The organism is Enterobacter sp. NFIX59 (assembly GCF_900113755.1).
GTDB classification, from domain to species: Bacteria; Pseudomonadota; Gammaproteobacteria; order Enterobacterales; family Enterobacteriaceae; genus Enterobacter; species Enterobacter pseudoroggenkampii.
In genome coordinates, this window is record NZ_FOQN01000002.1 from 242,619 (window position 1) to 357,961 (window position 115,343).

Genomic DNA, 115,343 nt, shown 5'->3' on the forward strand with positions numbered 1-115,343 from the left:
GTAGAAAGACGGACGCGGGGTGGAGCAGCCTGGTAGCTCGTCGGGCTCATAACCCGAAGGTCGTCGGTTCAAATCCGGCCCCCGCAACCAACACTTCTAAAACAATAAACACCCTTAAGGGTGTTTTTTTGTATCTGTCGTTTGTGAATTTGCCGGGTGTGAACCCGGCCAAAAGATCTACCCGCGCCGCGCCAGCGTCGCCCCGTCAGAGAAATACGCACGAATCCCTGCAAGAATCGACTCCGCAACCTCCTGCTGGAATTTTGCCGTCTTGAGCTTACGCTCCTCTTCCACGTTACTGATAAACGCGGTTTCTACCAGAATGGACGGGATATCCGGCGCCTTGAGTACCGCAAACCCGGCCTGTTCAACGCTGTTTTTATGCAGCTTATTGATGTTGCCCAGCTTGCCCAGCACCGCTTTACCAAACTTCAGGCTGTCGTTAATGGTCAGCGACTGCACCATATCAAACATGGTGTGGTCGACGTAGCGATCGCCGCTTTTACCCACGCCACCAATCAGGTCAGAGGCGTTCTGGGTGTCCGCAAGGTATCTCGCGGCGGTACTGGTCGCGCCTTTGGTCGAGAGCGCAAACACCGACGAGCCGCTTGGCTGACGGCTGGTAAACGCATCCGCATGGATCGACACGAACAAATCGGCACGCTGCTTCTGCGCTTTCGCCACCCGGACCTTCAGCGGAATGAAGACGTCCTCATTACGCGTCATATAGGCGCGCATATTGCCTTCTTTATCAATCAACGCTTTCAGGCGGCGCGCAATTTGCAGCACCACGTCTTTTTCACGCGTACGGTATTTCCCCACCGCGCCAGAGTCTTCGCCACCGTGGCCTGGATCGAGCATGATCACAATCGGACGATCGCGCCCTGCTTTCCCCGGCTGCGGACCGCTTTGCGCAGGGGGCACCTGACGCTCCAAATCGCCCTTGTTGTAATCCTCCAGCAGGGCAAGAAGCGGATCCTGAATATCCGTCGCATTGGCCGGGTAGAGATCCATCACCAGGCGCTCTTTGAAGGTCGCAACAGGCGCCAGGGCAAATAGCTGCGGCTTAACGTTCTGCTTCAGTTCAAACACCATGCGCACGGTTTGCGGATCAAACTGCCCGACGCGCGCCGATTTAATAAACGGATCGTCACCGCGGATCTGCGCCGCCATTCCTTTCAGCACGGAGTTGAGGTTAACGCCTTCGAGATCCACCACCACACGCTCCGGGTTGCTGAGGGCAAATTGCTTATATTTCAGCACGCGATTGGATTCGACCGTCACGCGCGTATAGGTCGACGATGGCCAGACGCGCACCGCCACGACCTGGCTGGTGGCGGCAAGACCGACCTGACTGACGCTAAGCAACCACATTGCCCCGGCCCCTTTTAACAAACGGCGGCGGCTTATTGCTGAATTGGATCCCGACATGCTTCTCCCGAGCAAGAACACTGACTGATATACAAAATGTCCAGATTGACCGAAAACTTTAACGAATGACGCATAAACTGTCATCTATAAAAGGGTAAACAATCATACGCTAACGCACGGATTACTTACCAATTTCTGTGGGTCGCGGAAAATTTGCGCTTGCACACGCGACCACAATCGAATAAAAATACAGAAATTACGAATAAACATTCATTAAGGGTTGTGCCATGGTGAAGGAACGTAGAACCGAACTGGTCCAGGGATTCCGCCATTCTGTTCCCTATATCAACGCCCATCGGGGAAAAACGTTTGTCATCATGCTTGGCGGCGAAGCCATTGAGCATGAAAATTTTTCCAGCATCGTCAATGACATTGGCCTGCTGCACAGCCTGGGGATCCGCCTGGTGGTGGTGTATGGCGCGCGTCCGCAGATCGACGCCAACCTGGCCGCTCACCACCACGAGCCGATTTACCACAAACATACCCGCGTCACCGATGCCAAAACCCTGGAGCTGGTGAAACAGGCGGCGGGTCTGCTGCAGCTGGATATTACCGCTCGCCTGTCCATGAGCCTGAACAACACGCCGCTGCAGGGGGCGCATATCAACGTCGTGAGCGGCAACTTTATCATTGCCCAGCCGCTTGGCGTGGACGATGGCGTGGATTACTGTCACAGCGGCCGTATTCGTCGTATTGATGAAGAAGCCATTCATCGCCAGCTGGACAGCGGTGCCATCGTGCTGATGGGCCCGGTCGCCGTTTCCGTGACCGGCGAAAGCTTTAACCTGACGTCTGAAGAGATTGCCACGCAGCTGGCGATCAAGCTGAAGGCGGAAAAAATGATTGGGTTCTGCTCCTCCCAGGGCGTGGTGAACGATGAAGGAACAATCGTGCCGGAACTCTTCCCGAACGAAGCCCAGGCCCGCGTGGAGGCGCTGGAAGCCGAAGGCGATTACCACTCCGGCACCGTCCGCTTCCTGCGTGGCGCCGTGAAGGCCTGCCGCAGCGGTGTGCGCCGCAGCCACCTGATCAGCTATCAGGAAGACGGGGCATTGCTGCAGGAGCTGTTCTCCCGCGACGGTATTGGTACGCAGATTGTGATGGAGAGTGCGGAGCAGATCCGCCGCGCCACCATCAACGATATCGGCGGCATTCTGGAACTGATCCGCCCGCTGGAACAGCAGGGTATTCTGGTGCGTCGCTCACGCGAACAGCTGGAGATGGAGATCGACAAATTCACCATTATTCAGCGCGATAACCTGACTATTGCCTGCGCCGCGCTCTATCCGTTCCCGGAAGAGAAGATCGGTGAAATGGCCTGCGTGGCGGTGCATCCTGATTACCGCAGCTCTTCTCGCGGTGAAATGCTGCTTGAGCGCGTGGCGGCACAGGCGCGCCAGATGGGGCTGAGCAAGCTGTTCGTCCTGACGACGCGCAGCATTCACTGGTTCCAGGAGCGCGGGTTCACGCCGGTGGATATCGATTCTCTGCCGGAAACGAAGAAAGAGATGTACAACTATCAGCGCCGCTCAAAAGTGCTGATGGCTGACCTGGGATAATACGACGCCCTCACCGTCCGGCGAGGGCTTCGTTCAGAGGGACTCAAATATCGCGCCCAGCCCGCTTCGACGTTCCGTACGGGTGGCAATCGCCTGCACCAGCACGCGTTCATCGGTATAGAGCGACAGGCGCTGACGCGCACGCGTTATGGCGGTATAGATCAGCTCTCGGGTAATGACGGGGGAAAGCTGCGTGGGCAGGATCAGCGCCGCGTGGTTAAATTCGGAGCCCTGGGATTTATGCACCGTCATCGCCCAGGCGGTTTCATGCTCGGGCAAACGGCTGGGCTGGAAAGACTTCACGCTCCCGTCCGGCATCTGGAACCAGACGCGCAGTCCCTGACCGCAGTCGAGCGCAATCCCGATATCCCCGTTAAACAATCCCAGCGCGCTGTCGTTACGGGAGATCATCACCGGTCGCCCTTCATACCAGCGCGAGTGCGGGGTACGGTTAATTTTGCGTTTTTGCGCCAGCAGCTGTTCCAGCCTGTCGTTAAGACCCCGGACACCAAAGGGGCCTTCCCTCAGCGCACAGAGCAACTGATATTCGCCAAACGCGGCAATGACCTGCTCCGGCGTACTTTGCTGTTGTACGTCCGTCAGAAAGCGCTGGTACCCCTGCAGGGCGTCGTCAAGCATCGCCTGATACTCTTCCGCGCTTTGCAGCGATTTTTTCTCAATATCCGTAAAGGTTCCGTCAAATACCGCCGTGGTGGCGCGCCGGTCGCCCCGGTTCACCGCTGCCGCAAGCTGGCCGATGCCGGAGTCGCTGCCGAAACGGTAGCTTTTTTGCAGCAGACACAGGCTGTCGCGCAGCGCCCCTGCTAGCGAATGATTTTCAGAGGTGAGCGAGCATCCGGTGAGACGGGCTAACTCCTGAGCGCGTTCAGCGGTATATCCCAGGCTGGCATAGGTACAGATATCACCCAGTACCGCCCCCGCCTCAACGGAGGCAAGCTGGTCACGATCGCCGAGGAAAATGACGCGCGCGTGCGGCGGGAGCGCATCGATCAAACGCGACATCATCGTCAGGTCAATCATTGAGGCTTCATCCACCACCAGCACGTCAAGGTGCAGCGGATTACCGGCATGATAGCGCAGACGCTGGCTACCCGGCTGTGCGCCAAGCAAACGGTGCAGCGTGCTGGCTTCATTAGGGAAAAGCGCAAGCTGCTCCCCGGTTAGCGGCAGCTTTTGCAGCGCGCCGCCTAACGACTCCGTCAGACGTGCCGCCGCTTTACCGGTGGGGGCCGCCAGGCGAATACGGCACTTTTGCTCACCCGATAACTGAATCAACGCGGCAAGCAGTTTTGCCACGGTGGTCGTTTTCCCGGTACCCGGGCCGCCAGAAATCACTGAGATCCGTCGCGTTAAGGCTACGGCAGCCGCCACTTTCTGCCAGTCTGTCTCGTCGTCAGAGGTAAACAGCGCATCCAGCGTTTGCCGGAGCTGTGCTTCATCGCAGGGAAGCGGGGCGTTGGTCTCGCTGAAAAAGCGCGCTACCGTCAGTTCGTTACGCCAGAGCCGGTTAAGATACAAACGCTCGCCGACCAGGATCATCGGCGTCCCGGTATCGGCTCCGCTCACGGCAGGCGAGCCGAGTAATATCGCCTGCCAGTCCACTGCGTCACCCAGCAGCGCGAAGCACGCCTGTAAAACCGGAGGCATCTTCTCATCCACCGCCAGACGCGACAGCGGCAGACACACGTGCCCCTCCCCCGCGTCTTTGCTCATAATGGCGGCGGCAAGCATGACGGCAGGCTCCTCACCTGCCACCATCATGGCGAACTGCACATCCAGGTGGCGCAGTAATCGTTGTTCTACCGCGTCCAGCAGTAGTGCCTGCATCGTCATGCCACCTCCTCCGTGCCTGCAGCAAACAGGTTATCCATTTTTTCAATCAGTTCCGCAGCCGGACGCGTGCTAAAGACGCCGGAACGCGGGTCGTTAGCATCCACTCCGCGCAGGAACAGGTAAATTACGCCGCCAAAATGCGCTTCGTAGCGGTAATCAGCCATGCGATGGCGCAGGTAACGGTGCAGCGCCAGGGTATAAAGCTGGTACTGCAGATCGTAGCGATGCATCTGCATGGCCGCGGCCATCGCGTCTTGCGTGTAGGCTTCGCTGCTTTCACCCAGCCAGTTCGATTTGTAATCCAGCAGGTAGTAGCGCCCTTCGTGGCGGAAAACCAGGTCGATAAAACCTTTGAGCATCCCCTGCACCTGGCGGAAGTTCAGCGGCGGGCACCCGGCGGATAACGGATCGTACTCGCGGATCACCGCATCAAGCGCCTCAGCCCTGAGCGGGCTGGCGATGGGGAGATAAAACTCCATCTCCACCTGCTTATCTTTGGTAGTCAACTGGCTAAGCGAGATCCCCTGCGCGGTGAGCGGAGCATGCAGAACCGCGCGGATCCAGTCGGTGAGAACCGGCTGCCAATGCGCGTCGTAACCACCGCTCTGTAACATCTTCAGCACCCACTCTTCGGAAACCGGCTGGGTAAAATCCAGCTCTTCAAACAGGCTGTGCAAAAACGTGCCTGGAGAAGCGCCGCGCGGGAACTGGTGCGGCGTGAGCACCGGCTCAGCGGGTACGCTACCGGCCCCCGCGGCATCCACGTCCAGTTTTGGCATCAGATCCTGAGCGATACTCTGCCCGTGCTGTTGTAAACCGGAGTAGCTGGTGACGCGCCAGTCGTCGGCTATCGTACGCACAACCTGGCGGGCATGGAGCGCAGAATCACGCAGCTCCGGCATCTGCCAGCGGCTGTTGTCGGGCAGCGAAGGAATATGCAGGGCAACATGCTCAGAGCAAAGGGATTCGATGCACTGGCGCAGGCCAGCCGCGTCTTTGGGTTCACCCTGCTGAATAAGCCGCCCCAGCGCGCTCAGATGAAAATCGCTCTCCCCGCTCTTTTCGCCCCGACGCCGGAACAGAGGCGCAACGCCCAGGCTGCAGTGCCAGATCGAACGGGTCAGCGCCACGTAGAGCAGGCGCAAATCTTCCGCCAGACGTTCAGCCTCTGCCAGCTCAACGCTGGACTCCGCGTTGCTGAGATCGAGCACCGCCTCAAACGATTCGCGATCGTGGTAAAAAGCCTGATCCTGCACGCGGTAATTGGCGATAAACGGCAGCCAGACCAGCGGATATTCCAGGCCTTTCGATTTGTGAATGGTGACGATCTGCACCAGATGTTTATCACTCTCGAGGCGCATCTGCTGGCTGGACGAATTGCTGTTCGGATCGGCAATCTGCTGCGCCAGCCAGCGCACCAGAGCGTGCTCGCTCTCCAGCTGCGTACCCGCTTCCTGCAACAGTTCGCTGATATGTAAAATATCGGTTAAACGGCGCTCGCCGCCTGCTGTCGCCAGCATATTCTCCGCAATGTGGCGCTGCGCCATGAGCTCGCGCACCATCGCCATTACCCCGCGCTTCTGCCATTTTTCGCGGTAGCGAACAAACTCTTCGACCACGGCATCCCATGCGGCTTCGTCATTGTTGAGCGCATCAATATCCCGCGCGTTCAGCCCGAGCATCGCGCTCGCCAGTGCGCTGCGCAGCGTGCTTTCCCGCTCCGGGGCCAGCACGGCCTGCAGCAGCCATAGCATCTCCTGCGCTTCCAGCGTTTCAAAGACGCTGTCGCGGTTTGAGAGATAGACGGAGGGGATATTCAGTAACGTCAGGGCGTCGCGGATGAGTGCGGCCTCCTGACGGCTACGCACCAGTACCGTAATATCCGATGCCTTTACCGGGGTGGGGTTATCCCCCTTCCACAGCAGCGCGTCACCGCGCGCGCCCGCACTGAGCCAGTCACGGATTTGCGCGGCACAGTGCTGGGCCATGGCATTTTGATAGTCGGCAACGCCGCAGCCTTCCCCATCCAGCAGCCAGAAGTTCATGGCAGGCTGCGTCTCGCCGTTGAACTCGAAGCGCAACGAGGCATTTTTCTCAGCAAACTTTACCGGCTGAAACTGGATCTCCCGGAACATAAACGCCGTATCCATGCGGCTGAAGAGCCCGTTGACGCTTTCCACCATGCCGGGAGAGGAGCGCCAGTTGGTATCGAGCGTGTAGTGCGCGTCAACCTCACTGCGGGCTTTCATGTAGGTGAAAATATCCGCACCGCGGAAGGCGTAGATAGCCTGTTTCGGATCGCCGATTAACAGCAGCGCGGTGTCGGGCTGCTGGCGCCAGATACGGCGGAAAATGCGGTACTGCTGCGGGTCGGTATCCTGAAATTCGTCGATCATCGCCACCGGGAAACGGGTGCGGATCGCGGCGGCAAGCGCTTCACCGTTTTCACTGCACAGCGCCGCATCAAGGCGGCTCAGCATATCGTCGAAACCCAGTTCACCCCGGCGGCGTTTCTCACGCGCGACGGCTTCGCGAATTTCCGTCATGGCGCGGGTAATCATCAGATCGTTGAGCGTTAAGGGCTCCGCCAGCAGGGATTCAATCGCCACAAACAGGGGATGCTCAGGGACAATGCCGTCGGCTTTGGTCCGCTCAACCAGGAAACGTTGGGAGAATTTCTCCAGCGCGTCCGGGAGCTGGTAGCCTCGCGTCTCTTCCTGCGCCCAGGCGCCGATCTTGTCGATCCATTTCCCCTGATTGCCACGGTTAAACTTGCGTCGGTCAATCCCGGAATTTTCGATGATTGCGTCAATCTCGCCAACGGACTCAAGCCATTTTTGCTTGATGTCGGCAATCTGCGCGATGATTTTTTCATGCCGTGAGGCCAGCGTTTCATCTGCCGGCGGCGGGGATTTGATGACTGGCGCTTCCCCCTGCAGATAACGATCGATAGCGCGCAGCAGCGCCTCCGGGCCCTTCCACAACGCGTGTACGGCTTCGGCGATATCGCGCGGTAACGGGTAGCAATGGCGACGCCAGAAATCCGCGCAGGCCTGATAGCGAAGCACGGATTCATCTTCAATAAGCTGCTGTTCGAACAGCATGCCGGATTCAAACGCATTCAGGCTCAGCATGCGCTGGCAAAAACCGTGAATGGTGAAGACGGACGCTTCATCCATCTGCCGTTCGGCGAGGAGCAGCCACTGTGCTGCCTGTTGCTTATCGGCAATCTCTTCCAGAAGGCTCGCGTAGAGAGGGTTATCCGTGCTCTGACGCAGACAGGCGATGCGTAGCTCGTGGATATTGGTACGAATACGGCCCCGCAGCTCAGCGGTAGCAGCCTCGGTGAAGGTCACCACCAGCAGCTCTTCCACGCTCAAAGGGCGTGGAAAAGCGGCGTTGCCGCCAAGCCCCAGCAGCAGACGCAGATAGAGGGCGGCGATGGTGAAGGTTTTTCCCGTTCCCGCTGAGGCTTCAATCAATCGTTCACCCTGCAGAGGTAAACGTAAGGGATCAAGGGTCTCAGCGGTATCGGTCATTCTTTCTTACTCCAGGGCATAGATTGCTGCAGCGCGCTGACGCTTTTCCAGACTTTCCAGCCTTTCGGGTTCACGTACTCCGTTTTCCCGTTCTGGCTACCGGAAACCTGGGACAGGATGGTGATACCCTGCGGCTTAATGACCGCCTGATGGAAGAAGTCGGCAACCTTCTGCGGCGTCAGCTGTTTTATCTCGGCCACTACTTTATCACGCGAATCAAAATTCAGATTACCGCGATCGAAATCTTTGCTCAGCTGCGAGGCTTCTTCACCCAGCGTCTGCGGCGGCTGCATCACCTGCGCGATGACGGCCTGCTGGATCTGAGCAAACTCTTCCGGCTTCATCGTGCGCAGCTTTGCTTCCACCTGAGGGAAGAAGGCCTGGTAACGCTGCCAGAGATACGCCGGCTGTTTGTCGCTGCTTTGCAGCAGGAAGCCCAGCCCCCACTGTCGGCCGACGTTCATGGAGAAGGCAAATACCGCGTAGCCAAGCTGCTCTTCTGTGCGTAACTGGTTATAGAACCACGGCTGAATAATTTGTCCCAGCACGGCGCTCTGCGCTGAGCTGGCGAATTCATCATACCCCGTTGGCACAAAGACCGCGGCCAGCGCGGAATCCGTGCTGTTACCCGTCTTTTCAAAAATCACATTCTGCTTTTTCTCAACCAGCACGTCCTGGTTGCGGCACCACTCGTCGCCTTTCGAACCGAGCTGAGTGCGCACATTCTCCGCCAGGGTTTTGGCCTGATCCTCACTCATGTTGCCGACGATCAGGAACTCCGGGCGCGTGTTGGTTTTCAGCGCGTCACGGTACGCCAGCACGTCTTTTAAGGAGATCGAAGGCAGCAGCGCGCGGCGGTCTTCTCGCTGGAAATAAGGAACCTGCGACAGCATTTGCGCCGGCATAAGCGCCAGATCGTAAGCTTTGCCCTTCTCGGCAGAATCCATCATCTGGGCGTACCACGATTTGGCCTGCTCAAGCTGCTCTTCCGTCGGCGTGTAGCTGAAATACCCTTCCAGCAGTGCCTGGAACAACTGAGGCAAACGCTGGGTATAGCCGTTTGCATTGAGCATCAAACCGTTGTTGGCGTTGGTGGAAAAGCTGATGCCGCCCACGGCCGCCTGGTTGCTGAGCTGATCGAGCGCAATCCCGGCGAGATAGTCATTGAGCGCGAACATCACCTGATTTTTGGCGCTGTTCATCGCTTTCGGGTTACGCAGCACCACGCTGACATCGGCCTTTGGCTCGCTGGCGAAATAGCGGCTTGGGGTATACACGACGCGCAGCGTTGGCTCATCAATGATCAGCGCCGGGTGCGGGTAATCTTTAGTCGTTTTGGTCAGCGAGAAGTCATCCGGAATATAGGGGTTCAGCTCCGGCAGCTTCAACGCAATCTCCCCGGCCTTTTTCTGCCAGTCGGCGAAGGTCTGTGCGCTGATTTTATCTACCTGATAAGGGGCATCGACAAAGTACGCCGTCTTGTTATGCGGTTCGTTCGGGCTGATGTACCAGATGCGGGCATTCTCCGGCGTCATCATCGCCAGGCGAGCTTTTACCGCCCCGGCATCATACCGGTCGGCAATATTGACCGCATCGAGGGTATGTTCCACCGGCACGCGGATCATGGTATCCGCCAGCCACTCAACGTAATCCATGTCGCGGGTGATGGACGGGTAGCGGAAATCGAGATCCAGCACGTGGGCAAGTTCATCAAAATAGCGCTTATCGACGCCTTTCTCGCGCAGTAAAGCGAGGTAGCTGAAGATAGCCGCCACGACTTCATCACGGTTGGCCTGTCCTTTGTCGGTCAGGGTGGCGGAGATCGCCAGCACGCCGCTATTGCCGTTCACAACCGGATCGGAGTCGGCGCGAATGCCTTCCACCAGCCCCTGTTTTTGCAGCCAGTCAGACAGCGTACCCGGGCTACGGTTACCTATCAGGTAGGTGACCAGCTCATCGGTTTTACTGCGGAACTGTGCGGTGTTGTTATCGATGCGGAATTCCACGCGCAGCACTTTGCGCGGCAGCGCCGGCACGTAGTGGATAACGATGCCTTTTTGCGCGTCCGTAACCACCGGGACGTTTATTTGCGGCAGGTCGATATTTTTATTCGGCACCCGGCCAAACGTTTTAGCCGCCATGTCTGCCAGCTCCGGCAACGGTTTATTGCTGTAGATGACCGCTTTCATCAGGTTGGCGGAGTAGTATTTATCGCGAAACGTGTGCAGGGCATCCAGCACCGGGCTGTTCGGTTTGTCGCTTAACGTCTCAAGGTTACCGCCGGAGAAACGCGAACCCGGGTGTGCAGGGTTGATGGTTTCGGCACTGACCTGGGCCATGCGCATACCGTCTCGCGTGCGGGCCATGGTCAGCTCGGCATTCACCGCATTGCGTTCACGATCGGCATATTTTTTATCCAGCAACGGCGCGGCGATGGAATCAGCAAGGCGATCGACCGCCCCTTCCAGCGCATCATTTTCGACTTCAAGATAAAAGGCCGTGCGGTACGGTGCCGTGCTGGCATTGTGGCTGCCGCCATGCATTTTCAGAAATTCGGACAGGCTATCTGGCTGCGGGTATTTTTTTGACCCCATCAGCGTCATATGTTCCAGATAGTGTGCAAGCCCAGGATGAGCGTCAGGATCTTCCAGCGATCCAACCGGCACCACTAATGCCGAAAGGGATTTCACCGCCTGCGGATCGGAAACCAGCAGTACGGTCATGCCGTTATCAAGACGAATAGCCTGATATTGACGGGTATCTTTTTCGCTTTTACGAATAGTTTCCTGAACGGGTTGCCAACCGGAGTCTGCCTGAGTGACGGGTACCCAGAGGGCGAAAAACAAAACAAACGCTTTAAACAAGGTGCTACCTCTTTATCACGGCTACATCATTAACACATTGCGTGCTGGACACGCCAACATCTCTTTATTGGGTACATCAGTCCGTGATAAGAAGTGCATCATAAATGAACACCCCGTGCTGCGCAATTTTTATACAGCACTCAGGACTGATTAAATTTAAACAACGGCAGCAGGTAGCGCTGCGCCTCTTCCGTGATAGCCTCGAAGTACTCTGGCTCAAGGGTTCGCCATAAGCGCTGATACCAGACATCTTCACCTTCGCCACGCACCATCATGTTACCTTCATAGGCCTGCATAAATTTACTGCGTGCTTTCTGCAGCGAAGCCTCATCCGTTAACATCGCATCATTCTGCGCGTCATAACAGGCTTTTATCCACGCTCCGCCACTTTCCGGCAGTAACAGGAGCGGTTTGTTCATTCCCTGACGGTAGCCCTCAATGTACAAAGACAGGTACCGTAACGCCTGTTCAGACTCCATCGGTGGGAAGCGCCATTCGCCCTCTTTGCGCACGAAAATCCGGCTTTCGCCTTTATGCCCACCCGCACTGTAGACAAGATGTTCCAGCCAGAGTTGCAATCCCTGCGAAACGCTCAGCATTGAGGGCCGCCAGCGCAGCAGCCCGTCCGGCTGAACCTGGGTTAACCAGCCCGTGAGCTGTACCCCGTTGCAGTTGAGATCGATTTCAATACTTTTCCCCGGCTGTCGGCACGCTCTCACGCGCTCCGCCAGAGCGGTCATCTCCTGGCACTGCGCCTCCCAGACAATTTCCCCGAACGCGCCGTAAGGCAGCTGACCCGCAGCGCGGTAGCGACGGTAAAGCTTGTCCGCATCTTCCTCTTCAACCAGCGCATTCAGCAGCTGCAGGTTTAACTGGTAGCGTTCCAGACCTTCCAGCGTAAACGGCTCTGCCTCAGGAATTTCGCTCTCTTCAGAGCGGAAGTTGACCTGCAGTCGTTGCTGGAAGAAGGCGCGCACTGGATGCGCCCAAAACCGCTGAAGCTGTTCGAAGGTCAGAGTGTCGATTGGGCGCGGATCAAGTTCCTGAATGAAATCGGTATGCGCATTCCCCTCCTTTTTCGCCGCCGGTAGCCACTCCTGTGCATAGCTCTGGCGCTCGCTGGCTGTGTAGTTCACCGGGTCAAACGGCATGCGGCTGTGGAAACAGGTGATATGGGCTTTCACCCTCTGCTCGCTTTCATCGCAGTTGCGCGCTTCATCTCCCGGCAGGTAGTGGCTCTGGCCGATATAGTCCACCAGCTCCTGCACCAGTACAGAGGGGAAACGCTCACTGTTGTCCTGAATGGAACGACCGATATAGCTGATATAGAGCTTACTCTGAGCGGAAATGAGCGCTTCAAGGAAGAGGTAGCGGTCATCATCACGGCGGCTACGATCCCCCCGTTTTGGGTTTGCGCTCATCAAGTCGAACCCCAGCGGCGGCAGCGCCCGCGGATACACACCGTCGTTCATACCAAGCAGGCAGACCACCCTGAACGGGATAGAGCGCATGGGCATCAGGGTACAGATATTGACAGGACCCGCCAGGAAACGCTGGCTGATTCGCTCCTGGTCAAGCCGCTGCGTCAGCTCATCCCGCAACAGCGACAGCGGGATGGCCTCCTGATAGTGGGAATTCACGCCTTCGTCGATGATTGCCTGCCACTGGGTTTCAATGAGCGCCATGGCCGCTTCGGTGTCACTGTCTGGCAGGAAGAAATCATTAAGCAACGCCCTGCAAACCGGGAGCCATTCTTCAAGTGGACGCGGCTGCAACAGCGCATATCGCCAGCGGTTAAGCTGCATTAATAGCGACGCTAAATGCCCCACCAGTTCAGCAATTAACCCGCTGGACTCATCGTAAGGCAGCACCTCATTCCACTCGCCCTGGCTGCTCTCCATGGCGTAGCCCAGCAGCATACGCGTCAGGCCAAATCGCCAGGTGTGCTGCCCGGTTGGGGGAAGCTCGAACTCCTGAACGTTATCGTCATCGATCCCCCAGCGAACGCCAGACTCATTCACCCACTGACGAAGATAGCGCAGGCCCTCTTCATTGATGTTGAAGCGTGCAGCCAGCACGGGAACATCCAGCAATGCCAGGACATCTTCGGAGATAAACCGGCTATCCGGCAGTGACAGAAGAGTGATAAACGCCTGCAATACCGGATGCGACTGACGGGCACGACGGTCAGAGATAGCGTAAGGCAGGTATCGCTCGCCCGTCGCGCTGCCAAAGACGGCCTGAATAAAGGGACTGTAGCTGTCGATATCCGCCACCATCACCACGATATCGCGTGGCGTCAGATCGGGGTCCTCCTGCAGCATCGCCAGCAGTTGGTCGTGAAGCACTTCGACCTCACGCTGCGGGCTGTGGCAAACGTGGATCGTGACGCTGCGATCGTCAGGATCCAGTTTTCGCTTATTATCGCTGCGTTCGAACTCGTTCGCCGTCACGCCCATGACGGCACGGTTTTCCAGATCCAGAATATCTAACTGAATATTATGCAGCAGGCTGTCCGGGGCGATCTCAACAAAGGCATCCACGTCACCTTCCCCTGAGGAAGTGATGTCTGAAAGCATATGAATGTAGTCACGCCCCAGCTTCCCCCATGAGGCAAGCAGCGGATTGGGCAGGTTCTGGATACCGTCTTTATCGAAAAGCTGCCCGGCAGTCGAGCCGTTTTTAAACAGCGGGACGGCACGCTCTTCAAAAAGGCGCTTTCTTTGGCGGCTCACCAGCCGCGCAAGCCAGCGTTCGTCGAGGATATCCCCCCAGTATTGTCGGCAGGGGTTGGTGAACAAAATATGGATATCAATATGCTTACCCAGCGCATTCAACGCCTTTAGATAGACAGGGGGTAATGCGGATATTCCGCAGATAAAAACGCGTGACGGCAGTCGGGCCGGGCGCTCCGACGCATTTTCAAGTATCGAGATAAACCGCTCGTAGAGATTGGCACGGTGCCACTTAGGCTGGCCCAGTTTCTCCGTATGCTCTACCAGCGCTTTCCACAGCGGGGCCTGCCATATTTGCGCCTCCGGCAGGCCTTCAACCAACTCGCCCGCTTCCCAACGAATTAACCAGTCAGAACGGTAAACAAGGTATTGGTCATAAAGATCGGCGGTGCGCGATGCCAGCTGGAACAGCTTGCGCTTGTCGGTATCGTCATTGAGGTAGTGGCGCAGCATGGCGAATTCATCACGCTGCAGCATGTCCGGCAGCAGCGCCATCAGCTTCCAGCTCATGGCCTGCTTGTTGAAGGCGCTCTGCTCGGGGATGTCCGGCAACACGCGAACAAACATCTCCCAGATAAAGCTCGCGGGCAGCGGGAAATCAATATTCGCGGCTATGCCAAATTTACGGGAAAGCGACATTTGCAGCCACTGTGCCATACCGGTGCTCTGCACCAGCACCATTTCAGGCTCAAAAGGATCGTCAAGCCGCTCGCGCTCAACGATAAACTCCATCAGTGCTTCCAGCACATCCAGACGATTTGAGTGGTAGACCCTTAACATAGACGCTCCCGACTACTGGCTAACCGGGCAATGCAGACGCGTTATCTCACCGCGCCGCCCCAGAGGAGAAATTAGTGTAACCGTGATGCTGACACATCCTGCGAGCGTTGTCTGCCCCCGACTGGCCTGCCAGCCTGCGGGGAGAACATTTGTTGAGAGCTGAGACTGATTCCAGGCATGGTGCCAGAGCTGGCGATACTGGTTAAACACGCTAAACCGCGCCGCCAGCGCCCGGTGATAACCCGACAGAGCCGTCACGACGATTACCAGCAGCATCATCGCCAGCAGGACCTCAACCATGCTAAACCCTTTTTCTCTGCTCACGGCAGCTGACATAACGCGCTCTCCTTTAGTGGACAAAAATCACTCCAGCCGTGAGGCGAAAAGCGAATTTTCCCGTCGACAATCTCTCCTGCGCGCCAGAGCAGCAGGTCACTGTCTCCGGCAATCAGCAGCACACGCGCCTCACTCAGCTGGCGCAAACAGACTCGCCACGCCGATGTCTTTTTGCACTGAACCTGCAGCTCTGATGACCAGCCCTGAACCCGTCCCCACTCAAGCGCGGACTGTACCTTCGCCTGCTGCTGAAGCGAGCGGCTCTCGCCGCCAACGAGCGCGCTAAATGTTGTCAGCTGCTGATTGAGACCCGACAGGATCAGGGTACCGAGCACCAGTAAAAGCAGAACCAGGGCCAGTGAAGACATTCCGCGTTGACGATTCACAGGTTGTACCCCGTGACCGTATACAACGCCTCCCAGGGCTCTCCCTGCCCGCCTTTACGCATCGCGGCCAGTTCGATATTTACCTCTGGCGCAAAACCGGCATGTTCAACTTTGCTCACCACAAAGCGCGTGATTACCAGCCTGTCCGGGTCCGTGAGCTTTTCCCACCCTTTTCCTTCACACGACGTCGCCCCACGCTGGGTTTCCAGCGCGCCGGATTCCAGACGAAAACCGGTGCTGTCATTTTCTGATGCGCTGCTATCCCAGTTGCCGTTACTGTTGGCATCCCAGCGTACAATGACGCAGCCTCCAAGCCTCGCGGTCACCAGCGCCTGTCCCTGACAGTTTCCCGCACAGTACCCCGCACGCTGAAGCTGTTTGCCCAGGGCAAACAGGTGTTGCCAGACCTCTTCCTCCAGCTCTCTCTGGCCGGATTGTAGTAAGACTGCCCGCTGCAAGCCGGGTAAAAAACGCGACGCGCTTATCAGCAAAAGGCTGCTAATCGCCGTGGCAATCAGCACTTCAGTCAGTGAGAAACCGCGCTGCCTCATCAACATGAACCTCCCTCAGAGACCTGACACATCCTGATGCGTCCTCCATTTGAGACAATAATCAGCCATGCTCCGGCACGGCTTTGAACGCGTATCCGCCCTGCCCACGCTGTATCCCTTAATCCATAAAACCCCAGCGACGGCGTGACCTCACTGACCTCGACCTCAGGCCAGGGCGGAATCAGCACAAAGGGACTCTCCTTCTTACAGCCCTGCACGGCAGAGCTCACCAGACAGTCCCCGCCTCCCGCCCGCTGAAGGGTAATAAGATGGTCGCTGTTGTGCCGGTTGGCATGGTTGCGCAGAAAAAGCAGGTAATCTCGCACCTGACTGGCGGTTTGCCACAGCCGCTGCTGTCGTTGCCAGCTGTCCCAGCCGTACAGACCTGAGGCGCTGAGGATAACGACAAGCGAAACGGCGACAAGCGTTTCGATAAGCGTAAAACCGTTCTCTTTTTTCATACCGGGAGTGTGGCGAAGCGCCGTGAAGATGACGAGCGACGGATCCTCGTTTTACGAGGTGTTGTCCGGAGAATTGGGAGAGTTGCAGCGCGTTGCACGCTTTCTGGATAGCGCCTCGGGAAACGGGATAAAGGCGAAAAAAACCGGCGCTAAATAGCACCGGTTGTGTCACGCTTTATCGCATCAGATAGCGACGGGCGCTTTGATGCCCGGATGCGGGTCGTAACCCTCAATCTCGAAATCATCAAAGCGGTAATCAAATATTGATGCCGGTTTGCGTTTGATAATCAGCTTCGGCAGCGCACGCGGTTCGCGGGTCAGCTGGAGATGCGTCTGTTCCATATGGTTGCTGTAAAGATGGGTATCCCCACCGGTCCAGACAAAATCACCCACTTCCAGGTCGCACTGCTGCGCCATCATGTGAACTAACAGCGCATAGCTGGCAATGTTAAACGGCAGGCCGAGGAACACGTCACAGGAGCGCTGGTAGAGCTGGCAGGAAAGCTTTCCATCCGCCACATAGAACTGGAAGAACGCGTGGCACGGTGCCAGCGCCATTTTATCCAGCTCGCCGACGTTCCAGGCGGAAACAATGATTCGGCGCGAGTCCGGATCGTTTTTCAGCTGGTTCATCACGGTGGTGATCTGGTCAATATGGCGGCCATCAGGCGTTGGCCATGCGCGCCACTGCTTACCGTAAACCGGGCCCAGGTTGCCGTTTTCATCTGCCCACTCGTCCCAGATTGAGACGTTATTTTCGTGCAGATACGCAACGTTGGTATCACCTTGCAGGAACCAGAGCAGTTCATGAATGATCGAGCGCAGGTGGCAGCGCTTTGTCGTCACCAGCGGGAAGCCTTCTTGCAGATTGAAGCGCATCTGGTGGCCAAAAATGGAGAGCGTACCGGTACCGGTGCGGTCGTTTTTCGGCGTGCCCTCATCGAGCACTTTTTTCATCAATTCAAGATACTGTTTCATGGTTCCTCAGGAAATTTGTTGCTGTGGACGACGACGATACGCCCAAATCATCATAATGGCACCCGCGACAATCATCGGAATGGAGAGGATCTGCCCCATGCTGATGTACTGTACCCACTCGCCGGTAAACTGTGCGTCAGGCTGGCGGAAGAATTCGACGATGATGCGGAACGCGCCATAGCCAATCAGGAACAGCCCGGAAACAGCCCCCATCGGGCGCGGCTTGCGAATAAACAGGTTGAGGATGATAAACAGCACCACGCCTTCCAGCGCCAGCTCATACAGCTGAGACATATGGCGCGGCAGAACGCCGTAGGTATCGAAAATGGACTGCCACTCCGGATGCGATGGCAGCAGCGCGATGTCTTCTGCGCGGGAGCCCGGGAAGAGCATCGTGTACGGCACGCTCGGGTCGACGCGGCCCCACAGTTCACCGTTGATAAAGTTGCCCAGACGACCAGCGCCGAGACCAAACGGGATCAGCGGTGCGATAAAATCTGAAACCTGGAAGAAGTTGCGTTTGGTGCGTTTGGCAAAAATCACCATCACCAGAATCACACCAATCAGGCCGCCGTGGAAGGACATGCCTCCGTCCCAGACGCGGAACAGATAGAGCGGATCGTTCAGGAATACCGGGAAGTTATAGAACAGCACATACCCGATACGGCCACCGAGGAACACGCCGAGGAAGCCCGCATACAGCAGGTTTTCAACTTCGTTTTTGGTCCAGCCGCTGCCAGGACGGCTGGCGCGACGGCCAGCGAGCCACATGGCAAAAATGAAGCCCACCAGGTACATCAGACCGTACCAGTGAAGCGAAACAGGTCCTACTGAGAAAATGACCGGATCAAATTCCGGAAAATGCAGATAACCACTGTTCATCTGTCACCACAAGATGTTGTTATTCCGCTGAAAGTGGACAGCGGTAGAAATGCGATTCTGCTGTAAGCAGAGGCTCCAAAGTTGCGAATCATAGCACAAGGCGGGCGCGGAGGATGCGCCAGAGATGTAAAAGATGTGTATAGGGTTTTATGCGCGCTGGCGCCCTCACCCACAGGGAGAGGGCGAAAAACGATTAGCGGCCGCCGCGGATCAGACCGCCCATACCGCGTCGTTCCATAAACGCCGCGACCTGGTGGCGGACTTCCGTTGCCAGCTGCGCCTCAAGGCTGCGTTCAGCCAGCTCGCGGGCATCATTGATGTCGATATGCCGCAGCAGGTATTTCACGCGGGCGACGGCGCGACCGTTCATCGACAGATGGCGGAATCCCAGACCAATCAGGATCGCAACGCACATGGAATCACCGGCCATTTCACCGCACAGGCGTAAATCAATACCGTACTGCTCCGCTTCACGGGCGATCATCGCTAACGCGCGAATGATCGCCGGATGCAGGCTGTCGTAGATACTGGCGACGCGAGTATTGTTACGGTCGACGGCCAGGATATATTGCGTCAGGTCGTTCGTGCCGACAGAGATAAAATCAACACGGTTTGCCAGTTGCGGCAGCATAAAGACCATAGACGGCACTTCAAGCATCACCCCAATCCGCGGTTTCGGGATCGCATAGCCGATCATCTCTTCCACTTCGCGGCCAGCACGTTCGATCAGCCGCCGGGACTCGTCGATCTCATCGATGCTGGTGACCATCGGCAGCAGGATGCTGAGATTGCCCGTCGCCGCGTTGGCGCGCAGCATCGCACGTACCTGGATCAGGAAGATCTCCGGCTGATCGAGCGTAATGCGGATCCCACGCCAGCCCAGGCACGGGTTTTCTTCGCTGATCGGCATATAGGGCAGCTGTTTATCCGCCCCGACATCCAGGGTACGCAGGGTGACAGGTTTGTCGTTAAACATCTGCAGCATCCCCTGATACTGTGCCACCTGCTCCTCTTCGGAGGGGAAACCGCTCTGCAGCATGAACGGGATTTCAGTACGATATAGGCCAATACCGTCGATGCGGCTGCCAAGCTTTTCTTCATGTTCAGGGCTTAAACCGGCGTTGAGCATGACTTTGATCCGCTCACCGCTCTTCAGCTGTGCGGGCAGGTTAACGTCATCTTCAGCCAGCTTGCTTAATTCATTCTCTTCGCTGATAAGACGCTGGTACTCCTGGAGCAGAACCGGCTCAGGATCGACCAGCAGCTCACCGCGATAGCCGTCGACCACCAGCGTACGTCGGTGCAGTACCGACGGCTGAATGTCCGCCCCCATAACGGTAGGGATACCCAGCGCGCGCACCATAATGGCGGCGTGTGAGTTGGCGGCACCATCGCGCACCACCACGCCGGCCAGCCTGTCCTGGGGCAGTTCAGCCAGCGTCGTTGCCGAAAGTTCGTCGGCAACCAGAACAAACCGTTTTGGCCATGCATTCGGGCCCTGAATGGTGTCATCAAGATGGAAAAGCAGGCGCTGCCCCAGCGCGCGCAGATCCCCTGCCCGCTCTTTCAGGTAACCGTCGGTCAGTGCCGCAAACTGGTCGGCAAATTTTTCGATAACCTTCTTAACCGCCCACTCCGCGACCGAGCCTTTATCCACTTCCGCAAAAAGCTCACGACGCAGGCGCGCATCGGAGAGCAGGTGCGAATAGAGGTCAAAGATCGCCGCCGTCTCTTTTTGCGCGCCTGCGGCAAAACGTTTGCTGTAACGACGAAATTCATTCGCCGCCTCTTCCAGCGCGGCGGTGAGACGCTCGCGCTCCAGCGCTTCATCAAGCGTTGAGGCTTCGTAAACCTGCTCCATCAGCGGCAGCGTAGCGTCCATCCAGCCTTCAGCTATCGCCACGCCTGGTGATGCCGGAAGGGCACGAATGCGCGTATGGCGATACTGACCAAAAAGCGCGGCAAGCTGGGACTGGGAGAGGATCGCCGCCATCTGCGTGGCCAGCGTGACGAGGAAAGACTCCTCGCTTTCGTCGTACTGACGTAGCTCACGCTGCTGGACGACCAGCACGCCGAGCAGCTGGCGACGCTGGATAATCGGCACGCCAAGGAAAGCGCGGAAGCGCTCTTCTTTTACGGAAGGGATGTACTTAAAGCTGGGGTGTTTTTGTGCGTCAGCAAGGTTGATGGGTTCAGCCAGCCGCCCGACCAGACCCACGATACCTTCATCAAATGCGAGCGTTACGGTGCGTCCGCGTGGTTTTTTCAAACCACGGGTTGCCATCAGGTAATAGCAGCGCCGATCGTGGTCGGCCAGATACACCGAACAGACCTCGGTCTCCATCGCAAGGCAGATGTCGGTGACCAGAATATTCAGCGCCTCGTTCAGACGCGGCGCGCTGGCCACCTTCTCGACTATTTCTCGCAAGCGGGTGAGCATGATTTGCGTAGCTTAACCTCTTTTACGTCGCCAGGCAGGTGCGCTCTGCGGCTTAGGCGGGATCTCCTGAAGCTGCATTACCACACTTGCAAACTCTTTCATCACCCTACGGTAAACATCGCGTTTAAATGACACGACCTGACGAACAGGATACCAATAGCTCACCCAGCGCCAGCCATCGAACTCCGGCGTACTGCTGGTTTGCATATTGATGTCTGAATCGTTGCCCACCAACTGCAACAGAAACCACTTTTGTTTCTGGCCGATACAAACCGGCTTTGTGTCCCAACGCACCAAACGTTTCGGTAACTTGTAACGCAACCAGTTGCGGGTCGAAGCCAGGATGCGAACATCTTTTCGGCTTAAACCGACCTCTTCAAAAAGCTCCCGGTACATCGCTTGTTCTGGGGACTCTCCCGGATTGATCCCGCCTTGCGGGAACTGCCAGGAGTGCTGACCATATCGCCGGGCCCACATCACCTGGCCCTGACGATTACAAATTACTATTCCTACGTTCGGGCGGTAGCCATCGTCATCAATCACCGGACTACCCCAAACTAAACCTTATATATGAATGATTGTTTCACACTACAGGGAGGCGGTAAACCACTCTCTTACAGGGCTGCAACCTAATAACATTTGAATAACTCACAAATAAGTGCTGAGTTATAAACAGATGAGTGGCAGTGAAGGGAATTTTATTCACCTTTTCTGTGGATATAGTTGTGAAGAAGTGTCTGATTACCGATGAACAACCTTAAACGCTGCCATATCCCCTCTTTCACCTGAATTCAATAATGCAATTATTTTCATAGAGTTAAATGTATTTCCATGAACACAAAACAGAATAGCGTGACGATCGTCACATCAGGGATCGTCGTGCTGATGAAAGATCGAACAGCGTCGGTTTTATCCACAGATTGTGCCAATAAGTTAGTCACAATTTGTTTGAAAATTCGATTTTCATCGCACGTCAAGGCTGTAAATTGAAACAGTAGTCAGGGTTATGCCCAGTTATCCCATTTTTCTGTGGATAACATGGTGTAAGATCCTGTTCATTGTCAGTGACCAGATTTGAACAACCGGTTTTCTGACTCGGGTGAAACGATTTCAAACCGATAAAAAAACCTATAAATCATATACATGGAATATTGGTACAGAAATAGTTAAACTCTATCCACAGGGGACAATTTCTTCGTTTATTTTTTAATCAAAAGGTTACCGTCATGCATCCGCTTACACCCTTGCTCTCACCGCCGTCCAGCGAGGGCCAGTTGCTCCAGCAGGCACAGCGTCTTGCGGGCTTTTCGCTTGGCGAGCTGGCGGCAATGGCAGGGCTTCCGATCCCGAAGGATCTTAAGCGGGATAAAGGCTGGATCGGCATGCTGCTTGAGCTGTGGCTGGGTGCGAGCGCTGGGAGCAAACCCGAGCAGGATTTTGCAGCACTTGGCGTGGAGTTAAAAACCATCCCAATAGATAGCCAGGGCAAGCCGCTTGAGACCACCTTTGTCTGCGTTGCGCCATTAACCGGCAACACCGGCGTGACGTGGGAAACCAGCCACGTTCGCCACAAGCTGAAGCGCGTGTTGTGGGTACCGGTTGAAGGCGAGCGACAGATCCCCCTGGCTGACCGTCGCGTTGGCGCGCCGCTGCTCTGGAGCCCGAACGAGGATGAAGAGCATCAGCTTCGGCTGGACTGGGAGGAGCTGATGGACATGATCGTTCTTGGGCAGGTAGAGCGCATCACCGCCCGACACGGAGAAGTGTTACAACTGCGTCCGAAAGCGGCCAACAGTAAAGCGCTTACCGAGGCCATCGGCGCACAGGGTGAGCCGATACTGACGTTGCCGCGCGGTTTTTATCTCAAAAAGAATTTCACCGGCGCGCTCCTGGCACGTCATTTCCTGTTAAAAACATAGTTTTTTACTTATTTTGCGAGCTCTCAAACATAATCGACTGCTTTTTAAGATTTTACTGCTTCCTCAAGTCGCCATATCGAGTTAATACTAGATTATGATTTGATACGTGCCAGATGAGGACGATAACGATGAAAAAATGGGCAGTGTTAGTTTCAGCAGTCGGTTTAGCGTTTGCCGTATCGGGCTGTAGCAGCGATTACGTCATGGCGACAAAAGACGGTCGAATGATCCTGACCGACGGCAAACCCGAAGTTGACGATGATACCGGGCTGGTCAGCTACCGCGACCAGGAAGGCAATAAAATGCAGATCAATCGCGACGAAGTATCGCAAATTATCGAGCGATAAACAGAGAGAGGTCAGTCGCTTGCTGACCTTTTTGATTTTTTTCTTCCCCTTTTGCTTCCCCTCTGCCATGTTTATATTCCTTTGTCGGGCACGCCCTGACGCGGTCTATAAGTCTACTGAGGAAGCCGGCTATGCATTATCACCGTATCCCCCACAGCGCTCTGGAAATAAGCCAACTGGGGTTGGGCACGATGACATTTGGTGAACAAAACAGCGAAGCCGATGCCCATGCACAACTCGATTACGCCGTCAGCCAGGGGATTAACCTGATTGATGTCGCGGAGATGTACCCTGTTCCGCCACGTCCGGAAACGCAGGGACTTACCGAAACCTACGTCGGTAACTGGCTGGCAAAACACGGCAACCGTGAAAAGCTGGTGATTGCCTCCAAAGTCAGCGGCCCCGCGCGCAACAACGATACCGGGATCCGCCCGAATCAGATCCTCGATCGCAAGAATATCCGCGCCGCACTGGACGCCAGCCTGAAGCGCCTGCAAACCGACTATCTCGATCTGTATCAGGTGCACTGGCCTCAGCGCCCAACCAACTGCTTTGGTAAGCTCGGCTACAGCTGGAATGAGAGCGCCCCCGCCGTGACGCTGCTGGAAACGCTGGAAGCGCTGACCGAATGCCAGCGCGCGGGAAAAATCCGCTATATTGGCGTCTCTAACGAAACAGCCTTTGGGGTCATGCGCTATCTGCACCTGGCGGATAAACACGATCTGCCGCGTATCGTGACTATTCAGAACCCGTACAGCCTGCTTAACCGCAGCTATGAAGTGGGTCTGGCCGAAGTGACGCAGTATGAAGAAGTGGAACTGCTCGCCTACTCCTGTCTCGGCTTCGGCACGCTGACGGGGAAATACCTGAACGGCGCGAAACCGGCCGGGGCGCGTAACACCCTCTTTAGCCGCTTTACCCGTTACAGCGGCGAGCAGACGCAGAAAGCCGTTGCCGCCTATGTGGATATCGCGAAGCGTCACGGTCTTGACCCTGCGCAGATGGCGCTGGCCTTCGTGCATCGTCAGCCGTTTGTTGCCAGCACCCTGCTGGGCGCGACCACGATGGAGCAGTTGAAAACCAATATTGCGAGTTTCAATCTGAACCTGAGTGAAGAGGTGTTAGCGGAGATTGAAGCGGTGCATCAGGTTTATACTTATCCTGCACCGTAATAAAAGCAAAACGGCAACGCACGTTGCCGTTTTTAGGGTTTGCTCCCTCTCCCTGTGGGAGAGGGCCGGGGTGAGGGCATCAGGCCGCACTTATCAGCGGCGACGTTGCCACATCCACAAGCCCGCAATCGCCAGCGCAAACAGCCCACCAAACCCGACGCCAATCCCCACCACCGGCACGCCCACTTTTACCGCCAGCGAGTAGAGCCCCAGCATTAACAGCATTGCCAGGTTTTCCCCCAGGTTTTGTACCGCGATGGCATTGCCTGCCCCGACGGTCTGCTTGCCCCGCTCCTGCAGTAACGCGTTCAGTGGCACCACGAAGAAGCCCCCCAGAATACCAATCAGGATGAGGAGGACATACGCGGGCAATAACGCATGCTGCAGCGAGAAGATCAGCACCACGACGCCAATCAGGATCCCTGCGGGCATGCAGCGTGCTACCGTCTCGAGCGTTACCAGCTTCGCCGCCGCGCCAGCCCCCACCACAATGCCGATGGCCACCATCGCATTCAGATAGGTCGGCGTCGCGTTGTCAGTAATCCCCAGCGCCACCGGCACCCACAGGACCAGCAGGAAGCGCAGCGTGACGCCCGCCCCCCAGAACATACTGGTCCCCATGAGGGAAAAACGCGTTTCACCGTTACGCCACAGCACGCGGCAGGCGGTAAAGAAACTGCCGGTCATCGGTTTAAAGCGCCAGGATTGTCCCGGGCGAGCCACCGGCAGTTTAGGAATAAACAGGTTCGCCACGACCGCCCCACCATACACCGCCGCGCATACGCCCAGTGCCGCCAGGACATGCCAGTCGGCCAGCACGCCGCCCGCAACGGATCCGAGCAGGATAGCGGCAATGGTTGACGACTCCATCAGACCATTGGCTTTCACCAGCTTATCTCCGGTGGTCAGCTCGCCGAGAATGCCATACTTCGCCGGGGAGTAGGCGGCGGCGCCAATGCCCACCAGCGTATAGCCAATAAACGGATTAAAGCCAAAACAAATGCTGGCCGCACCCAGCAGCTTGAGGCCATTGGCAAACATCATCACCCGACCTTTCGGGAAGCTGTCCGCCACCTGCCCGACGAACGGAGCAAAGATAATGTAAGCGCCCACAAACACCATCTGCAGGATCGGCTGACTCCAGTCGGGGTAAAACTCGGCTTTCAGCAGCGCCAGCGTGGCAAACAGCAGCGCGTTATCACCGAACGCAGAGAGAAACTGTGCGGCGATGACGGCCATCATGCCTTTCGATCTGAGCGATGTGTTAGTGTGTACTGACTCACGCATTTTGCTGTTCCGCCTCTTCAACCATGCCTTTCAGGGTCACGAAATCGGGCTTCCCGCTACCCAGCACAGGGAGCTGTTTCAGGTAGCGAATATCGCGCGGCACGGCCAGTTCAGGAATACCGTGTTCACGCGCATAGCTCAGTAACCTGTCGCGCTTAAGCTCACCGTCGGTCGTAAACAGCACCAGCGCCTCGCCTTTGCTGGCGTCACTCTTCACCACCGTCGCATGCATCTTATCCGTGGACACGGCCGTCGCCAGCTGCTCAACCATTTCCAGAGAGACCATTTCACCGGCGATTTTGGCGAAGCGTTTCGCGCGTCCCTGAATCTGTACAAAGCCCTGTTCATCGAAACGGACGATATCCCCGGTGTCGTACCAGCCGGTTTCAACCTCGCCGTTGACGTTTTCCGCTGTGGGCACCTCCAGCACGCCCGGGTTTTCCACGCGCAGATACCCGTTCATCACGTTTGGCCCTTTCAGCTGCAGACGGCCACCGTCCTCAATGCCCGGCACGGCCAGCAGACGCGCATCCATTCCCGGCAGAATTCGGCCAACCGTACCCGGTTTCGCCGCCATCGGCACGTTAATCGAGACCACGGGCGCACACTCGGTCACGCCATAGCCTTCGAGAATGCGCAGGCCAAACTTGTCCTGCCAGATCTGACGCGTGCTCTCCTGCAGTTTTTCCGCACCGGCCACCACATACCGCACGCGATAGAAGTCATACGGATTGGCGAAACGCGCATAGTTGCCGAGGAAGGTTGAGGTGCCGAACAGGACGGTGCAGTTACGGTCATACACCAGCTCCGGCACAATCCGGTAATGCAGCGGGCTTGGATAAAGGAACACTTCTGCGCCGGTCAGCAGCGGCGTAAACAGCCCCACCGTCAGGCCAAAGGAGTGGAACAGCGGCAGCGCCGACATAAAACGGTCATCCGCGGTAAAGTCAGCAATGCTTTTGATCTGCTCAACGTTCGCCAGAATGCTCTTGTGGCTGTGGACGACGCCTTTCGGGTTGCCCTCCGATCCCGACGTGAAGAGGATAATGGCGTCATCTTCCGGCTGCTGTTTGACCTGTGCCAGACGCGGCATCAGCAGGTGAGCAAAAATCCACAGCTTGTCGCCGGTGGTCACGTCGGCTTTCAGATCCTCCAGGAAGACCCAGCGCACCTGGGTGAGCTGCTCGGGAAGATGCCAGAGCTTGCCTTTGTCCAGGAACTGACGAGAGGTAAAGACGGTATTAATCTGGGCAGCGGTGATGGCGCTGGTCAGCCCTTTCACACCCGCCGTGTAGTTCATCATCGCCGGGATCCGGCCCCGGGAAACCGCGCCGAAAATCACCGCCGCGCTGATGCCCGCATTAGGCAGCATCAGGCCAATCTTTTCGCCCTTTTTGCTGTACTTCTCAAGAATGCGCCCCACAAACAGGGTCTTGGTCAGCAGTTTGCGATAGGTATCCGGGGTAAAGTTGATGTCTTCGATGCAGTTTTTCTTCGCGCCATAGCGGTGCTGCGCGGAAAGTAGAGATTCGTACAGCGTTTCGCGCGGACGCACGGCCATGCGCGCTTCCATCATAATCTGGTGCAGCATTTCCCCGGCGATTTTACGGCGATCGCGGGCACGCGGCGCGTCGGGCATCGGTAACGACGTTGGCGGCAGAATATGCAGCGTGATTTTGGGGAACAGACGCTGCTTCACCAGTCCCTTCAGACGGCTGAAATGGCTCAGCTCTGCGCCTTCAATTCGCAGCGGCACCACGGTCGCTTTTGACTTCGCCGCGACAAACCCCGCACCGTCGTAGATTTTCATCAGCGAACCGGTCACGGAGATACGCCCTTCCGGGAAAATGACCACCGGACGCCCCTGCTCGACCAGACGCACCAGATGCTTAATCATCATCGGCTTTGTCGGGTCAAGCGGCACAAAATCAATCAGCGGCGTGAGCCAGCGCATGTACCACTGCTGGCTGATGGAGGTATAGACCGCAAATACCGGGCGCACGGGCAGAAACAGCGCCAGCAGGATGCCGTCTATAAAGGAAACATGATTTGGTGTGATAAGAACGCGTTCGCCACGAAGCGCCTGGGCATCGCCAGTGACGCGGATGCGAAAGAGAATACGGAACAGTGTACGGAAGAACCCAAATAGCATCTCAACTCCCTTTGCCAGCCAGTGTGGAGGGTTGATAGTAAATGGTGGCAGATTACACGAGAAGTGATACGGGAGCGACAGCAAAAGTGGAGGCGAAAAAAAACCTGCGCATCCGCGCAGGTTGGTGCAAGAGATGAGTACGAAACCGTACTAAGAATTCTCACCAATCAATACCTCTGGGATCTCAACTGTATCAATCTCATTAACATCCTCGCCATCGGACAATCGCAACAGCCTGAGGCAAAGTGTAACCAAAGGTTCAGATTGACATTCTTCAGACATGACTGCGCGTGTAACGATTACACCGCCAGGGTTGTTCTGCGTCACGTTTGTGGAGAGCGGAAATCCGCTCCCCTTGAATGCGCGCCGCTTTTCCGCAACACTATTTGGTGTGTAAACGCTTACCCCCAATAAGAAGGTAATGAATGGCGACAATAAAGGATGTGGCCCGTCTGGCAGGTGTGTCGGTGGCAACCGTCTCCCGCGTGATTAACGACTCCCCAAAAGCCAGTGACGCATCACGCCAGGCGGTACAAAGCGCCATGGAATCCCTGAACTATCATCCCAATGCCAATGCCCGCGCGCTCGCCCAGCAGTCCACAGAAACCATTGGTCTGGTGGTAGGAGATGTCTCCGATCCCTTTTTCGGCGCGATGGTGAAAGCCGTTGAGCAGGTTTCTTATCAGACAGGCAATTTTTTGCTGATCGGCAATGGCTATCATAATGAACAAAAAGAACGCCAGGCCATCGAGCAGCTGATCCGCCACCGCTGCGCGGCGCTGGTAGTACACGCCAAAATGATCCCGGATGCCGAACTGATTCATCTGATGAAGCAGATCCCCGGGATGGTCATCATCAACCGCATTATTCCCGGCTTTGAGAAACGCTGCGTGGCGCTCGACGACCGCTACGGCGCGTGGCTTGCGACCCGTCATCTGATTCAGCAGGGCCACACCCGGATTGGCTATCTCTGTTCAAACCACCCGATTTCTGATGCAGAAGACCGTCTGCAGGGCTACTACGATGCCCTGCGCGAAAACGGACTGCCGTGCAATGACCGCCTGGTGGCCTATGGCGAACCGGATGAGAGCGGCGGTGAACAGGCCATGACCGAGCTGCTGGGTCGCGGACGGAATTTCACGGCGGTTGCCAGCTATAACGACTCGATGGCCGCAGGGGCAATGGGGGTGTTGAACGACAACGGGATTGAGGTACCGGCAGAAATTTCGCTGATTGGCTTCGACGACGTGCTGGTCTCCCGCTACGTTCGCCCGCGCCTGACCACCGTGCGCTACCCGATTATCACCATGGCCACACAGGCCGCCGAGCTGGCGTTAGCGCTGGCGGAACAGCGCCAGCCGCCGGATATTACGCATCTGTTTAGCCCGACGCTGGTTCGTCGTCACTCCGTTGCGTCGCCTGCGGAAACGCAGAGCGAATAACGGTAGAGGTGAACCCGCGTGTTGGGGTATTCCAGCCCATCGCCGATATACTGCCAGCCGTAACGTTCGTAGAAGTCGCGGCAGGCAGACCAGAGGTACAGTTCTTCATATCTCGCTTGCGCGGCCCAGGTAATAACATGCTGCTGTAACTTTCCTGCCAGCCCCTTGCCTCGCGCCGCGTCGTCAACGTACAGCGCCGCCAGCCACGGAAAGAGATCCTGACGGGTGATCAAATCGCAGCGCCAGAGCCCCACCGTACCAAGAAGCTTTTCGTCCTCAACAGCAATAAACGTCAGCGGTAATTTTCCCGGCGTCTGGCTGTGCTCAACGATGCTGTGGAAAAATTCCCGGGGAAGCCCTTCGCCAAACGCCTGCCAGATCCAGTCGGTTACCTGCTCAGCATACTGCGGTGCATCGTAAAGCGGGAGGATAACAGTCTTTTTCACGTTTCACCTGCGTATTCTCATTAATGGGCTGGCCTGACGCCTCCAGCTCGTTTTGGCGATTATTTTACCAGAGTCAGACTATTTAGTTTTACTTCAGGCAGGCCAGACAAATCGTTACCGAAAAGCGTGATCGTGGCGGAATTTTTGCGCTTCCCGCATCGCTTATACGGCGTAAGCTCTGTGTTAAACTGCAGATCATTACGTGAAAGCAGGAATGTAGAATGGTAACAATGCTGGATGTCTCACTGCGCGCGGGCGTGTCTAAGGCCACGGTATCGCGCGTGCTGAACGGCACGGGTCAGGTTAAAGAGAGTACGCGTCAGCAGGTGTTTGCGGCGATGGAAGAGCTGGGCTATCGGCCGAACTTTCTCGCGCGCTCGCTGGCTAACCAGACCAGCAACAGCATTGGTCTGGTCGTCTCGACCTTCGACGGCTTTTACTTTGGCCGCCTTCTCCAGCAGGCGTCGCGGCAGACCGAAACCCACGGAAAACAGCTTATCGTCACCGACGGTCACGACGCGCCGGAACAGGAAGAACAGGCGGTGCAGATGCTCGCCGATCGCCAGTGCGATGCCATCGTGCTTTATACGCGCTACATGAGCGAAAAAGCGATCATCAAACTGATGAACACCGTAAAAACACCTCTGGTGGTCATTAACCGTGAAGTGAGCCAGGCGCCGGATCGCTGCGTGTTCTTCGAACAGCAGGATGCCGCGTTTAAGGCCGTGGATTATCTGATCGAACAGGGCCATCGGGAGATCGCCTGTATCACCGTCCCGATCCATACCCCAACCGGAAAAGCGAGGCTGATGGGCTATCGTAAGGCGCTGGAAAAGCACGGCATCCGTCTGGACGAGCGTCGGATAAAGTACGGCGATGCGGGAATGACCGGGGGATATGAGCTGTGCAAGGAATTGATTGCCGACGGTGTATCGTTTAGCGCCCTGTTTGCCTGTAACGACGATATGGCGCTGGGCGCGTCCAAAGCGTTACACCAGGCGGGGCGTAAAATCCCGCAGGATATTTCACTGTTCGGCTTTGACGACGCCCCAAGCGCAAAATGGCTGGAGCCTGCGCTCTCATCGGTTTATCTGCCCATCGACAATATGATTGTCACGGCCATCGATCAGGCGATCCGGCTGGCAAAAAACCAGCCGGTCGATGCCATCCCACCGTTTACCGGCACGCTGGTCTTACGCGATTCGGTCACGACGGGGCCGTACTTTCATCAGATGAGCTCTAACGCCATCAGTTCCTGAATGGTCTGGCGGCGGCGGATCAGCCGCGCCTTGCCGTTATCAAACAGCACTTCCGGCAGCAGCGGGCGGCTATTGTAGTTAGATGACATAGACGCCCCGTAAGCACCGGTGTCGTGCAGCACAAGATAATCACCCGGTTTGACCTCTGGCAGCGCGCGGGTCTCCACTTTGCCGCCCTCCTGCTGGGTAAACACGTCACCCGATTCGCACAGCGGCCCCGCAACGACCGTCTCAACGCGTGGTGCCTGCGATAAATCGCGGCCGTCGGCAGCCAGGGCGGTAATGTGGTGATAGCTACCGTACATGGACGGACGCATCAGATCGTTAAAGCCTGCGTCAATCAATACAAAGTGGCGAGACCCCATCTCTTTCACGCTGCGCACCTGCGAAACCAGCACGCCGGCTTCCGCCACCAGGAAACGGCCCGGCTCAATTTCCAGTTTTACCGCATGGCCCAAATGCGCGGCGATTTGATCGCGCGCGGCGCTCCACAGACCGTAATAGTGATCGGTATCGATCGCCTCTTCGCCCTCGCGATAAGGAATGGAGAGACCGCCGCCGGCAGAGATCGCCTCCAGATTCTGACCGAAGTCGACAACCTGGCGCACCATCGCGCCGCACACCTGCTCCAGGTGGCCGTAATCGACGCCAGAGCCAATGTGCATATGAATCCCCACCAGCTTCAGGCCGTAGCGCTGTAATACCGCCAGCGCGGCAGGCATATCGGCATACCAGATCCCGTGCTTGCTGTTTTCGCCGCCGGTATTAGTTTTTTGGCTGTGGCCATGACCAAAGCCCGGGTTCACGCGCAGCCAGACGCGATGGCCGGGTGAAACCTCGCCCAGCTGCTCCAGCATATCCACAGAGCCGGCATTCACCGGGATCTGCAGCTCGTGGACGCGCGCCAGCGTCGCATCGTCGATCACATCGGCGGTAAAGACGATCGCGTCACCGTCGGCTTTCGGATCGTATCCGGCCGCCAGCGCGCGCTCGATTTCGCCGAGTGAAACGGAGTCCACCTTCACGCCCTGCTCACGCATCAGGCGCAGAATGTGGATATTGGAGCAGGCCTTCTGGGCAAAACGCACGACGTCAAACTGATGCAGAGCGGCGATCTTCTCGCGAACGATCTGCGCGTCGTAGACCCACACCGGGCAGCCAAACTCGGCGGGCAGGCGCAGCAGGTTGTCGGCGTTCAAATCGGTATCAGTCTGGTTCAGCGGGCGTGGCATGGTCTTCTCCGGGTAAATGCGTTTTCATGATTACGCCACAGCACAAAGAGAATAAAAAATATCGTTTTATCGCGAGTCTATGCAAAAATGATATGGTCAGTTCTCTGCTTTCAGGTGCCCTATGCCCGCCGTCAATTTGCGCCATATCGAGATTTTTCACGCCGTGATGACCACCGGTAATCTCACCGAAGCCGCACAGATGCTGCATACCTCGCAGCCGACGGTGAGCCGCGAGCTGGCGCGCTTCGAGAAAGTGCTGGGGTTGAAGCTGTTCGAACGCACCCGGGGCAGGCTTCACCCGACGGTACAAGGGTTACGCCTGTTCGAGGAAGTTCAGCGCTCCTGGTACGGGCTGGATAGAATAGTGAGTGCCGCGGAAAGCCTGCGCGAGTTTCGTCAGGGCGAGCTGTCGATCGTCTGCCTGCCCGTCTTTTCGCAATCCTTTTTGCCGATGCTGCTGCAACCCTTTCTGGCCCGATACCCGGAGGTCAGCCTCACCATCGTGCCTCAGGAATCACCTCTGCTTGAAGAGTGGCTTTCGGCTCAGCGCCATGATTTAGGCCTGACCGAAACCCTCTCCACGCCAGCGGGAACGGCGCGCACGGAGTTGCTCTCGTTAGATGAAGTGTGCGTTCTGCCCGCCGGGCATCGGCTTGCCGGTAAGGCGGTGCTTACACCGGAGGATTTCCACGGGGAAAACTACATCAGCCTGTCGCAGACCGACAGTTATCGACAGCTGCTGGATACGCTGTTTTCCGAGCACCAGGTCAAACGCCGAATGGTGGTAGAAACGCACAGCGCGGCCTCGATTTGTGCGATGGTACGCGCAGGCGTCGGCGTCGCGGTGGTGAATCCGCTCACGGCGTTGGATTATGCGGAAAGTGGGATTGTTGTACGTCGGTTTAGTGTCTCAGTTCCTTTCACCGTTAGCCTAATCCGCCCACTGCATCGTCCGGCATCGGCGCTGGTGGAGGCGTTCAGTGAGCATCTGCAAGGAGGGTTAAGTCTATTGGCTGGCCAGCTAAATAAGATGTTGAATCAGACGCCCCACTGAACAGAGGGCGTCTGAAAACTCAGTTAAAACGTTTCGCGATGGCCGCAACACGCTCGCCGAATTTCACAGCGGTTTGCAGATCGCCGCTGGCAATGGCGCCAGCATCAGCATCTGATGGAGACTGCACCAGCAAACCGACTGAACCGCCCAGATTATTAATGTCCTGACGGGTTGCCGCGAGAGTATTTGACGGCGGCAGCCCCAGGCTCACCCATATCCCACCGTGCTGAGAGGCCAGCGTTTGCAGGTATTGCAACGACACCTGCTTATCACCGTTCAGGCTGGCGCTGTTGCTGAAGCCCGCGAAAACTTTGTCCTGCCAGCTACGCACGAACCAGGCTTTTGAGGTCGCATCAGCGAATTTCTTAAACTGCCACGGTACGCTTCCCATGTAGGTTGGCGCGCCAAAAATAATCGCTCTGGCATCGTTAAGTTTTTGCCAGTCGCTTTCCTGAATATCGCCATTGCTGTCAATGGCGATCAGCTCAGCCTGCGCGCCCTCGGCGACTGTTTCAGCAACGCGTTTGGTGTGGCCGTAGCCAGAATAATAGATAACTACAACGCTCATGATAGATCTCCTGATGCAATATTGCCTTGTGAGTCAAACGATTAAGACGACTTTAAAATTGCTCTGCGAGCCCGTTGCCATTTTCGGTTCCCTGGTATCAAATAGAAACCTTACGTCGTTTTATACACGCAAACATTCACGGGCGTAAGAAGGCACCTTTATCTCACCTGGTTACCTCGAGGGAACCACCATGACCCAAACAGCAGTTCTGAAAAAGGAGATGCCTCCTTACAACGTGTTCGATGAACGCTGCCCGACCCGCGGCGTGCTGACGCGTATCGCCGATAAGTGGGCACTGTTAATTCTTGCGCGCCTTGAGAATGGGCCGATGCGCTTTAGTCATCTTCAACGTGATATTCAGCGAATCACCAAAAAGGTGCTGACCCAGTCTTTACGCAAACTGGAACGTGATGGGCTGGTGTCGCGAAAGATATTCGCCACGGTACCTGTAACCGTCGAGTACAGCCTGACGCCGCTTGGCCAGACGTTAACCGAAACGGTGACTGTGCTTGCGCACTGGGTGGAAAATAATATTGATGCCATTGTGGCGGCGCAATCCGCTTATGACGCCGCCAACACGTAAACCTAAACCGGGTGCTCAGGACAACATAAACGCCACGGCATCGGCGGCATGAATTGCAGTGGTATCAAATACCGGGAGAGGGCTTCGCTCGACGGGTACCAGCAAACCAATCTCAGTGCAGCCGAAGATCACCCCTTCGGCCCCCTGCTGCCTAAGTTTATCGATAACGCTGACGTAATACGCGCGGGAAGCTTCGCTGAAGGTACCGAGGCAGAGCTCGTCAAAGATAATCTGATTGATGCGCGCCCGATCTTCTTCATCCGGGATCAGGCTTTCTATCCCAAATTCACTGTGTAAACGTCCGCGATAAAAATCCTGTTCCATGGTGTAGCGTGTACCCAAAAGCGCTACGCGGCGCATTCCGGATGCCGCAATCGCACGCCCGGTCGCGTCCGCGATATGCAGAAACGGCAGCGAGCAGCGGTCTTCAATATGCGACGCCACTTTGTGCATGGTATTGGTACACAGGACTATCCCCCTGGCGCCGGCACGCTCCAGTCCCAGCGCCGCCTGGGCCAGGATCTCTCCGGCTTTATCCCACTCACCGCTCGACTGGCAGGCTTCGATTTCATGGAAATCAATGCTGTGCAGCAGCAGACTTGCGGAGTGCAGACCACCCAGACGCTGCTTTACCCCTTCATTAATCAGGCGGTAATAAGGGATTGTCGATTCCCAGCTCATACCACCTAACAGGCCGATCGTTTTCATCATCCCTCCTTATCTTTGGTCTCTTTTTTTAACACAACCGATGCACATAAAAAAAGGCGCTCTATTGAGCGCCTTTTTAAACTGCAGATTTTATTTCGCCACCGGCTCTGGCGGCGAAGTACGGGTGTGCATCGCCTCGCGCAGTAACACGCTACCGCAGGCAAACAGGCCCCCAAGAAGCGCCGCCAGAACGACAATCAGAGCCTTACCCGGGCCATCCTTTTTCACCGGCATGGAGGGTGAAAGCTGGTACCTGAATGGCTCAAGTTTAACATCGGCAAAGGAGAGATTTTTCAGCTGTGCCAGGTAGTATTCCCGGTTCTGAAAGTCCGCATTCAGTTCAGTCACGTCCTTCAGATTTTTTTCAATCTTCAGTTTTTGCGCGATACCGTCAGCACCGAGCGCAACGGAATAATCCGGGTCATCCTTTACGGCCTGCCCGTTGCTGTAGACCGGCTTCTTGATACCGGCGGCATTCGCCACTTCCAGGGAATAATTCAGTCGCTGCAGGTTGGTATTGTGAACATTGGTCAGACGAACACGATCCAGTTCCAGCTGCTGCTCAACAACGTTCGTTTTCAGGGCGATCTGGTTGCGGATATTCTGCACCGTCTCTTTTTCGACGATAGCCACGATATAATTGATATACCCCTCCAAAACGGTTTGCGCATCGCCTGCTGTTGGCGCAGTGAAGCTCAATGTCCAGGAGACAAAGGGCACTTTATCCGCGCCTTTTCCCTGATCGTCATTCACCGCTTTCATTCTGTCTGAGATGTTGACTATCGCACGATGCAGATCGAGCGGATCCACCTCAACACCTTTAAGCTGCGATATCACATAAGGAGAGGATTTCATGTACTCTTCGAGCAATGACTGCGACTGAAACTTTTTAATAAAGAGATCAAAAATTTCTGGACGGGTAATTTTCACGTCCACGTCAAGCACCTGCAGCGCAACCAGCATCTGGCGCAGCGGATTCCACTGCGACTGTTCTGCCGGGGTGATCACCGCTTTACTGGTCCATTTCTGCGGCAGTAAAAATGAAACGGCCAGCCCCACCAGCGCGAAAGCAAAGACGATGGCGACGATACGTTTTTTCGCCGCCAGAAGGACCTCAAAAAGTCCCAGAAGATCGATCTCTTTTGCGCTTACAGCCGGGCCGGCATAACGGGGAAAGTCGAGGTCCGTGCTTTTTTTGAAATCCATTTCTGACATAGTGATTCTTCTTTTTCCGGATGCAACGCATCTCTTAACATTGATGGCGGTGGTCCGATAATACATCAACATAAGAAAAATCCTAATGCCTGTTCCCTCTCTGTGTCTACTCCCTACCAGAGTTAGTGGTGATCTTAGTCACATTTTTATTGTGATTAAGCCACCTTTCCCTTTCCAGTTGCGGCACGTATTAAAACCTTCGGAGGGGCAAAAAATCATCCGCCGATGTTCCGCAGTTTCTCTCCAGCCATCAGCTTGCGCTCGATGTGTTCCAGCGTCACGCCTTTGGTTTCCGGGATCAGCCAGAACGTGACGCCAATAAATGCCACATTCAGTACCGTATAGAGCCAGAACGTCCCCGCTGCGCCAATCGCGTCCAGCAGCGTCAGGAACGTCGCGCCGATGATCATGTTCGACACCCAGTTGGTTGTCGTGGAACAGGTGATGCCAAAGTCACGGCATTTGAGCGGCTGAATTTCGGAGCACAGGATCCACACCACGGGCGCGGCGCTCATCGCGTAGCCAGCGATGCACATCATGGTCATCCCGACAGAAAGCCAGGAAAGTCCGCTTGACGCCGTGCCGTTATCAAATTGCATCAGGCAGTAACCGAGGATCAGCGTGCCGAGCGCCATCACGCTAAAGCCAATCTTCAGCGCAGGTTTACGGCCGGCTTTGTCCACGGTGAATACGGCAATAAAGGTGGCGAACATGAAGGTCAGCCCGACCACCAGGGTGGCGATCATCTGCTGTTCCGTGGTGGTGAACCCGGCCATTTTAAAAATACGCGGCGCGTAGTACATGATGATGTTCATGCCGGTGAACTGCTGCATCGCCTGCAGCAACATGCCGAGGAAGACCGCCCGGCGCACGTTGCGGTTGATCTTAAATAGCGCCCAGCCACCCTGCTTCAGCTTCAGGCTTTCGCGGATCTCATTCAGCTCTTCGCGCGCTTTCTCCGAGGTATCGCGCAGCATGCGCAGGACCTCTTCTGCCTCCACGTGGCGCCCTTTTTGCGCCAGCCAGCGCGGACTGTTCGGCAGGAAAATCACTAAGACAATCAGCACCACCGCTGGCAGCGCCAGCACGCCGAGCATTGCGCGCCAGTTGCCGCTGTAGCTGAAGTAGGTGTCAGACAGGAACGCCAGCACAATACCCAGCGTGACCATCAGTTGATACATGCTGATCATCTTGCCGCGCACGTTCTCACTCGCCATTTCGGAGAGATAAAGCGGCGCGGTGTAGGAGGCAATCCCTACCGCCACGCCCAGCAGCACGCGGGAAAGCAGCAGCACTTCTACGTTTGTCGCAAACGCGGAGCCGATCGAACCCGCGACGAACAGGATCGCCCCGACCATCAGGCTGTATTTGCGCCCCAGGCGGAACGACAGCCAGCCGTTAAACAGCGCCCCGATGGCCGCGCCGAGCATCATGCTGCTCACCACCCACTCCTGCAGACGGTTACTGAGGGTAAAGTGATCGGTAATAAACGGCAGCGCTCCGGCAATGACGCCGATATCCAGTCCAAATAACAGGCCCGCCACGGCAGCGGCAATGGAGACAAACTGGTTCATGCGCCGGGTATCACGCAGCGCAGCGGGCATTAGGGTAGAGTCATTGATAGATGTCATATTTTTCCTGCCTCAACAGCAAAATTCGTTAACTGAAATTACGAGAAAGCGAGGAAAAGTGTCAGGCGGGAATTCGTGAAGATATGGATTATTTCGCTATGGCATCGCGATCTGTGATGGACATTACAATTTCAACTAATGCTGAAATAGCCACGTTTTTTATTAATTACCTAATATTTAAGCAATAAAAATGTGATACGCGTCATTTGTGAATTCTCAGTATGGATTTTTCATCTTATGTCATATGGATAATGGTAATTTTTAGCCAAAAAAACCTCCACCCGAGGGCAGAGGTTCGTCATGCAGGTGGAATTAGCGCGCCAGCCATCCGCCATCGACCGCCACGGTGTAGCCGTTGATGTAATCCGATGCCGACGAGGCCAGAAAGACCACCGGCCCCATCAGATCGCGCGGAAGCCCCCAGCGCCCCGCCGGAATGCGGTCGAGGATTTCCGCGCTACGCTGCTCGTCAGCACGCAGCTGCTGCGTATTGTTGGTCGCCATGTAGCCCGGCGCAATCGCATTCACATTGATGTTGTGTTTCGCCCACTCGTTTGCCAGAAGGCGGGTCACGCCCATCACGGCGCTTTTGGACGCGGTGTAAGACGGCACGCGGATACCGCCCTGGAACGAGAGCATGGAGGCAATATTCACGATCTTGCCGCCGTTCCCCTGCGCGATAAAGTGCTTTGCCGCCGCCTGGGACATAAAAAATACGCTCTTGATGTTCAAATCCATCACGTCGTCCCAGTCGCGCTCGCTGAAGCTGATCGCATCTTCGCGGCGAATCAGCCCGGCATTGTTGACCAGAATGTCGATATGACCGAATTCCGCCACCGCGCGATCCAGCAGTTCAGGAATGGCATCGATTTTACGCAGGTCGGCGGTCAGGCTCAGGAAACGGCGCCCCAGCGCCGTCACGCGTTCGAGGGTTTCAGTCGGTTCAACGATATTAATTCCGACGATATCGCAGCCCGCTTCCGCCAGGCCTAGCGCCATCCCCTGCCCCAGCCCGGTGTCACAGCCGGAAACCACAGCCACTTTCCCCTGCAGAGAGAATGCATCCAGAATCATGTTTATTCCTTACTCTTTCAGAGCCTGTCACTCACAGGCAGGTTTATGCTTCACTGCCCGCGACTAGCGCAAATCGCTGACCGCAACATGGTCCATATCATCGAAGACCTGATTTTCGCCCACCATTCCCCAGATAAAGGTGTAGGCTTTCGTCCCTACGCCGGAGTGAATAGACCAGCTCGGTGAAATCACCGCCTGCTCGTTGTGCATCACGATATGGCGCGTTTCCTGCGGCTGTCCCATCATGTGGAACACGCAGGCGTCTTCCTCCATGTTGAAGTAGAAGTAGACCTCCATTCGGCGCTCGTGGGTATGGCACGGCATGGTGTTCCACAGGTTACCTGGCGCAAGCTCGGTCAATCCCATGCTGAGCTGGCAGGTCTCCAGCACGTCCGGCACGAAGTATTTATTGATGGTGCGGCGGTTGCTGGTGAGGTTGTCGCCCAGCGTCACGGGTGCGACGTCTGCCGGGGTCACTTTTTTGGTTGGACAGGTGGTGTGAGCCGGCGCGCAGTTGTAGTAAAACTTCGCAGGCTTGCTGGCGTCGATGCTGGCAAAGACCACGTCTTTCGCCCCTTTACCCACGTACAGTGCCTCGCGATGGCCAATCTCATAGCAGTGTCCGTCTACGGTGATGGTGCCCGGCCCGCCGATGTTGATCACCCCCAGCTCGCGACGCTCGAGGAAATAGCTCACGCCCAGCTGTTTACCGACCTCGCCGCCCACGGAGACGGTTTTCGTGACGGGCATAATGCCGCCCACAATAATACGGTCGATATGGCTGTAAACCATGGTGTACCTGTCGGCCTCGAATATCTGCTCGACTAAAAATGCCTTGCGCAGCCCCTGAGTATCCAGCGTTTTGGCGTGCGCGCTGTGGATGCTTTCTCTGACGTCCACGGTAACCTCCAGATGTGGTCATGCCCGAAGGCGGAAATAAACGAAACAGCGTTCCGTTTTTCATATTGAACACATACTATCGGCATAAAGCGGGCTTTTCAATTATATTTAAAACAACGTTTCATTTTTATTTTTGTTTATGACGAAAATGATATTCGGATCACAATTAAACCGTCGGGAGAAAAAGGGCGCGAAAAAAAACCTCCCGGAGGAGGTCATTTTCAATAAGGAGAAGTTAGCGTTCGATGGCCAGTGCCACCCCTTGCCCGCCGCCTATACATAGTGTGGCAATCCCTTTGCGGGCATTGCGCTTTTTCATTTCGTGGACCAGCGAAACCAGGATCCGGCAGCCGGACGCCCCGATCGGGTGCCCCAGCGCGATCGCGCCGCCGTTAACGTTGACCCGAAGGGGATCCCACTCCAGCATTTTTCCGACGGAGATCGCCTGCGCGGCGTAGGCTTCGTTCACTTCGATCAGATCCACATCCGAAAGCTGCCACCCGGCACGCTCCAGACAGCGGCGGGTCGCGTAGACCGGTGCGATCCCCATTAACGCAGGATCAACCCCCACGCTGGCGAACGCCTTAATGCGGGCCAGCACGGGAAGATCGAGTTCGAGGGCTTTGCTTTCGCTCATCATCATGACGGCGGCAGCGCCGTCGTTAATGGAAGAGGCATTTCCCGCCGTCACCGATCCCTGCATTTCAAACGCAGGATTCAGCCTCGCCAGCCCTTCAGCACTGGCGTCGGTGCGCGGCTGTTCATCGGTATCCACGACAATAAACTCACCGCTCTGACGCTGCGTGCTGACAGGGACAATTTCGTCGCGAAAACGACCGGAATCAATCGCCGCACGCGCTTTTTGCTGCGAGCTCAGCGCGTAGGCATCCTGCACTTCACGGCTGATGCCGTACTCGCGCGCCAGGTTTTCCGCCGTCACGCCCATATGATAGTCATTGAACGCATCCCACAGCCCGTCATGCACCAGGCTGTCGAGCAGCTGACTGTTGCCCAGCTGTGCGCCGGTACGGCTGTCGGTCAACACGTGCGGCGCGCGGCTCATATTCTCCTGCCCGCCCGCAATGATCACGTCCGCTTCACCACACTGAATGGCCTGCGTCGCGAGATGCAGCGCTTTTAATCCTGAGCCACAGACGTCGTTAATGGTGATGGCGGAGACGGTATTGGGCAGCCCGCCCTTCAGCGCCGCCTGACGCGCAGGGTTTTGCCCGGCACCGGCCGTGAGGACCTGTCCCAGGATCACCTCATCAACTTCATGTGCTGCGATCCCGCTACGTTCCACCAGCGCTTTCACCACCACGCTCCCCAGGTCAACCGCCGAGTGACGCGCAAGCGCTCCCTGAAAACAGCCGATAGCTGTACGCAACGCACCCACTATTACGACATCTTTCATCACGACCTCTGTGTTAAATGACATGACGATAGTAGAGGATTGTTACTGGCAATTATCTTAATTGTTTAAAAATAGTGAGTTTAATCACAAGGATCAGCGTGCATCCTGCAGATACTGCCGCAGCCAGCTTCCGGCAACGCCGGGAGGGGATCGCTTATTCCACAGCAGATCGATGCCGATCGCCCGCGGCCAGCCGGGAACATTGAGCTGTACCAGGGATTTCGCGGCGGCAAACTCATCTACCAGCGCGCACGGCAAGACGCACCAGCCAAATCCCTGAACCGCCATACTCAAGAGTAACAGGTAATTCGGGGCTGACCAGACGGGCCCGCGCGCGATCTCCGCCTCGCGCTCCAGATAGGTGCTCAGCCGCAGCTCTCGCCAGCCGTGGAGCTCGTCACGCTGAACGTCATGTTGTCCGGCCAGCGGATGCGTGGTTGCGACATAGATCGCCATGCGGGTCTGCATCGGCAGCCGTATAGCGCCGATATCCGTAGGATAACCGTCTCGCGCTTCGGTGAGGCCAACCTGCGCGCGCTCCTTTTGCAGCAGATCGATCACGTCCTCCTCCTCGCCAATCAGACATTCGAATTCCGTATGGGGAAAGCGCGCGTCAAACTGTTTCATCATCTCTTCCAGCACGTCCGGGTTAAGGGTATCGGAAAGGACAAACGTCAGACGCGCCTCCGTTTGCGCCGTTAACGACACCGCCAGCTCGTCCAGCCGCGTGCTGGCGGCCAGGATAGCCTGCACGTAGCCCAACACCTGTTCTCCCTGGACCGTTAACACCGGCTGGCGCGCCGAGCGGTCAAACAGCTCGAAACCGAGATCGGCTTCAAGATTGGCAATGGACGTGCTGATCGTCGACTGGCTTTTACGCAGCCGGCGGGCGGCCGCAGAAAAAGAGCCCGCCGCAACGGTCTCGACAAATGCATTAAGGGCTTCGGGTGAATAGCGCATAACCTATCTGTTTTAGCGATGGATACTATCTTTAATATATCAGCTTTAGCGATGAAAATAGGCCACATCAACGCCTATACCGGCGAATTAATGAGGTCTGTGATTATGCAACATCAGGATGCACTCCAACGTAAACTGCCGGAGCGGATCTTTCATGCTGTCTGTTTTGAAGGGATTGCGACGGCGATCCTCGCCCCTACGGCGGCGTGGCTCATGCAACGTTCCGTGGTGGAGATGGGGGGGTTGACCATTATTCTGGCCACCATCGCCATGCTGTGGAACATTATTTATAACTTCGGCTTCGACCGTTTCTGGCCGGTTCAGCGCGTCAAACGTACGGCAAAAGTGCGTGCGCTGCATGCGCTGGGGTTTGAATGCGGGTTTATTGTGATTGGCGTGTCGATTGTCGCCGCCGTGCTGGGCGTCACCCTGCTTCAGGCATTCACGCTGGAAATAGGTTTCTTCCTGTTCTTCCTGCCGTACACCATGTTCTACAACTGGGCATACGATTGCCTTCGCGATAAATTTCTTAAGCGTCGCCAGCAACGGCGCGCCCTGGCAGGCTAAACCGCCTCTGGCCGGACGCCCGTTCCGGCCAAACTCCTTCGAAGCAACTGCGCTCTCCGTGCATAACTATGGTAAATTGCACTCCATTCCGATGGTTTGATAGTTGATACGTTGCTCTAATGTCGAAAATTTGGTCAAAAGATGAGACTCTCTGGAGTTTCGCTCTCTACGGCACGGCCGTGGGCGCAGGAACGCTGTTTTTGCCCATTCAGCTGGGCTCAGCAGGCGCTATCGTCCTGTTTATTACTGCCCTCGTGGCCTATCCCTTAACCTACTGGCCGCACCGGGCGCTGGCGCAATTTATCCTGTCGTCCAAAACAAAAGGCAACGAAGGGATCACCGGCGCCGTGTCGCACTACTACGGCAGGAAGATTGGCAATCTGATCACCACGCTCTATTTCATCGCCTTCTTTGTGGTGGTGCAGATTTATGCGGTGGCCATCACCAACTCACTCACGGAACAGCTGGCAAAACACCTGACGGTGGATACCGCCGTTCGCGTGCTGGTCAGCCTGGGGGTGGTGCTGGTCCTGAATCTGATCTTCCTGATGGGACGGCATATCACGATAAAAGTGATGGGCTTCCTGGTGTTTCCGCTGATTGCCTACTTCCTTTTTGTCTCGCTCTATCTGATCGGCAGCTGGCAACCTTCGCTGCTGACCAGCCAGATGGCCGTCGATCGCCATACGCTGCACCAGGTCTGGATTTCGATTCCGGTGATGGTGTTTGCGTTCAGCCATACCCCGATTATCTCCACATTTGCCGTTGACCGTCGCGAGAAATTTGCCGACGGCGCAATGGATAAATGCAAGAAAATCATGAAGGTGGCGTACCTGATTATCTGCCTGAGCGTGCTGTTCTTTGTCTTCAGCTGCCTGCTCTCTATTCCACCGTCGTACATTGTGACCGCCAAAGAGCAAGGGGTGACGATCCTGTCCGCGCTGTCGATGATGCCTTCTTCACCGGCGTGGTTGGGGATTTCCGGGATTATCGTGGCGATTATTGCGATGTCGAAATCGTTCCTCGGCACCTATTTTGGGGTGATTGAAGGGGCAACGGAAATCGTGAAGTCGTCGCTCAATCAGGTGGGCGTGAAAAAGAGCCGCGCCTTTAACCGCGCGATATCCATTATGGGGGTGTCGTTAATCACCTTTGCCGTCTGCTGCATTAACCCGAACGCCATTTCGATGATTTACGCCATCAGCGGCCCGCTTATCGCCATGATCCTGTTTATCATGCCGACGCTGTCGACGTATCTGATCCCTTCCCTGAAACAGTACCGTTCCATTGGCAACCTGCTGACGCTGATCGTCGGGGTGCTGTGCGTGTCGGTGATGTTTGTCGGCTAATCTCCTTTGATGCCCGGCGCTCTGCCGGGCATGTCATTCAGTCTCGTCCCGTGACGTCCAGCGGAAAAGGTCTGTCCTGCACCACCGTTTTCATCACCAGCGTAGAGCGAAGATGCTGCACGCCAGGCATGGCGGAAAGCTTCTCGTCATAGAGCTTCTGGAAAGCGGAGAGGTCGCGGGTCACGACGTGCATCAGATAATCGGGATCGCCAAACAGACGCTGCGCCAGCACGATCTGCGGAATTTCCTCCACAGCCGCTTCAAACGCGCTAACCGCCTTTCGGTCCCCCTCTTTCAGCGTCGCAAAGACGATCGCCAGGAAGTTAAACCCCATTTTAGCCGGATCCAGGCTGGCACGGTATCCCGTTATGGCCCCGCTTTGCTCCAGCGCCCGCACGCGACGATGGCAGGGTGAGAGGCTCAGATTAACCCGCTCAGCCAGCTCGGTAAGCGACAGGCGTCCATCAGACTGGAGCGCCGCAAGAATTTTTCGATCGATGCTGTCCATTTGGAAGATTTTCTCAATTTCACCGTGTTATCAGCATAACATTGAAAGCCTATTTCGCAGGGTTAACGATATTCTTTTTCGCAACGTTTAACGCACTGCGGGAGTTTTCAGAACGATGGAAATGAGTATTGTGGCCGGCTTTTGGGTGGTTTCGTTTCTGCTCATCATGACGCCAGGCGCCGACTGGGCCTACGCCATTAGCGCCGGGATTAACGGGCGACGCGTGGTACCGGCGGTGCTGGGGCTGATGTCAGGGCATCTGTTAGCCACGTTGATTGTGGTGGCAGGCGTGGGGGTACTGATTGCCCAACATCCGCTGGCGTTAGCCGGGCTGACCGTGGCGGGAGCGCTGTATCTCCTGTGGCTTGGCATAACGTTGCTGCGTCACCCGGCCGCACCGGAAAAGACCACCCAACACGCGGGAAACTGGACGCAGTGGGCGGTGAAAGGGCTCTGCATTAGCGGCCTAAACCCGAAGGTTTTTTTGCTGTTCCTGGCCCTGCTTCCGCAGTTTACAGACCCGACCGGAAGCTGGTCGATAGCGATGCAGATGTCTGCGCTTGGGATGATGCACCTTATCACCTGTACGCTGGTCTATCTGCTGGTGGGGTATGGTTCGAAAGCGGTGCTGGCGACCCGACCACAGGCGGCGCGTCTGGTGAGCAGGGCATCGGGAGGGTTGATGGTGCTGATAGCGCTGGTATTGCTGTATGAGCAGGTGAGATAAAAAAACACCGGCCATCGCCGGTGTTATTTACGCGCGAATATCGTCATATTCCCGCGTTTTATCAAACTCATGCTTCGCGAACGGGCACAGCGGAATAATTTTGCGGTTCTCACCGCGCATCTTCTCCACCACTTTTGCCACCAACTGTTTACCGACCCCCTGCCCTTTCAGGCTCTCATCCACATCGGTATGCTCAATGATGCTCAGGTGCTCGCCGGTCGGCACGAAGACAATCTCCGCGACCTGATTACCGTTCGCATCATTCACGTAAAACTTGTTATGGCCTTCCAGAATATCCATGGTTCCTCGCTTATTTTTGGCGATACTTCAGCGCACCGCTCGGGCAGGTATCAATCACGCGGACAACCGTTTCAACGTCCACTTCATCGGGAATAATCCACGGTTTACGTTTCAGATTAAACAGCTTTGCGCTCCCACGCACGCAGTTACCGGAGTGTTTGCAGATCCCGGTATTGAAGTAAACGTCAATTTTCTCGCCGGTATAGGCCCGGTAACCCGCATCCAGTAGTTCTTTATCCATGACATTGCCTCTGTAATTATTATCGTGCTGAATGAAGCATAGCCTTACGGGATCCTGATGGCTATATACCCGTCATACTTCAAGCTGCAGGTGCGTTGGCTGCACTCACTCACCCCAGTCACGTACTTATGTACGCTCCCGGGGATTCGTTCCCTTGCCGCGTTACTCGGCCTGTGGCCTCGCCCCTTCGGGGCCAGCGCAAGCGCTGTTCAAAACGGCAAGCCGTTTTGTCCTGCAACTCGAATTATTTAGGGTATAACGCCGAAAACGAAAAGCCAGGTCACAACTCTTTTCTCGCCAGATTGCGTCCACTACTGGCGCATGTCAGGCTCGGCAAATGTCACTTTTACATAACTTCCGCAGGTTGAATGAAACGCAGACTCTCTTTTCAGGTAAAGCTGTTTTTAGCGCTGGTGTGCTTCTCCTGCCTGCTGTTAGTTCTGCTGGGAACAATCCTGTTTCATTTTATTGACCGACAGCTCCATCACGATCTCGGCCAGCGCGCCCGGGTTCAGGCCAGCCAGATCGCGCTGATGCCGGGTCTGGCGGCAATGGTTGCGGCCAGAGATATCCCCGGCATCGCCCGGTTAATTCAGCCCCTGCGCGCCGAAAGCGATGCCAGCTACATTGTGATTGGCGATACCGAGGAACAGCACCTTTATCATTCGGAATCCCCGGAGCGTATTAATTTACCGATGATCGGCGGGGACAATGCGGAGGTGTTAAAGGGCAAAACCATTATTTCCGTGCGTCAGGGTGGGATTGGCGTGTCGCTACGCAGCAAAGCGCCGATCTTTAACGCGCAGCACCAGGTGATTGGCATTGTCTCGGTCGGCTATCTGACATCCTATATTGCCAATATTAATGCCCGCATTCTCTGGCAGTCCGGGCTTTACGGCGCGGGTCTTCTTCTGCTGCTGTTTATGTTCTCCTGGCTGTTTACCCGCAATCTTAAAAAACAGATGTTCCGACTGGAGCCGAAAGATATCGCTCAGCTGGTTTTACAGCAGCGCGCGCTATTAGAAGCCATGTATGAGGGGGTATTTGCCGTCAATGAAGAGAAGCAGCTGATTTTAATTAACCGCGCCGCACGAGAAATGCTGGATATTCGGCAAAGTGAGAAAGAACTTATCGGCAAACCGCTGGAAGACGTTCTGCAGACGTCACCGGGCTTTTTATCTCAGCGCTACGCCTCGGTGAGCGCTGGCCGCCACGACCAGATTGCCGTTCTTAACCAGCGCGAGGTGATCGTCAACCGCGTGGCGATTGAGGTCGACCCCGGCGTTGAAAGCGGCTGGGTCTACAGCTTTCGCGACAAAAATGACATCAACACCCTCAGCAGCCAGCTCAGTCAGATCAAGCGCTATGCGGATAACCTGCGCATTATGCGCCACGAGCAGCTGAACTGGACCGCCACGCTGGTAGGATTACTGCAGATGAAACACTATGACGAGGCGCTCCGTTACATCCAGGTACAGTCTGAAGGCGCGCAGCGGGTGCTGGATTTTGTCTCCGCTCGCTTTTCCTCTCCTGCACTGTGTGGGCTGCTGCTCGGGAAATACGTCAGCGCGCGCGAGAAAGGGATCGAGCTGCTGTTTGATCCCGCCTGCCAGCTCACCCGCATGCCTGCCACGCTCAACGAAACGGAGCTGATGTCGGTTATTGGTAATCTGCTGGATAACGCGGTGGACGCGACCCTTAAGGCACCGGTACCCGCGCCGGTGGAGCTTTACATTTCTGACCGTAACCAGGATCTGCTGATCGAGGTGGCCGACCGGGGCTGCGGGGTGGAGGATGCGATGAAGCCGCATATCTTCCGCCAGGGGTTCAGCAGCAAACCGGACAGCGAAAACGACATTGTGGGCACCGAGCACGGTATTGGCCTGTTTCTGGTGGCAGGATATATCGACAAGGCTGGCGGCAGTATTGAGATTGCCGACAACACGCCGCAGGGTACTATTTTTTCTGTGTTTATTCCGAATGGGCAAAAGCATGACCCGAGCACTTGATGTTGTGATCGTTGAAGATGAGCCGCACCTGGCGGAGCTGCATCGCGAGTATATCGAGCAGAATTTTCATTTGCGCGTGGTGGGCATCGCCGCGTCGATTGAGCAGGCATGCAGCCTGATTCGTCAGCATCAGCCGCGGCTTATCCTGCTAGACAACTATCTTCCGGACGGTAAAGGCGTGGAGCTCATCGATAACCCGCTGCTGAAAAGCTACGAATGCTCGGTGATCTTCATCACCGCCGCCAGCGATATGCAAACCTGCAGCCACGCCATGCGCAGCGGCGCGTTTGACTACCTCATCAAGCCCGTCTTTTTCCAGCGCCTGCACGCCTCGCTGGAGCGGTTTATGCGCTTCATCCATACCGTGCAGCAGGTGAAGGTTGTCGACCAGCATGCGCTGGATCGCCTGTTTAATCTGCCTGCCGCGGAATCCTCAGCTACGCCGTCCACGAAGGGTATTGAGCCCCAGACGCTGGAACGCATTAAACGCCTGTTCGCCGAACATCCCGACAATGCGATGTCGGTTGAGGAGGTGGTGGAAAACGTGGGGATCAGCAAAACCACGGGGCGTCGCTATCTTGAATATTGCGTGGAGAGCGGATTAATCAGCGTCGAAATGCTGTATGGCAATATTGGTCATCCACGCCGGTTATACCGCAAAGCCCCCGATAAACCGTAATCCAGAACCGTTCGTAAGCTAACGTTCGCGGATTTTATGGTGTTAATTGCTGAAACGACGGCGACAATCACACTTCGGTATCATTATCCGCTCCCCCCTATTGTGGGTGGAGCCCGATACGCTATGTTGACAATTAGTTCCTCAAATGTAACTAAAAGGTTAACTATAATGTCGAACACGTTCCGAATTTCTCTGCTTACCGCTACTGTACTGTTCTCTGCTTCTGCACTCTCTGCCCTGCCGCAGGGCTATCCTGCTGAGTATCAAAAAGTGGTTGATGCCGCCACGAAAGAGGGCAAGGTTGTCATCTATTCCACCACCGACATCAAAGCTGCCGGACCGCTGATCCAGGGCTTCGAAAAAACCTACCCGGGCATTAAAGTTGAATACAACGACATGAACAGCACCGAGCTGTACAACCGTTTCATCAGCGAACAGGCTTCCGGCGGCGTGAGCGGCGACGTGGTCTGGAGCTCCTCGATGGACACCGGCCTGAAGCTCGCCACCGACTACGCCATGGAGTATAAATCTCCGGAGCAAAGCCAGCTGCCGAAATGGGCGGTCTGGAAAGATAAGGCCTACGGCACCACCTATGAGCCGGTGGTCTTTATCTACAACAAGCGTCTGATCCCGGCCGGTGACGTGCCGGATTCTCACGCCGCGCTGGCGAAGCTGATTGCCAGCCAGACGGACAAATTCAAGAACAAAGTCACTACCTACGATATCGAAAAATCGGGTCTGGGCTTTATGCTCTCGGTGCAGGATCACAACGCCGATCCAAACTACTTTAAGACCCTGGCCGACGTCGCCAAAGGGGGCCTGTCGGTGCAGTCGTCTACCGGCACCATGATGGAGCGCGTCTCCTCCGGTGAAAACCTGATCGGCTTCAACATCCTCGGTTCTTATGCGGAAGCGCGTGCGAAGAACGATCCGTCACTCGGCATCTCCTATCCGAAGGATTACACCCTGGTGCTGTCGCGCGTTTCGTTCATCAGCCAGCAGGCGCAAAACGGCAATGCCGCAAAACTGTGGCTGGACTACGTGCTCTCTGAACAAGGGCAAAACATTCTGGCCAATCAGGCGGACATCCCCTCCATTCGTAACGATATCGAAGGCAAGAATGATATCGACGGCCTGACAAAAATCCTCGGCAACGCGCTGAAGCCGATCCCGGTTGATGAAACCCTGCTGGAATACCTGCAGCCGAAAAAACGCCTCGAGTACATCAAAGAGTGGCGTACCGCCGCCGGTAAATAAGCGTCTGAGCGCGGCGCTGGTCGCCGCGCTTCCTTATCGACTGAGTTCGTTTTTCTGGGCTGCAACACCAGGGATACCCCATGAATACATTACGCAGAAAGTGGCAAAGCCTGCCGCGAGGCATCGTCGTGCTGATAACCGCCCTGGTTATCTACACGCCGCTGTCGTTTATCGTGATACAGAGCTTCCTGTCCGCGCCGTTCTTTTCGCCGTCAAAAGAGTGGAGCTTTGAATCATTTGATTTTATTTTCACCGACCCTGATTTTTATAAGGCCCTGAAAAGCGGCTTTATTCTGGCTTTCGGGCTGGTCTTTATCTCTATTCCGCTGGGCGGCGTGCTGGCGTTTCTGATGGTGCGTACCGACCTGCCCGGCCGCCGGTTGATTGAGCCGCTGATCCTGGTGCCGATTTTCGTTTCACCGATGGTGCTGGGCTTCGGCTACGTGGTGGCCGCCGGTCCGGTGGGCTTTCTCTCCCAGTGGGCAGAGGCGCTGATTGGCTTTGTGCCGTGGAACATCTACGACATGTCGAGCATTGTGGTCATCGCCGGCCTGACGCACGTCCCGCACGCCTATCTGTATATCTCGTCTGCACTGCGCAGCGTGGGGTCCGATGTGGAAGAAGCCGCGCGCACCGCGGGCGCGTCGCCCTGGCAGGTGATGACCTCCGTCAGCCTGCCGATGGTGCGCCCATCTATTCTGTACGCCACCGTGCTGCTGTTCTTCCTGGGGCTGGAGGTGTTCGGCCTGATGCTGGTCCTCGGCGACCCGGAAGGCAACATGGTGCTGGCGACCTATCTCTATAAGCTTACGAACAAGATGGGCACCCCATCTTATAACCTGATGGCAGCGGTTGCCGTGGTGCTGATCTGCATCACCATCCCGCTGGTGATGCTCCAGCGTCGACTGATGCGTACCGCCAACCGCTTCGTCACCATGAAGGGCAAGGCCTCGCAGGCACGCGCGCTGCCGCTGGGTAAATGGCGCTGGGTGGCTGGCGCGGTGATTGCCTTCTGGCTCACCGTCACCATTGGCGTTCCATTGCTCGGCGTGGTGCTGCGCGCGTTTATCTCCAACTGGGGCGTGGGCGTTTCGCTGTGGGACGAGCTTTCTCTGAACACCTTCCGCACCATCTGGGCGCAGCCCAACCTGCTGCGCGCCATCGTCAACTCCATGGCGATTGGCGTCATTGGCGGCGCGCTGGCCGTGGTGTGCTACCTGTTTGTCGGCATTGCCATGCACCGCAAGCCTGATAACACCACGCGTTTCCTGGACTACAGCGTGCTGGTGCCGCGCGCCGTGCCTGGCCTGCTGGCGGGTCTGGCCTTCCTATGGGTGTTCCTGTTCCTGCCGATGTGGCTGGATAACTCGCTGAAATCCGGCTGGCTTTCCGGGTTCGCCTGGACCGACTGGATGCGTGAAAACGTCATCGTCTGGCTACGCTCGCTGCGCAGCACTATTTTCAGCGTCTGGCTGGCCTATACCGTGGTGTGGATGGCTTACGGGCTGAGGCTCATCTCTTCCACGCTGCTGCAGGTAGGGCCGGAGCTTGAAGAGGCGGCGCGCAGCACCGGGGCGACGCGCGGGCAGATCACCCGCCACGTCACCATTCCGCTCTCCCGCTACGGCCTTATCGGTTCGTGGCTGCTGATGTTCCTGATCTTTGAGCGCGAATACTCAACGGGTGTGTATCTGCTTTCGCCCGGCACGGAGACCATCGGCTCGATGCTGGTTTCCCTCTGGGCCGCGGGTGCCATTGATATCGTGGCGGCGCTCTCTTTCATTAATATCCTGCTGGTCGTGGTAGGTCTGGGCATTGCCCTTCGTTTCGGAGTGAAAATACATGATTGAATTAGCGGTTGACGATCTGCACTTAACCTACGGCGACAATCCTGTTTTAAAAGGTGTCTCCATGAACCTGAAGCGCGGCGAAGTGGTCTCCCTGTTAGGCCCCTCCGGCAGCGGCAAAACCACCCTGCTCCGCGCCGTCGCGGGTCTGGAAAAACCGACCCAGGGCTCGATTGTGATTGGCAACAATAAAGTTTACGACGGCACGCCGCGCAGTGAGGTCCCGGCGGAAGAGCGTAACCTGGGGCTGGTATTTCAGTCCTATGCCCTGTGGCCGCACAAAACCGTGTTTGAGAACGTGGCCTATCCGCTCAAGCTGCGCAAAGTCCCGGCCAAAGAGATCCAGCAGCGCGTGCAGGACGTGCTGGACCAGCTTGGTCTGGGCCATCTTGGCAAACGTCACCCGCACCAGCTCTCCGGTGGGCAGCAGCAGCGCGTGGCGATTGGCCGCGCGCTGGTGTACAACCCGCCGGTGATTTTGCTGGACGAGCCGCTTTCCAACCTCGACGCCAAGCTGCGCGAAGAAGCCCGCGTGTTCCTGCGCGAGCTGATTATCAAGCTCGGGCTGTCCGCGTTGATGGTGACGCACGACCAGAACGAAGCGATGTCCATTTCCGACCGCATCCTGCTGCTGAACAACGGCAAGATCGAACAGCAAGGCACGCCGCAGGAGATGTACGGCTCGCCGAAGACGCTGTTTACCGCCGAGTTTATGGGCAGCAACAACCGCCTGCACGGCAAGGTCACCGAAGTACGCGACGGCAAAGCGCGTATTGAAGGGAAAGGCTGGGTGCTGTGGGGCCAGGCGGGCGAAGGGGTGCAGAGCGGTAATGACGCCACGGCGGTGATCCGCGTCGAGCGCGTGGCGGTGGTCGAGGGACCAGGGGAAAATCAGCTTGAGCTACCGCTGCTCACCAGCATGTACCTTGGCGACCGCTGGGAGTACCTGTTCCGCACGGTGGGGGATGATTTTGTGATCCGCGCGTATGGGCATGAGGTTCGGGATCCGCAGCACTGCCATCTTTCGCTGCCTGAGAAGCATGTTTGGGTGTTCCCGAAAGGGTAATTTGAAAAGAAAAGGCTGCGGGATGCAGCCTTTTTGCTTTGACAGGTGAGAGCATGCAATCTACCTCTCAAATGTTACTTTTCCGATGTCAACAACGTCTGCACTTGCCCGACTTACTGAAATTGCGGAATGCCCTGGACTGCCGCAGATGGTGGCAGTGGCACGGCCGGTATCGCGCAGAAGTTTCGTGACGGCCATTACGTAATGGCGCCGCAGGCTGCCCCAGCTGTAGGACTCAGGGAAGCGGCCCCGAGCATGCCGGCAACAATGCCAAGGAACGAGGCCCTGGTCAGCCAACTGCGGGCAAAGTTGAGGGAAAGCAGGTAGGACTGGGCAGGATTAACCGGGTCTTTACCTCCGGGCAGCATCGGCATGAAATTCTCATTGGGCAGAATGACAGCCAGCGACAGGTTAAGCTCAGGATCATCATCGGGTATCAGGACATTCAGGGCCCGTCCGGGGCGGAAGTCCTCCGGCGCGCTGCGTGAAAAATCGAGGTGAATGATTCCGAAAAGCGTACCGCAGAGAGTCTACTTTTCAAAGGTACATTTTAGTAAGTAGAAAACAAAATTTTAGATGTTTTAGAACAAAATCATACACGGGTTTTCCAGAGCAAATTTTTAAAGATATAATGTAAAATACAAGCTTAGTTATGTGAGATGAAAAATGATTGCTGATGAAGAATTTGACGAAGCGAACGCTAATGTTGTAGTAACCATAGACAAGGAACTGAAAGTCGAAATGGAGAAATTTGATGATTCTCCATCTGCACATCCTTGGGATCCTGAAAAAATAAGAATTACAACAAAGCATTTTTCCCTACGTGAAGTAGTGGACCAAATAAACGATAAGGATATTGATCTCTCACCCGACTTCCAGCGTGATTACGTCTGGAGCACTCAACAAAAGATTAGATTGATTGAATCAGTATTATTAGGCATTCCTTTGCCAGCTTTCTATTTCAATCAGGAATCTGACGGATCATTTCAGATAGTCGATGGAGTGCAAAGATTAAGTACTATATCTTCTTTCATGAATAATTTATATTCATTGCAATCCCAACATTTAGAGTATCTTAAGCATTTAGATGGAATTAATTTTGAAAACCTCCCTTCTCTAGAATTGAGGCGTTTCAGGGCTACTCAAATTGTAGTTCATGTAATCGAGCCATCAACACCCAATGGTATTAAATACGATATATTTAGCAGGGTAAATACTTTAGGTAGCCCGCTCAAGCCGCAAGAAATAAGACATGCTATGAGCACATCACGTGCAAGAGAATATTTGAAATTACTTTCAGAGAATGACTTTTTTGATAATGCTACCGGCTGGAATTTTTGGAATTCAGTTGATGGTATAAAAGTACGCGATAGCGGACGTATGACTAATCAGGAGTTGGTCTTACGGTATTGCGCATTCAAAATGACTTCTATTGATGAGTATAGAAATTATGCAAGCTTAGACCGTTTTTTGATCGATTTTACACGTCGGCTTGATGGAAGAAAATCTGAGGAGTCGGATCTAGCCCCTATTAGTGACGATGAGTTAGATTTACTTTATCAAAGCTTCATATCGTCGATGAGAAGTGCATATGATATTCTTGGCGATAACGCATTTCGAAGAATAGAAGAAGGTAAAAAACGAGGGCCTATAAATAGAGCTATTTTTGAATCTCAAAGTATCGCTTTGTCTTTATTTCCTTATAACAAACTTATAGATAAGAAAGAGGAAGTAAAACAATCCTTACTTGAGCTATTCAAAGATGAGAACTATCTGAAGTCTGTAACTGTGAGCACCGGTTCACCTAGCGCGGTAATAGCAAGATTAACCAAACCAATAAATGAATTAAAGAGTATACTTAATGATTAAAACAGTTAAGATTGAAGGTTTCAAGCGATTCATTTGTGAAACCTTTCCACTAAAAAATCTAACAATTTTAGCTGGAGTAAATGGTGCAGGTAAATCATCACTTATTCAAGCAATTTTGTTATCTCATGAAGCCTCTAAAGGTCACAATACAGTACCATTAGACACCGCTTATGGCGTTGATCTTGGGACAGTACAAGATATAATGAACTGGCGTAATGGAAAGGAAGAGATTGATATCTCCCTTGAATTTAATAATGGAGTGCATGGTGAGTTCAAATTTACATCTTCAAATTTATTTTCTTTATATTTGGATGTGAAGTATTTTTACTCTGGAGAGTATTTTAATACAGAAAACAGATCGTTTATATATTTGTCAGCGGAACGATTTGGCCCAAAAGCGGAATATAAATTCACGTCAAAGCATCATCAAGAACTAGAGCTTGGAATTAGAGGGGAATATTGTGCACAGCTTATAGATAGCATTGGTTTAATGCCTATTAATCACGCCTCCAGAACTCATCCTGACACTCCAGAAAATGAAGCTGTTTTTTTGAACTACCAATTGGAAAGATGGCTTTCTGAAATTTTTAGACCTATTAAAGTACGCTCAGAAAAATATGGATCAAATACATCTTCCTCACTACAATTCAAAGTTGAAAATGGAGAGTGGGTTAAAGCTTCAAACATGGGGTTTGGGGTAACATATGTTTTACCAATAATTCTTGCAGGTTTAGTAATTAAAGAGAATGGTCTGCTTATAATTGAAAACCCAGAAGCTCATTTGCATCCTGCTGGCCAATCAAAAATTGGAGAGTATATTGGTTGGTTATCTGCGAAAGGGGTTCAGGTTTTAGTGGAGACTCACTCAGATCATGTCCTTAATGGTATAAGAAAATCTATAGCAGCTAAAAATAACATTTCACATAAAGATGCAAATGTTTTATTTTTTGATAATAACGAAAAAGAACCATCAATTACTGAGTTACATTTTACTGAATATGGCGGTTTATCTGGATGGCCAAACTCTTTCTTCGATCAATACCAACTAGATACAGCTACTCTCGGTAAATTTAGACGGAGCAGAATATAAAATGTCATTCGTTATTGATTCATCTGACTGGGATTTTATAAATCTCTCATGTCCAGAAATTGCTAATATTTTAGAAAACTTCCTAGATAGGCTATATATCGCTAAGGAACGTGGAGAAGAATTCTTTTTCGGTAATGAATTTCAGAGCAAAAATGTATGTAGGGGAATGGATCTTTGGACATTCCTTTGCTCTCCAGAATCTGCTGAAATCGACAAGGGAATCAAAGATGAATTAGCGTCATATATAAATCGTGGATGTTTTTATGAGGATATGGAAAATTTATGGCCCCCTACCTTTCTAAAAAGTGATGTCACTGATAGTTCTGGTGCAATTGTCGGACTTGATTATGCTTATGCTTATCATAACTTGATTAACAATACCCCTTTCGCCTGTATATCACTCAGGGATAAATCAAAGCTTCCGGTTTCGTCAACATATGGACAATTAGAAATTTACTTTGTTAATTCTGAAAAAAGCAATTTAACATTCTGGAGAGAGTGTGCATTATCGACAGTAAGGGATACCCAGGAAAACTTACATATTCTTTCAAGCCATCTTTATCCTGATTTATATTTCTTCAAAGGTGTATGGGACGGAATAGACTCGTTTGAGGGCGGCTATTCTTCTGTTTATCAAAAACTAAAAAAATATTTAGAAGTATTCAACGATTATGGTAATTGGATTTATTCCGCTCCACCTCCTGCGATACATATTACCGATACAATTAATTCAACAATAGGTCAGAAGCCAACCAATGAACTAATTGAAGAACGATTCCAAGCCTTAGGATTATGTGTAGCGCCTGAAAAACCAGATGTTAGAAAAAATGAAAAATGTCGAAAAGAAAGAGAGATAGTTATTAACAAAACCACGCATTATTGTGAATGGCATGGTAAGTTTGAGCCACATCAAAACAGAATTCATGTACATGGCCCAACATCACATTCTGCAGGAAAATTTATTATTGCTATTTTTTGTAAGCATCTATCATTGCCCAAGCATAAGTAAATGTACCGAGCCGGCTGGCCGCGGGACGTGTAGTAAGACAACGGTCAATCACGTCCTGAAGGATCCCGAGTCGGTTCACATCGTTCATCGAGAAAAACTCCATTCCGCGTCTTATCCTTTGAAAGCAATGATCGCTGGAGTGAGGCTATAGCACGGACATGTATATGGTCAGATGCGGACATCTCAATTTAGCTACCACATTATCAGTTCGCATAACAAAGAATATGTTAAATAACCGAACAATTAGTGAACAGACGCACTTCAAAACATCAAGTTATCTCCCTTGCGTCAGCCCAAAGCAGCATTGTGTAACTGCCCTGCTTGTTGCAGTGAGGCGTGTCGCTGAAGGCATCACGTAGCGATATTTGTCGAAGAAAAGCGCTTTTCACCGAGGGCCTGGGCTGACGGTCTAGCAGATCACCAATAGAGCCGGGGATATTTTGAACAGGAGAATGTAAACTGGAAGGATAAAGCAACGGGACACCCACGGGGGCGGGTTGTGAAAGTGTTTCCTGTTGTCTTCGACCTTATTGCACGTAAAATGACCAGACACATTTTGGGAAGGAGTCTTTAATGGATATTGCGCTGCTCAACAGGGGCTGGAACAGAACATGGTCAGATACCATGGTAAATCTGGAAGCCCGGAAACTCGTCGAAACTGCCAATCGGCTATCAGCATTCTATTTGCAAGATGGGATAACACGTATCAAGTTTGTCGAAGAGATAAGGCAGGTTGTAGAGAAAGAATTTGAAACTGCACGACGGGCCAAAACCGATGAAGAATGCATTGCATGCATCAAAAATCTGCGTGCCGAAACAGATAATCTGCAAGAACAAGAACGCTTGTTAAGAACCAGAGCCGCCCAACTTTATGCAAAGGTCGAGTTTGTCAGGGAAAACAATAAAATCGTCGGATACGTGATTTCGGCAATCCATATAGTGGTATCTGGAGCAGCATTATTTGGTGGGATGGTTATGATGTCCACTATGACCCCTATTGGAGTTCTTGCAGGAGCAGTTTTATTTGTTGATGGTATTAACGGTATAACAAAAGAAGCAAGCCATCTTCGCTATGGTGAACAATCCAAATCGGAAGGAATTTTTGCTGATGGCGCAATGGAGACCGCACAATTTATGGGGTTTAGCCCAAAAAGTGGATTAGCTCTTTATAATACGGTGACTCTAGGGGCGAGTGTATATAGTATCTTCGGCTTAGCAAGGAAACCCGGAGCTTGGCGATTATTCCGTTGGCTGCCGCGTGATTACTACCGAAAAGTTGACACAATGAGCAAGCCTAAGCTAACCATGAAAATCGCTGGATATGGTGTCAAAGCGAAAGTCATTTTTGATCTTCTGGCTACTGATAACAGTACTAATTAAGATTTGTTCGCTCTACAGAATCGCCAAGATTTATAAGCAAGTACAGGCGGTTGTATAAAAATTGCAACCGCTGCGCCACAAGAAAGGCCAATAGCACCAGAGAAAACACTCTGCTCAGATGCGAACATCACAAGAAAAATGAATACAGCAAGGCAACCGGATACAACCCACACGGCAAGAATAAATCGCCTGGCCAGGTCCCTGATTGCATTCCCCAACGTTCCACCATAGCTTTCAACGTTGTTCTTTATCTTCTTCAAATCCGACGGTGTAAAGCCAGAACCCAACAAAGCCTCATCAGTAACATCCATATTGTCCTCTCCGCATTTCTTAACTGGCAATGGCACACATAATCATAGTGATGAACTTTACAGTAATCCACATGATGTTTGTGCAATGTATCAGATTTCAGACAATAGAAGCCATAAAGCCCCGTTAGTGGTACAAGCAACAAGCGGAGCATAGCGACTGCATCAGGCCAACCTGGTTGGTTTCGCTTTGCGAAAGTCACCAGTGACCAAATCAGATTGTCAGAGGGATCACACCTTATCAGGGTGCTCGTGTACCTTTCGGAGAGTGAGCGAAGCGCTGGCAGGGCCTGCATATCGTGTGCAGGTACGTTTACCACTATACACCTGTTTACGCAGCCACAAGGCCGCACATCGGGCTTAAATGCGTATGATCAATCTGTTCGGGAGTTATGCCAGGTATGCGGCTTTTTGTTCGTTGTTTTGCTGTCGCGGTAAGAACTTGGAACCACCGCCAGCGTGATGATATGCTCCCTTGTACCACAGACCAATCACGCGACAGGTGCGGGTGTAGAACAATGGGTAGTTTAAGTTGTACCTGCTAAAGCGGGGCAACGTAACTAACTGCTAAATCATAACTTATTGATTTATCAGGAGATTGGAGCGGGCGAAGGGAATCGAACCCTCGTATAGAGCTTGGGAAGCTCTCGTTCTACCATTGAACTACGCCCGCTTTGAGGTGCGTAAGGCATTATAGACCTTACGCACCTTCATACAAGCCTCTTCACAACTAACCGGCGATAAAATAATCACTTAGCACTTCGGTTTGCTGCCGGGCGCAGGAAGATAACGCTGCGGATCGATGGCCGTCGCCTTATAGCGAATCTGGAAATGCAGCTTCACCGAATCCGTACCGGTACTGCCCATGGTGGCAATCTTCTGCCCGGCTTTGACGTTCTGCCCGTTATTGACCAGCATCGTGTCGTTGTGCGCATAGGCCGTGATGTAGTCTTCCCCATGCTTAATCATGATCAGGTTACCGTAGCCGCGCAGCTGGTTACCGACATAAACCACCTTCCCGGCTCCGGAGGCATAAACCGGCGTACCGCGCGCAGCGGCGATATCAATACCCTTGTTACCACCTTCAGAGAGTGAGTAAGGGGCAACCACTTTACCGCTGGCAGGCCAAATCCAGCAGCGCTGTCCAACCGGCGGCCATGACGATTGCGGCACCTGATAGGACGGCGTCACTTTGGCGGTTTTGCCTTTCGAAGAGGACTTTTTACCCGAGGACGTTCCGCCGCTCACCTTCAGCTGCTGCCCCACCTCGATGGTGTAGGGCGGCGAGAGGTTATTCAGCCGCGCCAGATCCTTCACGCTGCTCCCCGTTGCGCGCGAAATCCGGTACAGGGTGTCCCCGCGTTTGACGGTGTAGACCGAACCGGAATAGCTTCCCGTATCCGAAGATTTGCTCCCTGAACAGCCCGCCAGGAATAGCGTCAACGTCAGGCAAAAAACAGCGGTAATGGGATTTTTCGTCAGGCTTCCTGCAAACAAAACAGATCCTCGGTCAGCGTGAATGGCGCCCTATGATAACAGCCAAAACGAACAGGGGTCATGCCCTTTTCCGCTCTACGAGCCAAACCGTTCGTATAAGAATGCAGTATAATGCTTCGGCTGATGGTGCTGAACCACTCGGCATTTTGGCACTGGAGCATCAATGAGTATTCAAGAACACGTTATTTTGGTAAACGACCAGGGAATGGTGATTGGCACTCAGGAAAAATATGCCGCGCACACGTTACATACCCCGCTGCATCTGGCTTTCTCTTCCTGGCTTTTTAACGCAAAAGGCGAATGTCTGATCACCCGGCGCGCCTTAAGCAAAAAAGCCTGGCCCGGCGTCTGGACCAACTCCGTCTGCGGCCACCCACAGTCCGGCGAAGAGACGATACAGGCGATAATCCGCCGCTGCCGCTTTGAAGTGGGCGCGGAACTGACCGATATCACCGCCGTCGCCCCTGAATTTCGCTATCGGGAAACCGACCCGTCCGGGATCGTGGAAAACGAAATTTGCCCGGTATTCGCCGCCCGCATCACCAATGACGTGACGATAAACGAAGATGAAGTGATGGACTATCAGTGGGTTGAGCTGGACGCGCTATTCCGCGCGCTGGACGCGACGCCCTGGGCCTTTAGCCCGTGGATGGTCATGGAAGCGACGACCGCCCGCGAAAAACTCAAAGCCTTCGCGGCGCAATAAAAAAGCCCCTTTCGGGGCTTTTTTTACATCTTAATGTCTTATTTCACCGGGCGCATCGCCGGGAACAGGATCACGTCGCGGATGGTGTGGCTGTTAGTGAACAGCATTACCATACGGTCGATACCAATCCCCAGACCCGCCGTTGGTGGCAGACCGTGCTCCAGCGCGGTCACGTAGTCTTCGTCGAAGAACATCGCTTCGTCGTCGCCTGCCGCTTTCGCGTCAACCTGATCCTGGAAGCGCTGAGCCTGGTCTTCCGCATCGTTCAGCTCGCTAAAGCCGTTGCCGATCTCACGGCCGCCGATGAAGAATTCGAAGCGGTCAGTGATCTCCGGGTTCTGGTCATTACGACGTGCCAGCGGAGAGACTTCAGCCGGGTATTCGGTGATGAAGGTCGGCTGAATCAGGTGCGCTTCGGCCACTTCTTCGAAGATCTCGGTCACGATACGGCCCAGACCCCAGCTCTTCTCAACCTTGATACCGATGCTGTCGGCGATCGCTTTCGCAGAATCGAAGTTATCCAGATCCGCCATGTTGGTTTCAGGACGGTATTTCTTGATCGCTTCGCGCATGGTCAGTTTTTCGAAAGGCTTACCGAAGTCGAAGACTTCTTCACCGTAAGGCACTTCGGTGGTGCCCAGAATGTCCTGCGCCAGGGTGCGGAACAGGGATTCGGTCAGCTCGATCAGATCTTTGTAATCCGCATACGCCATATAGAGTTCCATCATGGTGAACTCTGGGTTATGACGAACGGAGATACCTTCGTTACGGAAGTTACGGTTGATTTCGAACACGCGGTCAAAACCACCAACCACCAGACGCTTCAGGTACAGTTCCGGCGCGATACGCAGGTACATGTCCAGGTCCAGGGCGTTGTGATGGGTGATGAACGGACGCGCAGACGCGCCGCCAGGGATCACCTGCATCATCGGGGTTTCCACTTCCATAAAGTCGCGGTTCACCATGAACTGGCGGATACCGGCCATGATCTGGGAGCGAATTTTGAAGGTCTTGCGGGATTCATCGTTAGAGATGAGATCCAGGTAACGCTGACGATAGCGCGCTTCCTGATCCTGCAGGCCGTGGAATTTGTCCGGCAGCGGGCGCAGAGCTTTGGTCAGCAGACGCAGTTCGGTGCAGTGAATGGACAGCTCACCGGTCTTGGTTTTGAACAGCTTACCTTTCGCGCCCAGGATATCGCCCAGGTCCCATTTCTTGAACTGCTCGTTGTAGATGCCTTCCGGCAGGTCGTCACGAGAAACGTACAGCTGAATGCGGCCACCCACGTCCTGCAGCGTCACGAAAGAGGCTTTACCCATAATGCGGCGGGTCATCATACGGCCAGCAACGGACACTTCAACGTTCAGCGCTTCCAGCTCTTCGTTTTCTTTGCCGTCGAAGTCAGCGTGCAGTTGGTCTGAGGTATGGTCACGACGAAAATCGTTCGGGAACGGCACGCCCTGCTCGCGCAGCGCTGCCAGCTTCTCGCGGCGGGTTTTCAGTTCGTTGTTAAGATCGACTACCGCGTCAGCGCCCTGTGCTTGTTGTTCAGACATGTTGGTTCCTCATAACCCTGCTTTCAAACTTGCTTCGATAAATTGGTCCAGGCTGCCGTCCAGCACCGCCTGCGTGTTGCGGGTTTCAACCCCGGTACGCAGGTCTTTGATGCGGGAGTCATCTAGGACGTAAGAACGGATCTGGCTGCCCCAGCCGATGTCGGACTTGTTGTCTTCCATCGCCTGTTTCTCAGCATTTTTCTTCTGCATCTCCAGCTCATAAAGCTTCGCTTTCATCTGCTTCATGGCCTGGTCTTTGTTCTTATGCTGGGAACGGTCGTTCTGGCATTGCGTGACCAGCCCGGTTGGAATGTGGGTAATACGCACCGCCGATTCCGTACGGTTAACGTGCTGGCCGCCCGCGCCGGATGCGCGATAAACGTCGATACGCAGGTCCGCCGGGTTAATTTCGATATCGATATCTTCGTCAACTTCCGGGTAAACGAACGCGGAGCTGAAGGAGGTATGACGACGGCCGCCGGAGTCGAACGGGCTCTTACGCACCAGGCGGTGAACGCCGGTTTCAGTACGCAGCCAGCCGTAGGCGTAGTCACCGATGATCTTGATGGTGACGGATTTAATACCGGCCACTTCACCTTCAGACTCTTCGATAATTTCAGTTTTGAAGCCGCGCGCTTCTGCCCAACGCAGGTACATGCGCGTCAGCATGCTGGCCCAGTCCTGCGCTTCAGTACCGCCAGAACCTGCCTGAATATCAAGATAGCAGTCAGCACTGTCGTATTCGCCGGAGAACATGCGACGGAATTCAAGCTGCGCCAGCTTCTCTTCCAGCACGTCGAGTTCTGCCACGGCTTCGTTAAAGGTTTCTTCGTCGTCGGCTTCGACGGCCAGCTCCAGCAAACCGGAAACATCTTCCAGCCCCTGGGCCATTTGATCCAGCGTATCTACGATAGCTTCGAGAGAGGAACGCTCTTTACCCAGCGCCTGTGCGCGTTCAGGCTCGTTCCAGACGTCCGGCTGTTCCAGCTCGGCGTTTACTTCTTCAAGACGCTCTTTCTTGGCATCGTAGTCAAAGATACCCCCTAAGAACGTCAGAGCGCTCCGTGAGGTCCTGAATACGGTTTTTTACCGGATTAATTTCAAACATGGTCTGTTTTCTTTTATGGACTTGTCAAAATGCGGTGATAAGAGCGGGATTGTACCGAATCCACGCCCTTTTTTATAGAGATTACTGCCGCTAAATTGGCCAGATATTGTCGATGATGATCTGAAGGGTGCGGTTACCGCGAAACTCGTTGATGTCCAGTTTGTACGCCAGCTCGACCTCGCGCACGCCGTTGTCCGGCCATACCGCCGTGTCAACGTTAAAGGCAATACCGTCCAGCAGCGGGCCGCCGCCGACCGGTTCAACCATCACCTTCAGATGACGTTCACCGACGATACGCTGTTGCAGCAGGCGGAAACGGCCGTCGAACAGCGGTTCCGGGAACATCTGCCCCCATGGACCGGCATCGCGGAGCATTTGCGCCACGTCCATCGTCATCTCAAGCGGTGAAAGCTCGCCATCGGACACAACTTCCCCCTGCAACAGGGCCGGGTCGATCCAGTCGGTGACCAGTTCACCAAACAGCCGCTGGAACTCGTCGAATTTCGCCTCTTCCAGCGACAGGCCCGCCGCCATCGCATGGCCGCCAAACTTGAGCATCAGGCCCGGATATAGCGTATCAAGACGCTCCAGGGCATCACGCATGTGCAGACCCTGGATTGAGCGGCCAGAGCCTTTGAGCGTGCCGTCGCCCGCGGGGGCGAACGCGATCACCGGGCGGTGGAAGCGCTCTTTAATGCGCGACGCCAGAATGCCGACGACGCCCTGATGCCACTCTGGATGGTACATCGCCAGACCGCCCGGCAGCGTATCTCCGCTGCGCTCAAGTTTTTCGCACAGGGTCAGCGCCTCGGCCTGCATCCCCTGCTCAATCTCTTTACGGGTCTGGTTCAGCGCGTCCAGCTCGTTGGCCAGCACGCGCGCTTCACCGATGTTGTCGCACAGCAGCAGCGCCACGCCGACGGACATATCGTCCAGCCTTCCGGCGGCGTTAAGACGCGGCCCGAGGGCAAAGCCCAAATCGCTTGCCGCCAGCTTGAGCGGGTCGCGGTTGGCGATTTCCAGCAGCGCCTTGATCCCCGGACGGCACTTGCCTGCCCGGATGCGGCTTAAGCCCTGCCAGGTCAAAATGCGGTTATTAGTATCAAGCGGCACCACGTCCGCGACGGTACCCAGCGCCACCAGATCGAGATATTCGGCCAGGTTCGGTACGGCAATACCGCGGGAGTCGAACCAGCCCTTGTCGCGTAACAGGGTACGTAACGCCAGCATCAGATAAAACGCCACGCCCACGCCTGCGAGGGATTTCGACGGGAAATCGCAGTCGCGCAGGTTGGGATTAATAATCGCTTCCGCATCCGGCAGCGTTTCGCCCGGCAGGTGGTGATCGGTGACCAGCACCGGGATCCCCAAAGCGTGAGCATGATCGACGCCCGCATGGGAAGAGATCCCGTTATCGACGGTCATGATCATCTGTGCACCACGGGCGTGGGCCTGATCGACCACTTCCGGGCTGAGGCCATAGCCATCTTCAAAACGGTTCGGCACCAGATACGTGACGTTATCGCAGCCCAGCGCGCGCAGGCTGAGCACGCTCAGCGCGGTGCTGGTTGCGCCGTCGGCATCGAAATCCCCTACCACCACAATCCGCGTTTCCTCACGAAGCGCGTTGTAGAGCATTTCAGTGGCTTTTTCGATACCGCTCAGCTGCTGCCAGGGCAGCATCCCTTTCACGCTGCGTTCAAGATCCTCAGCGCTACGCACGCCGCGGCTGGCGTAGAGGCGCTTAAGCAGCGCCGGGAGTTCGTCTGGCAAATCAACCGGTTCAACCGCCTCGCGGCGGCGCAATTTTATTGGGGCTTTCACGCGGATTATTTACCACCAAACTGTTTCTGGTGCGCGTCGAGGAACTCTTTCATCTCTTTCGGTCCCTGATAGCCTGGAACGACATAGCCGTTGCTCAGGACAATCGCTGGCGTACCGTTAACGCCAAACTGCACGCCAAGCGCGTAGTGGTTAGCAATATCAATGTCGCAGGAGGCCGGCTTAACGCCTTTGCCGCTCATCGCGTCGTCAAACGCTTTGTTGCGGTCTTTCGCACACCAGATGGCCTTCATGTCCTGCTCTGGCTGGCTCTGCACGCCCGCGCGCGGGAAGGCCAGGTAACGCACGGTAATACCCAGCGCGTTGTAATCTTTCATCTCTTCATGCAGCTTGTGGCAGTAGCCGCAGGTGATGTCGGTGAAGACGGTAATGACGTGTTTTTCCTGCGCCGCCTTATAGACGATCATCTCTTTTTCGAGCGCGTTCAGGTTTTTCATCAGCAGCTGGTTGGTGACGTTCACCGGCTGCGCGCCGCTCACGTCGTACATTGGCCCCTGAATAATGTGTTTGCCGTCTTCGGTGACGTACAACACGCCGCTGCTCGTCAGCACCGTTTTCATGCCGGCAACCGGTGCAGGCTGAATATCGCTGCCGGTGACGCCAAGCTTAGCCAGCGACTGTTTGATGGCGGCGTCGTCCGCATGGGCGAAACCGGTAAATGAGGCTGCCAGCAGGGTGAACAGCGCGAAAGACTTTTTCATAAGTGATCCTGTTACAATTCGTCGGCACTCACGCACGAGGGTGGTGCTGTTGGTGTAGCTGCCGCAGGCGTTCCGTCGCGACATGGGTGTAAATTTGCGTCGTGGAAAGATCGCTGTGCCCCAGCAGCATCTGCACTACGCGTAAATCAGCGCCGTGGTTGAGCAGATGCGTCGCGAAGGCATGACGCAATACGTGCGGCGAAAGCTTTTCACTGTCGATACCGGCCAGTGTGGCGTAATGCTTGATGCGATGCCAGAACGTTTGCCGCGTCATCTGCTGTGCGCGCTGGCTCGGAAACAGAACGTCGATAGACGCGCCGTTGAGCAGCCACGGGCGACCGTGCTCCAGATACGTTTCCAGCCAGTAAACCGCCTCTTCGCCCAGCGGAACCAGCCTTTCCTTGTTTCCTTTACCGATGACGCGCACCACGCCCTGACGCAGGCTGATGTCGCTCATCGTCAGGCCAACCAGTTCCGAAACGCGCAGGCCGGTAGCATACAATAGCTCAAGCATGGCTTTATCGCGTAACTCCAGCGGCAGGTCAACTGCCGGTGACTGTAATAATCTCTCAACTTGTGCTTCGCTGAGATCTTTCGGCAGCCGCTGCGGGAGCTTAGGGGATGCCAGCAGCGCGCTGGGATCGTCCTCGCGGATCTTCTCACGGTAGAGATGCTGGAACAGCCGACGCATGGCGCTGAGCAAGCGCGCAGAACTGGTCGCTTTGTAGCCCCCTTCGACACGTTCACCGAGCAGCGCCTGCAGGTCGTCGCTTTGCGCGCTCGCCAGCGAGAGCTGCCGACGGGCCAGCCACTCCACCAGCATGGTAAGATCGCGCCGATAGGCGCTGAGCGTATTCTCGGCCAGATTTTTTTCCAGCCACAGCGCGTCGAGAAACTGTTCAACGAGTGCGAGATCCTTTTCCACATCAGCCCCTTTGATTCTGCAGTCAGGCCATTATGCCTGATTGCGACCGGTTTCTGGTACACTACGCGCAAAGTCAAAGCAAGAATTGAGATAGTTACGCGATGAATATTGGTCTGTTCTATGGTTCCAGCACCTGCTACACCGAAATGGCGGCAGAGAAAATTCGCGACATCATTGGCCCGGAACTGGTGACGTTGCATAACCTGAAAGATGACGCGCTTACGCTGATGGAGCAGTATGACGTGCTGATCCTCGGCATCCCGACATGGGATTTCGGCGAGATACAGGAAGACTGGGAAGCTATCTGGGACCAGCTTGATACGCTCAACCTCGAAGGCAAAATCATTGCCATGTACGGCATGGGGGATCAGCTGGGTTACGGGGAGTGGTTCCTGGACGCGCTCGGCATGCTGCATGACAAGCTGGCGCCGAAAGGGGTGTCGTTCATCGGCTACTGGCCAACCGAAGGTTACGAGTTCACCAGTAAAAAACCGATTATTGCCGACGGCGAGCTGTTTGTTGGGCTCGCGCTGGATGAAACCAACCAGTACGATCTCAGCGATGAGCGCCTGCAAAGCTGGTGCGAGCAGATCCTGAGCGAAATGGCAGAAAAGTTTAGCTAATGCGCGTTACCCCTGCGTCGTCTGTTGTAGCAACATCCGGCGCAGGTCTCGCCACTCGGCAGCATCCATACTGTCAGCCGCCAGCCACAGATGCTGGCAACGCCCGCCGTCCACCTTGCGTAACCGTAACATCATGCCGCAGTTGAGCATCCAGGGCATACCGAGGATATCCCACTCTTTACCCTGCCAGCGCAGGCGGGAATCCATCAGTAATTTAATCTCTCCCTGGCGGGCATTAATGCGACGCTGGCTGCGTACGCTGTCAAAAACGACAAACGACAGTAACAGCAGCCACAGCGGCGTATAGCTCAGCGGCCACGGCATCAGTAACACAATGGCCGCAACCAGGCCGTGGAGCAATAAAGACATCCACTGCGAGCGCCACGAGACGCGAAGATCAGATTGCCACAGGACCACGTTCCCGATTCCGTGTTTGAATTAATTGCACCATCCGTTGCAACTCGGTGTCGGCGGGTTTGCCGTGGTTCATCAGCCAGTTGAATAAATCCGGATCGTCAGACTCAAGCAGTCGAACAAACAGACGCTTATCATCGTCGCTTAAGGTGTCATACTCATATTCGAAGAAAGGCATAATGGAAATATCAAGTTCACGCATGCCGCGGCGGCACGCCCAGTGAATACGGGCCTTGTTGTTAATATCCATGTTCAGTTTCCTGCATTACGTTTGGCACAGTCGGTACCCCCTTCAGTGTTCTTTATTTCTCTACGGGGACACCACCTAGTGTAACGTGTTTTTGACCGTTTCATTACTGGAATATTGCGTTCGCCGAGCAAGCTTCCAGAATAATCCCCACAAAGACAGCGGATTACATTATTTTGCGTAGCGCTACGCATAACCGGTTTAAGGCACAAATGGTCTGCTGAAAGCGCTTGCATTGCCTGCAGGCTCTTTTACCATTAGGCATTATCAAAGCGTTAAGCAATTCAGGATATCGTTATGGCCTTTACACCATTTTCTCCTCGCCAGCCCGCCGCCTCTGCGCGTCTGCCGCTGACGCTTATTTCTCTTGATGACTGGGCGCTGGCAACGCTCACCGGTGCCGACGCCGAAAAATACCTGCAGGGCCAGGTGACCGCCGACGTCAGCCAGATGACTGAACACCAGCACCTGCTGGCCGCGCATTGCGATCCAAAAGGCAAAATGTGGAGCAACCTGCGCCTCTTCCGCCGCCAGGACGGCTTTGCCTTCATTGAGCGCCGCAGCCTGCAAGAGGCCCAGCTCAAGGAGCTGAAAAAGTACGCGGTCTTTTCCAAAGTCACTATCACCCCGGACGACGAACATGTCCTGCTGGGTGTGGCCGGTTTCCAGGCGCGTGCGGCGCTGAAAAATCTGTTCAGCGAACTGCCGGATGCGGAAAAGCAGGTGGTCAGCGAAGGCGCGACATCCATCCTGTGGTTTGAACACCCGGCGGAGCGTTTCCTGTTAGTCACGGATGCGGCAACTGCCGAACGCGTCACCGAGGCGCTGCGCGGCGAAGCGCAGCTCAACAACAGTCAGCAGTGGCTGGCGCTGAACATCGAAGCGGGTCTGCCGATCATTGACGCCGCAAACAGCGCGCAGTTTATTCCTCAGGCAACCAACCTGCAGGCGCTGGGAGGCATCAGCTTTAAAAAGGGCTGTTACACCGGCCAGGAGATGGTCGCCCGTGCGAAATTCCGCGGGGCAAACAAACGTGCACTGTGGACGCTGGCGGGCCATGCCAGCCGTGTACCTGAAGCGGGTGAAGACTTAGAGCTGAAGATGGGTGATAACTGGCGCCGCACCGGCACCGTATTAGCCGCTGTACAGCTGGATGATGGACGTATTTTGGTTCAAGCCGTCATGAACAACGACATGGAGGCTGACAGCGTGTTCCGCGTGCGTGACGATGCGAACACACTGAGCATCGAGCCGCTGCCGTATTCTCTGGAAGAGTGATGCTGTATCGCCCGGTGGCGCTGCGCTTACCGGGCCTACGGTTTTGGTGTCCTCCCTCTCCCAGTGGGAGAGGGCCGGGGTGAGGCACGGTGGAAAAAACTACGCCTGCCCCACATACAGATAAATAGCCAAAAAGTGGCACACGCTGCCGCCCAGCACAAAGCCGTGCCAGATGGCATGGTTGTACGGGATGCGCTTGCAGACGTAGAAAATCACGCCGAGCGAGTACACCACACCGCCTAAGGCCAGAAGCGTCACGCCCCCTACCGACAGTTTGACTGCCAGTTGATACACCACAATCAGCGACAGCCAGCCCATCGTCAGATAGGTGACCAGTGACAGCACCTTAAACCGGTGCGCTATGGTCAGCTTAAACAGGATCCCCAGCAGTGCCAGGCTCCAGATAACAATCATCAGGCCACGCGACAGCGGCGAGTTAAGCCCCACCAGCAAAAACGGTGTGTAGGTGCCTGCAATCAGAAGATAGATAGCGCAGTGGTCAAATTTCTTGAGCCACGTCTTGGCCCGCTGATGCGGGATCGCGTGATACAGCGTCGACGCCAGGAACAGCAGGATCATACTCCCGCCATACAGGCTGTAGCTGGTAATGGCCATCGCGCTGGCATTGGTGTCCACCGCCTGCACCAGCAATAACACTAAACCGACAATCCCAAACACCAGGCCAATGCCGTGGCTGATGCTGTTGGCTACTTCCTCAGCCAGCGAATATCCCTGTGCGATTAATGGTCTGCTCACCATACAAAACTCCGGGAAAACAAAAGATGATTATTCATCGCATAACTATGCTAACTGAGAATGATTCCAGTGAACACCTGTTAGCTAAAATAATTTCATTTCAAAATTTATACCTAAAAATCATAGATATAAAGAAACCTTTCACCTAACAATTGTTCACATAAAAATTTAATCATTATGAATCAAGAGCATAAAAATGGATCCTGCCGTCCGAGTGCATGTTATGATGTGACGATGAGGTCAGAATAAGAGTTATGCCATTGTGAGTATGTTCACCCACTCCGCCATTGCCAGTCTCAATAACCTGGAGATGATGGTCTACAACTATGTCATAAAAAATCGTGACAAAGTCATGTACATGACCATCCGCGAGCTGGCGGATGCGGCAGATGTCTCAACCACCACTATCCTGCGCTTTTGCCGCAAGCTTAACTGCGAAGGCTATTCTGAATTCCGCGTGCGCTTTAAGCTTTATCTTGAACAGAACGAGCCCCAGCAGGCGAACTTCGGTGCCAGCGAAATTATCAGCTTTTTTAAAAGCGTGAATAATGAAGAGTTCGACGCGTTATTAGATAGTGCGGTCGATATTATTTTATCGTCGGAACGTATTATATTTGTCGGCGCAGGCACGTCAGGCTCGCTTGCAAAATATGGTGCACGTTTCTTTTCTAATATCGGGAAATTCAGTAACCATATTGATGACCCTTATTTCCCGGTCACCAATGACATGGCGAAAAATGCGCTGGCGATTGTGCTCTCCGTCTCGGGTGAGACCGAGGAGATCCTGCGCTTCGCCAGCCAGTTCAGCCTGCATCACTGCAAAGTGCTCTCCATTACCAGCCATGAGCACTCGCGTCTCGCAAAGCTGGCGGACTTTAATCTCTCCTGGCATGTTCCTCAGACGCGTATTGCAGGCGTCTACGACATCACCACGCAAATTCCCGTCATTTATATTCTGGAGTCTCTGGGACGTAAACTGGCGAAGAAACTCACAGAATAAAACACCCTGTTTTTTTGATGTGACAAATCACATTATGCACACCTTGTTATATCGTGACATTTAATTTCGCTTTGCTAGACTCGATGCCAATAAGCCAATTACTGAGAATAGCAGCGATGAAAAAATTGACCTTACCAAATGATTTTTTATGGGGCGGCGCGGTTGCGGCTCACCAGGTAGAAGGCGGCTGGAACAAAGGCGGTAAAGGGCCAAGCATTTGCGATGTATTGACCGGCGGCGCACACGGCGTGCCGCGTGAAATCACGCAAGAGGTGGTGCCGGGTAAATACTACCCCAATCATGAAGCTATCGATTTCCACGGCCATTATAAAGAAGACATCAAGCTGTTTGCCGAGATGGGCTTCAAGTGTTTCCGCACCTCTATTGCCTGGACGCGTATCTTCCCGAACGGTGACGAAACGCAGCCAAACGAAGAGGGTCTGAAATTTTACGACGACATGTTCGATGAGCTGCTGAAGTACAACATTGAACCGGTAATCACCCTCTCCCACTTCGAAATGCCGCTGCACCTGGTGAAGGAGTACGGTAGCTGGACCAACCGTAAAGTGGTCGATTTCTTTGTGCGCTTCGCGGAAGTGGTCTTCGAGCGCTACAAAAACAAGGTCAAATACTGGATGACCTTCAACGAAATCAACAACCAGCGCAACTGGCGCGCGCCGCTGTTCGGTTACTGCTGCTCGGGCGTGGTCTATACCGAACATGACAATCCGGAAGAGACCATGTACCAGGTCCTGCACCATCAGTTTGTGGCCAGCGCCCTGGCGGTGAAAGCCGCGCGCCGTATTAACCCGGAGATGAAAGTCGGCTGCATGCTGGCGATGGTGGCACTCTATCCGTTCTCCTGCAAACCGGAAGACGTGATGTTTGCCCAGGAATCGATGCGCGAGCGCTATGTCTTTACCGACGTCCAGTTGCGTGGTTACTACCCGTCCTACGTGCTGAACGAGTGGGAGCGCCGCGGGTTCTCCATCAAAATGGAGGCAGGCGACGAGCAGATCCTGCGTGAAGGTACCTGCGACTACCTGGGCTTCAGCTACTACATGACCAACGCGGTGAAAGCGGAAGGCGGTACCGGCGATGCCATTTCCGGTTTCGAAGGCAGCGTGCCGAATCCGCACGTGAAGGCGTCCGACTGGGGCTGGCAGATTGACCCGGTGGGCCTGCGTTATGCCCTGTGCGAACTGTACGAACGTTATCAGAAGCCGCTGTTTATCGTGGAAAACGGGTTCGGCGCCTACGATAAAGTCGAAGAGGACGGCAGCATCAACGATGACTATCGTATCGACTACCTGCGTGCCCACGTGGAAGAGATGATCAAAGCCGTGACGCACGATGGCGTGGATCTGATGGGCTATACGCCATGGGGCTGTATCGACTGCGTATCGTTCACCACCGGCCAGTACAGCAAGCGCTACGGCTTTATCTATGTGAACAAGCACGACGACGGCACGGGCGACATGTCGCGTTCCCGTAAGAAGAGCTTCGAGTGGTATAAAGGCGTGATTGCCAGCAACGGCGAGGCGCTGTGATTTTTTGCCCGGTGGCGCTGCGCTTACCGGGCCTACTACTCGTGTAGGCCCGGTAAGGCGAAGCCGCCACCCGGCTTTTATTTCCCGCCAGCCAACTCTATAAAACTGCCCGTGACGTACGACGCCTTTTCGCTCAGCAGCCAGACAATCGCCTGGGCGACCTCTTCCGGCTGGCCGCCGCGCTGCATCGGCAGCAATGATTTCACGCGATCCACCCGCCCCGGCTCTCCGCCTGAGGCATGGATATCGGTATAGATCAGACCCGGACGGACGCAGTTAACGCGAATGCCCTGCGCCGCGACCTCAAGCGATAAACCCGTTGTCAGCGAATCCACCGCCCCCTTCGACGCGGCATAATCCACATATTCACCCGGCGCGCCCAGACGTGACGCCGCGGAAGAGACATTCACTATCGCCCCACCCTTGCCGCCGTGTTTGAAGGACATGCGCTTTACCGCTTCCCGGCAGCAGAGGAAGTAGCCCGTGACGTTGGTCGCCAGGACGCGGTTAATGCGCTCAGCGGAGAGATTCTCGATAGTGGATTGCTGAAACAGAATTCCCGCATTATTGACCAGCGCGGTCAGCGGCTCACCTTCACGATCGAGGCTATTAAACATCGCCAGCACCTGAGCTTCATCGCTGATGTCTGCACGGACGGCAAAGGCTTTACCGCCTGCATCCACAATCTGCCTGATGACGTCCGTCGCGGCGTTAATGTTGTGATGATAGTTCACCGCCACGGTGTAGCCTTCGCGAGCCAGCTGCAGCGCGGTGGCTTTCCCGATGCCGCGGCTGGCGCCGGTGACCAGTGCAATTGCCATTATCTTCTCCCAATAAAAAAGCCGGGTGGCGGCTTCGCCTTACCCGGCCTACGTTACTACAGCAGCAATGTTACTGGTATTCGCTCATCGGCACGCAGGAGCAGAACAGGTTACGGTCGCCGTAGACGTCATCAAGACGCTTCACGGTCGGCCAGTATTTGTTCGCCACGCCTGCCGGGAAGACCGCCAGCTCGCGGGAATAGCCGTGGTTCCACTCTGCCACCATTTCGTGCTGGGTGTGCGGGGCGTTAACCAGCGGGTTATCTTCCAGCGTCCACTCGCCGTCCTGCACGCGGTCGATCTCCATGCGGATGGCCAGCATCGCGTCGATAAAGCGGTCCAGCTCGGCTTTGCTTTCGGACTCCGTTGGCTCCACCATCAGCGTGCCCGCAACCGGGAACGACATGGTTGGCGCGTGGAAGCCGTAGTCGATCAGACGCTTGGCGATATCCAGCTCGCTGATGCCGGTCTGCTCTTTCAGCGGACGAATATCGAGGATGCACTCGTGCGCCACGCGACCGTCGCGGCCGGTATAGAGCACCGGGAAGGCGGACTTCAGGCGAGTCGCAATATAGTTGGCGTTCAGGATCGCCACCTGGCTCGCCTGCTTCAGCCCTTCCGCGCCCATCATGCGGATGTACATCCAGCTGATTGGCAGGATAGAGGCGCTACCGAATGGTGCCGCTGAGACCGCGCCCTGACGGGTCAGCATGCCTTCAATCTGCACCACGCTGTGGCCCGGCACAAACGGCGCCAGATGCGCTTTCACGCCGATTGGCCCCATGCCCGGGCCGCCACCGCCGTGCGGGATGCAGAAGGTTTTGTGCAGGTTCAGATGCGACACGTCCGCGCCGATAAAGCCCGGCGAGGTAATGCCCACCTGAGCGTTCATGTTTGCACCGTCGAGGTAAACCTGACCGCCGAACTGGTGCACGACTTCGCACACTTCACGGATGGTCTCTTCGTACACACCGTGGGTGGACGGGTAGGTCACCATGATGCAGGAGAGCTTGTCGCCCGCCTGCTCGGCTTTCGCACGCAGGTCGGCCAGATCGATGTTGCCGTTCTTATCGCACGCCACCACCACCACTTCCATGCCCGCCATCTGGGCAGAAGCCGGGTTGGTACCGTGGGCGGAGCTTGGGATCAGGCAGATATCGCGGTGACCTTCGTTGCGGCTTTCGTGATAGTGACGAATCGCCAGCAGGCCCGCGTACTCGCCCTGCGCGCCGGAGTTCGGCTGCATGCAGAGCGCGTCGTAACCGGTCAATTTCACCAGCCAGTCAGAAAGCTGGTTGATCATCATGTGATAACCTTCCGCCTGCTCTGGCGGGCAGAACGGGTGCAGCTCGGAGAATTCAGGCCAGGTGATCGGGATCATCTCTGCCGCGGCGTTCAGCTTCATGGTGCAGGAGCCCAGCGGGATCATCGCCTGGTTCAGCGCCAGATCCTTGCGCTCCAGGGAGTGCATATAGCGCATCATCTCGGTTTCGCTGTGATAGCGATTAAAGACCGGGTGCATCAGGATGGCATCGTTACGCAGCATGCTTTCCTGAATGGAGCGGCTGTCGAGCGCGACCTCTTTGTCGAGCGCATCAATGTCCAGACCGTGCGCATCACCCAGCAGCACGCTGAACAGGTTCAGGATATCGTCGCGGGTGGTGCTTTCATCCAGCGTAATGCCGACGGCGTTGTGAATGTCGCTGCGCAGGTTAATCTCTGCCGCATTCGCGCGCGCCAGCACGGCCGCTTTGTCCGCCACGTCCACGCACAGGGTGTCGAAGTAGTGGGCGTGGCGCAGCTTAAGGCCTTTCTGCTGCAGACCGCAGGCCAGAATATCGGCCAGGCGGTGAATGCGGCTGGCAATGCGTTTCAGGCCAGCCGGGCCGTGGAACACGGCGTACAGGCTGGCGATGTTTGCCAGCAGCACCTGTGAGGTACAGATGTTGGAGTTCGCTTTCTCGCGGCGGATATGCTGCTCGCGGGTCTGCATCGCCATGCGCAGCGCGGTGTTACCGGCAGCATCTTTTGAGACGCCGATAATACGGCCAGGCATGGAGCGTTTGAATTCATCTTTCGCGCCGAAGAACGCCGCGTGCGGGCCGCCGTAGCCCATCGGCACGCCGAAGCGTTGTGCGGAGCCGAATACGATATCTGCGCCCTGTTTACCCGGCGCCGTCAGCAGCACCAGCGCCATAAAATCGGCGGCAACGCTGACAACCACTTTGCGGGATTTCAGCTCGGCAATCAGCGTGCCGTAGTCGTGTACTTCACCCGTCGTACCTACCTGCTGCAGCAGCACGCCGAAGACGTCCTGATGATCCAGCACTTTGTCAGCGTCGTCGACGATCACGTCAAAGCCGAAGGTCTCTGCGCGAGTACGCACCACGTCCAGCGTCTGCGGATGCACGTCCGCCGCGACGAAGAAGCGGTTGGCATTTTTCAGCTTGCTCACGCGTTTTGCCATCGCCATCGCTTCGGCGGCGGCGGTGGCTTCATCCAGCAGAGAAGCAGAGGCGATATCCATGCCTGTCAGGTCCAGCGTCACCTGCTGGAAGTTCAGCAAAGCTTCCAGACGGCCCTGGGAAACTTCTGGCTGATACGGGGTGTAAGCGGTGTACCAGCCCGGGTTTTCCAGCATGTTGCGCAGGATAACCGGCGGAAGCTGCACGTTAGTGTAGCCCATGCCAATGTAAGACTTATAGCGCTTATTCAGGCCTGCGATAGCCTTCAGCTCCGCCAGCGCGGCGAATTCCGTAGTGGCTTCCCCCACCTGAGGCGGCGTGGCAAGCTGGATGTCTTTTGGCACTATCTGGCCGATCAGTGCGTTTAATGAATCCGCGCCAACCGTCTTCAGCATCTCCTGCTGTTGCTGAGCATCCGGCCCAATGTGACGTTCAATGAAGGCGCCACGGTTTTCAAGCTGGCTTAAAGTCTGTGTCATGAGCGATGGTTCCTGAAACGTGCAGTGAATGTGTTTTCTCCCTCTCCCCAAAGGGGAGAGGGTTAATGACTTACTCGTCTTCTAACAGTGCTTCGTACGCGGTCGCATCCAGCAGCGCGGCAACCTGGGATTCGTCGCTGGCTTTGATCTTGAAGATCCAGCCGCCTTCATAAGGCTCGCTGTTCACCAGCTCTGGCGAATCGCTCAGCGCGTCGTTGACGGCAACGATTTCGCCGCTCACAGGGGCGTAGATGTCAGAGGCCGCTTTTACGGACTCCGCCACGGCGCAGTCGTCGCCCGCGCTAACGGTCGTGCCCACGTCAGGCAGGTCAACAAACACCATGTCGCCCAGCAGCTCTTGCGCGTGCTCGGTGATCCCTACGGTGTAAGTGCCGTCCGCCTCTTTGCGCAGCCACTCGTGTTCTTTGCTGTATTTCAGTTCTGCTGGCACATTGCTCATTGAAGTTCTCCTGATAAAAATGATTAGGCGACCGGCTTACCGGCGCGAACAAAAATCGGTTTGGTTACGTTGACCGGCATTTCACGGTTGCGGATTTGCACCACCGCCGTTTCGCCAATCCCCGCCGGCACGCGTGCCAGTGCAATACTGTAGCCCAGCGTCGGTGAGAAGGTTCCGCTGGTGATCACGCCTTCACGAGGATTGCCGTCAGCATCGGTAAAGCGCACCGGCAGTTCGCCGCGCAGCACGCCCTTCTCGGTCATCACCAGGCCCACCAGCTGTTCGGTGCCTTTCTCGCGCTGCATCTCCAGCGCTTCACGACCAATAAAGTCACGGTCAGCCGGTTCCCATGCGATGGTCCAGCCCATGTTGGCGGCGAGCGGAGAAACACCTTCATCCATCTCCTGACCGTAGAGGTTCATCCCCGCTTCCAGACGCAGCGTATCGCGCGCGCCCAGACCCGCAGGCTTCACGCCCGCTTCCACCAGCGCACGCCAGAAATCAGCGGCCTTCTCGTTTGGCATCGCAATTTCGTAGCCCGCTTCACCGGTGTAGCCGGTGGTGGCGATAAACAGATCGCCCGCCTGCACGCCGAAGAACGGCTTCATGCCAGCGGTGGCGTTGCGCTGCTCGTCGTTAAACAGAGAGGCGGCTTTCGCCTGCGCGTTCGGCCCCTGCACGGCGATCAGCGACAGATCGTCACGGACGGTGATGTCGATGGCATAAGGTTCGGCGTGTTGGGTGATCCAGGAGAGGTCTTTTTCGCGGGTGGCGGAGTTTACAACGAGGCGGAAGAAATCTTCAGTGAAGTAATAGACGATAAGGTCATCAATCACGCCGCCCGAGGCATTCAGCATGCCGGTATAGAGCGCTTTACCCGGCGTCTTCAGTTTGGCGACGTCGTTTGCCAGCAGATAACGCAAAAACTCCCGGGTGCGGCTACCGTGCAGATCGACAATCGTCATGTGGGACACGTCGAACATACCGGCATCGGTGCGCACCGCGTGGTGCTCATCAATCTGCGAGCCGTAGTGCAGCGGCATCATCCAGCCATGGAAGTCCACCATGCGGGCGCCGCATAACACGTGTTGTTCGTACAAAGGAGTCTGTTGAGCCATCTTGTCCTCGTTGAAAAATTCACCGTGAAACCCGGTATCGGCACCGCGTTCGGGCACCGACGCAAACGTTCTCTTTTACCTGAACTTACCACCGAAACCGGTGGTTAACCATAAGGCAAAATGGGTCATCACATTAGCTTATGACCAAAAAACGCTAAAAAGCCTACAGAGTTATTCACTGGAAAAATGCGATTAACCCCGCACAAAATTAACAATGATCTAACAGGATTTAGCACATGGTGATATTTCGTGCGGAAAATCGGGCCGAATTTCCGTAACGAGAAAAACGCGACATTAGATTATCTAATGCGAAAAATGACGTGAAATTAGAATATTTCAAACGAGGGAATTTCCCCGGCGCAGAGGCCGGGAAAAGAAAGTGTGACAGGGGTCTAAATTAACGTAGCCAGTCCGGCAGGTCGTTAAGACCCATCGCCTGACGGAGGAGTTGGGGTTTAACGCCCGGAAGGGTGTCAGCTAGCTTGAGGCCGATGTCGCGCAGCAGTTTTTTCGCCGGATTCGCCCCGGCAAACAGCTCGCGGAAGCCCTGCATGCCCGCCAGCATCATCGCCGCACTGTGCTTGCGGCTGCGCTCGTAGCGGCGCAGATAGAGATGCTGCCCGATGTCCTTCCCTTCGCGATGCAGGCGACGCAGCTCCTCGACCAGCTCCGCCGCGTCCATAAAGCCAAGGTTAACGCCCTGCCCGGCCAGCGGATGAATGGTATGCGCCGCATCCCCCACCAGCGCCAGACGGTGCGCGGCAAACTGACGCGCGTAGCGGCCGGTTAACGGGAACACCTGACGCTCGCTTTCAAGCGTGCACAGGCCAAGGCGGTTATCAAAGGCCACGCACAGCGCCTGGTTAAAGGCCTCCGGCGTTGCCTCCTGCATCTGCTGGGCTTTCTCCGGCACCAGGGACCAGACAATCGAGCACAGGTGCGGATCGGCAAGCGGCAGGAACGCCAGTATGCCGTCGTTGTGGAAAATCTGGCGCGCCACGCCGCCGTGCGGCTCTTCGGTGCGGATCGTCGCCACCAGCGCGTGATGACGATAGTCCCAGAAGGTCAGCGGGATATCGGCTTTATTACGCAGCCAGGAGTTGGCACCGTCAGCACCGACCACCAGACGCGCGGTCAGCATGTCGCCGCTCTGCAGGGTGACAAACGCCTCGTTTTCGCCCCACGCCACCTGCTGGATCTGCGCAGGCGCAATCAGGGTCACGTCGCTGCACTGCTGTGCTTTCTGCCACAGCGCGTGGTGGATCACCGCGTTTTCAACAATGTGACCCAGATGGCTATAGCCCATGCTTTCATCATCAAAAGCAATATGACCAAAGCTGTCTTTATCCCACACTTCCATGCCGTGATAGCAGCTGGCGCGCTGCGCCACAATATCTGACCAGACGCCAAGGTGCGTCAGCAATTTCTCGCTGGCGGCATTGATCGCCGAGACGCGGAGTTCCGGCGGGGCATCCGGGGCAACGGGCTGAGGTTGCTTTTGCTCCAGCACAGCCACGCGCAGGCCGCTGCCCTGTAAACCACAGGCCAATGCCAGTCCGACCATTCCGCCGCCAACGATGGCGACATCAACATTTTGCACGGTGATAACTCCTTAACGCGCGACCCAACCCAGGGTCCGCTGCGCCAGCACGTCACGTGCCGGAATGAATAGTTCCATCGCCATAAGCCCGAGGTTGCGGCCCACAACCAGCGGTGCCCAGCGATTGGCAAAAAGATGGACCAGACCATCGGTCACACCGATGGTGGCCTCTTTATCCGCCTTGCGGCGCTTCTGGTAATGGCTAAGCACTGAATACGCCCCACAGTCTTTTTGCTCACCCCATGCCTGCGCCAGTGATTCGGCCAGGCTCATGACGTCGCGTAAGCCCAGGTTAAAGCCTTGCCCCGCGATGGGATGCAGCGTCTGCGCGGCGTTACCGACAAGCGCCAGACGATGAGAGATGGACTGAGACGCCGTAGTCAGCGCAAGCGGATAGACCGCCCGCTGGCCGGCATGGGTGATACGCCCCAGCCGCCAGCCAAAGGCTTTTTGCAGCTCGGTACAAAAACGTTCGTCTGACCAGGCCTTCACCTCTTCAGCCTTATCCTGCGAATGACACCACACCAGGGAACAGCGCCCGTCCGACATCGGCAGCATCGCCAGCGGACCATGCTGCGTAAAGCGCTCAAACGCCCTGCCGTCGTGGTCAGCTGCGGTAGCGACGTTCGCAATGACCGCCACCTGGCCGTAAGGCTGCTGGCGCCACTTCACGCCACACTGGGCGCCGAGCGACGAGCGCGAACCGTCCGCGGCGACCAGAAGCTGGCCTTCAAGGACGGTGCCGTTTTCCAGCGTCACGCTAACCGACGCCTCACTACGGCTCACGCTGGCCACACGCGCCGGACAATGCAGCGTAACGCCCGGCGCGTCCTGAAGCAGGCGGAACAGACGCAATCCGACGTCATGCAGCTCAACAACCTGCCCAAGAGCATCAATACGATAATCCTGCGCGTCCAGGGTGACAAAGCCAGCATGGCCGCGATCGCTGACGTGAACGGTTTTAATTGCCGTGGCGCAGTCGGCAATGGCCTGCCAGATGCCAATGCGGGAAAGCTGCTGGCAGGTGCCCTGCGCGAGCGCAATGGCGCGGGCATCAAAACCGGGGTGGTTGGACGCCTCTGGCGCAACGGCTTCCACCAGGTGCACCGCAAGCTGGCCTTTCGTCAAATGTGAAATGGCCAGCGCCAGCGTGGCCCCGGTCATGCCGCCGCCAACGATAATCACGCTCATGCGCGTGCCGCTGCCATCAGCGCCTCAATATCGTCAGCGTTTTTCACGACACTCGCGGTCAGATTTTCGTTACCGGTTTCGGTAATCACGATGTCGTCTTCAATACGAATGCCAATCCCGCGGTACTCTTCAGGCACGTCGGCATCCGGCGCGATATACAGACCCGGCTCCACGGTTAACACCATGCCCGGCTCCAGCACGCGCGAACGGTCGGTGCCGTATGCGCCAACGTCATGCACGTCCAGCCCCAGCCAGTGGCTTAGGCCGTGCATGAAATACGGTCGATGCGCATTTTCAGCAATCAGGGTGTCGACATCCCCTTTCAGGATCCCGAGCCTGACCAGACCGGTAATCATGATGCGCACCACTTCACCGGTCACTTCCTGCATGGAGGTTCCGGGACGATACAGCCTGAGCGCCGTCTCAAGGGATTCGAGAACGATGTCGTAAATCGCGCGCTGTGCCGGCGAGAATTTACCGTTCACCGGGAAGGTTCGGGTGATATCCCCCGCGTAGCCCTGATATTCGCAACCGGCGTCAATCAGCACCAGATCGCCGTCGCGCAGCGCGCTTTCGTTTTCGGTGTAGTGCAGAATGCAGCCGTTTTCCCCGCCGCCAACGATGGTGTTGTAGGAAGGATAACGTGCGCCGTGACGGTTAAATTCGTGGTGAATTTCGCCTTCCAGCTGGTATTCGAACATCCCGGGACGGCATTTCTCCATCGCGCGGGTGTGCGCCAGCGCGCTGATTTCGCCCGCACGACGCATCAAATTCAGCTCTTCTTCAGACTTGAACAGGCGCATCTCATGCACCACCGGACGCCAGTCCGTCAGCGTGGCCGGTGCGGACAGGTTCTGCCGCGAGCCTTTGCGCAGCTTATCCAGCGCGGTGAAGACAATCTCATCGGCGTACGCATATTCGCCCTGCGCGTGATAGAGCACGTCGAGGCCGTTAAGCAACTGATAGAGCTGCTGGTTGATTTCGCTAAACGCCAGCGCGCGGTCAACGCCCAGCTTTTCCGGTGCGGCCTCTTGCCCTAAGCGGCGGCCAAACCAGATTTCGGCCGTCAGATCGCGCACGCGGTTGAAAATCACGCTGTGGTTGTGGGTGTCATTGCTCTTAATCAGCACCAGTACCGCTTCCGGCTCGTTAAAGCCGGTGAAGTACCAGAAATCGCTGCTCTGGCGATAGGGATATTCGCTGTCGGCGCTGCGCGTCACTTCGGGCGCAGCAAAAATCAGCGCGGCGCTGCCCGGCTGCATTGTTGCCAGCAGCGCCTGACGGCGGCGCGAATACTCTTGACTTGAGATAACCATGACACCCTCCTGTGCGTTATTTTTCTTAATGTAAGGTTGGCTTGCGGACTTCCGGCGCGGTCGGCTGTGAGCGCGTGAAGTTGTCGTGGCACAGCAGCGCCGCCACGCGCACGTACTCGATGATCTCTTCAAGCGACATTTCCAGCTCTTCCTGGTCTTCGTCTTCATCGTAGCCAAGCTGGGCGATGTTACGCAGGTCGTCGATCGCTTCACCCGCTTCGCCGGTGACTTTATCCAGTTTAGGCTGCGTCACGCCCAGCCCCAGCAGATAGTGGTTTACCCAGCCGGCCAGCGCATCGGCGCGATCGAACACGCTGACGTCATCGCCTTCAGGCAGATAAAGCTGAAAAAGGAAGCCATCGTCTTCCAGCGAATCACTGATGGCGGCATGCATTTTACGCAGCGCTTCCGCCAGCTCGTGACCAAACGCCAGCCCTTCATTCGTGAGGTCGTGGATCAGCGGCTGCCATGAGCTGTCGCTGTTTCCGCCGCACAGCATGCCACTGATCAGACCGTGCATTTCGGCAGGGGTTAAACCGACTCCCTGCTGGTTCAGTAACTGGTTTAAATCCTTGTAACCAGGCATTTCGTTCTGTATAGACATGAGCATTCGTCGTCAAAGGGGGGAAGTTTCATGATATGCTACCACTTTGGACCCTGGTGATACCAGAAAAGGGCTTGTATCTTCACATCAGGGTAGCTATAGTGTCGCCCCTTCGCAGCCCCCGGGGCAGTAAGCGAAGGCAGCGCAGTCAATCAGCAGGAAGGTGGCATGTCTGCACAACCCGTCGATCTCCAGATTTTTGGCCGTTCACTGCGAGTGAATTGTCCGCCTGAACAAAGGGATGCTTTGAATCAGGCAGCGGACGATTTGAATCAGCGGTTGCAAGATCTAAAAGAACGCACTAGAGTCACAAATACTGAGCAGCTGGTTTTCATCGCCGCGTTGAACATCAGCTATGAACTGACTCAGGAAAAAGCGAAGACCCGCGACTACGCGGCAAGCATGGAGCAGCGCATTAAAATGCTCCAGCAGACCATAGAACAGGCATTGCTTGATCAAGGTCGCAATCCCGAAAGACCGGGACCAAAGTTTGAATAACACTTCTCAGTTGACTATGGTAGAGTAACTGTGAAGACAAAATTTCTCTGAGATGTTCGCAAGCGGGCCAGTCCCCTGAGCCGATATTTCATACCACAAGAATGTGGCGCTCCATGGTTGGTGAGCATGCTCGGTCCGTCCGAGAAGCCTTAAAACTATGACGACACATTCACCTTGAACCAAGGGTTCAAGGGTTACAGCCTGCGGCGGCATCTCGGAGATTCCCTCTCTTTTCTTCTACCGACTACCATGACTCAATTCCCTGAAGTTTCGGCTTCACGCCAGGACATTCGTCAGCTCATTCGTCAGCGCCGCCGTGCGTTAACCGCCGTTCAGCAAGCGCATTTTGCCCAGCAGGCCGCCGCCCGTATGATGGCGTATCCCCCTGTCGTAATGGCGCACACCGTTGCGCTGTTTCTGTCATTTGACGGAGAGCTGGATACCCAGCCGCTGATAGAACAGCTCTGGCGCGCCGGGAAGAAGGTGTATCTGCCGGTGCTGCATCCGTTTAGCGACGGTAATCTGCTGTTTCTGCACTACCACCCGCACAGCGAGCTGGTGGTGAATCGCCTGAAAATCACGGAGCCGAAACTCGACGTCCGCGACGTGCTGCCGCTCTCTGAACTGGACGTGCTGATCGCGCCGCTGGTGGCGTTTGATGAACAGGGCCAGCGTTTAGGGATGGGCGGCGGTTTTTATGACAGGACGCTGCAAAACTGGCAGCAGTACGGGGTGCAGCCGGTGGGTTACGCGCATGATTGTCAGGGCGTGGAGGCGTTGCCGGTAGAGAAGTGGGATGTGCCGTTGCCGGCGGTAGTGACGCCATCGAAGTTGTGGGAGTGGTGAAACAGGCAGCCTGAGGCCCTCACCCCAGCCCTCCCCCAAAGGGAGAGGGTGAAAACATAAAAAACGGTAACTATCGTTACCGTTTTGCATTTACCTCGCACCATCAGTACAGCAGACGCGCGCGAATCGTCCCCGCAATAGACTTCATGCTCAGCAACGCTTTCTCGGCAACATCGTCATCCGCTTCGATATCAATGACCACGTAACCCATCTGCGAGTTCGTTTGCAGATACTGCGCGGCGATGTTGACGCCCTGCTCGGCAAAGATCTGGTTGATGGCGGTCAGCACGCCCGGACGGTTTTCGTGGATGTGCAGCAGACGACGGCCACCGTGCAGCGGCAGCGACACTTCCGGGAAGTTCACCGCAGAGAGCGTAGAACCGTTGTCGGAGTATTTGCTCAGTTTACCCGCTACTTCCAGACCGATATTCTCCTGCGCTTCCTGGGTAGAACCGCCAATGTGTGGCGTCAGGATCACGTTGTCGAACTCGCACAGCGGAGAGGTAAACGGATCGCTGTTGGTGGCAGGCTCCGTCGGGAACACGTCGATGGCCGCGCCCGCCAGGTGCTTACGCTTCAGCGCATCCGCCAGTGCCGGGATATCGACAACCGTGCCGCGCGCGGCGTTAATCAGCAGTGAGCCCGGCTTCATCAGCGCCAGCTCTTCCGCGCCCATCATGTTTTTGGTGGACGCATTTTCCGGCACGTGGAGGCTCACCACGTCGCTCATGTTCAGCAGATCAGAGAGGTGTTGAACCTGGGTGGCGTTACCCAGCGGCAGCTTGCTTTCGATATCGTAGAAAAACACGTGCATGCCCAGGGATTCAGCCAGAATACCGAGCTGCGTACCGATGTGGCCGTAGCCGATAATCCCCAGCTTTTTACCACGCGCTTCATAGGAGCCAGACGCCAGCTTGTTCCACACGCCGCGGTGCGCCTTGGCGTTCGCTTCAGGAATGCCGCGCAGCAGCAGCAGCAGTTCGCCAATCACCAGCTCCGCCACGGAACGGGTGTTGGAGAACGGGGCGTTGAAGACGGGAATACCGCGTCTGGCGGCAGCATTCAGGTCAACCTGGTTGGTACCGATGCAGAAGCAGCCGATAGCCACCAGCTTTTCCGCCGCAGCAATAACGTCTTCAGTCAGGTGAGTACGGGATCGCAGGCCAATGAAGTGGGCATCACGGATGGACGCTTTCAGCTCTTCGGTATCGAGCGCCCCTTTGTGAAATTCGATGTTGGTGTAACCTGCCGCACGAAGGCTATCGATTGCTTTTTGATGCACGCCCTCGACCAGCAGGAATTTAATCTTGTCTTTCTCCAGTGATACCTTTGCCATTTACCCGACCCTGTTTTTGTCTGAACTGATGTTGTGCTGGATATGAATCCGCTGTAGCCAACATATCAAAAAAAACTATTGCAGCAATATGAACGTTTGCGTCGGCACTCTGAAGAAAAGTCATACAGAGCAAAATGTCAGAGGAAAATGCTATGGAAATTTACAAACGCGGCAGGATCGGCAAAAGAGGCTCAAAAACGTGACACAAGTCACCGAATTTAGCTTTTCAAAAATTTTTTAGCGGGGGGAGGACTCCCCCCGTCAGATCATTTTACGATGGTTTTCACGCCGTCAGCGGTGCCGATCAGCGCCACATCCGCGCCACGGTTGGCGAATAGCCCTACGGTCACTACGCCTGGGATAGCGTTGATGGCATTTTCCAGCGCAATCGCGTCGAGAATTTCCAGACCGTGAACGTCGAGGATCACGTTACCGTTGTCGGTGACTACGCCCTGACGATATTCCGGACGACCGCCCAGCTTCACCAGCTGACGGGCAACCGCGCTGCGCGCCATCGGGATCACTTCGACCGGCAGCGGGAAATTGCCCAGAATGTCAACCTGCTTGGAGGCGTCTGCGATGCAGATAAACTTGTCCGCAACGGAGGCGATGATTTTTTCGCGCGTCAGCGCCGCGCCGCCGCCTTTGATCATCTGCATGTGGCCGTTGATTTCATCCGCGCCATCAACGTAAATCCCCAGACGATCCACTTCGTTGAGATCGAAAACGGTAATGCCGAGGCTTTTCAGCTTTTCCGTGGAAGCATCAGAGCTGGAAACCGCGCCCTCGATCTGCCCCTTCATCGTGCCCAGCGCATCGATAAAGTGTGCCGCGGTTGATCCCGTACCGACACCGACAATGGTACCCGGCTGTACGTACTGGAGAGCGGCCCATCCTACTGCTTTTTTCAGTTCATCCTGCGTCATGATCGTTTTGCCTGTGGTGTGAAAACTCAGGGCGCATTATAGAACACGTCGAATGGAATTCGTCTGCCACAAAGGGAAAATTGTGTCATAGTGCAGAATAAGCAAAATTAAGGAGCCAGCCAGAGCAATGAAACGTCCGGACTACAGAACACTACAGGCACTTGATGCAGTTATTCGTGAACGAGGTTTTGAGCGCGCGGCGCAAAAGCTTTGCATCACGCAGTCCGCCGTATCACAGCGTATCAAACAGCTTGAAAACATGTTCGGCCAGCCGCTGCTGGTGCGTACCGTGCCGCCACGGCCAACCGAGCAGGGACAAAAGCTCCTCGCCCTGCTGCGACAGGTTGAACTGCTGGAAGACGAGTGGCTGGGTGACGAACAAACGGGCTCTACGCCGCTGCTGCTCTCTCTGGCGGTCAACGCCGACAGTCTGGCGACCTGGCTGCTGCCAGCCCTGGCGCCGGTATTAGCTGACTCCCCTATCCGCCTGAATTTACAGGTTGAAGATGAAACCCGTACCCAGGAGCGCCTGCGTCGCGGTGAGGTAGTTGGGGCGGTCAGTATCCAGCCTCAGGCGTTGCCGAGTTGCCTTGTCGATCAGTTAGGCGCACTGGATTACCTGTTTGTGGGTTCAAAAGCCTTTGCCGAGCGCTACTTCCCCAACGGGGTGACCCGCGCGGCGCTGCTGAAAGCCCCTGCCGTGGCGTTCGACCATCTGGATGATATGCATCAGGCGTTCCTGCAGCAAAACTTCGATCTTCCGCCGGGCAGCGTGCCTTGCCATATCGTCAACTCGTCTGAAGCCTTCGTGCAGCTTGCGCGCCAGGGCACCACCTGCTGCATGATTCCGCATCTGCAGATTGAGAAAGAGTTGAAAAGCGGTGAGCTGATTGACTTAACGCCGGGGCTGTATCAGCGTCGGATGCTCTACTGGCACCGTTTTGCGCCGGAAAGCCGGATGATGCGCAACGTCACCGACGCGCTGCTGGCGTACGGGCACAAGGTGTTGAGGCAGGATTAAAAAATAAGCCGGGTGGCGGCTACGCCTTACCCGGCCTGTTGCTTATTGTGCAGGTTTCGGCTGTGCTGCAACGGGTTCCAGCTGGAAGACCACATCCACCTGATCGTCGAACTGAATGGTTGGCTGCTCGTAAGTTTCCTGAGCGGACACCGGGGCTGCATCAGCCTTCATCATCCGTACCATCGGGCTTGGCTGGTAGTTAGAGACGTGGTAACGCACGCTGTAAACCGGGCCGAGCTTGCTCTTAAAGCCAGAAGCCAGCTGTTCCGCCTGGTGAATGGCATCATCAATCGCCGCCTTACGCGCTTCGTCTTTGTATTTCTCCGGTTGCGCAACGCCCAGCGACACGGAACGGATCTCGTTCAGGCCTGCCTTCAGCGCACCGTCCAGCAGCGAGTTAAGCTTATCCAGCTGACGCACGGTCACTTCAACGGTACGCACGGCACGGTAGCCTTTCAGGATGCTTTTGCCATTCTGGTAGTCGTAATCGGGTTGAGTACGCAGGTTCGCAGAGTTGATATCTTTTTTACCGACGCCGTTCTGCTCGAGGAAAGAGAGATATTGCGCAACACGATCGTCAGCCTGCTTCTTGGCCGTTGCCGCATCTTTCGCCGCCACATTCACCTCAATTGCCAGGGTTGCAACATCGGGTACCGCGTCCACGCTTGCGGTGCCAGAAGTGACGATGTGCGGGCCATCCGGCAGTTCACTTGCCTGCGCCGACACCGCACCAAAACTTACTAATGCCGCCAGGGCCATCACCTTAAACTTCACTGTTATTCCTCCATGTTGCGAAGAGTGCCCATTAACAGGGCGCATGCCAGCAAGCTTAGCGGGTCTTGTTCAGTTGTCCATAAGACAAGGATTAGTTGAACAATTCCTGAACGTGGTGAATCCCCTCTTTTGCCAGCTGAAAGGCAATAAACCACATCACCAGCCCCACCAGGGTATTAATGATGCGCTGGGCTTTGGCCGTACGCAGACGGGGTGCCAGCCATGCCGCCAGAATGGCGAGACCGAAGAACCAGAGGAACGAGGCGCTGACCGTACCGAGAGCAAACCAGCGTTTCGGCTCTACGTCCAGTTGACCGCCCAGGCTACCCAGCACCACAAAGGTGTCCAGATAAACATGCGGATTAAGCCAGGTGACCGCCAGCATGGTGACGATAAACTTCCAGCGGCCCTGCTTCATGACCTCCGCGCTCGCCAGCTCGAGGTTGCTGCTCATCGCCGTTTTCAGGGCACCAAAACCATACCATAGCAGAAACGCCACGCCGCCCCAGGTGACCAGCGCCAGCAGCCAGGGAGACTGCATCAGCAATGCACTGCCGCCAAAAATCCCGGCACAGATCAGCAGTAAATCGCTTACCGCGCACAGCAGGGCAATCATCAGATGATACTGGCGGCGGATGCCCTGGTTCATCACGAACGCATTTTGCGGGCCGAGCGGAAGGATCATGGCCGCGCCTAATGCAAGCCCTTGAAAATAATAAGATAGCATGACGATTTTCTCGCAGTGTTGTTCTGGAAGCCGACTATACTGCGCGAATTACATAAGAGGAAATGGATAATATTAATTGGGTATTAGCGGGGCTTATGAAAGTAAAGCCCGGTGGCGCTAGCGCTTACCGGGCCTACGGGTGACGTTATTCTGCTTCTTTGACTTTTTTGACGTTTACGTCCATCTGCGGATACGGGAAGCTGATGCCGTTGGCGTCGAAGTCGCGCTTAATGCGTTCCAGCACGTCCCAGTACACGTTTTGCAGATCGCTGCTTTTGCTCCAGATACGCACCACAAAGTTAATGGAGGAAGCGCCGAGTTCATTCAGGCGAACTGTCTGCTCTTTGTCTTTCAGGATACGATCGTCTGAAGCAATGATGTTGGTAATCAGCGACTTCACCTGATCGATGTCGGAGTCGTATGCCACGCTGATAATCAGCTCATTACGACGCACCGGTTCACGGGAGAAGTTAATGATGTTGCCCGCGATGATTTTCCCGTTCGGCACGACCACGATGCGGCCATCGACGGTACGCATGGTCGTTGAGAAAATCTGCACCTGCAGCACGGTCCCGGCAATGCCACCAAGGTCAACATATTCGCCGGAGCGGAACGGACGGAAGGTGACCAGCAAAACGCCTGCCGCCAGGTTTGAAAGCGAGCCCTGCAGCGCCAGACCAATGGCCAGACCGGCGGCACCGAGAACGGCAATGACGGAGGCGGTCTGCACGCCCACACGGCCCAGCGCCGCAATCAGCGTAAAGGCGATAATGCCGTAGCGCACCAGTGCGGAGAGGAAGTCAGCTATCGTGGCGTCAATGTGACGGGCCAGCATTACGCGGTTAACCGCATTCGATACGATACGCGCCACGATCATCCCGACGATGATGATGGCAATCGCCGCGACGATGTTCACGGCATAGCTCAGCAGCAGCGCCTGGTTACGCACCAGCCAGTTACCGGCGTTATTGATGCTGTCTACAACATCGAGTTGTTCCATTTATTCTTCCTTTTGTTAAACCAAAACACAAAATCCATCCCCCATGGAGACAGGCAGGTCCGTAAAGGGTAAACAAAAAGCGCAAGTATTGCCAAACAGATCACAAAAACCGGTCCGGCAGGGTATTGAAAAAGCATAAAAAAAGGCCCGCATTTGCGGGCCTTCTGATGCTGTTAGCAGCTCAAATTACAGAACGTCGATCGCGTTCAGTTCTTTGAAAGCCTGCTCCAGACGGGTCACCATGGACGTCTGGGCAGCGCGCAGCCATACGCGTGGATCGTAGTATTTCTTGTTCGGCTGGTCTTCGCCTTTCGGGTTACCCAGCTGGCCCTGCAGGTAAGCTTCGTTCGCTTTGTAGTACTGCAGGATACCGTCCCATGTTGCCCACTGGGTGTCGGTATCGATGTTCATTTTCACTACGCCGTAGCTTACGGAGTCTTTGATTTCCTGAGCAGAAGAACCGGAACCGCCGTGGAAGACGAAGTTCAGGCTGTTGTGCGGCAGGTTGTGTTTCTTGGAAACATATTCCTGAGAATCACGCAGGATGGTCGGGGTCAGAACCACGTTACCTGGTTTGTAAACGCCGTGTACGTTACCGAAGGACGCTGCAATGGTGAAGCGTGGGCTGATTTTGCTCAGCTCGGTGTAAGCGTAATCAACGTCTTCTGGCTGGGTGTACAGTGCAGAAGCGTCCATGTGGCTGTTGTCCACGCCGTCTTCTTCACCGCCGGTGCAACCCAGTTCGATTTCCAGGGTCATGTCCATTTTGGCCATGCGCGCCAGGTATTTGGAGCAGATTTCGATGTTTTCGTGCAGTGACTCTTCAGACAGGTCGATCATGTGAGAAGAGAACAGTGGCTTACCGGTTGCCGCGAAGTGTTTTTCACCCGCGTCCAGCAGACCGTCGATCCACGGCAGCAGTTTCTTCGCGCAGTGGTCAGTGTGCAGGATAACTGGAACACCGTAGTGTTCGGCCATCTGGTGTACGTGGTGCGCACCAGAGATAGCACCCAGGATTGCAGCCCCCTGAGGAATGTCAGTTTTCACGCCTTTACCTGCGATGAACGCAGCGCCGCCGTTAGAGAACTGAACGATAACTGGAGCTTTAACTTTAGCAGCAGTTTCCAGTACGGCGTTGATGGAGTCGGTACCCACGCAGTTAACTGCTGGCAGAGCGAAGTTGTTTTCTTTAGCTACCTGGAACACTTTCTGTACGTCATCACCAGTGATAACGCCAGGTTTTACGAAATCAAAAATTTTAGACATGTTGCTTAGTCCTGTATCTTCGGCCGTTAGAAAAGGTGCGAGCTCTTAAAAGCGCGCTGAAAATTGGGCAGGTTTCCCTGCCCTTGAATGGCTTACTTCTTAGCGCGCTCTTCGAGCATTGCTACTGCTGGCAGTACTTTGCCTTCCACGAATTCGAGGAATGCGCCGCCACCAGTGGAGATGTAGGAGATCTTGTCAGCGATACCGAACAGGTCGATTGCTGCCAGGGTGTCACCACCGCCTGCGATAGAGAACGCTTCGCTGTCTGCGATAGCGTTAGCAACGATTTCAGTCCCTTTGCGGAAGTTCGGGAATTCGAACACGCCTACCGGACCGTTCCACAGGATAGTTTTTGCATTTTTGAGGATTTCAGCCAGTTTCTGTGCAGAAACGTCGCCCAGGTCCAGAATCTGCTCTTCATCTTTGATGTCGTTTACAGACTTCAGAGTCGCGGTTGCGGTTTCGGAGAACTCGGTCGCGACGCGAACGTCAGTTGGAACCGGGATATCGCAGGTGCTCAGCAGGCGTTTGGCTTCGTCAACCAGGTCTGCTTCGTACAGGGATTTACCCACGTTGTGGCCCTGAGCGGCAACGAAGGTGTTCGCGATACCACCGCCAACGATCAGCTGGTCAGCGATTTTAGACAGAGAATCCAGAACGGTCAGTTTGGTAGAAACTTTAGAACCACCAACGATAGCCACCATTGGACGAGCAGGTTCTTTCAGTGCTTTACCCAGCGCTTCCAGTTCGTCAGCCAGCAGAGGACCGGCACACGCTACGTCTGCGAATTTACCGATACCGTGGGTTGACGCCTGCGCGCGGTGAGCCGTACCGAAGGCATCCATCACGAATACGTCGCACAGTGCAGCATATTTTTTGGACAGGGTTTCGTCGTCTTTCTTTTCGCCTTTGTTGAAGCGAACGTTTTCCAGAACAACCAGTTCACCGGCTGCAACGTCAACGCCGTCCAGGTAATCTTTCACCAGGCGAACCGGGTTGGACAGTTTGTCTTTCAGGTAATTAACCACTGGCAGCAGAGAGAACTCTTCGTTGTACTCGCCTTCAGTTGGACGACCCAGGTGGGAGGTGACCATCACTTTCGCGCCCTGCTTCAGAGCCAGTTCGATGGTTGGCAGAGATGCACGGATACGCGCGTCGCTGGTCACTTTGCCATCTTTAACCGGTACGTTCAGATCGGCACGGATGAAAACGCGTTTACCAGCCAGATCCAGATCGGTCATCTTAATTACAGACATGGTGAATCCTCTCGTTGATTCTTAAAGTTTTGCAGACGCACGATGCGCCTTACCTGAAACCTTGAGCGGCCATTGCTAACGTGGTGTCGAGCATTCGGTTAGCAAAGCCCCATTCGTTATCACACCAGACCAGCGTCTTGATAAGGTGTGCACCACTAACCCTCGTTTGCGTGCCATCAACGATGGCGCTGTGCGGGTCGTGGTTAAAATCTACTGAGACCAACGGTAATTCCGTATAGTCAACTATACCATGAAATGCCCCCTGTGCCGCTTTTTGCAGCAACAGGTTGACTTCACAGGCTTTTACCGGTTTTTTCACCGTCACACTAAGGTCGATCGCGGTGACGTTGATCGTTGGAACACGCACGGCAATCGCTTCAAACCGGTCATTAAACTGCGGAAAAATTCGGGTGATCCCTGCCGCCAGTTTCGTATCCACCGGAATGATTGACTGGCTCGCCGCGCGAGTGCGTCGTAAATCCGGATGGTAGGCGTCGATAACCTGCTGATCGTGCATGGCGGAGTGAATCGTGGTCACGGTGCCGGATTCAATGCCATACGCATCGTCTAACAGTTTGATGACCGGAATAATGCAGTTGGTGGTACAGGAGGCGTTGGAAACAATGCGGTGTTCGGCCTGCAGCTCATGCTGGTTGACGCCAAACACGACGGTCGCGTCGAGGTCGTTACTGCCGGGATGAGAAAACAGGACTTTTTTCGCGCCGGCAGCCAGATGCGCTTCGCCATGTTCGCGGTTGCCGTAGACACCGGTACAGTCAAGCACCACATCCACACCCAGTTCACGCCAGGGTAGCCCGGAGATGCTGTTCTCATGCAGCACACGAATAGCGTCGTCACCCACAAAGAGCTGATCTCTTTCCTGGCGCACATCCCAGGCAAATCGTCCGTGGCTGGTGTCGTATTTCAACAAATGCGCCATGCCCGTAGCATCCGCCAGTTCATTGATTGCCACCACGGTTATTTCCGCCCGACGTCCGGATTCATACAAAGCACGAACCACATTACGTCCGATGCGACCGAAGCCATTAATCGCTACGCGTACGGTCATAGATCTCCTGCAAAGCAATCCCTGAGTTTGAGGTGGCTGAAAGAGTAATCCAGCTACGCCCGAAGGGGAATCCTTGCTGTCACAAACTGCGATTGATTGGTCAATTGTCGAACATTTAATCGACTGAAACGCTTCAGCAAGAATAAGCGAATCGGGGAATAAAAGGAATGTCTGTCCAGATGAATAAGCGAGCTATATGACTTGCGTCACATTTTAGGTGGAATAATTTACGGCGAGGTAAAAGCAAAACGGTAACCGAGAGGTTACCGTTTTTAGTGTTTGCACCCTCTCCCGGTGGGAGAGGGCTGGGGTGAGGGCATCAGCCCGCACCGTACAAACGATTACAGCAGTTCTTTCGCTTTCGCGACAACGTTCTCAACGGTGAAGCCGAATTCTTCGAACAGCTGCTCTGCCGGAGCAGACTCACCGAAGGTGGTCATACCGACGATAGCGCCGTTCAGGCCCACGTATTTGAACCAGTAGTCAGCGATACCCGCTTCCACTGCCACGCGAGCGGAAACCGCTTTAGGCAGCACGGATTCACGGTAAGCGGCATCCTGCTTGTCGAACGCGTCGGTAGACGGCATGGAGACCACGCGCGCCTTCACGCCTTCGGCAGTCAGTTTTTCCCACGCTGCCACAGCCAGTTCAACTTCAGAACCGGTGGCAATGAAGATCAGCTCTGGCTGGCCCGCGCTATCTTTCAGCACGTAACCACCGCGAGCGATGTTCGCCAGCTGCTCAGGGGTACGCTCCTGCTGCGCCAGGTTCTGACGGGAGAGGATCAGCGCGGTTGGACCGTCCTGACGCTCAACGCCGTATTTCCACGCTACCGCGGATTCAACCTGGTCACACGGACGCCATGTGCTCATGTTTGGGGTCACGCGCAGGGAAGCCACCTGCTCTACCGGCTGGTGAGTTGGACCGTCTTCGCCCAGACCGATGGAGTCGTGAGTGTAGACCATCACCTGACGCTGTTTCATCAGCGCGGCCATACGCACGGCGTTACGTGCATATTCAACGAACATCAGGAAGGTAGAGGTGTACGGCAGGAAACCACCGTGCAGGGAGATACCGTTGGCAATCGCAGTCATACCGAATTCACGTACACCGTAATGGATGTAGTTACCGGCAGTGTCTTCGTTGATTGGCTTAGAACCGGACCACAGGGTCAGGTTAGATGGCGCCAGGTCAGCGGAGCCGCCGAGGAATTCAGGCAGCAGAGGACCAAACGCTTCAATCGCATTCTGAGACGCTTTACGGCTCGCGATTTTAGACGGGTTCGCCTGCAGCTTAGCGATGAACTCGTTCGCTTTCGCGTCGAAGTCAGACGGCATGTCGCCTTTCATACGACGGGTGAATTCAGCCGCTTCCTGCGGGAACGCTTTCGCGTAAGCAGCGAACTTCTCGTTCCAGGCCGCTTCTTTCGCCTGGCCCACTTCTTTTGCATCCCACTGAGCGTAGATCTCAGATGGGATTTCGAATGCAGGGTGTTTCCAGCCCAGCGCTTCGCGGGTCAGTGCGATTTCCGCGTCGCCCAGCGGCGCGCCGTGGGAGTCGTGCGTACCCGCTTTGTTCGGCGAACCGAAGCCGATGATGGTTTTGCACATCAGCAGGGACGGCTTGTCCGTCACCGCGCGCGCTTCTTCTACTGCACGTTTAATCGAGTCAGCATCGTGGCCATCAACACCACGCACAACGTGCCAGCCGTAGGCTTCGAAACGTTTAGCGGTGTCGTCGGTGAACCAGCCTTCAACGTGACCGTCGATGGAGATACCGTTGTCGTCATAGAACGCAACCAGTTTGCCCAGCTTCAGGGTACCTGCCAGGGAGCACACTTCGTGAGAAATGCCTTCCATCATGCAGCCGTCGCCCATGAACGCGTAGGTGAAGTGGTCAACGATGTCGTGACCAGGACGGTTGAACTGCGCCGCCAGCGTCTTCTCAGCAATCGCCATACCCACAGCGTTAGCAATACCCTGACCCAGCGGGCCGGTGGTGGTTTCTACGCCAGCGGTGTAGCCCACTTCCGGGTGACCTGGAGTTTTAGAGTGCAGCTGACGGAAGTTTTTCAGCTCTTCAATTGGCAGATCGTAGCCGGTGAGGTGCAGCAGGCTATAGATCAGCATAGAGCCGTGGCCGTTAGACAGTACGAAACGGTCGCGGTCAGCCCATGACGGGTTCTGTGGGTTGTGGTTCAGGAAATCGCGCCACAGGACTTCGGCGATATCAGCCATACCCATAGGGGCCCCTGGGTGGCCGGATTTGGCTTTCTGTACTGCGTCCATGCTCAGCGCACGAATAGCATTAGCAAGCTCTTTACGTGAGGACATTTTAACTCCAGATCGGACTGTTAAAGGCCATGCCCTTGACGACAGCGCGTTTTGGGCTACGCCGGAAAAAAGTGCCAACAATGTAACCCAAGCCGCAAGTCATGTACATGGAGCATTCTTTTGCTTGTTAAGAAATCTCTGGATCATGCTCGCATGTTGCGCAATCTACTCGCCCGGCTCTGTCGATATTCCTTATACTTAGCCCGACACCGGCTTCGCTGACGGTGCACTTTTCGGATTTTATTCAGATTAACGAGTACGGAAGCAACCTCATGAAAATGCGTGCAATAGTGCTGGCCCTGGGTACAACGCTCCTGCTGAGCGGCTGTCAGAATATGGATTCTAACGGTCTGATGACGTCAGGCGCAGAGGCCTTCCAGGCCTATTCCCTGAGCGATGCGCAGGTGAAAGCGCTGAGCGACCAGGCCTGTAAAGATATGGACGGAAAAGCCACGCTTGCGCCGGCTAACAGTACCTACACGCAGCGTCTGAATAAGATTGCTTCTGCGCTGGGCGATAACATCAACGGCCAGCCGGTGAACTACAAGGTGTACATGGCGAAAGACGTGAACGCCTTCGCGATGGCGAACGGCTGCATCCGCGTCTATAGCGGGCTGATGGACATGATGACCGACAACGAAGTGGAAGCGGTCATCGGCCATGAAATGGGCCACGTTGCCCTGGGCCACGTGAAGAAAGGGATGCAGGTTGCTTTAGGCACCAACGCCATCCGCGCTGCGGCGGCCTCAGCGGGCGGTATCGTTGGCAGCCTGTCGCAGTCGCAGCTTGGCGACGTAGGTGAAAAGCTGGTTAACTCCCAGTTCTCCCAGCGCCAGGAGTCCGAAGCGGATGATTACTCCTACGATCTGTTGCGCAAACGCGGCATTAATCCATCAGGTTTAGCCACCAGCTTTGAAAAACTGGCCAAACTGGAAGCGGGACGTCAAAGCTCCATGTTTGACGATCACCCAGCCTCAGAAGAGCGCGCACAGCATATTCGCGACCGTATGGCCGCAGACGGAATTAAATAATTTCAGAAGGAGGCAGTTTTGCCTCCTTTTTATTTCGCATGAATTGTTAACTTAACAGCACATATCGATAACACCCCTGCAAGCCCCGCCAAATCTACCCTGCCACATTGAAACACCTGGTCACATAATTATTGCAAAGGTCCCTTTTTCCGGTAATTATCACTTCCGCAGTTATTCAAATTAATATATCCAGACAGAGACGTTCCCTCCGTGAAAAAAGAATTATCATTAATTGCTTTAAGTTTATTTGCCGCATTACCTGCCGCTGCAAGCCAGCAATCCGACAGCAAGGGTTTTATTGACGACAGCCATCTGGATCTGTTTCTACGCAATGCCTATATCAGCCGCGACTACCATCAGGGCCAGCAGGACAAAGCCGAATGGGGTCAGGGGATCATCGCCACGTTTGCATCCGGCTATACCGAAGGGCCTGTGGGCTTTGGTGTGGACGGTATTGCTCAATACGGCGTGCGCCTGGACGGCGGGCGGGGCAAAAGCGGTGCAGGCGGCATCGACTTCTTTAAACAGGAAGATGATGGCCGGGCAAAATCCGATCTGGCAAAGTTTGGCGCAACCGCCAAAATGCGCATATCGAACACCGTGCTGAGCTACGGGAATCAGCGTCCTGAGCTGCCTATCATCAATGCCGACAGCTCCCGTCTGCTGTTTGAAAGCTATACCGGCACTATGTTGACCTCAAAAGAGATCGACGGTCTGGAAATCAACGCCGGTTACTTCACCGACGAGCAGCGTAAAAGCGATGACCGCCACGACAGCGGGCTGAAGAGCCTCTCCTTCGGCGGCGCAAGCTACCAGTTCAACGACCAGTTCAGCGGCGCGCTTTACGCCTCTCATAATGAAGAGGTGATGAACAAGCAGTATCTGGGTCTGAACTTCAAACAGCCGTTCAGCACCGGGCAGCAGCTGGTGCTCGACTTCAACGGCTATAACTCCCGTCTGGACCATGGTTACGCTGACAGCCTCGACACGGGCCGCAGCAACGCTATCTGGAGCCTGGCGGCGAGCTACATCTGGGATATTCACACGTTCAAAGTGGCCTACCAGCAGAGCAGCGGCAGCACCGGCTACAACTATGGCGGCTATCGCGACCAGGGCGGCGTGGGTGACGGCGGTAACACCATCTGGCTGGCGAACTCCTACTGGTCTGATTTTAACGGCGAAGATGAACGTTCCTGGCAGGCATCCTACGGTCTGGACTTTGGCGGCCTTGGCTTACCGGGCCTGAGCTGGACCACCGCCTACGTGCGCGGCGATAACATCAAAACCGCTGAAACCAGCAACGGTAAAGAGCACGAGTGGTTTAACCAGATCCAGTACCAGGTGCAGGATGGTCCGGCAAAGGATCTGAAACTGAAACTGCGCTATTCCGTGCTGCGCGTCTCCAGCAACGCCAGCGACTATAACGTGGGCGGGGACGAGATCCGCGCTTACGTGGAATACCCGTTTAACGTGTTCTAAAGGCAATAAAAAACCTCTCCATGGAGAGGTTTTTTTCACGTCAGGCGAGGCTTATTCGCCTTTTTTGGCAGCCTGGATGTAGAGCATTTCCAGTGCCAGGGTCGCTGCGGCAAGCGCAGTGATTTCGGACTGGTCATACGCAGGTGCCACTTCCACCACGTCCATCCCGACAATGTTCAGGTCCTTCAGGCCGCGCACCAGCTTGATAGCGCGGTCTGAGGTCAGGCCGCCGATCACCGGCGTACCGGTACCCGGTGCAAATGCCGGATCCAGGCAGTCGATGTCGAAGGTCAGATACACAGGCATATCACCCACGATCTGCTTCACCTGCGCGAGGATGTCATCTACGCCGCGATCGTTAACCTGACCCGCATCCAGCACGGTGAAGCCGTTATCTTTGTCGAACTCGGTGCGAATACCGATCTGCACGGAGTGGTTCGGGTCGATCAGACCTTCGTTCGGCGCGGTGAAGAACATGGTACCGTGGTCAAACTCACAGCCGTTCGCGTAGGTGTCGGTATGCGCATCAAAGTGTACCAGCGCCATTTTACCGAAGTGCTTCGCGTGGGCGCGCAGCAGCGGCAGGGTCACGAAATGGTCGCCGCCGAAGGAGAGCATGCGCTTACCGGCAGCCAGCAGCTTCTCGGCGTGCGCCTGCAGCTTTTCGCTCATCTCACGCGCGTCACCAAAGGCATACACCAGGTCACCGCAGTCCACCACGTTCAGGCGCTCGCGCATGTCGAAGTTCCACGGGAAGCGGTTATGCTCCCAGGCCAGGTTAGTGGAAACCTGACGAATCGCCGCCGGTCCGTGACGACCACCCGCACGGCCAGATGTTGCCATATCGAACGGCACGCCAGTGATCACCCAGTCCGCGTCGCTGTCGTACGGCTGGAAGTTCATCGGAAGGCGTAAAAAACCAAACGCGTTAGATACCAGAGAGTTATCGTACTGATGACCTAAAGTGCTCATGTCCTGACCTCTTTTAAAGTCGATACATTAAAAACAGATGAAAAAAAATCCCCTCCGCGTCGTTAAACCCGACGAGGAAGGGATTGATTCGTAAATCGCTTATTGGGGCGAATTATCGCCGGTAATGCATACGGGTTCAAGTGAGTATAGGGCATTGTGCGGGCTGATGCCCTCACCCCGCCCCTCTCCCACAGGGAGAGGGAGGTTTTCCTACTCGTCTTCCAGGTAGGTGTACCCGTACAGACCCGCTTCAAACTCTTCCAGGAATTGCTGCTGCAGCGCATCGTCCAGCCCGGTGTTTTTCACCTGGTCGCGGAACTGCGTCAGCAGGGTTTTCGGATCCAGCTGAACGTATTCCAGCATGTCCGCCACGGTATCCCCTTCGTCAGACAGCTCAACTTCCACGCTGCCGTCAGGGAAGACAAACACGTCAACCGCCTCGGTATCACCGAACAGGTTGTGCATGTTGCCGAGGATCTCCTGATACGCGCCGACCATAAAGAAGCCCAGCATCGGCGGGTTCTCCGGGTCGTACTCCGGCATTGGCATCGTCGTTGCGATACCGTCGCCGTCAACGTAGTGGTCGATAGCACCGTCGGAGTCACAGGTGATGTCCAGCAGCACCGCGCGACGTTCCGGGGCGTGGTTCAGCCCTTCCAGCGGCAGAACCGGGAACAGCTGGTCGATACCCCAGGCATCCGGCATTGACTGGAACAGCGAGAAGTTGACGTAAATCTTATCCGCCATACGCTCCTGCAGCTCGTCGATAATCGGACGGTGCGCACGGTTGCTCGGGTCGAGCTGTTTCTGCACTTCATGGCACATGTTCAGATAGAGCTGCTCCGCCCACGCGCGCTCCTGCAGGCTGAAGGTGCCTGAGGAATACCCCACGTGGATGTCATGCAGGTCCATCTGGCTGTCGTGCAGCCATTCGCGCAGGGAACGACGCGTGCCCGGCTCGTGCATTTCCTGCCAGGTTTCCCACATGCTTTGCAGGGAGCGCGGGGCATCGTCTGCCGGAGGCGTCGCTTCGGTGATTTCGCTACGCTCAACGCCGATGATGTTAGAGACCAGCACCGTATGGTGCGCGGTGACCGCGCGGCCGGATTCGGTGATTACCGTCGGGTGCGGCAGGCCGTTCTCTTCACAGGCATCGCCGATCGCCCAGATGATATTGTTCGCGTATTCGTTCAGGCCGTAGTTCACGGAGCAGTCCGACTGCGAGCGGGTCCCTTCGTAGTCCACGCCCAGGCCGCCGCCCACGTCGAAGCACTGAATGTTCACGCCAAGCTTGTGCAGCTCAACGTAGAACCGCGCGGATTCACGCACGCCGGTGGCGATGTCGCGAATGTTGGCCATCTGCGAGCCGAGGTGGAAGTGCAGCAGCTGAATGCTGTCGAGACGACCGCGCTCGCGCAGGATTTCCACCAGCTGCAGCACCTGGTTCGCCGCCAGGCCGAACTTGGATTTTTCGCCGCCGGAGGACTGCCATTTACCGGAACCCTGTGACGCCAGACGCGCACGCACGCCAAGGCGCGGCACCACGTTCAGACGCTCGGCCTCTTCCAGCACAATGGCGATTTCGGTCATCTTTTCGATAACCAGATAGACCTTGTGGCCCATCTTCTCGCCAATCAGCGCCAGACGAATGTATTCACGGTCTTTATAGCCGTTACAGACGATCACCGAACGGGTCATGCCCGCATGCGCCAGAACCGCCATCAGCTCCGCTTTGGAGCCAGCTTCCAGCCCCAGCGGCTCGCCGGAGTGGATCAGGGATTCAATCACGCGGCGGTGCTGGTTCACCTTGATCGGGTAAACCAGGAAGTAGTCGCCTTTATAGCCGTAGGACTCACGCGCACGCTTGAAGGCGGCGTTAATAGAACGCAGGCGATGTTGCAGGATCTGCGGGAAGCAGAACAGTGCAGGCAAACGCTGGCCCTGAGCTTCACGGGCTTTCACCAGTTTAGCAAGGTCCACGCGCGCTTCAGGGACGTCCGGATCCGGGCAGACGCTGATGTGGCCCAGTTCGTTGACGTCGTAGTAGTTATTGCCCCACCAGGCAATATTGTAAGTGCGCAGCATCTTGCTGGCTTCCTCGGAGCTCATCGCAACCTCCTGCATAGAACGTAGTACACCCTGTTCGCCCGCTGACGAAGGCGAAAAAGAAGACATGTCGTCAGACATAGCGAACCTCAACTCTTTGTATTAAGTGTAAAACAGTTGACTACTATCGCAGCGTTATACGGCGATAACAACCCATAAACGGCTCCGTTTCCCAGCAGAGTATGCTGAAATCCAGACCGTGCGACCGGTTTCTTATTCATATCATTGTAAAACACGTATCCGAACTCTGTATGACAAGGTTCGGCGAAACCACGAGAAAACTCTTGTATTAACAAGAGCGCCCTTGTTCAGTTTTCACAAAGCGTGACCGGCCCTGGAATCCTGAGAAGCGCCGAGATGGGTATAACATCGGCAGGTTTGCAGACTAGAAATGCGGGTTGCGGGAATCAAATACGCGCCAGAACGGCTGCGCTGAATTAGCGGAAAACGATGGTTCATTATCTCGTATCACCTCCACGGCCGCCTCTGCTGAAACGGACCCCAAGCCAAAGCTAAAAGTTCACTGCTTAACCCGGCTGGAAGTGGCGACACGATGAGTTCATCGAGCGCTTATTTTATATGAGCCGCGCGCCGCGTTTTATACCGAGAAGGGGGCTAAAAAGCAAAACAAAAATGCGCGTGTTGCCGGGGCCGTCAGGAATTATTGCCAGCAGCAATTTCAACTGAGTGAGAGGTTAGTCAAAAAAAACTGGAAATCGGGCGAAGAAGTGACCTAAAATAGCCATCCAGATGTTAATCCATCTATACTGATTAACACTCATACTGCCAGTGTCAAAAACCTGCAGGCCTTGGTAGAATTATCTCCTTTGGCTATTCCACACAGCAGCTTGAGCTAACCAAATTCCTCTTAGGTGAAATAAAACATGGCAAAACACCTGTTTACGTCCGAGTCCGTATCAGAAGGACATCCTGATAAAATTGCTGACCAAATCTCCGATGCGGTGCTGGATGCGATCCTGGCGCAGGATCCAAAAGCGCGCGTAGCGTGTGAAACCTATGTCAAAACCGGCATGGTTCTGGTTGGCGGTGAGATTACCACCAGCGCATGGGTTGATATCGAAGAGATCACCCGTAACACGGTGCGTGAGATCGGCTATGTGCATTCTGATATGGGCTTTGATGCCAACTCCTGCGCGGTACTGAGCGCGATTGGCAAACAGTCTCCAGACATCAACCAGGGCGTTGACCGTGCCGATCCGCTGGAACAGGGCGCGGGCGACCAGGGTCTGATGTTCGGCTATGCAACCAACGAAACTGACGTGCTGATGCCAGCACCGGTCACCTACGCACACCGTCTGGTGCAGCGTCAGGCTGAAGTGCGTAAAAACGGCACCCTGCCGTGGCTGCGCCCGGATGCGAAAAGCCAGGTCACTTTCCAGTACGACGACGGTAAAATCGTCGGTATTGACGCGGTAGTGCTGTCTACCCAGCACTCCGAAGATATCGATCAGAAATCCCTGCAGGAAGCGGTGATGGAAGAGATCATCAAGCCGGTTCTGCCGACCGAATGGCTGAGCTCTGCAACCAAATTCTTCATCAACCCAACCGGACGCTTCGTTATCGGCGGCCCAATGGGTGACTGCGGTCTGACCGGTCGTAAAATCATCGTTGATACCTACGGCGGCATGGCGCGTCACGGTGGTGGTGCGTTCTCCGGTAAAGATCCGTCTAAAGTTGACCGTTCTGCGGCGTACGCGGCACGTTATGTGGCAAAAAACATCGTTGCCGCCGGCCTGGCTGACCGCTGTGAGATCCAGGTTTCCTACGCTATCGGCGTGGCTGAACCAACCTCCATCATGGTTGAAACCTTCGGTACCGAGAAAGTGCCTTCAGAACAGCTGACGCTGCTGGTGCGCGAGTTCTTCGACCTGCGTCCATACGGCCTGATTCAGATGCTGGATCTGCTGCACCCGATCTACAAAGAAACCGCGGCATACGGTCACTTTGGTCGTGAACATTTCCCATGGGAAAAAACCGACAAAGCCGCCCTGCTGCGTGAAGCTGCCGGTCTGAAGTAATCGACTGACATCGCTTTTAAAAGGCCAGCCTTCGGGCTGGCCTTTTTTTATGTTTGAAACCGATTACACCATGCCAAATATATCCCGCTTTCAGAATAATCTCTTTGCCTGATCGCCTTTCTTCTGCTGTTACATTTCATTTCAGTTAAGTCCGAAATTCTAACAAACGCGATGCGCATCACCTCGTTTACCTCTATATTTTCAAAGCTTTAATTATTTTTACGGTTCCACGTTAGTGTAACCGATTACACCTATGTGATTAATCTCACATATTTTTACTAGTCACTCACCTACCCTTTACTTCAATAAAACTGATAACCCAACTGGAGGGCATAATGCCTGACAATAAAAAACAGGGGCGTACGTCCAACAAGGCGATGACATTCTTCGTCTGTTTCCTCGCCGCCCTGGCAGGATTACTTTTTGGCCTGGATATCGGCGTGATTGCCGGTGCATTACCTTTCATCACTGACGAGTTCCAGATCAGCGCTCACACCCAGGAATGGGTGGTCAGCTCCATGATGTTTGGCGCTGCCGTCGGGGCCGTCGGCAGCGGCTGGCTCTCCTTCAAGCTCGGGCGTAAAAAGAGCCTGATGATCGGCGCGATCCTGTTCGTTGCCGGTTCACTCTTCTCTGCCGCTGCGCCTAACGTTGAGGTTCTGCTGGTTTCACGCGTGCTGCTCGGCCTTGCCGTGGGCGTGGCGTCCTATACCGCCCCGCTCTACCTGTCTGAAATCGCGCCGGAGAAAATCCGCGGCAGTATGATTTCGATGTACCAGCTCATGATCACCATCGGTATCCTGGGCGCGTACCTTTCCGATACCGCGTTTAGCTACAGCGGCGCATGGCGCTGGATGCTCGGCGTGATCATCATCCCGGCCATCCTGCTGCTGATTGGCGTCTTCTTCCTGCCGGACAGCCCGCGCTGGTTCGCTGCAAAACGTCGATTCCACGATGCTGAACGCGTGCTGCTTCGCCTGCGCGATACCAGCGCGGAGGCAAAAAACGAGCTGGAAGAGATCCGCGAAAGCCTGAAGGTCAAACAGTCCGGTTGGGCGCTGTTTAAAGAGAACAGCAACTTCCGCCGTGCGGTGTTCCTTGGTGTGCTGCTGCAGGTCATGCAGCAGTTCACGGGGATGAACGTCATCATGTACTACGCGCCCAAAATCTTTGAGCTGGCGGGTTATACCAACACCACCGAGCAGATGTGGGGGACCGTCATCGTGGGTCTGACCAACGTGCTGGCGACCTTTATCGCCATCGGTCTGGTGGACCGCTGGGGACGTAAGCCAACCCTGACGCTGGGCTTCCTGGTGATGGCGGCCGGTATGGGCGTCCTCGGTACCATGATGCATGTGGGCATTCACTCCCCAACAGCCCAGTACTTTGCGGTAGGCATGCTGCTGATGTTTATCGTCGGGTTTGCGATGAGCGCCGGTCCGCTGATCTGGGTGCTGTGCTCTGAGATCCAGCCGCTGAAAGGGCGTGATTTTGGTATCACCTGCTCTACCGCAACAAACTGGGTTGCCAACATGATCGTCGGCGCAACGTTCCTGACCATGCTCAATACCCTGGGCAACGCGAACACCTTTTGGGTCTACGCCGGTCTGAACATCTTCTTTATTGTGCTGACCATCTGGCTGGTTCCAGAAACCAAACACGTTTCGCTGGAACATATTGAACGTAACCTGATGAAAGGTCGTCCTCTGCGCGAAATCGGCGCCCACGACTGATCCTCTTACGGGAGGCGCCTCTTGCGCCTCCCCGCTTCGCGCTTTATGCTCTGCCCCTATGAAAGCACCCCGTCTCCCCATCGCCATTCAGCAGGCCGTTATGCGCAGCCTGCGGGAAAAACTCGCCCAGGCGAACCTGAAGCTCGGTCGCAACTACCCTGAACCCAAACTCGTATACCAGCAGCGTGGCACCTCGGCCGGTACAGCCTGGCTTGAGTCGTATGAGATCCGCCTTAACCCGGTGCTGATGATGGAAAACCAGCAGGCGTTTATCGATGAAGTGGTGCCGCACGAGCTGGCGCATCTGCTGGTGTGGAAACACTTTGGCCGCGTCGCGCCGCATGGAAAAGAGTGGAAGTGGATGATGGAGGCGGTGCTCGGCGTTCCGGCACGCCGTACCCATCAGTTCGAGCTGGAATCGGTGCGCCGCAATACCTTCCCCTACCGCTGCCAGTGTCAGCAGCACCAGCTTACCGTCCGTCGCCATAATCGCGTGGTGCGCGGTGAGGCGACCTACCGCTGCGTCAAATGCGGCGAGCCGCTGGTTGCGGAATAATCATCTGAACTTTCAGGAACTTTCCTGATCTGACTGATTGCATACAGGAACAACATTCGTTACGTTGCGGGCTCGTTTTGACACGGAGTGTAAGATGTCCCGTAATTTTTCTTTCGCGGTCGCCTTTCTGACGACGGCGCTCTCAGGCCATGCTCTGGCCGACGGTATCAACAGTTTTTCCCAGGCCAAGGCCGCAGGCGTGAAGGTGAACGCCGATGTGCCGGGCGATTTCTACTGCGGCTGTAAAATTAACTGGCAGGGTAAAAAAGGGGTCGTTGACCTTGAGTCCTGCGGCTACAAGGTGCGTAAAAACGAAAACCGCGCCAGCCGTATTGAATGGGAGCATGTCGTTCCGGCCTGGCAGTTTGGCCACCAACGCCAGTGCTGGCAGGATGGCGGACGTAAAAACTGCGCCAAAGATCCGGTGTATCGCCAGATGGAAAGCGATATGCATAACCTGCAGCCTGCCGTGGGTGAAGTGAACGGCGACCGGGGTAATTTCATGTACAGCCAGTGGAACGGTGGTGAAGGCCAGTACGGCCAGTGCGGTATGAAGGTTGATTTTAAAGAGAAAGTCGCCGAGCCCCCTGCCCGCGCGCGCGGCAGCATTGCCCGCACCTACTTCTATATGCGTGACCGTTACGACCTCAACCTTTCCCGCCAGCAGACGCAGCTGTTCAACGCCTGGGACAAGCAGTACCCGGTGACGGAGTGGGAATGCCAGCGCGACGAACGTATCGCCAGAGTCCAGGGGAATCACAACCCTTACGTCCAGCGGGCTTGCCAGGCGCAAAAGAGCTAACCTACACTACGGCAATTCGCTTATATCGCATGACACATGGAATTTCTGACTATGCGCATTCCCCGCATTTACCATCCTGAACTGATTACCGCAGGCCGCGAAATCGCCCTGTCTGATGACGCTGCCAACCACGTTGGCCGCGTGCTGCGCATGGGCGCAGGTCAGGCAATACAGCTGTTCGACGGCTCGAACCAGGTTTTCGACGCGGAAATCACGCGGTCTGATAAAAAAAGCGTACATGTTAACGTCCTGCGTGGCGAAGTGGACGACCGGGAATCACCGCTGCACATTCATCTGGGCCAGGTGATGTCGCGCGGCGAGAAAATGGAGTTCACCATTCAGAAATCCATTGAACTGGGTGTAAGCCTCATTACGCCACTTTTTTCTGAGCGCTGTGGCGTTAAACTGGATGCGGAACGTCTGAACAAAAAGATCCAGCAGTGGCAGAAAATTGCCATTGCGGCTTGCGAACAGAGTGGCCGCAACCGTATTCCGGAGATCCGCCCGGCGATGGATCTGGAGGAGTGGTGTGCAGAAGAGGACAGTGGGCTGAAGCTCAATCTTCATCCGCGCGCCAGCGCCAGCATCAATACGCTGCCCCTGCCCGTTGAGCGCGTACGCCTGCTGATTGGCCCCGAAGGCGGCCTGTCGGCGGACGAAATTGCGATGACGGCACGTTACCAGTTTACTGATATTCTGTTGGGACCTCGCGTTCTGCGCACTGAGACAACGGCACTCACGGCCATTACCGCGCTACAGGTACGGTTTGGCGATCTGGGTTGAAGCATTAACGGAGAAGAACATGATCAAGCTCGGCATCGTGATGGACCCCATCGCAAACATTAACATCAAGAAAGATTCCAGCTTCGCCATGCTGCTGGAAGCGCAGCGTCGCGGCTATGAACTCCACTATATGGAGATGAACGATCTTTACCTGATTAACGGTGAAGCCCGCGCCCGCACCCGCATCGTTAACGTCGAGCAGAACTACGACAAATGGTACGAATTCGGCACCGAGCAGGACATTGCCCTGGCCGATCTCAACGTCATCCTGATGCGTAAAGATCCGCCGTTCGACACCGAATACATCTACTGCACCTATATTCTCGAACGCGCTGAAGAGAAAGGCACGCTGATCGTCAACAAGCCCCAGAGCCTGCGCGACTGCAACGAGAAGCTCTACACCGCCTGGTTCTCTGACCTGACGCCGGAAACCCTGGTGACCCGCAGCAAAGCGCAGCTGAAAGAATTCTGGCAGAAGCACGGCGATATCATCATGAAGCCGCTGGACGGCATGGGCGGCGCATCGATTTTCCGCGTGAAAGAGAGCGATCCGAACATTGGCGTGATTGCCGAAACGCTGACCGAACTGGGCACGCGTTACTGCATGGCGCAGAACTATATTCCGGCGATCAAAGACGGCGACAAACGCGTTCTGGTGGTGGATGGCGAACCGGTTCCTTACTGCCTGGCACGAATCCCGCAGGGTGGCGAAACCCGCGGTAATCTGGCCGCCGGTGGCCGCGGCGAACCGCGTCCGCTAACCGAAAGCGACTGGGAAATTGCCCGCCGCGTTGGCCCGACGCTGAAAGCCAAAGGTCTGATCTTCGTCGGACTGGATATCATCGGCGATCGTCTTACCGAAGTGAACGTCACCAGCCCGACCTGCATTCGTGAAATTGAAGCGGAATTCCCTGTCTCAATCACCGGTATGCTGATGGACGCTATCGAAAAGCGTTTACAAAAATAACCTAACAATACTATTAGTGACAGCGCCTGAGTTTGTCCCCATACTGGGCGCTGTCGCTTTTTAAACCAGGAAACAGTACCTCTGACAATGAATTTACAGCATCACTTTCTTATTGCCATGCCTGCTCTCCAGGACCCGATTTTTCGCCGCGCCGTGGTTTATATTTGTGAATACAATGAAGACGGCGCGATGGGCATTATCATCAATAAACCGCTGGAAAATCTTCAGGTTGAAGGGATTCTGGACAAGCTGAAAATCCCGGCTGAAGCGCGACTGCCGGAAATCCGGCTTGATAAGCCCGTGATGCTGGGTGGACCTCTTGCAGAAGATCGCGGTTTTATCCTGCATACGCCGCCGGTATTCTCTTCCAGCATTCGCATCTCCGACAAGACCGTTATCACGACCTCGCGTGACGTACTCGAAACGCTGGGCACCGCAGAGCAGCCTTCTGAAGTGCTGGTGGCGCTGGGCTATTCGTCGTGGGAGAAAGGCCAGCTTGAGCAAGAGATCCTCGATAACGCCTGGCTCACCGCCCCTGCGGACATGAATATCCTGTTTAAAACCCCTATCGCCGATCGCTGGCGCGACGCGGCAAAGCTGATTGGCATTGATATCCTGACCATGCCTGGCGTAGCGGGGCACGCCTGATGAGCGGAACGCTTCTTGCCTTCGATTTTGGTACTAAAAGCATTGGCGTCGCCGTGGGGCAGCGCATCACCGGTACCGCGCGTCCGCTTACGGCCCTGAAGGCCAACGACGGCACGCCGGACTGGAACCTCATTGAGCGCCTGCTCAAGGAGTGGCAACCGGATGACGTGATTGTTGGGCTGCCGCTGAACATGGACGGTACCGAACAGCCGCTGACCGCCCGGGCGCGTAAGTTCGCCAACAAAATCCATGGCCGCTTTGGCGTCTCCGTGAAGCTGCACGACGAGCGTCTGAGCACCGTCGAAGCGCGCGCGGGTCTGTTTGAGCACGGTGGCTTCCGGGCGCTGAACAAAGGCAGCGTCGACTCCGCTTCTGCCGTCATCATCCTCGAAAGCTATTTCGAGCAGGGCTTTTAAGCACAGGGGCCTACAGCCGCCCCTGCGCCCGTCTCTCCGCCAGGCTCTGGTCAAAGTTCTGCATACCTGCCTGCTGACCGGTTTGAATGATGCCGGGCAGTTGCCACGTTTTCCCTTCACGAATGAGATTCGCCGCCGCGGCGGTATTCACCAGCAGCTCATACAGCGCGACGCGCCCGCCCTGGAGATCGGGAAGCAGCTTTTGCGCCAGCACCGCCCGCAGGCTGCCGGCCAGCTGGTTACGCACCGGATCTTTCTCCTGCGCCGGGAACGTATCGACCAGCCGTTCAATCGCCTGCGATGCTCCGCGCGTATGCAGGGTCGCCAGCACCAGATGCCCGGTTTCCGCCGCAGTTAGCGCAAGGCGGATCGTTTCGCTGTCGCGCAACTCTCCAAGCAGAATCACGTCCGGATCCTGGCGTAAGGCACTGCGCAGCGCTTCTGCAAATGACGGGCTGTGCTGACCTATCTCCCGCTGCTGGATCAGACAACGTTCGCTCCGGTAGATAAACTCCACCGGATCTTCAAGCGTGAGGATATGGCCATCAGCATGGCGGTTAAGAAAATCGACCATCGCCGCCAGCGTAGTTGATTTACCGCTGCCGGTTGCTCCTGTCACCAGAATCAGTCCGGCGTCATTGGACAACAGTTCCGGGATTGCCCGCGGCGCGCCCAGCGAAGCGAGCTGCGGGCAGGTACGCGGCAACAGCCGGAGCGTTACAGAGATACCGCTCATCTGCTTAAAGGCACTGCCGCGCAGACGCTGGCCTCCCGCCACCGTCACGGCAAAATCCACCTGCCCGCTGGCCCACCATATCCCCTGCTGCTCGTCGTTGAGCCACGCTTTTAACAACGCCCCGACGTCGGGAGGAGGAAACGGTGCCGGCTCAAGGCGGCCTGTTCTGCGCCAGCGGGGTGGCGAATCACTGCACAGGTGTAGATCGGAGACGTTATGCTTTACACTAAGGGCCACAATTTCTTCCACATCCATAGACTACTCCTCGGAAAATGAACGACATTGCGCATAACCTGGCACAGGTCCGGGACAAAATCTCAGCCGCAGCAACGCGTTGCGGCCGGGCTTCAGAAGAAATTACCCTGCTTGCAGTCAGCAAAACCAAGCCTGCGAGCGCCATCGCAGAAGCGATAGCGGCAGGCCACCGGGCGTTTGGTGAAAACTACGTGCAGGAAGGCGTGGATAAAATTCGCTACTTCCAGGAACAGGGGAAGACGGATCTGCAGTGGCACTTTATTGGCCCGCTGCAGTCGAACAAAAGCCGTCTGGTGGCAGAGCACTTCGACTGGTGTCACACCATCGACCGTCTGCGTATTGCGACACGTCTGAACGACCAGCGTCCGGCAGAGATGCCAGCGCTTAACGTGCTGATTCAGGTCAACATCAGCGACGAAAACAGCAAGTCCGGCATTGCGCTGAGCGAGCTGGACGCGCTGGCCGCAGAGGTGGCCGAACTGCCGCGCTTAACCCTGCGCGGGCTGATGGCCATTCCGGCGCCTGAGTCAAGTTATGAAAGGCAGTTTGCCGTGGCACAGCAAATGGCTGTAGCATTTGAGGCGCTTAAAGCGCGCTATAACACGGTAGACACGCTTTCTCTGGGCATGTCGGATGATATGGAAGCCGCCATCGCGGCAGGCAGCACTATGGTGCGCATCGGCACGGCAATTTTCGGTGCGCGCGACTACTCAAAATAATAAGGAAACCTGAGGAACGCCATGAAGACGTTGACTTTCCTGCTCTCAACTGTGCTTGAGCTGTATACGATGGCGCTTTTGCTGCGCGTCTGGATGCAGTGGGCCCGCTGTGATTTTTACAATCCGTTCTCGCAGTTTGTCGTGAAAATCACGCAGCCTGTTGTCGGACCATTGCGCCGTATTATCCCGGCCATGGGCCCCATCGACAGTTCGTCTCTGCTGGTGGCGTTTATTCTGAGCGTTATCAAAGCGATCGTGCTGTTTATGGTCATCACCTTCCAGCCGATTATATGGATTGCTGCGGTCCTGATTCTGGTCAAAACCATCGGTCTGCTTATTTTCTGGGTGCTGCTGGTGATGGCCATCATGAGCTGGGTCAGCCAGGGGCGTAGCCCGGTGGAGTATGCTTTGATTCAGCTGGCAGAGCCGCTGCTGCGTCCAATCCGTAACCTGCTTCCGTCTATGGGCGGCATCGATTTTTCCCCGATGATCCTGGTTCTGCTGCTCTATGTGGTCAACATGGGGATCGCTGAGCTGTTACAGTCCACGGGCAATATGCTGCTGCCGGGGCTGTGGATGGCGCCATGAGTGCCGTAAGCACCTGCGCTGACGGGCTGGTTTTGCGGCTGTATATTCAGCCAAAAGCCAGCCGTGACGTTATTGTTGGGCTGCATGGCGACGAGTTAAAAGTCGCCATCACCGCCCCGCCGGTTGACGGCCAGGCGAACGCGCATCTGACTAAATATCTGGCAAAACAGTTTCGCGTCGCCAAAAGCCAGGTCATCATTGAAAAAGGTGAACTTGGGCGACATAAACAGGTAAAAATCCTTAATCCGCAATCTATCCCGACGGAAGTCGCGGCACTGAAAGAACAGGACTAAACCATGCAGAAAGTTGTTCTCGCGACCGGCAACGCTGGTAAAGTGCGCGAGCTGGCCTCGCTATTAAATGATTTTGGGCTGGACGTGGTCGCCCAGACCGATCTTGGCGTGGATTCCGCCGAAGAGACGGGGCTGACGTTTATCGAAAACGCGATCCTGAAAGCGCGCCACGCCGCGCAGATTACGGGCCTGCCCGCGATTGCCGACGACTCCGGCCTGGCCGTGGATTTTCTCGGCGGCGCGCCGGGGATTTACTCCGCGCGCTATTCCGGCGCTGACGCTACCGACCAGCAGAATCTGGAAAAGCTGCTTGTCGCCCTGAAAGACGTACCGGACGAACAGCGTACCGCGCAGTTCCACTGCGTACTGGTTTATATGCGTCACGCGGAAGACCCTACGCCTATCGTCTGCCACGGCAGCTGGCCGGGCGTGATCACCCGTGAAGCGGCTGGTAACGGCGGCTTTGGCTACGACCCGATTTTCTTTGTCCCGACCGAGGGCAAAACCGCTGCGGAACTGACCCGCGAAGAGAAAAGCGCGATTTCCCACCGTGGACGCGCGCTGAAACTGTTACTGGAAGCACTGCGTAATGGCTAATTTGCCGCCTCTGAGTCTTTATATTCACATCCCGTGGTGCGTGCAGAAATGCCCGTACTGCGATTTCAACTCGCACGCGCTGAAGGGCGAAGTGCCGCACGATGATTACGTTGCGCATCTGCTGGCCGACCTGGACGCCGATGTACCTTACGCACAGGGACGTGAAGTTAAGACCATTTTCATTGGTGGCGGTACGCCGAGCCTGCTGTCCGGTCCGGCTATGCAGACCCTGCTGGACGGCGTGCGTGCGCGCCTGAACCTGGCAGCGGATGCTGAAATTACGATGGAAGCCAACCCCGGCACCGTTGAGGCCGACCGTTTTGTCGACTATCAGCGCGCGGGCGTAAACCGCATCTCAATCGGCGTGCAGAGCTTTAGCGAACCGAAGCTAAAACGTCTGGGGCGCATTCACGGCCCGGAAGAGGCGAAGCGCGCGGCAAACCTGGCGACCGGGCTTAATCTTCGCAGCTTCAACCTCGATTTGATGCACGGCCTGCCGGATCAGTCGCTGGACGAGGCGCTGGACGACCTGCGCCAGGCCATTGCACTGAACCCGCCGCACCTGTCGTGGTACCAGCTCACCATCGAGCCAAACACGCTGTTCGGTTCCCGCCCGCCGGTGCTGCCGGACGACGACGCGCTGTGGGATATCTTCGAGCAGGGTCACCAGTTGTTAACCGCTGCGGGCTATCAGCAGTATGAAACGTCCGCGTACGCGAAGCCGGGCTACCAGTGTCAGCACAACCTGAACTACTGGCGCTTTGGCGACTATCTCGGTATTGGCTGCGGCGCGCACGGCAAGGTGACCTTCCCGGACGGGCGCATTCTGCGCACCGCCAAAACCCGCCACCCGCGCGGATATATGGAAGGCCGCTACCTGGAGCGTCAGCACGACGTCGAGGCGGCGGATAAGCCGTTTGAGTTCTTTATGAACCGCTTCCGCCTGCTGGAGGCCGCGCCGCGCGCGGAATTTACACGTTACACCGGGCTGCCGGAGTCGGTGATTCGCCCGCAGATCGACGAGGCGCTGGCCCAGGGGTATCTCACCGAGTGTGATGAATACTGGCAGATCACCGAGCACGGCAAACTGTTCTTAAACTCCCTTCTTGAGCTGTTCCTCGCCGAAGAATCCTGAAGGCTGATTCAGGATTTTGCATCCCGTTCTGCCGGCTGAGGGAAAGGCTGGCAGAGTGTAGGGGATGGAAATTACTCGTTCATATGCAAAACAGCTCAGACGCGAGCTGACAACGGAAGAAAGGCGACTTTGGTATCTACTGCGCAGCCGCCGTTTCGAAAATTATAAATTTCGCCGACAGCATCCGGTAGGAAATTACATACTCGATTTCGCCTGCTGCGAAGCACGTCTGGCAGTTGAGCTGGATGGCGGACAGCATGATGAAAATCAGGAATACGATCGTCAAAGGACGTTGTGGTTAAACCAAAAGGGCTGGCACGTTATTCGATTCTGGAACAACGAACTCTGGAATAATGAAGAGGCTGTGTTGGAAAAGATCCTTGAGACACTGCAAATGCTGCAACCCTCACCCCGGCCCTCTCCCTGAAAGGGAGAGGGAGCAAACCATCCCCTCGCCCCTTTGGGGAGAGGGTTAGGGTGAGGGGAACTTACTTCAGCGTCCCCACCAGCGCCTTCCTACTATCTTCCAGCGACACCACGCGTTTACACACGTCTTTGCCGAACTGCTGGAAATCATCTTCCTGGTTCTTCCACTCGTTCTGAATAGAGGTTTGCAGGCCGCCCAGACTGCCCAGCACGCCCTGCAGCGGGTTACCGCCGCCTTTCAGCACCGCTTTGGCGCCCATCTCGTTGATGCTGTCCTGCAGGATGCCGCCCATCGCCTGGTTCACCAGCTGCTGCCCGTCGGCACGGACCTGATCAATCGCCTTGTAGTGGAAAGTCAGGCCGTCGGAACGCGTCTCGATAATCCGGTTCATCTGTTCTTTAAGCTGCTTATCAAGCTTCGTCAGGCGGGTGCGCATATTGCTGCTCTCCCCCACCTCTTTAGTGATGATCTTATCCAGCGCCACGCGGCTCTTTTCGACGCGCGTCAGGGCACCTTCATTAATCCACGGCAGCGCGGTACGCAAATCGGCCTGATAGTCTTTCGCCTGCTCACGCTGTGCGGCAGTCAGGTTGTACTGCTTGCCGTTAAAGGTGACGTTCCCCTGCGGCGTAATCACCAGATTGCCGTTCTCGCCTTTGACCTGCACGGTTTGCGGGCTTAACACCACGTCATCACGCGGGGTGACGCTACACTGATAATCCGCATGGGCGGTGAATCCAGTTGCCATCAAAGCAACAGCCAGCAACGTTTTGCGCATCTTAAACACTCCCTCAGACAAAATGGGCCAGCTAATGCTGGCCCCTGACTTCTTTATTAGTCCCACCAAACGTCGAAAAGTTCGCTGACGCGGACATCTTCCAGCTTGTGGTCCTCAAGCCATTTACGCACCAGCGCCTGATGTTCTTCGGTGCATTTACCCACTTCCTGGGTGCAGATCAGACCTTCCCATGCCAGGTAGCCGCTACCGTCGAAGGCCAGCTTGTTTGGCTCAATCACGTCGTTGATGAACGCATCCACGTCCTGATCGATCTGTTCTACACTGGTGCCTTCCGGGAAACGCCACGCAACGGAGAAGCCCACTTCCTGGAATTCTTCGATGTGCATCTTTTTACGCAGACGACGGCTACGATTCTTTGCCATTATTTCACCCTCTCGAACATTAAGTCCCATACACCGTGACCAAGACGATGGCCACGCTGTTCAAATTTCGTTACCGGACGCGATTCCGGACGCGGTACATAGTCGTTGCTCGCAGACTGGTTTTTGTAACCGTCCAGCGACGACATCACTTCCAGCATATGTTCCGCATACGGTTCCCAGTCGGTCGCCATATGGAAGACACCGCCCAGCTTCAGCTTGCTTTTCA

At 55.5% G+C, this 115,343-nt stretch carries 106 protein-coding genes, 2 tRNA genes, 1 other RNA gene and 2 pseudogenes (1 of these 111 only partly in view); 46 read left to right on the top strand and 65 right to left on the bottom strand.

The features are described 5' to 3' along the window. Positions 1-13 precede the first annotated feature (13 nt). Positions 14-90: transfer RNA gene (locus BM007_RS09910), tRNA-Met, on the top strand. 87 nt (positions 91-177) lie between these two features. Here BM007_RS09910 and amiC read toward each other — a convergent pair. Next, a complete protein-coding gene (gene amiC, locus BM007_RS09915; RefSeq protein WP_032648118.1) occupies positions 178-1,431 on the bottom strand; it encodes an N-acetylmuramoyl-L-alanine amidase AmiC in 1,254 nt (417 codons plus the stop codon). A gap of 227 nt (positions 1,432-1,658) precedes the next feature. Between amiC and argA the strand changes: the two genes are divergently transcribed. Beyond that, positions 1,659-2,990, top strand: a complete 1,332-nt coding sequence (gene argA, locus BM007_RS09920; protein ID WP_008499655.1) for an amino-acid N-acetyltransferase — start codon at positions 1,659-1,661, stop codon at positions 2,988-2,990. A 33-nt stretch (positions 2,991-3,023) separates the two neighbouring features. On the opposite strand, the gene recD is transcribed toward argA, so the two are convergent. The 12 genes from recD to rppH form a co-directional block, all read right to left on the bottom strand. Next, entirely contained in the window at positions 3,024-4,844 is a 1,821-nt protein-coding gene (gene recD / locus BM007_RS09925; RefSeq protein ID WP_090418503.1) for an exodeoxyribonuclease V subunit alpha, read from the bottom strand. Then, the gene (recB, locus tag BM007_RS09930; RefSeq protein ID WP_090418507.1) at positions 4,841-8,383 is read right to left on the bottom strand and encodes an exodeoxyribonuclease V subunit beta; all 3,543 of its coding nucleotides are present in this window, start codon (positions 8,381-8,383) and stop codon (positions 4,841-4,843) included. Before recB ends, recD begins: the two co-directional genes overlap by 4 nt. Continuing rightward, positions 8,380-11,247, bottom strand: a complete 2,868-nt coding sequence (ptrA, locus tag BM007_RS09935; RefSeq protein WP_090418510.1) for a pitrilysin — start codon at positions 11,245-11,247, stop codon at positions 8,380-8,382. Before ptrA ends, recB begins: the two co-directional genes overlap by 4 nt. 140 nt (positions 11,248-11,387) lie before the next feature. Continuing rightward, positions 11,388-14,762 carry an exodeoxyribonuclease V subunit gamma gene (gene recC / locus BM007_RS09940; RefSeq protein ID WP_090418513.1) on the bottom strand — a complete coding sequence of 1,125 codons (3,375 nt, stop codon included), beginning with the start codon at positions 14,760-14,762 and terminating at the stop codon, positions 11,388-11,390. Positions 14,763-14,774: 12 nt separating this feature from the next. Further along, on the bottom strand, positions 14,775-15,098 hold the full coding sequence (locus tag BM007_RS09945) for a prepilin-type N-terminal cleavage/methylation domain-containing protein (protein ID WP_024909292.1): 324 nt from the start codon (positions 15,096-15,098) through the stop codon (positions 14,775-14,777). Then, a complete protein-coding gene (locus BM007_RS09950; protein WP_024909293.1) occupies positions 15,083-15,484 on the bottom strand; it encodes a DUF2509 family protein in 402 nt (133 codons plus the stop codon). The genes BM007_RS09945 and BM007_RS09950 overlap by 16 nt, the downstream gene beginning before the upstream one ends. Then, positions 15,481-16,041 carry a prepilin peptidase-dependent protein gene (locus tag BM007_RS09955; RefSeq protein ID WP_048990556.1) on the bottom strand — a complete coding sequence of 187 codons (561 nt, stop codon included), beginning with the start codon at positions 16,039-16,041 and terminating at the stop codon, positions 15,481-15,483. Before BM007_RS09955 ends, BM007_RS09950 begins: the two co-directional genes overlap by 4 nt. Continuing rightward, positions 16,035-16,496, bottom strand: coding sequence for a prepilin peptidase-dependent protein (locus BM007_RS09960; protein WP_090418516.1), 462 nt, complete (start codon positions 16,494-16,496; stop codon positions 16,035-16,037). Before BM007_RS09960 ends, BM007_RS09955 begins: the two co-directional genes overlap by 7 nt. Positions 16,497-16,679: 183 nt before the next feature. Then, the gene (gene thyA, locus BM007_RS09965) at positions 16,680-17,474 is read right to left on the bottom strand and encodes a thymidylate synthase (RefSeq protein ID WP_014885081.1); all 795 of its coding nucleotides are present in this window, start codon (positions 17,472-17,474) and stop codon (positions 16,680-16,682) included. Between the two features lie 6 nt (positions 17,475-17,480). Further along, positions 17,481-18,356 carry a prolipoprotein diacylglyceryl transferase gene (lgt, locus tag BM007_RS09970; RefSeq protein ID WP_023309046.1) on the bottom strand — a complete coding sequence of 292 codons (876 nt, stop codon included), beginning with the start codon at positions 18,354-18,356 and terminating at the stop codon, positions 17,481-17,483. A 193-nt stretch (positions 18,357-18,549) separates the two neighbouring features. Then, positions 18,550-20,796 carry a phosphoenolpyruvate--protein phosphotransferase gene (gene ptsP / locus BM007_RS09975; RefSeq protein WP_024909296.1) on the bottom strand — a complete coding sequence of 749 codons (2,247 nt, stop codon included), beginning with the start codon at positions 20,794-20,796 and terminating at the stop codon, positions 18,550-18,552. Positions 20,797-20,808: 12 nt separating this feature from the next. Then, entirely contained in the window at positions 20,809-21,339 is a 531-nt protein-coding gene (gene rppH, locus BM007_RS09980) for an RNA pyrophosphohydrolase (RefSeq protein ID WP_013098553.1), read from the bottom strand. 683 nt (positions 21,340-22,022) lie between these two features. On the opposite strand from rppH, the gene mutH reads away from it, so the two are divergent. From mutH to BM007_RS09995, 3 genes are all read left to right on the top strand, one after another. Next, positions 22,023-22,715, top strand: a complete 693-nt coding sequence (mutH, locus tag BM007_RS09985) for a DNA mismatch repair endonuclease MutH (RefSeq protein WP_032648136.1) — start codon at positions 22,023-22,025, stop codon at positions 22,713-22,715. A gap of 128 nt (positions 22,716-22,843) precedes the next feature. Continuing rightward, the gene (locus tag BM007_RS09990) at positions 22,844-23,062 is read left to right on the top strand and encodes a YgdI/YgdR family lipoprotein (protein ID WP_008499668.1); all 219 of its coding nucleotides are present in this window, start codon (positions 22,844-22,846) and stop codon (positions 23,060-23,062) included. Between the two features lie 131 nt (positions 23,063-23,193). Then, positions 23,194-24,234 carry an NADP(H)-dependent aldo-keto reductase gene (locus tag BM007_RS09995; protein WP_090418518.1) on the top strand — a complete coding sequence of 347 codons (1,041 nt, stop codon included), beginning with the start codon at positions 23,194-23,196 and terminating at the stop codon, positions 24,232-24,234. 93 nt (positions 24,235-24,327) lie between these two features. Here BM007_RS09995 and lplT read toward each other — a convergent pair whose 3' ends face one another. Both lplT and aas read right to left on the bottom strand, forming a co-directional pair. After that, positions 24,328-25,521, bottom strand: a complete 1,194-nt coding sequence (lplT, locus tag BM007_RS10000; protein WP_032648138.1) for a lysophospholipid transporter LplT — start codon at positions 25,519-25,521, stop codon at positions 24,328-24,330. Further along, positions 25,514-27,673: a bifunctional acyl-ACP--phospholipid O-acyltransferase/long-chain-fatty-acid--ACP ligase gene (gene aas, locus BM007_RS10005; protein WP_090418521.1), complete on the bottom strand. Its 2,160-nt coding sequence runs from the start codon at positions 27,671-27,673 to the stop codon at positions 25,514-25,516. Before aas ends, lplT begins: the two co-directional genes overlap by 8 nt. A 425-nt stretch (positions 27,674-28,098) precedes the next feature. Between aas and galR the strand changes: the two genes are divergently transcribed. After that, the gene (gene galR / locus BM007_RS10010; RefSeq protein ID WP_090418523.1) at positions 28,099-29,115 is read left to right on the top strand and encodes an HTH-type transcriptional regulator GalR; all 1,017 of its coding nucleotides are present in this window, start codon (positions 28,099-28,101) and stop codon (positions 29,113-29,115) included. On the opposite strand, the gene BM007_RS10015 is transcribed toward galR, so the two are convergent. Beyond that, entirely contained in the window at positions 29,076-29,561 is a 486-nt protein-coding gene (locus BM007_RS10015) for a GNAT family N-acetyltransferase (protein ID WP_090418525.1), read from the bottom strand. The two genes, galR and BM007_RS10015, sit on opposite strands and share 40 nt — an antisense overlap. 221 nt (positions 29,562-29,782) lie before the next feature. Between BM007_RS10015 and BM007_RS10020 the strand changes: the two genes are divergently transcribed. Then, positions 29,783-30,820, top strand: a complete 1,038-nt coding sequence (locus BM007_RS10020) for a LacI family DNA-binding transcriptional regulator (RefSeq protein WP_090418528.1) — start codon at positions 29,783-29,785, stop codon at positions 30,818-30,820. On the opposite strand, the gene lysA is transcribed toward BM007_RS10020, so the two are convergent. Then, positions 30,790-32,052 carry a diaminopimelate decarboxylase gene (lysA, locus tag BM007_RS10025; RefSeq protein ID WP_090418531.1) on the bottom strand — a complete coding sequence of 421 codons (1,263 nt, stop codon included), beginning with the start codon at positions 32,050-32,052 and terminating at the stop codon, positions 30,790-30,792. The genes BM007_RS10020 and lysA overlap by 31 nt on opposite strands. 121 nt (positions 32,053-32,173) lie before the next feature. Here lysA and BM007_RS10030 point away from each other — a divergent pair, with 121 nt between their 5' ends. Next, entirely contained in the window at positions 32,174-33,106 is a 933-nt protein-coding gene (locus BM007_RS10030; RefSeq protein WP_090418534.1) for a LysR family transcriptional regulator, read from the top strand. 19 nt (positions 33,107-33,125) lie between these two features. Here BM007_RS10030 and BM007_RS10035 read toward each other — a convergent pair whose 3' ends face one another. Further along, the gene (locus tag BM007_RS10035; RefSeq protein WP_024909309.1) at positions 33,126-33,677 is read right to left on the bottom strand and encodes a flavodoxin family protein; all 552 of its coding nucleotides are present in this window, start codon (positions 33,675-33,677) and stop codon (positions 33,126-33,128) included. A 187-nt stretch (positions 33,678-33,864) separates the two neighbouring features. On the opposite strand from BM007_RS10035, the gene BM007_RS10040 reads away from it, so the two are divergent. Continuing rightward, a complete protein-coding gene (locus BM007_RS10040) occupies positions 33,865-34,257 on the top strand; it encodes a winged helix-turn-helix transcriptional regulator (RefSeq protein WP_081758216.1) in 393 nt (130 codons plus the stop codon). Between the two features lie 15 nt (positions 34,258-34,272). On the opposite strand, the gene BM007_RS10045 is transcribed toward BM007_RS10040, so the two are convergent. The 7 genes from BM007_RS10045 to BM007_RS10075 all read right to left on the bottom strand — a co-directional run bounded on the left by BM007_RS10045 (position 34,273) and on the right by BM007_RS10075 (position 42,159). Continuing rightward, entirely contained in the window at positions 34,273-34,965 is a 693-nt protein-coding gene (locus BM007_RS10045) for an aspartate/glutamate racemase (RefSeq protein ID WP_090418537.1), read from the bottom strand. A gap of 90 nt (positions 34,966-35,055) precedes the next feature. Continuing rightward, positions 35,056-36,180 (bottom strand): LPS O-antigen length regulator Wzz(fepE), encoded by a 1,125-nt coding sequence (gene wzz(fepE) / locus BM007_RS10050; RefSeq protein WP_048990712.1) that lies wholly within the window; start codon positions 36,178-36,180, stop codon positions 35,056-35,058. Between the two features lie 215 nt (positions 36,181-36,395). After that, entirely contained in the window at positions 36,396-37,811 is a 1,416-nt protein-coding gene (locus BM007_RS10055) for an arabinose-proton symporter AraE (protein WP_024909313.1), read from the bottom strand. Between the two features lie 312 nt (positions 37,812-38,123). Beyond that, positions 38,124-38,885: a 2-dehydro-3-deoxy-D-gluconate 5-dehydrogenase KduD gene (gene kduD, locus BM007_RS10060; protein WP_024909314.1), complete on the bottom strand. Its 762-nt coding sequence runs from the start codon at positions 38,883-38,885 to the stop codon at positions 38,124-38,126. Positions 38,886-38,948: 63 nt separating this feature from the next. Next, positions 38,949-39,785 (bottom strand): 5-dehydro-4-deoxy-D-glucuronate isomerase, encoded by an 837-nt coding sequence (gene kduI, locus BM007_RS10065; RefSeq protein WP_024909315.1) that lies wholly within the window; start codon positions 39,783-39,785, stop codon positions 38,949-38,951. A gap of 235 nt (positions 39,786-40,020) precedes the next feature. Next, complete coding sequence (locus BM007_RS10070) at positions 40,021-41,199, bottom strand: acetyl-CoA C-acetyltransferase (protein ID WP_024909316.1); 1,179 nt, start codon at positions 41,197-41,199, stop codon at positions 40,021-40,023. Between the two features lie 93 nt (positions 41,200-41,292). Continuing rightward, positions 41,293-42,159 carry a LysR family transcriptional regulator gene (locus tag BM007_RS10075; RefSeq protein ID WP_061714517.1) on the bottom strand — a complete coding sequence of 289 codons (867 nt, stop codon included), beginning with the start codon at positions 42,157-42,159 and terminating at the stop codon, positions 41,293-41,295. 105 nt (positions 42,160-42,264) lie between these two features. Between BM007_RS10075 and BM007_RS10080 the strand changes: the two genes are divergently transcribed. Together BM007_RS10080 and BM007_RS10085 are read left to right on the top strand one after the other, a co-directional pair. After that, the gene (locus BM007_RS10080; RefSeq protein ID WP_090418932.1) at positions 42,265-42,726 is read left to right on the top strand and encodes a multidrug/biocide efflux PACE transporter; all 462 of its coding nucleotides are present in this window, start codon (positions 42,265-42,267) and stop codon (positions 42,724-42,726) included. Between the two features lie 119 nt (positions 42,727-42,845). After that, positions 42,846-44,075, top strand: a complete 1,230-nt coding sequence (locus BM007_RS10085) for an amino acid permease (RefSeq protein ID WP_024909319.1) — start codon at positions 42,846-42,848, stop codon at positions 44,073-44,075. 37 nt (positions 44,076-44,112) lie between these two features. On the opposite strand, the gene BM007_RS10090 is transcribed toward BM007_RS10085, so the two are convergent. Further along, a complete protein-coding gene (locus tag BM007_RS10090) occupies positions 44,113-44,583 on the bottom strand; it encodes an Lrp/AsnC family transcriptional regulator (RefSeq protein ID WP_090418540.1) in 471 nt (156 codons plus the stop codon). 115 nt (positions 44,584-44,698) lie between these two features. Here BM007_RS10090 and BM007_RS10095 point away from each other — a divergent pair, with 115 nt between their 5' ends. After that, complete coding sequence (locus BM007_RS10095; protein WP_090418543.1) at positions 44,699-45,310, top strand: LysE family translocator; 612 nt, start codon at positions 44,699-44,701, stop codon at positions 45,308-45,310. Positions 45,311-45,337: 27 nt separating this feature from the next. On the opposite strand, the gene BM007_RS10100 is transcribed toward BM007_RS10095, so the two are convergent. After that, entirely contained in the window at positions 45,338-45,610 is a 273-nt protein-coding gene (locus BM007_RS10100) for a GNAT family N-acetyltransferase (protein ID WP_008499687.1), read from the bottom strand. Positions 45,611-45,620: 10 nt separating this feature from the next. Beyond that, positions 45,621-45,851, bottom strand: coding sequence for a 4Fe-4S mono-cluster protein YjdI (yjdI, locus tag BM007_RS10105; protein WP_008499689.1), 231 nt, complete (start codon positions 45,849-45,851; stop codon positions 45,621-45,623). A gap of 368 nt (positions 45,852-46,219) precedes the next feature. Here yjdI and BM007_RS10115 point away from each other — a divergent pair, with 368 nt between their 5' ends. From BM007_RS10115 to BM007_RS10135, 5 genes are all read left to right on the top strand, one after another. Then, positions 46,220-47,860 (top strand): ATP-binding protein, encoded by a 1,641-nt coding sequence (locus BM007_RS10115; RefSeq protein WP_090418546.1) that lies wholly within the window; start codon positions 46,220-46,222, stop codon positions 47,858-47,860. Then, positions 47,844-48,539, top strand: a complete 696-nt coding sequence (locus BM007_RS10120; protein WP_024909323.1) for a response regulator — start codon at positions 47,844-47,846, stop codon at positions 48,537-48,539. The genes BM007_RS10115 and BM007_RS10120 overlap by 17 nt, the downstream gene beginning before the upstream one ends. A 168-nt stretch (positions 48,540-48,707) precedes the next feature. Continuing rightward, on the top strand, positions 48,708-49,796 hold the full coding sequence (locus tag BM007_RS10125; protein WP_090418548.1) for an ABC transporter substrate-binding protein: 1,089 nt from the start codon (positions 48,708-48,710) through the stop codon (positions 49,794-49,796). Between the two features lie 80 nt (positions 49,797-49,876). After that, positions 49,877-51,646 carry an ABC transporter permease gene (locus tag BM007_RS10130; protein WP_023294491.1) on the top strand — a complete coding sequence of 590 codons (1,770 nt, stop codon included), beginning with the start codon at positions 49,877-49,879 and terminating at the stop codon, positions 51,644-51,646. Beyond that, positions 51,639-52,709: an ABC transporter ATP-binding protein gene (locus tag BM007_RS10135; RefSeq protein ID WP_032648170.1), complete on the top strand. Its 1,071-nt coding sequence runs from the start codon at positions 51,639-51,641 to the stop codon at positions 52,707-52,709. Before BM007_RS10130 ends, BM007_RS10135 begins: the two co-directional genes overlap by 8 nt. A gap of 147 nt (positions 52,710-52,856) precedes the next feature. Here BM007_RS10135 and BM007_RS23420 read toward each other — a convergent pair. Next, positions 52,857-53,113, bottom strand: a pseudogene (locus tag BM007_RS23420) (integrase); the annotation flags it as partial. A gap of 262 nt (positions 53,114-53,375) precedes the next feature. Between BM007_RS23420 and BM007_RS10145 the strand changes: the two are divergent. From BM007_RS10145 to BM007_RS10155, 4 genes are all read left to right on the top strand, one after another. Further along, positions 53,376-54,578, top strand: coding sequence for a DUF262 domain-containing protein (locus tag BM007_RS10145; protein ID WP_090418551.1), 1,203 nt, complete (start codon positions 53,376-53,378; stop codon positions 54,576-54,578). Next, positions 54,571-55,668, top strand: coding sequence for a DUF3696 domain-containing protein (locus tag BM007_RS10150; RefSeq protein ID WP_083264071.1), 1,098 nt, complete (start codon positions 54,571-54,573; stop codon positions 55,666-55,668). The genes BM007_RS10145 and BM007_RS10150 overlap by 8 nt, the downstream gene beginning before the upstream one ends. A gap of 1 nt (position 55,669) precedes the next feature. Beyond that, entirely contained in the window at positions 55,670-56,677 is a 1,008-nt protein-coding gene (locus tag BM007_RS23015; protein WP_139210902.1) for a hypothetical protein, read from the top strand. Positions 56,678-57,250: 573 nt separating this feature from the next. Next, positions 57,251-58,057 carry a DUF4225 domain-containing protein gene (locus tag BM007_RS10155; protein WP_090418554.1) on the top strand — a complete coding sequence of 269 codons (807 nt, stop codon included), beginning with the start codon at positions 57,251-57,253 and terminating at the stop codon, positions 58,055-58,057. Here the strand turns inward: BM007_RS10155 and BM007_RS10160 are convergent. The 3 genes from BM007_RS10160 to actS form a co-directional block, all read right to left on the bottom strand. Then, positions 58,054-58,368 (bottom strand): hypothetical protein, encoded by a 315-nt coding sequence (locus tag BM007_RS10160; protein WP_090418557.1) that lies wholly within the window; start codon positions 58,366-58,368, stop codon positions 58,054-58,056. The two genes, BM007_RS10155 and BM007_RS10160, sit on opposite strands and share 4 nt — an antisense overlap. 596 nt (positions 58,369-58,964) lie before the next feature. Continuing rightward, a tRNA-Gly gene (locus BM007_RS10165) sits at positions 58,965-59,038 on the bottom strand. A gap of 80 nt (positions 59,039-59,118) precedes the next feature. Continuing rightward, the gene (actS, locus tag BM007_RS10170; RefSeq protein ID WP_090418560.1) at positions 59,119-59,862 is read right to left on the bottom strand and encodes an amidase activator ActS; all 744 of its coding nucleotides are present in this window, start codon (positions 59,860-59,862) and stop codon (positions 59,119-59,121) included. 163 nt (positions 59,863-60,025) lie between these two features. Here actS and idi point away from each other — a divergent pair, with 163 nt between their 5' ends. Next, positions 60,026-60,568, top strand: coding sequence for an isopentenyl-diphosphate Delta-isomerase (gene idi / locus BM007_RS10175; RefSeq protein WP_090418563.1), 543 nt, complete (start codon positions 60,026-60,028; stop codon positions 60,566-60,568). 38 nt (positions 60,569-60,606) lie between these two features. Here the strand turns inward: idi and lysS are convergent, their stop codons facing one another. The 5 genes from lysS to xerD form a co-directional block, all read right to left on the bottom strand. Further along, entirely contained in the window at positions 60,607-62,124 is a 1,518-nt protein-coding gene (gene lysS, locus BM007_RS10180; RefSeq protein WP_090418566.1) for a lysine--tRNA ligase, read from the bottom strand. A gap of 9 nt (positions 62,125-62,133) precedes the next feature. Continuing rightward, positions 62,134-63,232, bottom strand: a protein-coding gene (gene prfB, locus BM007_RS10185; RefSeq protein WP_096059326.1) for a peptide chain release factor 2 whose coding sequence is annotated in 2 segments (ribosomal slippage) — positions 62,134-63,156 and positions 63,158-63,232 — 1,098 coding nt in all. Because the reading frame shifts where the segments join, the coding sequence is not laid out codon by codon here. A 90-nt stretch (positions 63,233-63,322) separates the two neighbouring features. Then, positions 63,323-65,056: a single-stranded-DNA-specific exonuclease RecJ gene (gene recJ, locus BM007_RS10190; protein ID WP_090418569.1), complete on the bottom strand. Its 1,734-nt coding sequence runs from the start codon at positions 65,054-65,056 to the stop codon at positions 63,323-63,325. Positions 65,057-65,061: 5 nt separating this feature from the next. Then, positions 65,062-65,775, bottom strand: coding sequence for a bifunctional protein-disulfide isomerase/oxidoreductase DsbC (gene dsbC / locus BM007_RS10195; protein ID WP_090418572.1), 714 nt, complete (start codon positions 65,773-65,775; stop codon positions 65,062-65,064). Positions 65,776-65,803: 28 nt separating this feature from the next. Beyond that, positions 65,804-66,700 (bottom strand): site-specific tyrosine recombinase XerD, encoded by an 897-nt coding sequence (xerD, locus tag BM007_RS10200; protein ID WP_008499709.1) that lies wholly within the window; start codon positions 66,698-66,700, stop codon positions 65,804-65,806. 101 nt (positions 66,701-66,801) lie between these two features. Between xerD and fldB the strand changes: the two genes are divergently transcribed. Next, positions 66,802-67,323 (top strand): flavodoxin FldB, encoded by a 522-nt coding sequence (gene fldB / locus BM007_RS10205; protein ID WP_090418575.1) that lies wholly within the window; start codon positions 66,802-66,804, stop codon positions 67,321-67,323. 6 nt (positions 67,324-67,329) lie between these two features. On the opposite strand, the gene BM007_RS10210 is transcribed toward fldB, so the two are convergent. Together BM007_RS10210 and sdhE are read right to left on the bottom strand one after the other, a co-directional pair. Beyond that, positions 67,330-67,740, bottom strand: coding sequence for a protein YgfX (locus BM007_RS10210; protein ID WP_023326024.1), 411 nt, complete (start codon positions 67,738-67,740; stop codon positions 67,330-67,332). Continuing rightward, entirely contained in the window at positions 67,721-67,987 is a 267-nt protein-coding gene (sdhE, locus tag BM007_RS10215) for an FAD assembly factor SdhE (RefSeq protein ID WP_006178375.1), read from the bottom strand. Before sdhE ends, BM007_RS10210 begins: the two co-directional genes overlap by 20 nt. A gap of 294 nt (positions 67,988-68,281) precedes the next feature. On the opposite strand from sdhE, the gene ygfZ reads away from it, so the two are divergent. Continuing rightward, positions 68,282-69,262 carry a tRNA-modifying protein YgfZ gene (ygfZ, locus tag BM007_RS10220; RefSeq protein ID WP_048991821.1) on the top strand — a complete coding sequence of 327 codons (981 nt, stop codon included), beginning with the start codon at positions 68,282-68,284 and terminating at the stop codon, positions 69,260-69,262. Between the two features lie 99 nt (positions 69,263-69,361). On the opposite strand, the gene BM007_RS10225 is transcribed toward ygfZ, so the two are convergent. Then, entirely contained in the window at positions 69,362-70,021 is a 660-nt protein-coding gene (locus BM007_RS10225) for a PAQR family membrane homeostasis protein TrhA (protein ID WP_024906580.1), read from the bottom strand. Positions 70,022-70,286: 265 nt separating this feature from the next. Between BM007_RS10225 and BM007_RS10230 the strand changes: the two genes are divergently transcribed. Together BM007_RS10230 and bglA are read left to right on the top strand one after the other, a co-directional pair. After that, positions 70,287-71,018 carry a MurR/RpiR family transcriptional regulator gene (locus BM007_RS10230; protein ID WP_032650129.1) on the top strand — a complete coding sequence of 244 codons (732 nt, stop codon included), beginning with the start codon at positions 70,287-70,289 and terminating at the stop codon, positions 71,016-71,018. A 116-nt stretch (positions 71,019-71,134) separates the two neighbouring features. Continuing rightward, the gene (bglA, locus tag BM007_RS10235) at positions 71,135-72,568 is read left to right on the top strand and encodes a 6-phospho-beta-glucosidase BglA (protein WP_090418578.1); all 1,434 of its coding nucleotides are present in this window, start codon (positions 71,135-71,137) and stop codon (positions 72,566-72,568) included. 77 nt (positions 72,569-72,645) lie between these two features. On the opposite strand, the gene BM007_RS10240 is transcribed toward bglA, so the two are convergent. From BM007_RS10240 to BM007_RS10275, 8 genes are all read right to left on the bottom strand, one after another. Beyond that, entirely contained in the window at positions 72,646-73,389 is a 744-nt protein-coding gene (locus BM007_RS10240; protein ID WP_090418581.1) for an SDR family oxidoreductase, read from the bottom strand. 70 nt (positions 73,390-73,459) lie between these two features. Then, positions 73,460-76,333 (bottom strand): aminomethyl-transferring glycine dehydrogenase, encoded by a 2,874-nt coding sequence (gene gcvP / locus BM007_RS10245; protein ID WP_090418584.1) that lies wholly within the window; start codon positions 76,331-76,333, stop codon positions 73,460-73,462. A gap of 70 nt (positions 76,334-76,403) precedes the next feature. Next, the gene (gcvH, locus tag BM007_RS10250) at positions 76,404-76,793 is read right to left on the bottom strand and encodes a glycine cleavage system protein GcvH (RefSeq protein WP_008499718.1); all 390 of its coding nucleotides are present in this window, start codon (positions 76,791-76,793) and stop codon (positions 76,404-76,406) included. Positions 76,794-76,816: 23 nt separating this feature from the next. Further along, a complete protein-coding gene (gene gcvT / locus BM007_RS10255; protein WP_024906575.1) occupies positions 76,817-77,911 on the bottom strand; it encodes a glycine cleavage system aminomethyltransferase GcvT in 1,095 nt (364 codons plus the stop codon). 397 nt (positions 77,912-78,308) lie between these two features. After that, positions 78,309-79,511 carry an FAD-dependent 2-octaprenylphenol hydroxylase gene (ubiI, locus tag BM007_RS10260; protein ID WP_090418587.1) on the bottom strand — a complete coding sequence of 401 codons (1,203 nt, stop codon included), beginning with the start codon at positions 79,509-79,511 and terminating at the stop codon, positions 78,309-78,311. Positions 79,512-79,523: 12 nt separating this feature from the next. Further along, positions 79,524-80,702, bottom strand: coding sequence for a 2-octaprenyl-6-methoxyphenyl hydroxylase (gene ubiH / locus BM007_RS10265; protein ID WP_090418590.1), 1,179 nt, complete (start codon positions 80,700-80,702; stop codon positions 79,524-79,526). Continuing rightward, entirely contained in the window at positions 80,699-82,012 is a 1,314-nt protein-coding gene (pepP, locus tag BM007_RS10270) for a Xaa-Pro aminopeptidase (protein ID WP_090418935.1), read from the bottom strand. The genes ubiH and pepP overlap by 4 nt, the downstream gene beginning before the upstream one ends. A 31-nt stretch (positions 82,013-82,043) precedes the next feature. Continuing rightward, on the bottom strand, positions 82,044-82,622 hold the full coding sequence (locus BM007_RS10275) for a YecA/YgfB family protein (protein WP_024906571.1): 579 nt from the start codon (positions 82,620-82,622) through the stop codon (positions 82,044-82,046). Between the two features lie 168 nt (positions 82,623-82,790). On the opposite strand from BM007_RS10275, the gene zapA reads away from it, so the two are divergent. From zapA to BM007_RS10295, 3 genes are all read left to right on the top strand, one after another. Further along, a complete protein-coding gene (zapA, locus tag BM007_RS10285; RefSeq protein ID WP_006811891.1) occupies positions 82,791-83,120 on the top strand; it encodes a cell division protein ZapA in 330 nt (109 codons plus the stop codon). Between the two features lie 41 nt (positions 83,121-83,161). Next, a non-coding RNA gene (ssrS, locus tag BM007_RS10290) (6S RNA) lies at positions 83,162-83,345 on the top strand. Between the two features lie 24 nt (positions 83,346-83,369). Beyond that, positions 83,370-83,966, top strand: a complete 597-nt coding sequence (locus tag BM007_RS10295; protein ID WP_090418593.1) for a 5-formyltetrahydrofolate cyclo-ligase — start codon at positions 83,370-83,372, stop codon at positions 83,964-83,966. A 103-nt stretch (positions 83,967-84,069) separates the two neighbouring features. Here BM007_RS10295 and serA read toward each other — a convergent pair whose 3' ends face one another. Then, positions 84,070-85,302 (bottom strand): phosphoglycerate dehydrogenase, encoded by a 1,233-nt coding sequence (serA, locus tag BM007_RS10300; protein WP_024906569.1) that lies wholly within the window; start codon positions 85,300-85,302, stop codon positions 84,070-84,072. A 266-nt stretch (positions 85,303-85,568) separates the two neighbouring features. Next, positions 85,569-86,228, bottom strand: a complete 660-nt coding sequence (gene rpiA / locus BM007_RS10310; RefSeq protein WP_014885151.1) for a ribose-5-phosphate isomerase RpiA — start codon at positions 86,226-86,228, stop codon at positions 85,569-85,571. A 127-nt stretch (positions 86,229-86,355) separates the two neighbouring features. On the opposite strand from rpiA, the gene argP reads away from it, so the two are divergent. Then, positions 86,356-87,249 carry a DNA-binding transcriptional regulator ArgP gene (gene argP / locus BM007_RS10315; protein ID WP_008499727.1) on the top strand — a complete coding sequence of 298 codons (894 nt, stop codon included), beginning with the start codon at positions 86,356-86,358 and terminating at the stop codon, positions 87,247-87,249. 42 nt (positions 87,250-87,291) lie between these two features. Here argP and BM007_RS10320 read toward each other — a convergent pair whose 3' ends face one another. The 7 genes from BM007_RS10320 to tkt form a co-directional block, all read right to left on the bottom strand. Then, positions 87,292-88,023, bottom strand: coding sequence for an oxidative stress defense protein (locus BM007_RS10320; protein WP_090418596.1), 732 nt, complete (start codon positions 88,021-88,023; stop codon positions 87,292-87,294). Positions 88,024-88,114: 91 nt separating this feature from the next. After that, the gene (gene argO / locus BM007_RS10325; RefSeq protein ID WP_090418599.1) at positions 88,115-88,750 is read right to left on the bottom strand and encodes an arginine exporter ArgO; all 636 of its coding nucleotides are present in this window, start codon (positions 88,748-88,750) and stop codon (positions 88,115-88,117) included. A gap of 145 nt (positions 88,751-88,895) precedes the next feature. Then, positions 88,896-89,750 (bottom strand): small-conductance mechanosensitive channel MscS, encoded by an 855-nt coding sequence (locus BM007_RS10330; protein WP_090418602.1) that lies wholly within the window; start codon positions 89,748-89,750, stop codon positions 88,896-88,898. A 186-nt stretch (positions 89,751-89,936) separates the two neighbouring features. Continuing rightward, positions 89,937-91,016, bottom strand: a complete 1,080-nt coding sequence (fbaA, locus tag BM007_RS10335; protein WP_008499731.1) for a class II fructose-bisphosphate aldolase — start codon at positions 91,014-91,016, stop codon at positions 89,937-89,939. 92 nt (positions 91,017-91,108) lie between these two features. Beyond that, positions 91,109-92,272 (bottom strand): phosphoglycerate kinase, encoded by a 1,164-nt coding sequence (gene pgk / locus BM007_RS10340; RefSeq protein WP_024906565.1) that lies wholly within the window; start codon positions 92,270-92,272, stop codon positions 91,109-91,111. A 49-nt stretch (positions 92,273-92,321) separates the two neighbouring features. Next, positions 92,322-93,341: an erythrose-4-phosphate dehydrogenase gene (epd, locus tag BM007_RS10345; protein WP_023333324.1), complete on the bottom strand. Its 1,020-nt coding sequence runs from the start codon at positions 93,339-93,341 to the stop codon at positions 92,322-92,324. A gap of 341 nt (positions 93,342-93,682) precedes the next feature. After that, complete coding sequence (gene tkt / locus BM007_RS10350; protein WP_032650139.1) at positions 93,683-95,674, bottom strand: transketolase; 1,992 nt, start codon at positions 95,672-95,674, stop codon at positions 93,683-93,685. 272 nt (positions 95,675-95,946) lie between these two features. Here tkt and BM007_RS10355 point away from each other — a divergent pair, with 272 nt between their 5' ends. Both BM007_RS10355 and BM007_RS10360 read left to right on the top strand, forming a co-directional pair. Then, entirely contained in the window at positions 95,947-96,705 is a 759-nt protein-coding gene (locus BM007_RS10355) for a metalloprotease LoiP (protein ID WP_021242066.1), read from the top strand. Between the two features lie 210 nt (positions 96,706-96,915). After that, entirely contained in the window at positions 96,916-98,184 is a 1,269-nt protein-coding gene (locus BM007_RS10360; protein WP_090418605.1) for an OprD family outer membrane porin, read from the top strand. Between the two features lie 51 nt (positions 98,185-98,235). Here BM007_RS10360 and speB read toward each other — a convergent pair whose 3' ends face one another. The 4 genes and pseudogenes from speB to BM007_RS23525 form a co-directional block, all read right to left on the bottom strand. Continuing rightward, the gene (speB, locus tag BM007_RS10365) at positions 98,236-99,156 is read right to left on the bottom strand and encodes an agmatinase (RefSeq protein WP_008499737.1); all 921 of its coding nucleotides are present in this window, start codon (positions 99,154-99,156) and stop codon (positions 98,236-98,238) included. A gap of 210 nt (positions 99,157-99,366) precedes the next feature. Continuing rightward, the gene (gene speA / locus BM007_RS10370) at positions 99,367-101,343 is read right to left on the bottom strand and encodes a biosynthetic arginine decarboxylase (RefSeq protein WP_024906561.1); all 1,977 of its coding nucleotides are present in this window, start codon (positions 101,341-101,343) and stop codon (positions 99,367-99,369) included. An 8-nt stretch (positions 101,344-101,351) separates the two neighbouring features. Beyond that, positions 101,352-101,483 (bottom strand): acid stress response protein YqgB, encoded by a 132-nt coding sequence (yqgB, locus tag BM007_RS10375; protein ID WP_127312443.1) that lies wholly within the window; start codon positions 101,481-101,483, stop codon positions 101,352-101,354. Between the two features lie 94 nt (positions 101,484-101,577). After that, positions 101,578-101,667: pseudogene (locus BM007_RS23525) on the bottom strand (hypothetical protein); the annotation flags it as partial. 479 nt (positions 101,668-102,146) lie between these two features. Between BM007_RS23525 and metK the strand changes: the two are divergent. The 8 genes from metK to ruvX all read left to right on the top strand — a co-directional run bounded on the left by metK (position 102,147) and on the right by ruvX (position 109,206). Further along, a complete protein-coding gene (metK, locus tag BM007_RS10385) occupies positions 102,147-103,301 on the top strand; it encodes a methionine adenosyltransferase (protein WP_010435443.1) in 1,155 nt (384 codons plus the stop codon). Between the two features lie 335 nt (positions 103,302-103,636). Next, on the top strand, positions 103,637-105,034 hold the full coding sequence (gene galP, locus BM007_RS10390; RefSeq protein ID WP_024906560.1) for a galactose/proton symporter: 1,398 nt from the start codon (positions 103,637-103,639) through the stop codon (positions 105,032-105,034). A gap of 58 nt (positions 105,035-105,092) precedes the next feature. After that, entirely contained in the window at positions 105,093-105,590 is a 498-nt protein-coding gene (locus BM007_RS10395) for a SprT family zinc-dependent metalloprotease (RefSeq protein ID WP_021242073.1), read from the top strand. 94 nt (positions 105,591-105,684) lie between these two features. After that, positions 105,685-106,392: a deoxyribonuclease I gene (endA, locus tag BM007_RS10400; protein ID WP_024906559.1), complete on the top strand. Its 708-nt coding sequence runs from the start codon at positions 105,685-105,687 to the stop codon at positions 106,390-106,392. Between the two features lie 51 nt (positions 106,393-106,443). Further along, entirely contained in the window at positions 106,444-107,175 is a 732-nt protein-coding gene (gene rsmE / locus BM007_RS10405; protein WP_024906558.1) for a 16S rRNA (uracil(1498)-N(3))-methyltransferase, read from the top strand. Positions 107,176-107,194: 19 nt separating this feature from the next. Then, on the top strand, positions 107,195-108,142 hold the full coding sequence (gshB, locus tag BM007_RS10410; RefSeq protein WP_024906557.1) for a glutathione synthase: 948 nt from the start codon (positions 107,195-107,197) through the stop codon (positions 108,140-108,142). Positions 108,143-108,229: 87 nt separating this feature from the next. Continuing rightward, positions 108,230-108,790 (top strand): YqgE/AlgH family protein, encoded by a 561-nt coding sequence (locus BM007_RS10415; RefSeq protein WP_032645077.1) that lies wholly within the window; start codon positions 108,230-108,232, stop codon positions 108,788-108,790. Then, the gene (gene ruvX, locus BM007_RS10420) at positions 108,790-109,206 is read left to right on the top strand and encodes a Holliday junction resolvase RuvX (protein ID WP_021242076.1); all 417 of its coding nucleotides are present in this window, start codon (positions 108,790-108,792) and stop codon (positions 109,204-109,206) included. The genes BM007_RS10415 and ruvX overlap by 1 nt, the downstream gene beginning before the upstream one ends. Positions 109,207-109,216: 10 nt before the next feature. Here ruvX and BM007_RS10425 read toward each other — a convergent pair whose 3' ends face one another. Next, on the bottom strand, positions 109,217-110,197 hold the full coding sequence (locus BM007_RS10425; protein WP_090418610.1) for a type IV pilus twitching motility protein PilT: 981 nt from the start codon (positions 110,195-110,197) through the stop codon (positions 109,217-109,219). Positions 110,198-110,214: 17 nt separating this feature from the next. On the opposite strand from BM007_RS10425, the gene BM007_RS10430 reads away from it, so the two are divergent. The 6 genes from BM007_RS10430 (at position 110,215) to BM007_RS10455 (ending at position 113,956) form a co-directional block, all read left to right on the top strand. Then, complete coding sequence (locus tag BM007_RS10430) at positions 110,215-110,916, top strand: YggS family pyridoxal phosphate-dependent enzyme (RefSeq protein WP_024906555.1); 702 nt, start codon at positions 110,215-110,217, stop codon at positions 110,914-110,916. A 21-nt stretch (positions 110,917-110,937) separates the two neighbouring features. After that, positions 110,938-111,504, top strand: a complete 567-nt coding sequence (locus BM007_RS10435; RefSeq protein WP_090418613.1) for a YggT family protein — start codon at positions 110,938-110,940, stop codon at positions 111,502-111,504. Further along, on the top strand, positions 111,501-111,797 hold the full coding sequence (gene yggU, locus BM007_RS10440; RefSeq protein WP_090418616.1) for a DUF167 family protein YggU: 297 nt from the start codon (positions 111,501-111,503) through the stop codon (positions 111,795-111,797). Before BM007_RS10435 ends, yggU begins: the two co-directional genes overlap by 4 nt. A 3-nt stretch (positions 111,798-111,800) precedes the next feature. Continuing rightward, positions 111,801-112,394, top strand: a complete 594-nt coding sequence (locus tag BM007_RS10445) for an XTP/dITP diphosphatase (protein WP_048991669.1) — start codon at positions 111,801-111,803, stop codon at positions 112,392-112,394. Continuing rightward, positions 112,387-113,529: a radical SAM family heme chaperone HemW gene (gene hemW / locus BM007_RS10450; protein ID WP_090418619.1), complete on the top strand. Its 1,143-nt coding sequence runs from the start codon at positions 112,387-112,389 to the stop codon at positions 113,527-113,529. Before BM007_RS10445 ends, hemW begins: the two co-directional genes overlap by 8 nt. A 64-nt stretch (positions 113,530-113,593) precedes the next feature. Beyond that, entirely contained in the window at positions 113,594-113,956 is a 363-nt protein-coding gene (locus BM007_RS10455) for an endonuclease domain-containing protein (protein ID WP_048029070.1), read from the top strand. 61 nt (positions 113,957-114,017) lie between these two features. On the opposite strand, the gene BM007_RS10460 is transcribed toward BM007_RS10455, so the two are convergent. The 3 genes in view from BM007_RS10460 to trmB are tightly spaced (at most 56 nt apart) and all read right to left on the bottom strand, a layout consistent with a single transcriptional unit that may run on beyond the window. Next, positions 114,018-114,734, bottom strand: a complete 717-nt coding sequence (locus BM007_RS10460; RefSeq protein WP_024906551.1) for a YggN family protein — start codon at positions 114,732-114,734, stop codon at positions 114,018-114,020. Positions 114,735-114,790: 56 nt separating this feature from the next. Next, positions 114,791-115,117, bottom strand: a complete 327-nt coding sequence (locus BM007_RS10465; RefSeq protein ID WP_014885198.1) for a YggL family protein — start codon at positions 115,115-115,117, stop codon at positions 114,791-114,793. Then, positions 115,117-115,343 carry the end of a tRNA (guanosine(46)-N7)-methyltransferase TrmB gene (gene trmB / locus BM007_RS10470; protein ID WP_023333355.1) on the bottom strand. The gene runs 493 nt beyond the window's last position, so 227 of the gene's 720 nt are visible here — the last part of the coding sequence; the start codon falls outside the window, past its right edge; its stop codon occupies positions 115,117-115,119. The genes BM007_RS10465 and trmB overlap by 1 nt, the downstream gene beginning before the upstream one ends.

Coding starts and splice junctions, on each gene's coding strand:
- amiC (WP_032648118.1), bottom strand. CDS start 1,431: ATGTCGGGATCCAATTCAGCAATAAGCCGCCGCCGTTTGTTAAAAGGG.
- argA (WP_008499655.1), top strand. CDS start 1,659: ATGGTGAAGGAACGTAGAACCGAACTGGTCCAGGGATTCCGCCATTCT.
- recD (WP_090418503.1), bottom strand. CDS start 4,844: ATGACGATGCAGGCACTACTGCTGGACGCGGTAGAACAACGATTACTG.
- recB (WP_090418507.1), bottom strand. CDS start 8,383: ATGACCGATACCGCTGAGACCCTTGATCCCTTACGTTTACCTCTGCAG.
- recC (WP_090418513.1), bottom strand. CDS start 14,762: ATGTTAAGGGTCTACCACTCAAATCGTCTGGATGTGCTGGAAGCACTG.
- BM007_RS09945 (WP_024909292.1), bottom strand. CDS start 15,098: ATGTCAGCTGCCGTGAGCAGAGAAAAAGGGTTTAGCATGGTTGAGGTC.
- BM007_RS09955 (WP_048990556.1), bottom strand. CDS start 16,041: ATGTTGATGAGGCAGCGCGGTTTCTCACTGACTGAAGTGCTGATTGCC.
- BM007_RS09960 (WP_090418516.1), bottom strand. CDS start 16,496: ATGAAAAAAGAGAACGGTTTTACGCTTATCGAAACGCTTGTCGCCGTT.
- thyA (WP_014885081.1), bottom strand. CDS start 17,474: ATGAAACAGTATCTTGAATTGATGAAAAAAGTGCTCGATGAGGGCACG.
- lgt (WP_023309046.1), bottom strand. CDS start 18,356: ATGAACAGTGGTTATCTGCATTTTCCGGAATTTGATCCGGTCATTTTC.
- ptsP (WP_024909296.1), bottom strand. CDS start 20,796: ATGCTCACCCGCTTGCGAGAAATAGTCGAGAAGGTGGCCAGCGCGCCG.
- mutH (WP_032648136.1), top strand. CDS start 22,023: ATGCATCCGCTTACACCCTTGCTCTCACCGCCGTCCAGCGAGGGCCAG.
- BM007_RS09990 (WP_008499668.1), top strand. CDS start 22,844: ATGAAAAAATGGGCAGTGTTAGTTTCAGCAGTCGGTTTAGCGTTTGCC.
- BM007_RS09995 (WP_090418518.1), top strand. CDS start 23,194: ATGCATTATCACCGTATCCCCCACAGCGCTCTGGAAATAAGCCAACTG.
- lplT (WP_032648138.1), bottom strand. CDS start 25,521: ATGCGTGAGTCAGTACACACTAACACATCGCTCAGATCGAAAGGCATG.
- aas (WP_090418521.1), bottom strand. CDS start 27,673: ATGCTATTTGGGTTCTTCCGTACACTGTTCCGTATTCTCTTTCGCATC.
- galR (WP_090418523.1), top strand. CDS start 28,099: ATGGCGACAATAAAGGATGTGGCCCGTCTGGCAGGTGTGTCGGTGGCA.
- BM007_RS10020 (WP_090418528.1), top strand. CDS start 29,783: ATGGTAACAATGCTGGATGTCTCACTGCGCGCGGGCGTGTCTAAGGCC.
- lysA (WP_090418531.1), bottom strand. CDS start 32,052: ATGCCACGCCCGCTGAACCAGACTGATACCGATTTGAACGCCGACAAC.
- BM007_RS10030 (WP_090418534.1), top strand. CDS start 32,174: ATGCCCGCCGTCAATTTGCGCCATATCGAGATTTTTCACGCCGTGATG.
- BM007_RS10040 (WP_081758216.1), top strand. CDS start 33,865: ATGACCCAAACAGCAGTTCTGAAAAAGGAGATGCCTCCTTACAACGTG.
- BM007_RS10045 (WP_090418537.1), bottom strand. CDS start 34,965: ATGAAAACGATCGGCCTGTTAGGTGGTATGAGCTGGGAATCGACAATC.
- BM007_RS10055 (WP_024909313.1), bottom strand. CDS start 37,811: ATGACATCTATCAATGACTCTACCCTAATGCCCGCTGCGCTGCGTGAT.
- kduD (WP_024909314.1), bottom strand. CDS start 38,885: ATGATTCTGGATGCATTCTCTCTGCAGGGGAAAGTGGCTGTGGTTTCC.
- BM007_RS10070 (WP_024909316.1), bottom strand. CDS start 41,199: ATGAAAGATGTCGTAATAGTGGGTGCGTTGCGTACAGCTATCGGCTGT.
- BM007_RS10075 (WP_061714517.1), bottom strand. CDS start 42,159: ATGCGCTATTCACCCGAAGCCCTTAATGCATTTGTCGAGACCGTTGCG.
- BM007_RS10080 (WP_090418932.1), top strand. CDS start 42,265: ATGCAACATCAGGATGCACTCCAACGTAAACTGCCGGAGCGGATCTTT.
- BM007_RS10085 (WP_024909319.1), top strand. CDS start 42,846: ATGTCGAAAATTTGGTCAAAAGATGAGACTCTCTGGAGTTTCGCTCTC.
- BM007_RS10090 (WP_090418540.1), bottom strand. CDS start 44,583: ATGGACAGCATCGATCGAAAAATTCTTGCGGCGCTCCAGTCTGATGGA.
- BM007_RS10095 (WP_090418543.1), top strand. CDS start 44,699: ATGGAAATGAGTATTGTGGCCGGCTTTTGGGTGGTTTCGTTTCTGCTC.
- BM007_RS10100 (WP_008499687.1), bottom strand. CDS start 45,610: ATGGATATTCTGGAAGGCCATAACAAGTTTTACGTGAATGATGCGAAC.
- yjdI (WP_008499689.1), bottom strand. CDS start 45,851: ATGGATAAAGAACTACTGGATGCGGGTTACCGGGCCTATACCGGCGAG.
- BM007_RS10115 (WP_090418546.1), top strand. CDS start 46,220: ATGAAACGCAGACTCTCTTTTCAGGTAAAGCTGTTTTTAGCGCTGGTG.
- BM007_RS10120 (WP_024909323.1), top strand. CDS start 47,844: ATGACCCGAGCACTTGATGTTGTGATCGTTGAAGATGAGCCGCACCTG.
- BM007_RS10125 (WP_090418548.1), top strand. CDS start 48,708: ATGTCGAACACGTTCCGAATTTCTCTGCTTACCGCTACTGTACTGTTC.
- BM007_RS10130 (WP_023294491.1), top strand. CDS start 49,877: ATGAATACATTACGCAGAAAGTGGCAAAGCCTGCCGCGAGGCATCGTC.
- BM007_RS10135 (WP_032648170.1), top strand. CDS start 51,639: ATGATTGAATTAGCGGTTGACGATCTGCACTTAACCTACGGCGACAAT.
- BM007_RS10145 (WP_090418551.1), top strand. CDS start 53,376: ATGATTGCTGATGAAGAATTTGACGAAGCGAACGCTAATGTTGTAGTA.
- BM007_RS10150 (WP_083264071.1), top strand. CDS start 54,571: ATGATTAAAACAGTTAAGATTGAAGGTTTCAAGCGATTCATTTGTGAA.
- BM007_RS23015 (WP_139210902.1), top strand. CDS start 55,670: ATGTCATTCGTTATTGATTCATCTGACTGGGATTTTATAAATCTCTCA.
- BM007_RS10155 (WP_090418554.1), top strand. CDS start 57,251: ATGGATATTGCGCTGCTCAACAGGGGCTGGAACAGAACATGGTCAGAT.
- BM007_RS10160 (WP_090418557.1), bottom strand. CDS start 58,368: ATGGATGTTACTGATGAGGCTTTGTTGGGTTCTGGCTTTACACCGTCG.
- idi (WP_090418563.1), top strand. CDS start 60,026: ATGAGTATTCAAGAACACGTTATTTTGGTAAACGACCAGGGAATGGTG.
- lysS (WP_090418566.1), bottom strand. CDS start 62,124: ATGTCTGAACAACAAGCACAGGGCGCTGACGCGGTAGTCGATCTTAAC.
- dsbC (WP_090418572.1), bottom strand. CDS start 65,775: ATGAAAAAGTCTTTCGCGCTGTTCACCCTGCTGGCAGCCTCATTTACC.
- fldB (WP_090418575.1), top strand. CDS start 66,802: ATGAATATTGGTCTGTTCTATGGTTCCAGCACCTGCTACACCGAAATG.
- sdhE (WP_006178375.1), bottom strand. CDS start 67,987: ATGGATATTAACAACAAGGCCCGTATTCACTGGGCGTGCCGCCGCGGC.
- ygfZ (WP_048991821.1), top strand. CDS start 68,282: ATGGCCTTTACACCATTTTCTCCTCGCCAGCCCGCCGCCTCTGCGCGT.
- BM007_RS10225 (WP_024906580.1), bottom strand. CDS start 70,021: ATGGTGAGCAGACCATTAATCGCACAGGGATATTCGCTGGCTGAGGAA.
- BM007_RS10230 (WP_032650129.1), top strand. CDS start 70,287: ATGTTCACCCACTCCGCCATTGCCAGTCTCAATAACCTGGAGATGATG.
- bglA (WP_090418578.1), top strand. CDS start 71,135: ATGAAAAAATTGACCTTACCAAATGATTTTTTATGGGGCGGCGCGGTT.
- BM007_RS10240 (WP_090418581.1), bottom strand. CDS start 73,389: ATGGCAATTGCACTGGTCACCGGCGCCAGCCGCGGCATCGGGAAAGCC.
- gcvP (WP_090418584.1), bottom strand. CDS start 76,333: ATGACACAGACTTTAAGCCAGCTTGAAAACCGTGGCGCCTTCATTGAA.
- gcvH (WP_008499718.1), bottom strand. CDS start 76,793: ATGAGCAATGTGCCAGCAGAACTGAAATACAGCAAAGAACACGAGTGG.
- gcvT (WP_024906575.1), bottom strand. CDS start 77,911: ATGGCTCAACAGACTCCTTTGTACGAACAACACGTGTTATGCGGCGCC.
- ubiH (WP_090418590.1), bottom strand. CDS start 80,702: ATGAGCGTGATTATCGTTGGCGGCGGCATGACCGGGGCCACGCTGGCG.
- BM007_RS10275 (WP_024906571.1), bottom strand. CDS start 82,622: ATGTCTATACAGAACGAAATGCCTGGTTACAAGGATTTAAACCAGTTA.
- zapA (WP_006811891.1), top strand. CDS start 82,791: ATGTCTGCACAACCCGTCGATCTCCAGATTTTTGGCCGTTCACTGCGA.
- BM007_RS10295 (WP_090418593.1), top strand. CDS start 83,370: ATGACTCAATTCCCTGAAGTTTCGGCTTCACGCCAGGACATTCGTCAG.
- serA (WP_024906569.1), bottom strand. CDS start 85,302: ATGGCAAAGGTATCACTGGAGAAAGACAAGATTAAATTCCTGCTGGTC.
- rpiA (WP_014885151.1), bottom strand. CDS start 86,228: ATGACGCAGGATGAACTGAAAAAAGCAGTAGGATGGGCCGCTCTCCAG.
- argP (WP_008499727.1), top strand. CDS start 86,356: ATGAAACGTCCGGACTACAGAACACTACAGGCACTTGATGCAGTTATT.
- argO (WP_090418599.1), bottom strand. CDS start 88,750: ATGCTATCTTATTATTTTCAAGGGCTTGCATTAGGCGCGGCCATGATC.
- BM007_RS10330 (WP_090418602.1), bottom strand. CDS start 89,750: ATGGAACAACTCGATGTTGTAGACAGCATCAATAACGCCGGTAACTGG.
- fbaA (WP_008499731.1), bottom strand. CDS start 91,016: ATGTCTAAAATTTTTGATTTCGTAAAACCTGGCGTTATCACTGGTGAT.
- pgk (WP_024906565.1), bottom strand. CDS start 92,272: ATGTCTGTAATTAAGATGACCGATCTGGATCTGGCTGGTAAACGCGTT.
- epd (WP_023333324.1), bottom strand. CDS start 93,341: ATGACCGTACGCGTAGCGATTAATGGCTTCGGTCGCATCGGACGTAAT.
- tkt (WP_032650139.1), bottom strand. CDS start 95,674: ATGTCCTCACGTAAAGAGCTTGCTAATGCTATTCGTGCGCTGAGCATG.
- BM007_RS10355 (WP_021242066.1), top strand. CDS start 95,947: ATGAAAATGCGTGCAATAGTGCTGGCCCTGGGTACAACGCTCCTGCTG.
- speB (WP_008499737.1), bottom strand. CDS start 99,156: ATGAGCACTTTAGGTCATCAGTACGATAACTCTCTGGTATCTAACGCG.
- speA (WP_024906561.1), bottom strand. CDS start 101,343: ATGTCTGACGACATGTCTTCTTTTTCGCCTTCGTCAGCGGGCGAACAG.
- yqgB (WP_127312443.1), bottom strand. CDS start 101,483: ATGAATAAGAAACCGGTCGCACGGTCTGGATTTCAGCATACTCTGCTG.
- metK (WP_010435443.1), top strand. CDS start 102,147: ATGGCAAAACACCTGTTTACGTCCGAGTCCGTATCAGAAGGACATCCT.
- galP (WP_024906560.1), top strand. CDS start 103,637: ATGCCTGACAATAAAAAACAGGGGCGTACGTCCAACAAGGCGATGACA.
- BM007_RS10395 (WP_021242073.1), top strand. CDS start 105,093: ATGAAAGCACCCCGTCTCCCCATCGCCATTCAGCAGGCCGTTATGCGC.
- endA (WP_024906559.1), top strand. CDS start 105,685: ATGTCCCGTAATTTTTCTTTCGCGGTCGCCTTTCTGACGACGGCGCTC.
- rsmE (WP_024906558.1), top strand. CDS start 106,444: ATGCGCATTCCCCGCATTTACCATCCTGAACTGATTACCGCAGGCCGC.
- gshB (WP_024906557.1), top strand. CDS start 107,195: ATGATCAAGCTCGGCATCGTGATGGACCCCATCGCAAACATTAACATC.
- BM007_RS10415 (WP_032645077.1), top strand. CDS start 108,230: ATGAATTTACAGCATCACTTTCTTATTGCCATGCCTGCTCTCCAGGAC.
- ruvX (WP_021242076.1), top strand. CDS start 108,790: ATGAGCGGAACGCTTCTTGCCTTCGATTTTGGTACTAAAAGCATTGGC.
- BM007_RS10425 (WP_090418610.1), bottom strand. CDS start 110,197: ATGGATGTGGAAGAAATTGTGGCCCTTAGTGTAAAGCATAACGTCTCC.
- BM007_RS10430 (WP_024906555.1), top strand. CDS start 110,215: ATGAACGACATTGCGCATAACCTGGCACAGGTCCGGGACAAAATCTCA.
- BM007_RS10435 (WP_090418613.1), top strand. CDS start 110,938: ATGAAGACGTTGACTTTCCTGCTCTCAACTGTGCTTGAGCTGTATACG.
- yggU (WP_090418616.1), top strand. CDS start 111,501: ATGAGTGCCGTAAGCACCTGCGCTGACGGGCTGGTTTTGCGGCTGTAT.
- BM007_RS10445 (WP_048991669.1), top strand. CDS start 111,801: ATGCAGAAAGTTGTTCTCGCGACCGGCAACGCTGGTAAAGTGCGCGAG.
- hemW (WP_090418619.1), top strand. CDS start 112,387: ATGGCTAATTTGCCGCCTCTGAGTCTTTATATTCACATCCCGTGGTGC.
- BM007_RS10455 (WP_048029070.1), top strand. CDS start 113,594: ATGGAAATTACTCGTTCATATGCAAAACAGCTCAGACGCGAGCTGACA.
- BM007_RS10460 (WP_024906551.1), bottom strand. CDS start 114,734: ATGCGCAAAACGTTGCTGGCTGTTGCTTTGATGGCAACTGGATTCACC.
- BM007_RS10465 (WP_014885198.1), bottom strand. CDS start 115,117: ATGGCAAAGAATCGTAGCCGTCGTCTGCGTAAAAAGATGCACATCGAA.